This is a genomic window from Colwellia sp. 6M3 (assembly GCF_014077595.1).
GTDB lineage: Bacteria > Pseudomonadota > Gammaproteobacteria > Enterobacterales > Alteromonadaceae > Cognaticolwellia.
The window spans coordinates 1-113,492 of record NZ_JACGWF010000003.1; the positions used below are offsets into that span (position 1 = coordinate 1).

The following is a 113,492-nucleotide window of genomic DNA, read 5'->3' on the forward strand; positions in this document are numbered from 1 at the left end:
AATATACTTAATGTGATCACTAGCTTAAATTACAATATATCGCTAATATTCAGCACTAATATTACTCAGGAATAATCTCAATGAAAGCACAAGTAAAATGGATTGGTGAAGAAATGTTTGTAGGCACCTCAGAGAGCGGCCATACAATTGTATTAGATGCGAATGCTGGTGCTTTGGCCCCAAGTCCATTAGAGAGTGTTTTGATTTCATTAGGGGGCTGTTCTTCTGTGGATGTCGTTAGCATTTTACAAAAGGCACGACAAAATATCAAAAGTTGTAATGTCCTAATTTCAGCTACTCGAGTGGATACAGTACCAAAGTTATTTTCTGATATACATTTACGCTTTGTAATTGAAGGGAACGATGTGAGTGAGAAACATGTGGAACGGGCAGTAAGCTTATCGGCTGATAAATATTGTTCTGTCGCTTTAATGCTGAATAAATCAGTGAATATAACGCATGATTTTGAGATAAATAATATTTAGCAAGCTAAAAATATACTGCTGTTAGTGCTAAGAATGTCATCTGCACTAACAGTTTATATATTCATAAAAAATTTTATAGATCACTCATCCAGTCAAGTTGCTTATTTGCTTCATTCTTTTTAAGCATTAAGTCTTTAATTAAGGGCGTCAGTAAAAGCTCCATAGCTAAACCCATCTTCCCACCTGGCACAACCAAGGTATTAATCCTAGACATGAAAGATCCATCTATCATACTCAGGTAATATGGAAAATCTAGCTGACTGGCTTCTCTGCAACGAATAACAACAAAGCTTTCGTCTAATGTTGGTATTGCTTTAGCACTAAAGGGGTTTGATGTATCCACAGTTGGTACGCGCTGAAAATTTATGTGTGTACGTGAAAACTGAGGTGTTATAAAAGAAATGTAATCTTCCATACTCCTGACAATGCTCTGTGTTACAGCTTCGCGACTATGTCCACGCTTGTTTGTATCCCTAATAATTTTCTGAATCCACTCTAAGTTTACAATAGGTACCATGCCTATGAGTAAATCAACATGTTTAGCAACGTCATTCTTTTCAGTAACAACTCCACCATGTAAGCCTTCATAAAATAAGAGATCAGTCCCATCACCTAGATCTTCCCAAGGTGTGAATGTTCCTGGCATTTGATTATATGGAACAGCTTCATCAAAGGTATGCAAATAACGACGCATTTTCCCTTTGCCTGTTTCTGAGTAGTCTTTAAATAGCTTTTCAAGTGCATCAAAGTCATTAGCTGCATCACCAAAATAACTAATTTTAAGTTGCTGCTCTTTGGCTTTACGTTTTTCCATATCCATCTCTTGACGAGAATAACGATGAAAGCTATCTCCTTCAACAGTGGCTGATGTAATGCCGAGCGATCGAAATATATGCTCGAACGATTCTGTTGTCGTCGAAGTGCCTGCTCCCGATGAACCGGTAACAGCAATAATTGGATTACGTGACGACATAGTACTTCAACCTTATAATAGATGGACAATTGTTATACGAGGTATTTATAGACGGGTCAAGCTTTAACCTGATGTTCTAATTTCAAAAACTATATTTTGCACAACAAAAAAGCGGAGCCTAAGCTCCGCTTTTAATTCTTTCAGAATAAATTTAGTACAAGTACTAAATTATGCTTCTGCGTTAACTTCTTCAACTACTTCAGCGGCTTCTTCAGCTGCTGGGCGGTCAACAAGTTCAACGTAAGCCATAGGAGCTTTATCACCAGTACGGAAACCACATTTTAAAATGCGAGTGTAACCACCTGGACGTTCTTGGTAACGTGCACCAAGTTCGTTGAATAAAATACCTACTACTTCTTTATCTTGTGTACGAGCAAACGCTAAACGGCGATTTGCAACACTGTCGGTTTTAGCCAATGTAATCAATGGCTCTACTACCATACGTAGTTCTTTAGCTTTAGCAACGGTAGTTTTGATCAAACCGTGCTTTACTAAAGAGCTTGCCATATTGCGGAACATCGCTTTACGATGACTGCTATTACGGTTTAACTGGCGACCGCTTTTACGATGGCGCATAAGTTAATCCTTCTCTCAACTATTAAAAAAACGATGATCGACTTAGTCGTTATCAGCTATGCTTTCAGGTGGCCAGTTTTCTAGGCGCATACCTAGAGACAAACCACGAGACGCCAAAACGTCTTTGATTTCAGTTAAAGACTTCTTACCTAAATTAGGTGTTTTAAGAAGCTCAACTTCAGCACGCTGTACTAAATCGCCAATATATTGAATTGCTTCTGCTTTTAGGCAGTTTGCTGAACGAACAGTAAGTTCAAGGTCATCAACAGGACGAAGCAAAATAGGATCAAACAGTGGTTTTTCCTCTTTTGGTTCAACTTCAGTTACATCACGAAGCTCTACAAACGCATCTAGCTGTTCAGCTAAAATTGTTGAAGCGCGACGAATTGCTTCTTCAGGATCTAACGTACCGTTAGTTTCCATGTCTAAGACCAGTTTGTCCAAATCTGTACGCTGTTCAACACGTGCAGAATCAACATCATAGGCAATTCTTACAACTGGACTGAATGAAGCATCAACTAACAAACGTCCAATTGCACGATCTTCTTCCTCGGCGTCGCGTCGAGCTGAAGCAGGAACATAACCACGTCCCATTTCAACCTTTATACGCATACTGATAGAACCATCACCTGTCAAATGACAGATTACATGAGTTGGGTTTGCAATTTCTACATCACCATCATGTTGGATATCGGCAGCCGTTACAGGGCCTTCACCGGACTTAGTTAAGGTAAGAACAGCTTCATTTTTGCCTTCTAAACTTATCGCTAGTCCCTTAAGGTTTAACAGTATTTCGATGATGTCTTCTTGCACACCTTCTTTACTGCTGTACTCATGAAGTACACCGTCAATTTCAACTTCAGTTACAGCACAACCCGGCATTGAAGATAAAAGAATGCGGCGTAACGCATTACCTAAAGTGTGACCAAAACCACGCTCTAATGGCTCTAAAGTTACTTTAGCACGAGTAGCACTAATAGTTTCAATATCTACCAATCGTGGTCTAAGGAATTCGGTTACAGAACCCTGCATTATGTCCTCTCTTAAAGTGCAACTTTACTTAGAGTAAAGTTCAACAATCAACTGTTCATTAATTTCGGCAGACAAGTCAGAACGATCAGGAACGCGTTTGAAAACACCTTCAAGTTTCTTGTTATCTACTTCAACCCAAACTGGCTTCTCACGTTGCTCAGCTAATTCTAAAGCTGCGATGATACGCGCTTGAGTTTTAGACTTTTCACGTACAGAAACTACATCTTCGGCTTTAACAGTGAAAGATGGAATATTAACAACAACACCGTTAACTACGATAGCTTTGTGGCTAACTAGTTGACGAGCTTCAGCACGAGTGCTTGCATAGCCCATACGGTATACTACGTTATCAAGACGTTTCTCTAAAAGTTGCAACAAGTTTTCACCTGTATTGCCTTTTAGACGAGCCGCTTCTTTATAGTAGTTGCGGAATTGTTTTTCTAGTACGCCATATATACGACGAACTTTTTGTTTTTCACGAAGTTGAATACCGTAGTCAGATAAACGACCGCGACGGGCGCCATGTTGACCTGGTATTGTTTCGATTTTACATTTAGTGTCAATTGCTCTAACACCGCTTTTAAGGAACAAATCTGTACCTTCGCGGCGACTAAGCTTTAACTTAGGACCTAAATATCTAGCCATTTTCTTTCTCCAACTATCCTAAAAAAAGTACGATTAAACGCGACGTTTCTTAGGAGGACGACAACCATTATGAGGAATAGGTGTAACGTCAGTAATGTTGGTGATTTTAAAACCAGCAGCATTTAAAGCACGGATAGCAGATTCACGACCTGGACCCGGACCTTTAACGAACACTTCAATATTCTTCAAGCCAAACTCTTGTGCTGCTTTACCAGCACGATCTGCAGCTACTTGCGCAGCAAATGGAGTAGATTTACGTGAACCACGGAAACCTGAACCACCAGCAGTCGCCCATGATAAGGCGTTACCTTGACGATCAGTAAGAGTTACGATTGTGTTGTTGAAAGATGCATGGATATGAGCCATGCCGTCAGCAACTTGTTTTTTTACGCGTTTACGCGTACGTACAGGTGTTTTAGCCATTGTCTAGTTCCTCTTACTTCTTAATTGGCTTACGAGGACCTTTACGGGTGCGCGCATTAGTTTTAGTGCGTTGACCACGTAGAGGAAGACTGCGACGGTGGCGAATACCACGGTAACAACCTAAATCCATAAGACGTTTAATGTTCATTGAAACTTCACGGCGTAAATCACCTTCTACGGTGTATTTATCCACTTCTGCACGAAGCAAATCAATTTGAGCTTCGTCCAATTCACTGATCTTAGTTGACTCTGCAATACCAGTTGCAACACAAATTGCTTTCGCACGTGTTGCTCCGATACCGAAGATCGCAGTAATGGCGATTACTGCATGCTTACGATCAGGGATGTTAATGCCAGCGATACGGGCCACTAAACACATCTCCTATTTTTAATTTAAAATTTGCCAGTTGAAAAGCCCGTTAGGATACTCAACCAGCCGCATTTCTTTGCAAATCGAAGCGGCATTATACAGACTTATCTGCATAATGCTACTGCTTAAAGATTTAGCCTTGACGTTGCTTGTGCTTTGGCTCTTCGCAGATTACACGAATTACACCAGCACGTTTAACAACTTTACAATTACGACAAATCTTTTTTACGGATGCACGTACTTTCATTTTATATACTCCGTTGCCTAAAGGCCCAGTCTAACGACCGTAGCCCTTAAGGTTTGCTTTCTTAAGTACATTGTCATATTGATGAGACATCAAATGCGTTTGTACTTGTGCCATAAAGTCCATTATTACAACTACAATAATAAGTAGTGATGTGCCGCCAAAGTAAAAATTAACGTCCCATGCCATAATAATAAACTGAGGTACCAAACAGATAAAGGTTATATACATCGCACCAGCTAAGGTTAAACGAGTCATTACTTTATCTATATATTTTGACGTTTGCTCACCAGGACGGATCCCAGGAATAAACGCACCGGATTTTTTCAGGTTATCTGCTGTTTCACGCGGATTGAATACAAGAGCCGTGTAAAAGAAACAGAAGAATATTATCGCTGCTGCAAGTAACATTACATATAGCGGCTGTCCTGGAGAAATAGCAATTGATACTTCTTGTAGGAAATCAGCAACCATACCTTCACCTTGACCAAACCAGCTCGCAAGCGTGCCTGGAAACAAGATAATACTTGAGGCGAAAATTGGTGGAATAACACCTGCCATATTGACTTTAAGTGGTAAATGCGTGCTTTGGGCAGCGAAAACCTTACGGCCTTGCTGACGTTTAGCGTAGTTAACAACGATACGTCGTTGACCACGTTCCACAAATACTACAAAGAAAGTCGTAGCAAATATAATTACGCCAATTAGCAATAATACCAATAAGTGCAATTCACCTTGACGCGCCGCCTCTGCTGTTTGACCAACAGCTGACGGCATACCAGCAACTATACCTGCGAATATCAAGATAGATATACCGTTACCAATACCGCGTTCCGTAATTTGCTCACCTAACCACATTAAAAACATGGTACCAGTAACCAAACTTACTACCGCAGCAAAGTAGAATCCGAAACCTGCGTCCATTACTAGACCTGGCATCATCCCCGGTAAACTTCTTGCTATTGCAATTGATTGTACAGTCGCTAGAACTAAAGTGCCGTAGCGGGTGTATTGACTGATCTTACGTCGTCCAGCTTCACCTTCTTTTTTCAATTCTGCCATTGCCGGGTGCATAACCGTAAGCAATTGCATAATGATAGAAGCTGAGATGTACGGCATAATACCTAGTGCCAATACAGAGGCTCGCTCAAGTGCACCACCGGAGAACATGTTAAACATTTCTACAATGGTGCCCTTTTGTTGTTCGAACAACTGAGCTAATACAGCGGCGTCAATACCAGGGATTGGCACAAATGTTCCCAAACGAAGCACGATAAGTGCACCGAATACAAACCACAATCTTTGTTTAAGCTCAGACAATCCGCCTTTTGCTTTATTATCAATTCCTGGTGTAGCCATAACCTGTACTATTCCTCGATTTTTCCGCCTGCAGCTTCAATAGCTGCACGAGCGCCTTTAGTAACACCTAAACCACGTACAGTAATTGGACGAGTGATTTCACCAGAAAGCATGATTTTCACTGCAACAATATTACGTGTGATTAAGTTAGCATCTTTAAGGGCAAAGATATCGACAACATCACCTGTGATGTTGTTTAGTTCATGTAAACGTACTTCAGCGCGAACCAAAGATTTACGTGACGTGAAACCAAACTTAGGTAAACGTTGTTTCAATGGCATTTGACCACCTTCGAAACCAGGACGTACACTACCGCCAGAACGAGATTTCTGACCTTTGTGACCACGACCGCCTGTTTTACCTATGCCAGAACCAATACCACGCCCACAGCGTTTCTTGGCTTTCTTAGCACCTGGTGCAGGAGATAAAGTATTTAAATGCATTATTAATCCTCCACCTTAATCATATAAGATACTTGATTAATCATACCGCGTACAGATGGAGTATCTTCTAACTCTACTGTATGACGGATACGACGTAAACCAAGACCCTTTAATGTAGCTCTATGCTTCGGTAAACGACCGATAGAACTTTTTAACTGAGTTATTCTAACTGTTTTAGCCATGCTCAATTACCCCAGAATATCTGAAACGCTTTTGCCACGTTTTGCTGCAACAGCTTCAGGCGAATGCATATTCGCAAGAGCAGAAACAGTAGCGCGAACTACGTTTATTGGGTTAGTAGAACCGTATGCCTTAGACAATACGTTCTGTACGCCTGCAACTTCAAGTACTGCACGCATAGCGCCACCGGCGATTATACCTGTACCTTCAGAAGCTGGTTGCATGTAAACTTTTGAACCAGAGTGCTTGCCGATAACGACATGCTGAAGAGTAGTACCCTTCAAATCAACGGTTACTAAGTTACGACGTGCTTTTTCCATTGCTTTTTGGATTGCAGCAGGCACTTCACGTGCTTTACCGTAACCAAAACCAACGCGACCAGCGCCATCACCAACTACGGTTAGTGCTGTGAAACTGAAAATACGACCACCTTTAACCACTTTTGAAACGCGGTTAACTGCGATTAGCTTTTCAGCCATATCACTTTGTTGTGAGTTTTCTTGATTATGATTAGCCATTATCAACCCCTAAAACTGAAGACCAGCTTCGCGAGCTGCATCTGCTAACGCTTTCACGCGACCATGGTAACGGAAACCTGAACGGTCAAAAGCAACACTAGTGATGCCTTTAGCTACTGCACGTTCTGCAATTGCCTTACCTACAGCCGTAGCTGCTTCAACGTTACCTGTTTTTTCTAACTGAGCACTAACTTCTTTGTCTAAAGTAGACGCTGACGCGATTACTTCAGAACCTGTTGGTGCAATCAATTGCGCGTAAATATGACGAGGAGTACGGAATACAACTAAACGATTCGCACCCAACTCGCTAATTTTTGCACGAGAGCGTTTAGCTCTGCGCAAACGAGATGTTTTCTTATCCATAGTATTACCCTACTTCTTCTTAGCTTCTTTACGACGTACATTCTCATCGCTATAACGAATCCCTTTACCTTTATAAGGCTCAGGTTTACGGTATGCGCGAATGTTCGCTGCAGTTTGACCGACCAACTGTTTATCAGCACCTTTCAGTATGATTTCAGTTTGGCTAGGAGTTTCAACAGTAATTCCATCAGGAATTGCGTGGTCAACCGGATGTGAAAAGCCTAAAGATAAGTTTAAGTTCTTACCTGCAGCTTTAGCACGGTAACCAACACCGTTTAACAATAATTTCTTTTCAAAACCTTTACTTACACCTTCAACCATATTATTGATTAAAGAGCGTACTGTACCGGCTTGAGCCCAAGCGCCTTTAACATCAGCAACGATATTAGTGATAATGTTGTTTTCTTCTTGAGAAACAACAACAGCACCATGGATCGTGTGAGATAATTCACCCATTGGACCTTTAACTTTAATGTCTTGACCTGATAACGTAATAGTAACGCCTGCAGGGATTGCGACATGTGCTTTTGCGACACGAGACATATTCTGCTCCTTTACTCTACGAAACCAAGAACTTCACCGCCAAGACCCGCATTGCGAGCGGCGCGATCAGTCATTAGACCTTTAGAAGTAGAAATAATAGCGATACCCATGCCTGCTAATACTTTAGGAAGCTCTTGAGCACCTTTGTATACGCGAAGACCTGGACGTGAAACACGTTTGATCACTTCAATTACTTCTTTACCTTCAAAATATTTCAATTCTACAGTTAACTCAGGCTTTGCTTCGCCAGTAACTGAAAAATCTGAAATGTAACCTTCTTCTTTAAGCAAGTTGGCAAGTGCAACTTTTACCTTAGAAGATGGCATTGTAACTGCAGTCTTTGCTGCAGATTGACCGTTGCGGATGCGTGTAAACATGTCCGCGATAGGATCAGTCATCATAACCATTTACTCCCGTGAATTACCAACTAGCTTTCTTAAGACCTGGAACTTCACCGCGCATCATAGTTTCACGTAATTTAATACGGCTTAAACCGAATTTACGTAAGAAACCATGTGGACGGCCAGTAATGTTACAACGGTTACGTTGACGACTACTGCTCGAATCACGAGGTAAACTTTGAAGTTTCAATACTGCATCCCAGCGTTCTTCTTCAGAAGAATCAACACCAGAGATGATAGCTTTTAGTGCACTACGCTTTTCAGCATATTGTGCAACTAACTTGGTTCTTTTAGCTTCACGAGCTTTCATTGACGTTTTAGCCATAACTCTACACCTTCTTCTTAAATGGGAAGTTGAAGGCAGTCAATAATGCATGACCTTCTTCGTTATTCTTCGCACTTGTAGTGATAGTGATATCCATTCCGCGAATCTTATCGATTTTATCGTATTCGATTTCAGGGAAAATGATTTGCTCACGTACGCCCATGCTGTAGTTACCACGACCATCGAATGACTTAGGATTCAAGCCACGGAAATCACGGATACGAGGAATAGAAATAGAGATTAAACGCTCTAAAAATTCCCACATACGTTCGCCACGTAGAGTTACTTTTGTGCCAATAGGGTAGCCTTCACGAATTTTAAAGCCCGCAACTGATTTGCGTGCTACTGTCGTGACAGGTTTTTGACCTGAGATTGCAGTAAGATCATTTGTGGCGTGCTCTAATACTTTTTTATCAGCAATCGCTTCGCCAACACCCATGTTAAGGGTGATCTTTTCAATCCGAGGGACTTGCATGACACTTTTGTACTCAAACTTCTTCTGAAGTTCGCTTACAATTGTATCTTTGTAAAAATCATGCAGTTTCGCCATCGTTTACTCCAATTAAATTAATTCGTTATTAGATTTGAAAAAACGAGCTTTTTTGCCGTCTTCATCTCTAAAACCAACACGATCTGCTTTGCCAGTAGCTGGGTTAACAATCGCAACGTTGGATACATTTAAAGGTGCTTCTTTTTCAACAATCCCACCAGGCTGCTGTAACTGAGGTACAGGCTTAGTGTGTTTCTTGATTAAGTTGATACCTTCAACAAATACTTTGCTTTCTTCAACAAGAACTTTGGTCACTTTACCAGTTTTGCCCTTGTCTTTTCCTGCAAGTACGATTACTTCATCATCACGACGAATCTTAGATGCCATTATCGTGACTCCTTATAGTACTTCTGGTGCAAGTGAAACAATTTTCATGAATTTTTCATTACGAAGTTCACGAGTCACAGGACCGAAAATACGAGTACCAATTGGTTGTAAGTTAGCATTTAACATTACAGCCGCATTTTCGTCAAAACGGATGGTTGAACCATCTGAACGACGAACACCTTTCTTAGTGCGCACCACTACTGCAGTAAGAACATCACCTTTTTTAACTTTGCCGCGAGGATTTGATTCCTTCACTGCAATTTTAATGATGTCACCAATGCGTGCGTAGCGACGGTGCGAACCACCAAGAACCTTTATACATTGTACACGTCGAGCGCCGCTGTTATCAGCTACGTTCAATTGTGATTGCATTTGGATCATTTAATATGTCTCCGCTAAATTATCTTATAAAAGATTAAATTCAAGGCCAGAAATTTGACCCGTCACTGCCTTCTAAATCCCACTCACAACGAGCGGGCGCGAGATTATAACACCAGTTATTTAAAAGTGATACATTATTTAGCTAAAAAATAACCACTTTGCTATCCAACCGCGATACAAACAAGGCTAATACTGTTGTTGTTGGAATAAACTTTATTCTCATCAACGTTACCTCGTTAAATATTTACAGGCAGAACTGCCTTATTTCTAATCAAATAATATTTTAGTTTTGTACAAATAAAAAAGGCCCTGCCGAAGCAGAGCCTTTTTATAAGTTCTAATTGTGAATTAGATCAAGCGATTAAGCTTTTTCTAATACGCTTACCAATGTCCAAGCTTTTGACTTAGAAATTGGAGCACATTCACGAATAGATACTAAATCACCAGCTGCACATTGGTTAGTTTCATCATGCGCTTTCAACTTAGTTGAACGCGTCATGTACTTACCGTACATTGGGTGTTTAACACGTCGTTCGATCAGGACAGTGATAGACTTATCCATTTTGTCACTGACGACACGACCTTGTAGTGTACGAATTTTTGCTTCGCTCATTACTTACCAGCCTTCTCAGTTATGATAGTCTTAACACGCGCGATATTACGGCGTACAGTTCTTAGCAAATGAGTTTGTGCTAATTGGCCAGTGCTTGCTTGCATGCGATAGTTAAACTGTTCGCGTAGCAATTCAAGCAATTCAGCGTTTAGCTCTTCAATGCTTTTTTCTTTCAATTCGCTTGCTTTCATTACATCACCGTTCTAGTTACGAAAGTTGTTTTGAAAGGAAGTTTAGCTGCGGCTAAAGCAAATGCTTCACGCGCTAACTCTTCCGAAACACCTTCCATTTCATAAAGAACACGACCAGGTAGAATTTGGCATACCCAATATTCCACTGAACCTTTACCTTTACCCATACGAACCTCAAGAGGTTTTTTGGTAATTGGCTTATCAGGGAACACACGGATCCAGATTTTACCTTGACGCTTCACGTGACGAGTCATTGCTCGACGAGCCGCTTCAATTTGACGCGCAGTCATACGACCACGTTCCATTGATTTTAACCCGAAAGTACCGAAGCTAACTGAGCTACCAGTGTGTGCAAGACCACGGTTACGCAGTTTAAATTGCTTACGGAATTTAGTACGTTTTGGTTGTAACATTACTTATTCCTCTACTTACTGGTCTTACGGTTAGGTTTTCTTTTAGGCTTAGCTGCTGGTTGCTCAGCTTGTAATGGCATGTTGCCAATTACTTCACCTTTAAAGATCCAAACTTTGATACCGATAACACCATAAGTGGTATCAGCGCGGGCAATTGAGTAATCAATGTCAGCACGTAAAGTGTGTAATGGAACACGACCTTCACGATACCATTCAGCACGTGCAATATCTGCACCGCCTAAACGACCACTTACTTGTACTTTAATGCCTTTTGCGCCTAAACGCATAGCATTTTGTACAGCACGTTTCATCGCACGACGGAACATTACGCGACGTTCTAATTGACTAGCAATACTGTCTGCAACAAGCTGCGAATCCATTTCTGGCTTACGTACTTCAGCTATGTTGATTTGAGCAGGAACACCAGCAATTTTAGAAACTGCTAAACGTAATTTCTCAACATCTTCGCCTTTCTTACCGATTACAACACCCGGACGAGCCGTGTGAATAGTAACGCGGATAGATTTAGCTGGACGTTCAATTACAATTTTTGATAATGAAGCACGCTTAAGCTTTTCAGTTAAATATTCACGAACCAAATGGTCACCGTGTAAATTAGCTGCGAAATCTTTGTTACTTGCAAACCAAGTAGACGCGAAAGGTTTCGTGATACCTAAGCGAATACCATTTGGATGGACTTTTTGACCCATTCTAATATCTCCTAGTTATCAGATACAATCACAGTGATGTGACTTGTACGCTTAAGGATTCTATCCGCGCGACCTTTCGCACGAGGCTTAATACGTTTCATTGTTGGGCCATCGTCAACCATAATAGTTTTAACGATAAGCTCATCAATGTCTGCACCTTCATTGTGTTCTGCATTAGCAATAGCTGAATCAAGTACTTTTTTAACCAAAACAGCAGCAGATTTATTGCTAAATGTTAAGATTTCAAGTGCTTTTTCAACATGCAAGCCGCGGATTTGATCCACAACTAAACGTGCTTTTTGTGCAGAGCCACGGGCAAATTTATGTGTAGCAATAGCTTCCATCTTATTTCCCCTATCTCTTCGCTTTCTTATCCGCGACATGGCCACGGTAAGTACGAGTTGGTGCAAATTCACCTAATTTATGACCGATCATTTCATCAGTTACAAATACAGGTACGTGTTGACGGCCATTATGGACGGCAATGGTCAATCCGATCATCGTAGGGATGATCATTGAACGACGGGACCAAGTCTTAATTGGCTTTTTATTCCCGCTTTCCACCGCTGTCTCTACCTTCGTCAACAAGTGTAGGTCTATAAATGGACCTTTCTTGAGAGAACGTGGCATGGTGATTCCTCTTTATTTATAAGTACTATTATTTAGTACGACGACGTACGATAAATTTATCGGTACGCTTGTTAGAACGAGTCTTGTAACCCTTAGTTGGTACACCCCAAGGTGATACCGGATGACGACCGCCTGATGTTTTACCTTCACCACCACCGTGTGGGTGATCAACTGGGTTCATGGCAACACCACGAACAGTTGGGCGAACACCACGCCAGCGTGAAGCACCAGCTTTACCCAGAGAGCGAAGCATGTGTTCAGCGTTGCCGATTTCACCTAAAGTAGCACGACAATCTGACTCAATTTTACGCATTTCGCCAGAACGAAGACGTAAAGTGACATAAGCACCGTCTTTCGCTACTAACTGAGCATAAGTACCAGCAGCACGTGCAATTTGTGCACCTTTACCTGGTTTAAGTTCGATTGCGTGAACAACACTACCTAATGGTGTGTTGCGTAGTGGTAAAGTGTTACCCGCTTTAATAGGAGCATCTACACCAGACTGGATTGAATCTCCAGCTTTTAAGCCTTTAGGGGCTAAGATGTAACGACGTTCACCATCTGCGTAAAGTACTAGTGCAATGTTAGCACTACGGTTTGGATCATATTCCAAACGCTCTACTTTTGCAGGGATACCATCTTTATTACGCTTAAAGTCGACAATACGGTAATGTTGCTTATGTCCACCACCAATGTGACGAACAGTAATACGACCATTATTGTTACGACCACCAGACTTAGACTTAGTGTCTAATAATGGTGCGTAAGGCTTACCTTTATGCAACTCCGTGTTTACCACTTTAACAACGTGGCGACGACCCGGAGAAGTAGGTTTACATTTAACTATAGCCATTTTCGTAAACTCCTATGATTCCGCGCCGACGAAGTCGATGTCGCTGCCTTCAGCAAGTGTAACGTATGCTTTTTTCCAATCGCTTCTGCGACCAGTACGAGCACCAGTACGTTTAACTTTACCTTTAACATTTAATGTGCGAACACCATCAACTGAAACTTCGAAAAGTTTCTCAACAGCAGCTTTGATTTCAGCTTTAGTAGCAGTAGTAACAACTTTGAAAACAACAGTGTTGTTTGCTTCAGCGGCCATTGTGCTTTTCTCAGAAATGTTTGGTGCTAAAAGCACTTTCAGTAAACGTTCTTCGTTTATCATCCTAACATCTCCTCAAGTTGCTTAACTGCAGATGCAGTCATCAAAACTTTTTCGAAACCAACTAAACTAACTGGGTCAATACCGTCTACATCACGAACGTCAACTTTATATAAGTTGCGTGCAGATAAGAACAAGTTCTCATCAACTTCTGGAGTAACGATTAATACGTCTTTTAACTCCAAAGCGTTTAGTTTAGCTACTAATTCTTTAGTTTTTGGTGTTTCAACTGCAAAATTTTCTACCACAACTAAGCGTTCTTGACGAACTAACTCAGAAAGGATGCTTTTAATCGCACCACGGTACATTTTACGGTTAACTTTCTGGCTGTGATCCTGTGGCTTAGCAGCGAATGTTACGCCACCTGTACGCCAGATTGGACCACGACTAGTACCAGCACGTGCACGGCCAGTACCTTTTTGACGCCATGGTTTTGCGCCACCGCCACTAACTTCTGAACGAGTCTTTTGAGCACGAGTACCAGCACGAGCACCAGCTGCGTAAGCAACTACTACTTGGTGTACAAGAGCTTCATTAAACTCAAGTCCAAAAGTTGTTTCAGAAACTTCAAGAGCGCCTGAAGCGTCTTTTAATGCTAATTCCATCACAAATCTCCTGGACTAGGCTTTAACAGCTGGTTTGATGATTACGCTACCGTTGATTGCACCCGGAACCGCACCTTTAATAAGGAGCAAGTTACGTTCTGCATCAACACGAACCAATTCAAGGTTTTGCGTAGTTACTTTCGCAGCACCCATGTGACCAGACATTTTTTTGCCTTTGAAAACACGACCTGGTGTTTGACACATACCTATCGAACCGTTTGAACGGTGAGATAGTGAGTTACCATGAGTTGCATCTTGCATTGAAAAATTCCAACGCTTAATACCACCTTGGAAACCTTTACCTTTTGAGGTGCCAGTTACATCTACTAATTTCGTGTCGTTAAATAACTCAACAGTGATTTCACTGCCAGTTACAAGACCTTCGCCTTCATTTGCATTTAAGCGGAATTCCCACAGGCCACGACCTGCTTCGATACCAGCTTTTGCAAAATGACCAGCTGTTGGTTTGTTAACACGGTTAGCTTTTTTGCTTCCCGTAGTAACTTGAAGCGCTGAATAACCATCGTTGTCAACAGTTTTAACCTGAGCAACACGGTTCGCTTCAACTTCTAGGACGGTTACAGGAGTAGATACGCCATCTTCAGAGAAGATGCGAGTCATACCCACTTTACGTCCAACTAGACCTATAGTCATGTTAAAACTCCTATTAACCCAAGCTGATTTGAACGTCAACACCAGCTGCAAGATCTAAACGCATTAATGCGTCTACAGTCTTCTCAGTTGGTTCTACGATATCAATCATGCGTTTGTGAGTACGAATTTCGTACTGATCACGTGCATCTTTGTTAACGTGTGGTGAAGTCAAGATAGTGAAACGTTCTTTGCGTGTAGGAAGTGGAATTGGACCACGAACCTGAGCGCCAGTACGTTTAGCAGTATCAACGATTTCAGCTGTTGATTGATCAATCAAACGATGATCGAACGCTTTCAAACGAATGCGAATTCTTTGATTTGACATTAAGACAAATCCCCATTTTAAAGAACAACAAAATACTGCCCATCACCTTTTTATATAAAAGGGGGGAGTATCGCTATATTTACCATTCAACTCCCTATCGGAGTTGCTGTGTGCTACTTATTAAATTAAAAAGTTAATAAGTGAGCTAAAAAACACATTGAGACGAGCTCAACGTGGAGGCGAATTATACAGAGCCTGATGATAAATTCAACTGTTTATTTAATACATTTGTTATTGTTTAATAAATGCATTAAATACAGTATTAAAAAGTTATGGTTCTTAAATACTCCTAATGTAATTTAGTGCTCATTCTTTTAAATTTGACCTGCGTTATTCCTTAATAGATCTTGTATATTTATAGTGCAATGCTTAACTTGCGTTAACCCAACTTTTATCTACTAACTTTACCTACCAAATAACTTTGCTATTTAAATAAGGCGGTGAGTGCCTGTATTAATTGTTAATACCAATTAATTATTAAATTACTTATTTAATTACCTATATATAAGCAGAACAAATAGCTTTTACCTTTTGTTCCCTTTTTTAATAGCAATATAATAGTGGTTTTATATAGTAACTTTACCTTCTGTTTTCAAAAACTAGTAAACTTCAATAATTTTTTATGTCGATTTTAGTTAAGTAATGTTATACTCGCGCGCAAATTTTCAACAATTCATTTTCATAAATAGAGTAACGTAATGGCAGATTTAGCTAAATACAGAAATATTGGTATCTTCGCTCACGTTGATGCTGGTAAAACCACAACAACTGAACGTATTTTAAAACTTACGGGTCAGATCCATAAAACAGGTGAAGTACATGATGGCGAGTCAACGACTGACTTCATGGAACAAGAAGCTGAGCGCGGTATTACCATACAGTCTGCTGCGGTAAGCTGTTTTTGGAAAGATCACCGTTTTAACGTAATCGATACTCCTGGTCACGTTGATTTCACGGTTGAAGTTTACCGTTCACTTAAAGTATTGGATGGCGGTATTGGTGTATTTTGTGGCTCTGGTGGTGTTGAACCACAATCAGAAACTAACTGGCGTTATGCAAATGACTCAAAAGTATCTCGTTTAATATTCGTTAACAAATTAGACCGTTTAGGTGCTAACTTTTACCGTGTAACAGATCAAGTTAAAAAAGTACTAGGTGCTCACCCACTTATTATGACATTACCTATCGGTGAAGAAGATGATTTCGTTGGTGTTGTTGACGTACTTACACAAAAAGCATACATCTGGGACGAAACTGGTCTTCCTGAAAACTACACAATCGAAGATATCCCTGCGGACATGGTTGATGACGCAGCAATGTATCGTGAGCAAATGATCGAAACTGCTTTAGAAGCAGACGAAGATTTACTAATGGATTACTTAGAAGGTGAATTAACACCGACTGATGAGCAAATTAAAGCCTGTATCCGTAAAGGTACTCGTGAAATCATGTTCTTCCCAACGTACTGTGGTTCTGCATTCAAAAACAAAGGTATGCAATTATTGCTTGATGCTGTTGTTGACTACTTGCCGTCTCCTACAGACGTTGATCCACAGCCACTTACTGATGAAGAAGGTGCGCCAAATGGTGAGTACGCAATCGTTTCTGCAGATGAAACATTCAAAGCGTTAGCATTCAAAATCACTGATGACCGTTTTGGTACCTTAACTTTCGTACGTATCTATTCAGGTACATTGAAGAAAGGCGATACCATACTTAACGCTGCAACAGGTAAAACTGAACGAGTTGGCCGTATGTGTGAAATGCAAGCCGATGACCGTAACGAACTTACTTCAGCACAAGCTGGTGATATCATCGCGATTGTTGGTATGAAAAGTAACGTTCAGACGGGTCACACATTATGTGATCCTAAGCACCCAATCATCCTAGAAGCTATGGTGTTCCCTAAGCCAGTAATCTCTATCTCTGTAACACCTAAAGATAAAGGTTCAACTGAGAAAATGGGTATTGCTATCGGTAAAATGGTTGCTGAAGATCCAACATTCCAAGTTGAAACAGATATAGATTCAGGTGAAACAATTTTATCTGGTATGGGTGAACTTCACCTAGATATCAAAGTAGATATTCTAAAACGTACCTACGGTGTTGAATTAGCTGTTGGTAAGCCACAAGTTGCTTACCGTGAAACTATTACTCAAGAAATTGATGATAGCTATACGCACAAGAAACAATCTGGTGGTTCTGGTCAATTTGGTAAAATTGATTATATCATCCGTCCAGGTGAACCAAATTCTGGTTTTACATTCTCATCAAAAGTTGTTGGTGGTAATGTACCAAAAGAATTCTTCCCAGCGATTGAGAAAGGCTTCAGAGGCATGATGGATACTGGTGTTCTTGCTGGTTTCCCTGTACTTGACGTTGAAGTTGAATTATACGATGGTGGTTTCCATGCTGTCGATTCATCTGCTGTAGCATTTGAACTTGCTGCTCGTGGTGCTTTCCGTCAGTCAATTCCAAAAGCTGGTGCTCAGTTAATCGAACCTATCATGAAAGTAGATGTGTTTACGCCTGATGATCACGTTGGTGATGTTATTGGTGATTTAAACCGTCGTCGTGGCATGATTGGTGGTCAAGACGCTGGTGTTTCTGGTGTTCGTATTAAGGCTGACGTACCACTTTCAGAAATGTTTGGTTACATCGGATCTTTACGTACAATGACATCAGGTCGTGGTCAATTCTCTATGGAATTCTCTCACTACTCACCTTGTCCGAATAACGTATCTGAAGCAGTAATTGCTGAAGTTAAAGAACGTGAAGCGGCTGCTAAAAAGAAATAGTAATATTTTTTCTTAACCGCTTACATAAAAAGGATGCTTCGGCATCCTTTTTTATTGTCTAATAATTAATAAACTAGCAATTATCATGGTATAGCCATTATGTAAAACACATGATATTGTTTTCTGCCAGTGCTTATGTTTTTCTGAACTTTACCGATACTATTAATAATCAGTTTAGTGTTACAACAATATCGCACTTTACACCCTTAATAATAAGAATAAATCATTAGGTATTAATTAGTATGTTCAATTTTTTAAGCCGCTCTATTATGCGCCAATTAGTGATTACTATATCTAGCGCAGTTACTGTTTTATTGGTCATTACATCCTTTTTTTTATTATCGAATATCAGCGATAACACAAGAAATCAACTTATCGCTGATATTGAAAATATCGTTACTTTACAATCTACAAAAGTAAAAGACTTCTTCGTTGCTAAAGGGCAAATAAACCATAGCATTTTTGCCAACCCACTAGTCGTAGACTGGTTTACAACATACGATGATCGACTTTCCGATATTACCGATAATAAACAGTACCAAGATGTTACACGGTACTTTAAGTACTTCTCAGAACAAGACAGCGCAATTAAGAGTGTTTTTTTTGGTAATGAAAATACTCATGAATATTTCGATTTAAATGGAAGATACAATGATGAAAAGTACTTCACAAACCGCAGACCATGGTGGTCAGACGGATTAAAAGTTGGAAAAATGCACGTTACGGATCCTGCTGTAGACAATAACGATGGTTCAGTCTCCGCTACGATTACTTCTCCTTATTATTTACCTAATGGCAAGTTATTAGGTATCGGTGGTATGGATATTCTCATTACCACCATAGGCCAAGACCTACTCGCTCCAATAAAATATAAAAACGAAGGTGAAGCCTTCTTAATTACCGATACTGGCAAGTTAGTTTTCTTCCCTGGCTTTAATGAAGATTTTAAACCTGGCGACTCAATGTCGACTGTTGATATTCAGTTTACAGATACCTTAGGTTTCTCAAAACTAGAATCTACCCTCGCTAATAACGCAAATGGTATTGCACAAGTAACTTGGCGCGGTACTCGCTACAAAGTTATCTTTAAACAAGTGAAAAGTGATTACCCTTCAATGAACTGGAAGCTCGGATTTTTAGTCCCTGAGCAATTGATATCGCAGCCAGTTGAAGCCGCTTTTTGGTCTTCTGCCATGATAGTTATCGCCATTATTATTATGATTGCTATCGTAGTGTGGTTAACCGTTTTACCCTTTGTAAAGCGTATAACCAGGCTTAAAAGTGCCATGAAAGACATTGCCGATGGCGATGGTGACTTAACACAAAGAATATCACCTTTGAAAGGTGATGAAATAGGTCAACTAGTCGATGAGTTCAACCTCTTCGTTGATTCAATCCAACAGCTCGTAAGGCAAACTATTTCTATAACTAAAGATGTTTCTTCATCAAGTGAGGCAGCTGAAATAATCGGCAGAGAAACCACCACGATTGTCGAGGCACAAAAGCGCGAAATCGATTTGGTAGCTACAGCGGCAACTGAACTGGCTCAAACCAGTATCGATATTGCAAACAACACAAATTATTCGAAAAAGTTAGTTATAAACGCTGAAGAAAAAGTTGCCTTAGGATCCGATGTTGTTAATCAGGCAACCTTTGGTATGCAAAAACTTTCTAATAATGTCGATAACGCATCGCAAGTAGTGCAACAATTAAAATCAGGCACCCAGACTATCGGGGATTTTGTCACAGTGATCAGAAGTATTGCTGAACAAACAAACTTACTCGCCTTGAATGCAGCAATTGAAGCCGCAAGAGCCGGAGAACAAGGAAGAGGCTTTGCTGTAGTTGCCGACGAAGTTCGAACCCTTGCCTCTAGAACACAAGACTCTACAACCAATATAGAACGCATTATTGAAGAACTACAAGCAACTGCGGTCAATGCGGTAAATGTTATGGAGTCTAGCTGTTTAGAAGCAGAAAACAGCGTACAACTAACACATCAAGTACAGCAGGTACTTGCAGATATTGCAGAGGTCATTGGCAAGTTCCAAAGTCAAACTTTTGAAATAGCTCAGGCTGTAGAACAACAAGCAAACGTAGCCGAAGAGGTGTCCAAAAATATTGAAAATGTTAGGGCCTTAACTGACGATACGGTCGATGTATCTGCAACGATGCAAACGAGTTTAGCTAATCTATCAGATCAATCAAATTCACTATCAAAAGTAGTTAATCAATTTAACGTTTAGCCTAACTACCCTGCTCAATTAGTTATTGAATATAGCTAGTTGAGCAAACCTTGAGTTATTTACCAAAATGACAAACTGCCCTTCTATGAAGGTTAAACTGTTTGTATTATATTTTAGCTCATTGAATTGCATTCGTTAATCATACTTAATGAACGTAACTATTTAATAATACTACTCAGCAGTACTACTCAACAGTACTTTCTAAACTAGACCTAAGTATATTCATCCAAGATGAACCGCTTAATTCATGCTAGTTCCCTGCCTGCTAATCTGATTTATTTTGCACAGTTCCATTTCTATTTACGTACACCATTCGTTATTTAAAATAATGCATTGTTAGTACCTGTGACTAGCTACATAAAATTATTAGTCTAATTTAAAATAAAAAAACTGCAGTTAATTGCGCTTTAATTGTAAGGGATGCTAAACATGAATAAAGTTGATGATGCAGCTGAAGTGGTTTATTGACTAAATTTTAAACATAAAAAAACCGGCAGAAGCCGGCTTTTGAAATACATAACGTAAATATTAACGTTTTGAAAATTGTGGCTTTTTACGAGCCTTGTGTAAACCAACTTTCTTACGTTCAACTTTACGAGCATCACGAGTAACGAAACCAGCATTACGTAGAGCACTACGTAAAGTTTCGTCAAACTCCATTAATGCACGAGTAATACCGTGACGAATTGCGCCAGCTTGACCAGAAATACCACCACCAGTTACAGTGATGTTAAAGTCAAACTTTTCTAACATTTCAACTAAGTCTAATGGTTGACGAACAACCATACGAGCCGTTTCACGACCAAAGTATACAGAAATGTCACGCTTGTTAATTGTGATTGCACCGCTACCAGCTTTCATGAACACACGAGCCGTTGAGCTCTTGCGACGACCAGTACCGTAATATTGATTATCAGCCATTGCTTAAAGCTCCAAAAGTTGTGGTTGTTGTGCTGTATGTTTATGTTCAGTACCCGCGTAAACTTTAAGTTTACGGAACATTTCACGACCTAAAGGACCTTTAGGTAACATACCCTTAACTGCGAATTCAATCACGCGCTCTGGAGCTTTTTCGATTAGCTTTTCAAAGCTAATTTGCTTAAGACCACCAACAAATTCTGTATGCGAGTAGTAAATTTTACCCTTCGCTTTATTACCAGTTACTCTTACTTTCTCAGCATTGATAACAACGATGTAATCGCCAGTATCTACATGAGGAGTATATTCTGCTTTATGCTTACCGCGTAAACGGCTTGCAATTTCAGTAGCGATACGACCTAAAGTTTTATCTTCGGCGTCCACTAAGAACCATTCGCGTTGTACGCTTTCTGGTTTAGCTACAAAAGTTTTCATTAAAAAACCCAATTATATAAATGTTACTTAAATAATAACTTAAGAAAACCTCAAGTTATCCGTTAAAAGACTACGCTATTGCCCCTTCGAGCATCGAGTCCGTTGCCGGTCCTCTGGAAAAAGAACAAGCTTTGTAACGTAGGGAGGCAGGATTATACAGAACAACGTTGAAAAGATCACGCCTATTTTTTAATCTTTTTCCATTCCACGCTAAATAAGAGTTAATATTACGCTAAGGTGCATTATACGCGGCACTCAAACGCATTTTATTCTCATCTAACGTGCTCAACTGTAGCTTAATATAACTAGACATATGAGTTTCAATTCGTGAAGTCAGCTCAGGATAAAGCGCTTTAATTTGCATCAAAGCTGATATGGTTGCTAACTTATAAGCTTGGCTAGCCAACATGCTTGCATCTTGAGCATAAATGGGTCGCCAATATTTGTCAGTCAAAGGTTTATTGGTTGCCTTTTTATACGCCTTATTTATGTTTTTCATCAGTAAAGTGCCATATTGATAGCCCTCACTAATTTCTGTTAAAGCTATTATTGCTTGTTCATCTTGTGCAATTCTGGCATATATTTCTGCGTCAATTATATTAGCAAATGGTGCTTGTCTCTCAATAAAAGCACTGGTGAAATACTTATTGACCACACGCATAGAAAATAAATCTGCTCGCCAAACATTTTGTTGAGTTAAATGGTTAGTTTTCCAAGGTAACATTGGCTGTTCATCAGCAGGGGATTGTTTTGATGTTGTGGCAGCGTGTTGGCATAATTTGCTGGTGATATCTGGGTGGTAATGTTGAATTACTTCTAAACGTCTTTTGTATGCAAAGGCATAAATTTTACTAAAAGTGAGATAATGCAGCTTATTAGTGTTTTGTAATAATAGCTTGTCATTGTCGTCTGTAAGCTCTTCATTCATTATCGCTTGATCAATAATATATTGATTAAATAATGGAAAGCCTGAGTTAATCGCGTTTGAAACCCCTAATTGCTTTTGACTACAAGCAGAGTTGAATAGCTGAGCTCGCCAAACTAAATACTCACTCTGCCACATAGCTTTAAAAGCTTGAGGTAAATATTTTTTTGTTATAGCAGAAGCTTTTCTGAATGGATTATCTGTAGCCTCAGTTGGCAAACTTATCGATACAAACACAATAAATACGGTGGATAAAAGTATTGTTTTATTATTAATCATTTTTAAATTTCATTTTATTGTTGTTTGTTGTTTACTCATACGGAGATTTACCATCATAAAAAATATTAAGGTAAATGCTCGCTAGCTAAATAACTATGTGACTGCATCTCTTGTAGTCGGCTTAAGCAGCGCTTGAACTCGAAGGTTAAACGACCCTCTAGATATAAGCACTCTAGTGCAACCTCTGCTGAAATAATTAATTTAACATGGCGCTCATAAAACTCATCGACTAAAGCAATAAATCGGCGCGTACTATCATCATTATCAACCCCCATCTGAGTAACGTTGGCTAATAAAACCGTATGATACAAGCGACTTAGTTCCATGTAATCACGTTGGCTTCGAGCAGACTCACATAATGTAGAAAATTCAAAATGCACTACGCCATCTGATTCCTGTACTGTGGTCAGTGGGCGGTTATTAATCGTAATGATTTTATTTTTTTGACCCGCATCAAGCGATAGTTGCTGAAAATAATGTATTAAATTATCATCCGCTTTTTGGTCTAAAGGAAAATGAAATAACTCAGCTTGCTCTAAAGTACGAAGTCGATAATCAACACCACTATCGACGTTGATCACATCACAGCATTTATTGATTAGTTTTATTGCCGGCAAGAAACGTTCGCGCTGCAAGCCATTGCGATACAATTCATCGGGAATAATATTTGACGTGGCAACTAAGGTAACATTGTGGGCAAATAATTCTTCAAATAGAGTGCCTAAAATCATCGCATCGGTAATATCTGAAACAAAGAATTCATCAAAACAAATAATGCATGTTTCATCAGCAAAACGTTTAGCTATAAGTTTTAATGGATCAGACTGTCCTTGCAATGATTTTAACTCTTCATGAACACGATGCATAAAGCGATGAAAGTGAACTCTCATTTTATTTTTAAAAGGTAAGCAATCGTAGAATGTATCAACTAGATAGGTTTTTCCACGACCAACACCACCCCAAAAATAAATACCTTTTACGATTTTTACTTCTGGTTTAGCAACAACGCGCTTCCAACTATTTAAGACTTTTTTAAAGCCAGTTACCGGTAATGGCTGACTAATTAAATCGTCATACAAGCGTTGTAAATTTTTGACCGCATTTTCCTGAGCTGCATCAAAATGAAAATCATCGCGAGTTAAATCTTGAGTATACTTTCCTATTGGAGATAATTTAATCATTTAACAGTCACTTTATAAGTACTAACTTTATTTTTATAACCTTTACACATACTACACTTGAAAAATATTTGTTTGTAAATATATTCATTAGGAAAGTAGCGTGAAGCACGTTATATTACATTGGATTGAAGGTTATTTTCTCTAATTTTTTCCATGAATACAATGAAGGTAAAGAAATATGAATGTTGTTTTAGGTCTCGGACTATTTATCGTTGGCGCAATTGTCGGTTTTTTTGTTAACAGAACGCTTTTTTCATCGGCACAGGAAACACAAAAACTCGCTGCCAAAGCTAGTCAAAGTGAATCAGAATTAGCACAATATAAATTAGATGTCGCAGAGCATCTTGAAAATTCAACAAATTTACTTGAGCAAATGAATAGCACTTGCCAAGTCGCAATGGCTCAAATGTCGCAAAGCACGCAATTGTTGCAACAGGTTACTCCTGAGAATATTGAAAATATGCCTTTTTTCTCTAAAGAAACTCAAGAGCAATTAGCGCAAACCGTGAACTTACGACATAACAAAAACTTGCGTAAAAATGATGAAACCGCATCGGAGGCTCCGTTAGATTATTCAGGTGCACCAAGCGGATTGTTTGATGACAAGAAACAAAGTGTTACAAATAGCTAGGAACCAATGTTTTAATTTCATGTCTTCTATTGAGTGAAAGCAACAGGATTAATACTACGAATAAAGCCAAGTATTAATCCTGTTGCTTATAAATAATTTAATTAGGAGTTTTCTGTTATATGAAAAATTTATCAGTTTTAATTAATACTGTTTTACTTTCCACTACCCTTGCCATGGCAAGCTTGCCCTTACAAGCAGCAATGCCTCAATCTGTAAATGGTCAAACAATGCCAAGCCTCGCTCCAATGTTGGAACAGGTAACACCTGGCGTTGTACTTATTTCTGTACGTGGCACTCATGAAGTTGAGCAACGTGTACCAGAAGCCTTTAAATTTTTCTTCGGCAACCCTCGCCAAAATCAAGGCCAACAAAAAGAACGTCAATTTCGTGGTTTAGGATCGGGAGTTATTCTCGATGCTGATAAAGGTTACATAGTGACTAACAGCCATGTAATAAATGATGCCGACGAAATTCAAATAACCTTAAAAGATGGCCGTCAACTTGAAGCAAAAAAAATAGGTGGAGACGAAGCAAGCGATATTGCTTTACTTCAAATAGTAGCAGATGACTTAGTTGCGGTTAAAATAGCTGACTCAGATCGGATACGTGTTGGTGACTTCGCTGTCGCTATTGGTAGCCCTTTTGGCTTAGGTCAAACGGTAACTTCAGGGATAGTCAGTGCACTAGGTCGTAGTGGTCTAAATATTGAGAATTACGAAGATTTCATTCAAACCGATGCGGCTATTAATAGCGGTAATTCCGGTGGTGCCTTAATCAACTTACGCGGCGAACTTATTGGCATTAATACTGCTATCTTAGGTCCTAATGGCGGAAACGTAGGTATTGGGTTTGCCATTCCAAGTAACATGGTACAAAACCTAGTTAATCAAATTATTGAATTTGGCGAAGTTAGACGTGGTGTTTTAGGTGTTGCTGGTCGCAGCGTTACGAGTGAAATTGCAAAAGCAATGGAACTTGATGTGAGTCAAGGTGCATTTGTTGAGCAAGTAACAAAAGACTCAGCGGCTGATGATGCTGGTATACGTGCCGGTGATGTTATTACTAAAATTAATGGAAAAATGATTAAAACCTTTAATGAGCTTAGAGGTAAAATTGGTTCAATTGGTGCTGGAAAAACCATAAAAATTACGGTGATAAGAAAAGATGGCAAAGAGAAAACCTATAACGTCACACTAAAAAAATCTGAAATGGCTAAAATAGAAGCGGTAAGTTTACATCGCATGCTTGATGGCGCTGAACTAGAAAATGATGATAAGAGTAATGGCATACTCGTTTCTGAAATAGCTGATAATAGCCCCGCTGCCTCATTGGGTCTTCGAAAAGGCGACATTATCAATGGTATTAACCGTCAACGTATTAATAATATAGGCGAGTTACGCAGCTACTTAAATGATCACAAAGGTGTTTTTGCACTTAATATTCAACGGAACAATTCATCTTTATTTTTAATGATACGTTAATATTACCTGAGTTCACTTGATGACTATTCATCACTGTTAAGTTCAAGATAAAGCCTGTCAATCGACAGGCTTTTTTATGTTAGTTGTTTGACCCGTCCTAAATAAGGTTTGCACTTTGCCAATTGGACTAGTTTATTGATACGAGTCTGTTCAAAAAATCATGCAGGATATCGGCTAACTAAATCTAATATTTTAAGATCAGTAAGCTCATTTAAAAACCTTATTTAATGAAGCTTATTTTACCTTTAAAGTCTTTAGCGCTATGCATGCATATAAGCATAAACTGTCAATAATCGAGCAGATTAACTTATGTGTTATCATAGGCTATCTTGTTACCTACAATTTAATGAAAGGCTATATATGAAATTAACCTCTTTTCAATCAAAAATTTTAGTTGTACTTATTTCTATATTTTTAGTATCAGCAGTCATTTACTTTTACACGGCAAAAGACACCACACTGCCAAAAATGACAGTACAAGAAAAAAAGGCCCGTTTTAAAGCGCTTATAATACCCGCGGTAGACGAAGTCTACGATGAACTTATGGTGCAGTATAAAGACGTTGCAGCTTCACTAAAATCAGGTGATAACGCCGATGATATAGCTGACCTAAAAGTGGAATATAAAGCAACTAGTGATGCAGAACTTTTAAGAGCGCTTAAGCCTCACCCTAAAAGTATTGCCATTGCACAAGCTGCCATGGAAAGTTCTTGGGCGACATCTCGCTTTTTTAGAGAAGCTTATAATATTTTCGGTGTATGGTCGTTTGATGAAGACGAACCGAGAATCGCTGCCTTACAAAAACGTGGGGATAAAACCATCTGGGTTAAAGAATATTCTTCAGTAAAAGCATCAGTTAGCGATTACTATCGTACTATAGCCCGCGGTGATGCGTTCAAAGAGTTTAGAATATTAAAAATGAAAACAGATGACCCATTCGCTTTAGTTAAAAAATTAGATCGTTACTCTGAAAAGGGTGCTGAATATGGCCATGAATTAACGTCAATAATTAAGTTTAATAAATTCAATCAGCTTAATTAATATAAATAACCATCGCGTAGCTTAACCTAAGCACATAACATTTTAGTTTAAGCTACGCTTACCTTTCACATTCACCCCCTACTCTCAGCCGTGAATATATTGCTATTGGCATTTAAATAATAATTAATTGCACTTGTTTACCCTGTATTTGTTGATGATACATTAACGATTCCTCGTTCATTTACCCATTCACCATGATTTAAAAAAACAGACTTGGACAAAGAAAACCTACAAATACATCACCCTATATTCTTAATAGAAAACTGTATTACGGCAAAGAGTTTATGTTAATCTACAAAAAATAGACCAATAAAAATTATTCCGTTGAAAATAATCAATAGCCTTAAATTTATCCTTCGTTCTGCCAGTTATGGTGTAATGTTTGCTGTAGTTCTTTTGTTACTAGTCCCTGAGCTACGTGAACAAAACATAGTGCCTTGGAAGGTGTTCTCTACTTCAGAGACGAGCCAACAACCGTTATCTTATGCCAAGGCGGTTCGCTTAGCCGGTCCTGCAGTGGTTAATATATATACCGAAGATATTCAAGTTAACCCTACTTATGGTCGTCAATCACGTAAAGTCACACGTTTAGGCAGTGGCGTTATCATGCATGAGCAAGGCTATATTTTAACTAATTATCATGTTGTGCAAAGTGCAGATCTAATTGTAGTGGTATTACAGCGTGGTCAAGAACTTCATGCCGAGCTTATTGGCTACGATGTGCTAACTGACCTTGCTGTATTGAAAGTGCACGACAATAACTTACCCGTAATACCACAAATTAGTACATTAACTTCACAAGTCGGTGATGTGGTATTAGCCATAGGCAACCCATTAAATCTTGGCCAGACGGTTACACAAGGTATTGTAAGTGCAACAGGACAAAGCGGTTTAAGCACTAGCTATTTGCAGTTTCTTCAAATGGATGCTGCCATAAATGAAGGTAATTCTGGTGGTGCGCTTATCAACTCTAACGGTGAGTTAGTGGGTATTAATTCAAGAAAATTTACTCAAGCCAATCCTAACTTAAATATTCAAGGGATCTTTTTTGCTGTGCCTTATCAATTAGCTCGCACTGTTATGCTGAAAATTATTGAGCATGGACGAGTTGTTCGTGGGTGGCTAGGTGTAGATGCAAATGACTCTGTTACTAATCTTAAAGGCTTTATTATCGGCGCGATAACACCAAACAGCCCAGCGTTCGAAGCTGGATTGCAGTCAGGTGATGTGGTTTATCAAATTGACGACATTCGGTTATTGAACGCCAAGCAAGGTTTAGATGTTGTCGCAGAGGCCGCTCCAGGAAGCATATTAAGCTTTATGATCTCTCGCAATAATCAACTATTAACGTTACCTGTCACCATAGCTGAAGTTCCAAAACAGTAACTTTATTGTGCTTGATAAATAAAAATCCCAGCAAGTAGCTGGGATTTTTTATGGTCTATTTCGAATGTTTTTTTGAAGTTTAGTTGGCTTTAATACGCGTTATATTTGCACCAAGCGCTTGCAGTTTGTCTTCAATTTTTTGATAACCACGATCAATATGATAAATTCGATCGACTTGTGTTTCAGTATTTGCGACCAACCCAGCAATAACTAGACTTGCAGATGCACGTAAATCTGTTGCCATAACCTGAGCACCATTTAATTGCTCTACACCCGTACTAATAGCAGTGTTACCTTCAAGAGTAATTTTTGCCCCCATGCGCTGTAACTCAGGCACATGCATAAAACGGTTTTCAAATATTGTTTCGGTGGTAGTTGCCGTGCCTTCAGCTATAGCATTTAGCGCAACAAATTGTGCCTGCATATCGGTTGGAAATGCTGGATGAGGTGCAGTGCGAATGTTAACCGCTTTGGGTCTAGAGGTCATTTCAAGCTCAATCCAGTCATCACCTGTGGTAATTGACGCACCCGCTTCTTGTAACTTACTCAGTACAGCATCTAAAGCTTTAGGATCAGTATTTAAACACCTTACTTTACCTTGTGTTACAGCTGCAGCAACTAAAAACGTACCCGTTTCTATGCGATCAGGCATAACTGAATAGCTTTCACCTTGCAGTTTTTCTACACCCGTAATGGTTAAAGTGTCAGTACCTGCACCTAAAACGATGGCACCCATACTATTTAAGCAGTTGGCTAAATCGACAATTTCAGGTTCACGCGCCGCATTTTCGATGATAGTAACACCATCAGCTAGTGCAGCTGCCATCATTAAGTTTTCAGTGCCTGTAACACTAACGGTGTCCATAAAAATGGTCGCACCTTTAAGTCGACCAGCATTGCGGGCAATGATATAACCATTTTCAACTTCTATGTCAGCTCCCATTAACTTCAAACCATGAATATGTAAGTTAACGGGGCGAGCACCAATAGCACAACCTCCTGGCAATGACACTTCAGCATGACCAAAACGGGCAAGTAAAGGACCTAAAACCAGAATAGATGCCCGCATAGTTTTCACTAATTCATAAGACGCGCGACAATGGTCAATGTTACTAGCATCAATCATTAAACTACTCTCATTTACCCATTGGCATTTAGCACCAAATTGAGACAATAATTTAATTGTAGTTTCTATATCGTTAAGCTTTGGTACATTGGAAAAAGTAACCGGCGTTTCTGATAATAGTGAGGCCATTAGAATAGGTAATGCCGCATTTTTTGCGCCAGAGATAGTCACTTCGCCGTGTAGTGGTTTTCCACCAATAATTTTAAATGCGTCCAAGAGTATGTTCTTTTTTGTTTGGGTGAATTAAAGAGGTAAGTTAAACATTTTTTCACGTTGCCAAACAGACGTTGTGAAAGTTTTAATAGAAACCGCGTGGATGAGGCCGTCATTAATAACTTGTGTTAAAGGGGCGTAAATAGTTTGCTGTTTTTTCACACGACTTAAGTCACCTAAAAAATCTGCCACAGCAATAATTTTACATTGTGAGCCATCAAATGCCACATGAATTTCGTCTAATTCAATCGCATCGGTTATGAGTTTTTCTATGTCTTTTACTTCCACTTTCTGCTCCAAATAGCGTCTAGATTAGTTATTTTCTATCGGTAATAATGTATCAACTGCACTTAATTTTGCTAACTTTAATAAGTCATCAGGCAAATTAACCAAGCTAATTTTACAAGATTTACTTGTTGCTAATTCTATCAATAATAGAATCCAGGCTAAGCCTGCTGTATCAATCTGGCTTACCTTAGCCAAGTCAATAACAATACATTCTTGGTTGACCAATTGACGGTATTTTTTATCAAATGCACGGGTTATTGTAGCACGCGTTAATGCACCACTAAAAATTGCTTTTTTATCTACTTGTTCGACATCTATCATTTTAATCAATTAACAACCCTTAATACGTTATTTCATTTGTTTGCATAAAATAACTCATTCAATTTATTGTTTGAACTCAATATTTTTTTGACTTTTTTCTTTCAACATTTCGGTCACATGCGATAAACCTTTTTGTCGAATTAAGCTGCTTAACTCAGCCTGCTTGCTGTCTAGTAAGCTAATACCTTCTGCAACCATGTCGTATGCTTTCCAATCGCCTGTTTTTTTATGCTTACGCACACGAAAAGAGATATCAATAGGTGGACGTCCAGGCTCTAAAACGCTAGTTGCTACAGAAACTACGCGCTCATCAGTAAAATCTTTTGGCGGTGCAAACTCTACTTTTTGGTTATTGTATAAAGTAAAAACCTGTGCATAAGAAGTAATAAGGTATTCACGAAATGCTGGCACAAACTCAGCACGCTCGGTTTTATTTGTTTTCTTAAAGTTACTGCCAATAACTTTATAAGCCGCATATTGATAATTTATGTAAGGCATAAGTTCTTCACGAACAATAGTCTTCAATAAATTAGGTTCTACTTGTATCGCCGCTTGTTCATTAGCAAAACGTTTGAAGGTAATATCCGCAACCGTTTTAATCATTTGGTAAGGATCTTTTTTATTAACTTCCTCAGCACTAACTCCAGTTGAGACGGCTAAAAAAGTAATACATAAAATTAAATGCTTAATCAAACTATTCATTATTAATCACCACTACCTTGACCAAATAAAAATTGCCCAATCAGTTCTTCTAACACTAACGCCGGTTTTGTATCTTCGATATAGTCACCGGGTTGCAAGGTCTCAACTGACGAATGAATAAATCCCGGCAACAAGCCAACATATTGTTCACCCAACAAACCAGCCGTTAAAATTGACACTGAAGTTGCTTCTGAAAAATTGTCATATTCTGCAAAAATGTCTAAAGTGACCACTGGCGTATAGTCTTCTCGATCTAATGCAATATTACTTACACGACCAACGACAACCCCACCAACTTTTATCGGTGAACGGACTTTTAAACCACCAATATTATCAAATTTAGCATACAGCTGATAAGTGCTACCACTGCCTGATATACCGCTATCAGCAACTTTTAACGCAAGCATTAACAATGCAGCAATACCAATTGCAGCAAATAAACCAACCAATAACTCTATTTTTTTCGACGCCATGTCTTCCACCAAGTTCAAATATTATTTAACTAAATAACCGCTTTGCTAATTTTAATTTGCAAACATTAATGCGGTTAATACAAAATCTAAGCCTAAAACTAGTAGTGATGATTGCACTACCGTAGAGGTTGTTGCTCTACTGATACCTTCAGATGTTGGCTCACAAGAATAACCTTTGTAAACCGCGATCCAAGTAACCACAAAAGCAAACACCACACTTTTAATAATGCCATTTAAAATGTCTTTCTCGAACGACACTTGTGACTGCATAACAGACCAGAATGTGCCGCTATCAACACCTAACCAATCTACACCAACAATGTGTGCGCCTAGAATACCAACGGCTGAAAATATTGCCGCTAATAACGGTAAGCTGATAAAGCCCGCCCAAAACCGAGGGGCTACTACACGACGCAAAGGATCTACCGCCATCATTTCAAGACTAGACAATTGTTCGGTTGCTTTCATCAAACCTATTTCGGCCGTCAATGCTGAACCCGCTCTACCTGCAAACAATAATGCGGCAACTACAGGCCCTAGTTCACGTAATAAAGACAATGCCACCATTGGCCCTAAGCTAGCTTCAGCGCCATAGCCTACTAAAATAGTATAACCCTGTAAGGCGAGTACCATGCCAATAAATAAGCCTGACACTAAAACAATGATTAACGATAAAACACCAACAGAATACAGTTGTTTCATCAATAACGGAAAACCCTTACGTGGGTTAGGAATATGCATCAATGCAGAGGCCAGCATTAATAAAGCTCTACCTAAACCAGAAATTTGGTCAATTATAGTACGACCGAAAAGTTGTAGTTGGTTCACTTATCAACCCCTTGGCCAATTAATTCTTCGCTATATGAAGCTGCAGGGTAGTGAAATGGTACAGGACCATCAGCTTCACCTTTAACAAACTGCTGCACTAAAGGTGACGTTTGAGCGTAAATCTCTTCCGGCGTACCTTGACCAATAATTTTTTGTTCCGCAATAATATAGATATAATCGGCAATGCTCATCACTTCAGGGACATCATGAGAAACCACAACTGAAGTTAAGCCTAATGCTTGACCTAATTCACGTATTAAACGCACAATTACACCCATAGAAATAGGGTCTTGACCAGCAAATGGCTCATCATACAGAATCAATTCTGGATCAAGCGCAATTGAGCGAGCAAGTGCTGCACGCCTAGCCATACCACCGGAAAGCTCACTTGGGCGTAAATTTCTTGCACCACGTAAACCAACGGCCTCTAGTTTCATTAGCACCATTTTTTCAATAACATCTTCTGATAATTCAGTATGCTCACGAATAGGAAAAGCGATATTGTCATAAACACTCATATCTGAAAACAATGCGCCACTTTGAAAAAGCATACTCATGCGCTTACGTATTTCATATAATGCATTACGCGAAAGCTTAGGAATATCGTGACCGTCAAATAATATTTGTCCGGATTCTGGTTTGATTTGCCCACCAATAAGTCGCAGCAGGGTTGTTTTCCCAATACCACTAGGACCCATTATTGCTGTAACCTTCCCTTTAGGAATAGACAAACTAATGCCATCATAAATGACACGTTCGTTACGCTTAAAAGTCATGTTTTTGATATTAACTAAAATTTCAGACATATTAGTTGAGATAACACCAGGTTAATGATTGCTTATATAATGGAATTCTAACGCAGCGCAACACGTCAGTCATTACAAATTAGTAAATATTTAGTAGGAAAAGAGTAAGTAAAAGTATGTAAATGTAACCAAGCCGAGTAAATGTGCTTGTGCGCATTACTTTATATGACAAACTACTGTGAGTAATTTGAGCTAAATCTGCAATTCAAAATCAACCAATGTATTTTCACAAATTTATGTTCAATCAGCGTGCCAATAATATCAGAAAACGTTTATAATGCCCGCTGCGCAATATAATGACGCCAAATCAGTATTAATTGGCTGTCATCAGTTATCATCAATGGTTTATTATTCAAGCGTAAAGCATACATGCAAAAAATGAGTTAGCTGGTTTTTTACAGCATATTAGACATTAAGCAATACCGACGCGAAGTGATAATAGTTAAGCCGCTGTAGAGATTTGATTCATTATTTTAATTGATATTATTTCATCATCAAAAATTATTTTTACCCAAACAGGAGTTTTGAATGTTAATTCAAATTTTGATCTTATTACTTTCACTAATCATTTTAGTGTGGAGTGCAGACAAATTTGTATTTGGTGCTTCGGCATTAGCACGCAACCTTGGTATTTCTCCAATGATTATTGGTTTAACTATCGTTGCTATGGGCTCTTCAGCTCCTGAAATGATGATCGCTGCAACGGCCTCTTTGCAAGGAAATCCTGATACCGCCATTGGTAACGCGATAGGTTCAAATATTACCAATATTGCTTTAGTTCTTGGCTTAACTGCACTGTTTAACCCATTGACTGTCTCATCGTCCACGATCAAACGTGAAATACCTCTCATTTTAATTATTACGGCTATAGCAACATACATGCTAGCTAATAGTAACTTTAGTTTTAATGAAGGTTTAATTCTAATTATTGGCTTTGTACTCTACATTGCGACCTTACTCTTCGTGACATTAAAACGCTCAAAAGAAAACCCTATTGATGACAAAATGGTAATAGAAGCAGAACAAGAAGTACCTGATGGTGTGAGTACCAAGCACTCGGTTATATGGCTTATTGTCGGTATGATTTTACTGCCGTTAAGTGCCAGCTTCTTAGTAGACTCTTCTATTTTTATAGCGAAAGCCTTTGGTATTAGCGACCTTGTTATTGGCTTAACGGTAATCGCCATTGGTACCAGCCTACCTGAACTAGCAGCCAGTATTATGAGTATTATTAAAAAAGAAGATGATCTAGCCCTTGGTAATATTATTGGTTCAAATATATTTAATATATTAGCTGTGTTGTCGCTTGCGGGATTAATTTCTCCAGGCAATATTGATAACGCCGCTGCCGTGCGCGACGCTCCATTTATGCTAGCAACCACCTTCTTATTATTTATACTTTGTTTTAGTCGTGGTGGAAAGTTTCGCATCACGCGCGCGAAAGGGTTACTATTATTAGCCGTCTTTATTGGTTATCAAGTGTTACTTTTTAGTCAAATTAACGCTTAAAAATTGGTCTTTAGTCATGAAAAACTTTAAACAATTAGCACTGAATGTAATTCATATTGAGCAACAAGCTATTGCTGAGTTAACGCAATTTATCGACGACGACTTTGCACAGGCTTGTGAGCTAATGTTTAATTGTCGAGGTCGTGTTATCGTCATTGGCATGGGAAAATCTGGTCACATTGGTGGCAAAATTGCGGCTACTTTAGCCAGTACAGGTACACCTTCATTTTTTGTTCATCCCGGTGAAGCAAGTCATGGTGATCTTGGCATGGTCACCATTGATGATGTCGTATTAACCATTTCTAACTCAGGTGAAACGGGTGAAGTATTGGCGATTATTCCTGTTCTTAAGCGCATTGGCGCCAAAATAATTGCCATGACCGGCAAGCCCGACTCTACACTTGCTAAACTTGCCGATACCCATGTCTGTGTAAAAGTATCACAAGAAGCTTGTCCGTTAGGGCTAGCACCAACATCAAGCACAACAGCCACTTTAGTCATGGGTGATGCTTTAGCCGTTGCTTTACTTAACGCGCGTGGTTTTACCGCCGACGACTTTGCTTTATCGCATCCCGGTGGTAGCCTTGGTAAAAGATTATTATTACGCTTAGCCGACATAATGCACAAAGATGAACGACTCCCAACGGTGACACAAAGTGCTAAAATAAAAGATGCCTTAGTTGAGATGTCGTTGAAAGGCTTAGGCATGACGGCTGTGGTTGACAGTGACAACATACTTGTCGGTCTTTTTACTGATGGTGATTTACGTCGTATTTTAGATGCTGAAATTAATATTCATCAAGATAGCATCACCAGTGTAATGACAAAAAATCCACTGGTAGCTAAACAAGATATGTTAGCGGCAGAAGCATTGAAAATTATGGAAGACAAAAAAATTAATGGCTTAATTATCGTCAACGATAATAATCAGCCAATTGGCGCGATGAATATGCATGACTTATTGAAATCAGGAGTGCTATAAATTGGACAGTTTATACGGAAAAGTTTCGCCAAGTGTTTGGCAAAAAGCACAAAAAATCAAACTCTTTGTTTGTGATATTGACGGCGTTTTTTCTGATGGCCGTATTTATTTAGGTAACAATGGTGAAGAATTAAAAGCTTTTCATACCAAAGATGGATATGGCATTAAAGCGCTAGGGGCTAGTGGTGTTGATGTTGGTGTAATTACAGGCAGAAAATCCAATATCGTACAAACTCGTATGACCGCATTAAACGTAAAACATATAGTGCAAGGCGAAGAAAACAAACTGCCAGCGTTGAAAGCAATGCTCGCTTCATTAAAGTTAAAGCCAGAACAAGTGGCTTACATCGGCGATGATATGCCTGACTTCGATTGTCTAAACTATGTTGGTTTTAGCATTGCAGTAAATGATGCACATCCCGCCATTTTAAACTTGTGTGACTACATAACTTATACCCGCGGTGGTTTTGGTGCGGTACGAGAAACCTGCGATCTTATTATGCAAAGCCAACAGACTTTAGCTAATGCGTCAGGTGCAAGTATATGAATCGCATAACTATTGCGACAATAGCACTTTTTTTACTCGCCTTAACAACCTACGGCATACTCGAATGGTTTGGCGCAGAAAAACAAACCAGCAATATTCTCGAAAGTGCCAATCAGCCAGAATTTATTGCTGAAAACCTCAACAGTGATGTTTACAAATCAACAGGCCCATTATCCTATAATGTTGAAGCCCAACGAATGGAACATTATGCTCAATTAGAGGTCACACACTTTGAATACCCACGTTACACCTTGTATCCAAAAAACAATAAACCGACTTGGCAAATAACCGCCAATGAAGGCACGCTATATAATAATAATCGTGTAAAATTAAAAAATCGCGTACGTTTAATCGCCACTGATGAAGAAAGTTTAATACAGGAAGTACACGGAAAAAATCTAGAAATGGACTTAAAAACAAATATTATCAGCTCAGAGCAAACAATCTTAATATTAGGTAAAGGATTTACTATGTATGGCTCAGGATTAATTGTAGACTTAAACACAACACAGATGACATTGACTGAACATGTACAAACCATTTATAAAAAAATTAAAAAATAACCTTATTTATTTTTCTGCATTTGCATTATTAATGCCGGCAGTAAATGCTGAAAAATTCGATGTTGACCAAGAAATTAAAATTTCTTCTTCACGCCAAGCAGCTGATCTGAAAAATAAAATATTCAGTTATATTGATAATGTCATTATCTCTCAAGGTTCGCTGACAATTAATGCCGAACTCGTACAGGTGATAACTCAAGATAAAAGCAATAATAAAATTTATATTGCGAAAGGTTCTCCTGCGACATTTGAGCAAACGCTGCAAGATGGTAGCCCTATCAATTTACAAGCCAATGAAATTCGTTATGAACCTGATTTGAATACGGTTGTTATTTCAGGTAATGCTTTGTTACGCCAAGAAGGTAGTGAAGTAAGTGGCAGTAAAATCACCTATAACTTCGAGACTGAATATGTCAATGCCGAAAGCTTAGAAAATGCTAAGGTTGAAACAGTATTGCAGCCAAAAAATAAAACTGAACCGCCAAAAAAATCTAAGGACAAGCAAGAGTAAATGTCTACTTCAACATTATCAGCCATTGGCCTTGCAAAAGCCTACAAAGGCAGAAAAGTCGTTAAAAACGTTAGTATGAAGGTTTCTGCTGGACAAATTGTTGGCTTATTAGGACCAAATGGCGCGGGTAAAACCACTTCGTTTTACATGATCGTTGGCTTAGTTAATAACGACAGTGGCTCAATTATTTTAAATGACGAAGATTTAACCTTATTGCCCATGCATGAACGTGCCCGCAAAGGTATTGGTTATCTACCTCAAGAAGCTTCAATTTTTCGCAAACTAACGGTTTATGACAACATAATGGCGATTTTACAAACCCGTAAAACGCTAACCGACGTTGAAAGAGAAGAAAAACTTGAGCATTTATTAGAAGAATTTAACATTGGTCATATCAAAGACAACCTCGGCATGAGCCTGTCTGGTGGTGAACGTCGACGAGTTGAAATAGCGCGAGCTTTAGCTGCAGATCCTAAATTTATTCTCCTTGATGAACCTTTTGCTGGTGTTGATCCAATTTCGGTAGGTGATATAAAAAAAATTATCCTACACTTAAAAGAACGTGGCATAGGTATCTTAATTACCGACCATAATGTACGTGAAACCCTCGATGTCTGTGAGCACGCCTATATTGTTAGTCACGGCGAGCTTATTGCCGAAGGTAACTCTACTGAAATACTTGCAAATCAACACGTAAGAGATGTATACCTTGGTGAACAATTCACGCTATAGTGAATAACAGACTTACTCGGTAACATACTAATGTACTTGAACAGGGAAAAGAAAACGTAAATGCGTCCTACTCTGCAACTCCGTATCGGACAACAATTAACGATGACCCCGCAATTGCAGCAGGCTATCAAGCTGTTGCAATTATCGACCTTGGATTTACAACAAGAAATTCAAGAAGCTCTTGAAAGTAACCCTTTACTTGAAGTTGATGAATCTCCCGACAACAATTCAGAAAACACCCCTGACAATTTAGAAGAAGCATACTCCGCTGGTATTGGCGATAGCGTAGAAATATCCTCAGATGGCAGCGAAGATTCTGCACCGACTATTGATGAAATAAGTTCATCAGAAGGCTTAGCAAAAACTGACATACCCGAAGAATTAAATAGTGATACAACGTGGGATGACAACTTTAGTGCCAGTGCGAGCAGTGGCGGTGTTGGTCATGCATCAGAAGATTATACCTATCAGGGTGAAACAAAAGACTCCTTACAAGACCATCTTATTTGGCAAATGGAACTAACACCATTTAGCGATACCGATAGAACAATTGCTATCGCTATTATTGAAGCTATAGATGATGCCGGCTACCTAACAGTTTCTGCAGACGAGATATTAGAAAGCGTAGGCATTGATGGTGTTGAACTTGATGAAATTGAAGTAGTGCTTAAACGGATTAACGTTTTTGATCCGGTGGGCGTAGCGGCTCGTTCAATTCCAGAGTGTTTACTTATTCAGCTCAACCAATTTTCAAAAGATACGCCTTGGCTCGCTGAAAGTAAGTTAGCGGTAACTGAGCATATCGAATTATTGGGTAATCGCGATTATCGCCAATTGATGCGAAAGTTACGCATTAAAGAAGACCAATTACGTGAAGTTATTCGCTTAATACAATCATTAGACCCTCGCCCGGGCGATAGTGTTATCAAGAGTGAAGAACAGTATGTTATTCCTGACGTGTCGGTTGAAAAGAAAAATGGTCGCTGGACTGTAGAGCTAAACCCAGACACAGCACCTAAGTTATCAGTAAATCAACAATATGCTGCCATGTCTCGCTCGATGAAATCATCAGCAGACAGTCAATTTATTCGCTCGAACTTGCAAGAAGCTAAATGGTTTATCAAAAGCCTTGAAAGCAGGAACGATACCTTGTTAAAAGTGTCCAATTGTATTGTACAGCGCCAGCAGGGTTTCTTTGAACATGGCCCTGAAGCTATGCGACCTATGGTTTTAAATGATATTGCCGAAGCGGTAGATATGCACGAATCGACTATTTCTCGTGTTACTACACAAAAGTATATGCATACACCCAGAGGCATTTTTGAGCTTAAATACTTCTTCTCTAGCCATGTAAGTACTGAAAATGGTGGTGAATGCTCATCAACCGCTATTCGTGAGTTAATTAAAAAACTTGTTGCCGCCGAAATACCCGCAAAGCCATTAAGCGACAGTAAAATCGCCGATATCTTGGCCGAACAAGGCATTAAAGTAGCAAGACGCACTATTGCCAAGTATCGAGAGTCACTCTCTATACCGCCGTCAAATCAACGTAAAAGCCTATTGTAGGCAGTCTTAATCACCAAAAAAGAGGAATGAAGCTTATGCAAATTAATCTTACTGGACACCATGTCGATGTTACCGACTCATTACGTGATTATGTTAATGCTAAATTTGAAAAAATAGAGCGCCACTTTGAACACATTAATAATGTACATGTGGTACTAACGGTTGAAAAATTGAACCAGATCGCTGAATCTACTGTGCATTTAACGGGCTCTGAGGTTCACGCTAAGGCTGAACATAACGATATGTACGCATCAATTGATGCATTAATTGATAAATTAGATCGCCAAATTTTGAAATACAAAGGCAAAATCAACAAGCATTAGCGCCAAGTCGCTTTAGGTTTTATAAGTTTATGAAGTTGCAAGATATCCTAACCCCGGAATGCACTATTTGTGCAGCACCGGGTTCCAGTAAAAAACGTATTCTAGAATACTTAAGTAGTCTGGCCGCTGAAAAATTGGTTGAACACGATACTTTTCAGCTACTAGAAAGCCTAGTTAAGCGCGAAAGAATGGGTTCTACCGGCATAGGAAATGGCATAGCGATACCGCATGGACGTTTAGATAATTCTACCCAACCCATTGCGGTGGTTATTACCACAGAAGAGCCGATAGATTTTGATGCGATAGATAATCGTCCTGTGGACATTTTTATTGCTTTATTTGTGCCCGAAAATGAATGCCAAAATCACCTGTGTACATTACAAAGTATCGCAAAAATTTTTCGTGAAAAACAATTTTGCAAACAAGTGCGTAAATGCCAAAGTAACCAAGAGCTGTTTCAGCTAATCCAACAGGCGAGTTAAGTCCCCATGAAGTTAATTATAGTCAGTGGTCGTTCAGGATCAGGTAAAAGTGTTGCATTACGCGTATTAGAAGATCTGGGCTACTATTGTGTAGATAACATACCGGTTAATTTGTTACCCGCTTTAATTCATACCGTCATTAATGATTATGAAAATGTTGCCGTCAGCCTAGATGTTCGAAACCTACCTGCTGATCCTAACGATGTACCCGAAATTATAGAATACTTACCTAATGCAGTAGAGTTAAGTTTACTTTATTTAGATGCCGACGATAGTGACCTTATCCGTCGTTTCAGCGAGACACGACGCTTACATCCGCTAATTAGACAAAATATAGCCTTAGACCAAGCCATAGCCTTAGAAAAAAAGCTTCTTGAACCTATCGCAAGTCGCGCACATTTATATATCAACACTAGCCAACTATCACCACATCAGCTGGCCGACTTAGTTAGAGAGCGTATACTAGGTAAAAAATCGGGTTCTATGGTGGTTGTTTTTGAATCTTTTGGCTTTAAACATGGCGTACCACAAGATGCAGACTATGTATTTGATGCGCGATTTTTACCTAACCCATTTTGGGATAAAGAACTTAAGGGCTTCACCGGATTAGATAAACCTGTGCAAGATTTCCTTGCTAGCCAACCTATTGTGACAAAGTTTATTTGGCAAATAAATAGCTTCATGATGACCTGGTTACCGCATCTAGAACGAAATAATCGCAGTTATATTACTATAGCGGTTGGTTGTACCGGCGGTATGCATCGCTCTGTATATATCACCGAATTACTCGCAAATAATATGCGTAAAGAACGTAAAGACGTGCAGTCTCGTCATCGCGATTTACCTGTTGCCACAACGTAACTTGCTATGAGCACACAAGCCAGCCGTTATGTTCTCATCATCAACAAGCTTGGGCTTCATGCCCGAGCGGCTTCTAAACTCGCACAATTAAGTCAAAAGTTTACCGCAAAAGTCACCATTGAATTAGACGACAATCATGCTGACGCTAACAGTATTATGGGCATAATGCTGCTTGCAGGTGCACAAGGTAAAACCGTTAAGGTAATTGCTACGGGTGAAGACGCTGAATTAGCACTCGAAGAAATTTGCCAACTTTTCAGCAACAAATTTGATGAAGCCGAGTAGCAAAACTCATATTTATTGTCGGCACCGTTAAGTCAATAAAAAAGCTGCGAAATATCGAAAATTACGGTAAACTCAACGCGTTAAATATTAACATTCGATACCATATAAAATAATGAATTAGCTAACTTATCGTTAAAGTTGGGAATTTAGCACAATCGAATTACCTCAAGCATATTCATTCTCGGCTTTGCCTGTAAAGTCGAAATGCATTACATATTCATTTAGTCGAATTTTCACTCATTTGGTATAATTTAATAGAAAGTTAATAATTGTCATTTATCATCGGGCTGTTTAACTTTTTTGGTTAATTTTTTTGGTTCAAGTTTACGAGACTAAAGTAACCTTAATTAACCTCAAAATAATGTAGTTTTCAATTATATATGGCGTACTCACACGTTAATTTGATTGTAATGCATAATATTCAGGTGCTAAATACCATATTAAACACCTGACAGTAAGTTCAACATCCTTAACAGTTTTCGTTTTGTAGCGGCAAAAGGTAAAAGTATGCCGGAAGTTTCCGAACAAGAATATAGTCACCAACGCCTCCAGCAGGTTAATGATGCCCTCGATAGCGGTATGTTTGTCTATGTCCGCAAGTTATTGCAAGACATGCCAGCTTACGACCTTGCCTTACTTTTAGAGTCATCTCCGACCAAAAGCCGTATGGCTCTTTGGCAGTTAATTGATGCTGATCATCATGGTGATGTTCTTGAAGAGCTAAACGAAGAAGTTCGAAAAGGTATTCTTAAAAACATAAATCCAGAAAAGCTAGCTGCTGTTGCAGAAGGGATGGATGTTGATGATTTAGCCGAAGTTTTTCGAACATTACCAGACAGTGTTTACCAAGAAGTGCTTAACGCAATGGACTGGCAAGATCGCAGTCGTGTAGAAGCAGCACTTTCATTCGAGGAAGACACAGCCGGCGGTATTATGAATACCGATACTATATCCATTCGTCCTGATGTGACAGTGGATGTGGTGTTACGTTATTTACGCTTACGGGGTGAGTTACCCGAAGCGACTGACTCTTTTTATGTTGTTGACCGTGAAGATCATTTCATCGGCGCTGTTTCATTATCATCCATAGTAACAGCGAAAGCAGAAACCATTATTTCTAGCCTCATCGATAAAGATATTCAGGCAATTACTGCTGATATGAATGAAAAAGATGTCGCGAAACTCTTTGAACGTTACGATTGGTTTTCGGCTCCTGTTATCGATCAAGAAGGTCGACTACTCGGTCGTATTACCGTTGATGATGTCGTTGATATTATTCGTGAAGAAGCCGAACATTCCATGATGAGTATGGCGGGTCTAGATGACGAAGCTGATACTTTCGCCCCGGTATTAAAAAGTACGCAACGTCGCTCTATTTGGTTAGGCGTAAATTTAATTACTGCGCTTATGGCTGTTGCCGTTTCGAGTATGTTTGAAGGTATTTTAAACCAATTAGCCATTTTAGCTGTGCTTAACTCGCTTGTGCCGAGTATGGGGGGTGTTGCGGGTAATCAAACGTTAACACTTGTTATTCGTGGTATGGCGTTAGGGCATGTTGGTGAAAGTAACTCACGCATTTTATTATACAAAGAACTAGCCATCGGTTTTTTTAATGGTTTAATTTGGGCGGTGTTAATTGCCTCTGTGGTCGCTATATGGCAACAAAACCTCATGCTAGGTGCCATTATCGCTTTTGCGATGTTAATGAATATGACCGCAGCCGGTATTGCTGGTGTTACTGTGCCATTAATGCTGAAAAAGATGAATATTGATCCCGCATTAGCCGGTAGTGTTATTTTAACTACAGTTACCGACGTTGTTGGTATCTTTGCCTTTTTAGGCACAGCAACCTTAATGTTAGGGTAACAAAAAAGCTGACAGTTTTAAGCTGTCAGCTTTCAGTAAATACAAAAGATAGTTGTAAGTTTAAAGCTGCAAGCGATAGGCGAGATAAACTCTCTTTTTACTGACAGCTAATAACTTGAAACTCGTCCGTTTAACTTCCTGCCACTTGCATTTCATTAATAATAATAGAACCTGTGCGAATACTACCACGCATATCGGTATCGTTACCTATAGCGACAATACCAGAGAACATATCCTGTAATTTTCCGGCAATGGTAATTTCATCAACTGGATAAGCGATTTCACCATTTTCAACCCAAAAGCCTGCCGCACCTCGCGAATAATCGCCAGTAACCACATTAACACCTTGCCCCATCAGTTCAGTTACTAACAAGCCTGTGCCTAGCGTTTTTAACATCGCATCAAAATCACCGCCTTTACCTTCACCTTGCATGCCGAGATTCCAGTTATGAATACCGCCTGCATGCCCAGTCGTTGTCAGCCCCATTTTACGTGCCGAATAACTGGTTAAAAGGTAGGTGGCTAAGTTGCCATCAGTAATTATTTCACGATCAACAGTAGCTACGCCTTCGGCATCAAACGCTCCACTTGCTAAGGCTTTTTTCAAATGCGGACGTTCACTAATACTTAAAAATTCAGGAAATACTTGCTTACCAATGGAATCCATCAAAAATGAAGACTTTCGATACAAGTTACCACCACTAATAGCAGCAATAAAATGTCCAAACAGCGTATTGGCGATATCAGCACGAAACATAACAGGGACTTTAGCCGTGGCTAATTTACGTGCACCTAATCTTGACAACGCTTCAATAGAAGCTTGTTGGCCTATTTTGGCTGCACTTTCCATCGCATTAAATTCACGACTCACGGTATAAGCGTAATCGCGCTGCATGTCATCACCTTCATTGGCGATCATCACACAACTTAAACTGTGACGGGTACTTGGATAACCTACGATCTGCCCATGGCTATTACCGTAAACTTTAAAACCTTCAAAACTTGCTAATGTCGCGCCATCTGAATTAGTAATGCGTTTATCATAAGCCAGTGCTGTATCTTCACACTCTTTCGCTAAGCTAATCGCCTGCTCTGTGGTTAACTTATGAGGATGATATAAGTCTAAATCTTGCGGGTCCATTGCAAGTAGCTCTTTATCAGCCATACCTGAGCATTCATCAACAGAGGTATACTTAGCAATATTCACAGCAGCTTCAATTGCTTGTTTTAAAGCTTGTTCAGACAAATCGGCTGTTGATGCACTACCTTTACGCCCTGCTTTGTAAACTGTAATACCCAGTCCACCATCATTAGTGAACTCAACGTTTTCAACTTCTCCTAAACGAGTACTAACACTTAGCCCTTGCTGGCGGCTCATTGCGACTTCAGCACCATCGGCTCCAAGTGATTTAGCCATAGACATGGCATCATTTACACGTTTTTTAACATGCTCTATTTGCATTTGGATACTATCAGAATCGCTCATAGTTAAATTATTTCTCATATTTTTTGATACAATTTACAGGAATGTTTTTTGCTGCTACTGCTTTGTTGTATACTATAGGTAATTATCACTTTAATACTTAACATTATGCCCCACTCTGCCAACGATATCGATGAATTAGAAGAAGAATTACTGAGTAAATCGGAAATAAAACGCGAAATGCATCGACTGCAAGATTTTGGCCTTGTCATCGTCAAAATGTCGAAACATCAACGCAGTAAATTACCGTTAACGGATGATTTAAAAGCCGCAATGTTATTGGCCGATAAAATAACCAATAAACATGAAGCCTTACGTCGTCATGTGCGTCATATAGCTAAAATATTAGCTGAGACGGATCTTGAGCCCATTAAGCAGGCGATGGATGTTATGGCTAATAAACATCAGCAAGAGTCTGTGAAATTTGAAAAACTCGAAAAAATGCGTGATGATCTAATAGCCGAAGGCAACGAGCCCATTGAGGCTTTATTAGCAGAATATGACAATATGGAAAGACAAAAGCTTAGACAACTCGTGCGTCAGGCGAAAAAAGAGCACAGCGCTGAAAAAGTAGGTAAACATAATCGTGATTTATTTGCTTACCTGAAAGCGCATGTAGTTTTTTAAATAAATATTGAAAATTTGCTACAAAAAAACGCCTTAATTTATCATGAATTAAGGCGTTTTTGTTTTTCAGATCCTGACATTATAAAATCGTATACTTACTAAATACTTTATAAAGTTCAGTACCTTGATTCACACTCGCTGATGCAAAATGCAGAATAGGAATAACACTATGATCAAAATTGATATAATGCAATGGATCGCCGTCACCATAATTGTCCATTCGAAGAATACGCGCTAAAGGTTCGCCTGCAGGTAGCGGTTTCCCGAACTCAGCAAGGTAATCCACCATGCCCCCCATGGGCGAATAAAGTGCTTTGTAATCTTTTAATAAGCAACTGTATCTTGTCATCGTTTTTGGTTGATACTGCTGACTATTAATCGCCCCTTGGTATTGTAAATAACTTAAAATACCTAAAGCGTCTTCATGGGCAACATCTAAATCAATTTGCTCTTGTGAACCAAGCTCTACAGTAAAGCTTTCTTTGATAACTGCATTCTCACCTTGATTTTCATCGGTTTTGGTTATTGGAAAGTCTCGGCCTAATTCTGCAAATTTTAGCTGTAAATACCACCAAGGACAAAAAGTCGCTTCATCAAGTGCGCCATCAAAGCCATTAGGAATAAATAACACGTGTGGAATATCAAAATATTCAGCACTTGGTCGAGCATAGTCAGGACAATACAAATGTTTACTCGAAATTGGCCCCGTATGCAGATCTAACACAAGGTCGGCCTCCAGTGCGAGCAATTGCAACTGATAGGCAATTCGTTGACCTGTAGTAATACCATAAACATTATGATTAAGTTTTTGTGATAATTGCTTAACCATTAATGCTTGAAATGCCTGGGCTATTTCGGCATTAGACTGGTTTAAATGTGCCTTAGCAAACGGTTCGATAATACTTTCATCGAAATGATACATACGATTCCAGTTCTCACCGGTAATAGGATCAAATCGACCTAAGGTATATTCACCATTTTTATGATTACAGCCCACAGGATTCGCATAAGGTACTAAGGTGATACTGCCATTTAATTCAATATGTTTTAATTGTTCCAACAATTGAAAAATAACCGCGTTACCCTGCACTTCTGCGCCATGCATATTTGCTTGAATATACACATTAGGCCCCTGACCATTACCTTTAATACGATAAACTGGCACAGTAAGTGTTGCTCCACTGGCCATTTCACCAACATGCATAACTTCTTTACTAATTAAATTCATAGTTAACCTTAAGTTAGGCCTTGACCATACTAACGTAAATACCAAGTAGCAGGTTGAGCTGCACGCACTTGCTCTATTTTACCTTGCTGAAGAACATATTCAGCAGCTATTGGGTGACAAAGAAAAAATGGCATACTTTCAGTAAAACCATAAGCCCCTGCCAAACCAAAAATTAATTGGTCATCAATGCCAACATCATTGGCTATTGCCATGGTACCGAGTTTATCTAAACTAGTACAAAGTGGGCCATGTAAATCGAAATAACTCTCGCTTGCTTGAGACTCTCTAAGCATAGCTACAGGAAAAGGCTGTTCGGTAATCGCAGGGCGAATTAAATGATTAATTCCACCCGAAAGTACCAATTGCTGTTGGTCGAAGTTTTCTTTTCGATCAACAACAGAGGTAACATAATAGCCCATTTCGGCAACCGCAAAGCGACCTAGCTCCAACCAAAGTTCACTAACGCCAGCTCGGGCTTTTATTTTGGCTAAATCAGCAACAATATTATCCCAATGTAAGCTTTGACCTGTTTGCAGATAATCTACACCTAAACCACCACCTAAATCTAAAACATCTAACGTCATTTCTAATTGTTCTGCTAATGATAACAACGGCGTAACCATTTGTGACCAAAGCTCAAACATGCGTTCATTACTTAACATATTTCCCCATTGGAATATATGTAAGCCGTTAATGTTTAAGGCTAAAAAATCACTTACTTTGATGGTTTGCCATTCTTGGCACGATAAACCAAAGGCGGTTACTTCATTACCGCCTAATGGATTTTTCTCACCTTCATCCCACTGGAGCTGAACTCTTAATAATACTTGCGGTCGACAAGACAACTCAGTCGCAGCTTCATTTAACCATTGCAATTGGTTCAAGCTCTCAACAACAAAGGTACGAACCCCTTGTGTTAAAAACGCTTTCATTTGCTGTTTCGACTTTGCTGGACCGGTATTAAGAATACGCTCAGCCTGCACATTTTGCGCAAGCACTTGTGTGAGTTCTCCTTGACTGGCAACGTCAAAATTAAAACCTTGCTGAGCTAACGTCGTGATCACACGTGATAGTGGGTTTGCTTTCACTGCAAACCACAGTTTAATCACATCTTGTTGCATCAACGTTGACAAATGCTGTGCTAGATAATCTAAATCGTAAAGAAAAAATCCCACTTCATCTTGATCAACCTCAGCGCTATTTTTCAGTGCGTTACTATGTTCGTTCAGGGGTTCAATTACAGACGGTCTTAGCCAATTTGGCCGAGTTGCTGTGTTTAACATTGCAGTCATTTTTTTTCCTAGCGCAGCACAGATTCAAGTTCTAAAGCGGCATTACTTTTTTCATCACGATATTTAATAATTATCGCACAGGCCATATTCAATCCTTGCTCTTCCGCCCAAGCACCTTTAACAGGTCGCGTACCCGGAACCACAACCGCATTTTCAGGAATGTCAGCGCCTTTCTCTAGCATGATGTTATTAACACAGTCATAAACTGGCACCGATGCAGACAAAGAAACACCTGGCGCTAATACCGCACCTTTTTTCACAACAATACCTTCAACAATAATCACGCCAGCACTTAAAAAGGCATTATCTTCAATAATCACTGGGCTAGCACCAATAGGCTCAAGTACACCACCAATTTGCACAGCGGCAGACACATGCACATTTTTACCTATTTGTGCACATGAACCAATTAATGCGTGGCTATCAACCATAGTACCAGTATCAACAAAGGCACCAACATTAATATAGGCAGGCGGCATAATAATAACGCCCGGCGCTACATAAGCACCTCGACGAACCGATGATCCACCCGGTACCATTCTCACTTTATCAGCAACAACAAATTCACGTGCGGGTAGGTTATGCTTATCAACAAAACCGCGATAAGCACCGTCAAATTCAATATTTTCTCCGGCTTTAAATGCCGCTAGTATTGCTTCTTTGACGTTGGTATTAACTTGCCAAGTACCATCGCTATTTTGTTGTGCTGCACGGGTTTTGCCTGTTTCTAAATCTATTAATGTTTGTTGCCAAGTCATGAATTTACTTCTCGTAGGTTAGTTGATGTTGAATAATGATGTTGAACAGCACTTTCAGTGCTTTTAATCGTGTGAGCATGCGCTAAAGGGTTACTACTGTTAGCCTCTAACCATTGCTGAATTTTTTGATGAATGTCTTTTAAACCATGTTGCTCAGAAATTTCTTCATGGCATAAGGGTAAGCGCAGTTTCGCAGTACTGATTATCTTCAAATCAGCCATTAAAACTTTTACCGGAATTGGACTTGCGACCTGAAATAATGCTGCAATCGCTTTATGCCAAAGCGGAAACAGCCCTTCATTTTGATAAGCTAACGCCATTGCTACGTACTGTCGAGTAGCCACTGGCCATACGTTTGCACAAACTGATATCAAGCCTTTAACATTAGCGCCGGCAAGATAAGGCATCATGGCATCTTCGCCACTATATATTTCAATGTGTGGACAATGTTCTTTGTAGGCAAGTAACTTATTAAGATCGCCACTGGCTTCTTTTAACGCCCAGCAATTCTTATGGTTTTGAAGTTGTTGTATGGTAGATATCGCGACTTCAACACTGCTGCGCGAAGGCACGTTATAAAGCATACAAGGGAAATTAGCGGCATCCAGTAGGCTTTTAAACCATAACGTTTGCCCGACAGGACCTGGTTTTGCATATATTGGACTACCGAGTAAATATGCATCTATCGGTAAGGTATTACATTGTTCGATCCAGTCAAGTTGCTCGTTAAGGTTATAACCTCCTACAGCAACCATAATTGGCACTTGCAAGGGCATAGCACAAACGTATTCAACAATACTTAAATGTTCTTTAGCCGTTAGGGCAAGGCCTTCACCTGTACTGCCTAGAAGTAAAATGCCATTTTTAGCAGCGTTTTGCTGTAAAACAAGTTTACGCAAACTGTCAAAGTCAATGTCATCATTGTCAAAAAGAGGGGTTACTAGGGCTGTCCAAACCAAAGGTCGGTCAGTTAATAACTGATTTTCTATAGAATTATTTTGATTCATTTCTCTCGAACTCTTGTCGTTCGGAGAACTTTTAGGCGCTTGTATAGACAAAATTTCAAGGATGAAACTTGGCCTTTACAAAGGCCAGAAGCTCTCCACCTATAAGGTGACAGTTGCAAGGATTCAACCTAATACTGAACAAACTAATCTATAGCTTGTTCAATAAAAAGCTTAATTGATATCTAAAAAATTAAGCTTTTACAACCGACAATTACATCATCAAAAATATAATTATCTCGGCGTTATACCCCCTCATTATTGCTCAATAGAGTTTGATCTCTTCACAATAACTACCTGATTAACGCGCCTCTTCTGGCCCTTTCATCGATGCTATTAATACTTACATATCAATAGCACTGGAATAAGGGACTGCAATATTAAAACATTTAAATATAAGGGCAGTCAATAGACGTCTAAACGTATATTGACAATTACTACTAACTATTTATTTTTACTAAGTTTATTTCTTTTTCTAATACTAAAATTCTATCTTGGCCCCAATAACTACTCTTGCCATAACTAAAACTGGGTACGCCCCAAAGGTTTAAGTTAGTCAATTCAACTTGGTTTAAGTCTGCCCATTGCTGCCAATCGTGTTGCTCTTGGTATCCATACCCATCCTCAACATTTAAAGATAAATCTTTATAAATACTCTCAATATGCTCAGGATTAGCTAAATCAATACCATTAACATAAATAGCCTTGAAACACGCGAGCATATACTCAAGCGCTTTGCCTTGCTGCTGAGCCCATGCAAATAAACGATATGCATTCATAACTCCAACCCCGAGAGGATCGGTAAAGCCATTAAATTCAATACCTAATTTTTTAGCTTCGCGCAAAGCATCAAGATAAATATATTTTTGCTTAACGAGCGGCATAGCCGCCCCTCGCATCAAAAGCGGTAAAACAGGTTTTATTACTAATTCTATTTTATATTGTCCTGCTAAATTAATGGCTTGCACAAAACCCAAATAAGAATATGGACTACGTAAAGACAAATATATCACCAAAGGTTCAGACACTGCATTGGCTGGTTGAGCAGCATTAATATCAACTATTTTATGAGGAAAGTTTTGTTGATTAACAGTTTGGTTCAATTGGTTTTTTCTCATTAACGCTTCAGTTAAATCATCTACTAAGGCAAGTTTTTTTAGCATGTTTTCAAAATGATATAACCTTTCAACGCCAACATACCAAGTGCCAGCAAACAAAATACTTGCTGGCGCATAATGCCCTTTGGCTTTTAAACGCGTTTGGTTTTTAACTTGGTGATTTATCGTGGGTGTTGAGGTTTGAAAATGCTCGCTAAATTGATTTCCCCAGGTATTTATAAAAATTTGTTCAGCATTGGCAATATTATTTACTTTAAACTGCCAAATCTGTTGACCTGTTGTTAAAGAAGCAGAAGTAGGCTCATCTTTGATGTCAACAAGTTGATATTTTTCGGCTATTAAATTAGCGTCTTTAATCGCCCATTGTCGATAAAGTTTTGGGCAAATGGTGATACCGGGTAACGTTCCCCAGATAAAAAGTACTTTAAAAGTAAGGTGATAATTTACCGCTAATCGAGATAGCATTTGCACTAACATAAAGCTATGCGGGTCATTTAGTGAAAGGTAAACTTCAGCTTGTGCTTTTTGGCCTAAAAATCGCCCAATTAAAAAATAACGAAAAACCAGTGCTTTTGCTCGACAATGACTTTGAAGCCATTTTATTTTTAGTCGCAATAACATTTTATTAAAAATAGTTAATTCCCTGTGGACTAATGATGGCGAGATAAATAAATTCGCGTAGAATGCGCCGCATTATGACATATTAATTTTAACGGGATAAATGAAATATACTCAAATAGGGTAATTCCTTTAGACTAATTTCATTTAAAATCATTACAATGCTTGTTGCAATCAGATTTCAAACAATAGGCTTTTGTAAATTAACAATATATTTATGCACACGGGCAATTAAATGGCTACAAGTAACATTAACCAATTATTGATACGCAATATAGACGCTTTATCAGCAACAAAACCTCTCTTGGTCAATATTGCAGACGATGGTTTTATTACCCAATACCTTAGCCAGCATAGTCATGCCAGCATAGATAGTTACCATACAAATTATGCCCAGTATAAAACCTGTCAGCAACTAAACAATGCGAAAGTAAACGCTCATTTTTGTGTCGAATATGTCGCTAAAAACAAGCATGATATGGCGATTATTCATTTCCCAAAAAGTAAGGCCGAATTCGGATTTACTCTAGCGATGCTTGCTGAATCTATGACTGAAGATGCCACTATCGTTATTGTTGGCGAAAATAAAAGTGGTGTAAAATCTGCGGAGAAACTTGGAGCAGATTACCTTGAGTATTGCAATAAAGTTGATACCGCTCGCCATTGCTTAATGCTTATCGCTAAATTTAAACCGTTACTTCCTAGTTTTGATCTACAAAGTTTTTATAAGTATTATCCAATTCAAGTACAAGATAAAACGCTAAAAATTGCCGCATTACCCGGTGTATTTAGTCAAAATGCTTTAGATACCGGTACAGAAGTTCTATTAGCACATTTACCAGAGAAGATGACAGGAAAGGTGTTAGATTTTGGCTGTGGTGCCGGTGTTATTGCAGCTTATATAGGTACTGTTTACCCAACCACTCAATTAACCTTGGTTGATGTTAGCGCTTTGGCATTACACTCAGCGCAAACAACATTAGCTTTAAACCAATTAAGTGGAAAATATATTGCATCAAACAGCTTGTCTGATGTTCAAGATAGCTATGACTTTGTGATATCGAATCCGCCATTTCATCAAGGGGTAAAAACGCATTATGCTGCAACAGAGCAGTTTTTATCCGAGATAAAACAAAATTTATCCAGTAAAGGAAGCATTACTATTGTCGCGAATAGTTTTTTAAAATACCTACCGATCATGGAGAAGGCCATTGGCAACACAAAAACCATCGTCATTAAAAAAGGTTTTGCTATTTATCAATGCTATTTAAACACCCGAAAATAAAAATAACTAAGACAAAATGATTGTTGAAAGCAATAAGGTTTTCTACAATCATCTTATAGTCATAATTAATGAGTACAGTATTGCATGCCAATAACCCAACCTGTTTGGTCTATTCGTCGGATTTGCCTAATATCAATGATCGGCGCTATCTCATTGTTATCTATTTTGAGTATTTCAGTAATAACGCTGCAATTTAATAAAAGTTACAACGCCAATTCCGTTTCGCAAATTAAACATTGGGCCGATGTTTTAGCCGAAGAAAGTTTAATTTATGTTATTAATGTTGAACGACAAGCTTTACTTGATAATTTTTCATTGCCTTCACACATCCCTAATTTAAATTATGTTCATATATATCGAACGGGGAAGAATGATGAAAAACCAACGCTTTTTTATAGCTACAAGCGAAACCAACAGCGTACAGCTATTTCAGAAAAATCTAACAGCATAAACAGTTTACAAATACCTAAGTTTTCTGAAGCATATTTAGAATATATGCAGCCGATTAAAGTAGAAGGAAAAATTATTGGTTATATCTATTTGCAAAGTAGCAACGAGAGTATCACCCAGATCACAGATCAATTATTAATCATTAGTTTTATTGTGTTATTTATTGTTTGCTTGATCGCCATCTTTATCGCTCTTAAGCTTGAAAATTATATTAGTACTCCTTTCTATACTTTAGCGAATACAGTTCAAACAGCAGCTCGACAAAGAAATTTTTCTCAACAATGCCAAACTATGCCATACCGAGAAGCAGATATTTTGGCGCGTAATATTAATATTCTTTTTGCTCGAATGGAAAAACGTATAGCGCAATTAGACTCAGCAGAACAGCAAAGTTTAGAACACTCACAAGAGCTAGAAAATAAAATAAATAAACGTACCGAAGCATTAAAAGAATCTAACCAAGAGTTACTGTCTACTTTGGAAAAGCTGCATCAATTTCAAAGTCAGCTGGTTGAAAGTGAAAAAATGGCCTCACTTGGTGATATGGTTGCAGGTGTTGCACATGAGGTAAACACACCTATCGGTTTAGGAGTAACCGCTTCAACCCTTCTCGCGGATAGGTTAGATGATATTAAAGCCGCTTTTGAAAACAAAACGTTAAAATCTAGCCAATTAAAGAAATTTTTACATGATGGTTGCGAGAATATTGCCATTATTTACCGAAACCTTAATCGTGCTGCAGATCTTATTTCTAGCTTTAAAAAAGTGGCGGTAGACCAGTCAAGTGAAGACATACGTACTTTCGATGTTAAAGAACTTTTAAGAGAGGTTATACTAACGTTAAGACCTCAATTACATAGTTTACCTTACACAATTGATATTGATTGCCCTGACAACTTATCGATAAATAGTAAACCTGGACCTATTAATCAAATATTGATTAATTTGATCATGAACTCTGTTATTCATGGTTTTGAAGGACAAGATCATGGACGTATTTCTATCACGGTAATGTCGTTGAGTAATCAACTAAATATTCTTTTTAAGGATGATGGCATTGGGGTGAATGAATCTATCAAGCATAAAGTTTTCGAACCCTTTACGACTACAAAACGCGGAGAAGGAGGCAGTGGTTTAGGTATGCACTTAGTTTATAACTTAGTTACCCAAGCACTGGGTGGTTCCATCGTATTAAATAGTGAATTAGGTGAAGGTGTTAGCATCGAGATTAACTTCCCCATTAACTAGTGCTAAATACTATTGTACTAGGTGCTAATTATTAATATTACAAAGGGCTATTAAGTTAGCTTTATTTATATCTAACATTATGACTGTTGAGTACACTAAACATATTTGACGATAAAAAACAGTTAATTGTTATGCATTGATTGTTTTTTAACATTAGCTTCTATAACATTAGCTTCTACAACATTAGCCGATATTTTGTTGCTTTGCGGTGTGCAAGGTTGGAATATAAAGCACTCTAAAACTAATCAGAATACTCGTTTAATCTGACAAAACTGGACAATGAACATGCAAAAACCTCACATATTAATCGTAGAAGACGAAGACGTTACACGCTTTAATCTACGAAATCTATTTGAAGCTGAAGGCTATAAAGTGGCTGAAGCAATAGACGGTGATAGCATGGAGCGCGAACTGCAAAACAACGTTATTAATTTAGTGATATTAGATATTAATTTGCCAGGAAAGAACGGCCTTTTACTCGCTCGAGAATTAACGCGTAATAAAGACTTAGGTTTAATTTTTCTAACGGGTCGCGACAGTGATATTGATAAAGTTTTAGGCCTAGAAATAGGTGCTGATGATTATTTAACTAAGCCCTTTAATCCACGTGAGCTAACGATTAGAGCACGAAATATATTAAATAGAATATCGTCAAGCAATGCTGAAAATACAGGGGTCATTGTAAGTTTTAATCAATGGTCTCTTGATGGCAACTCACGAAAAATGACCACTCCAGATAATAGAGTAATCTCGATTCCACGCGGCGAATATAGAGCCCTTAGCTTGCTAATAGCTAATGCAGGAAAAATTGTTACTCGTCAGCAATTAATTAAAGAAATGACCGGTAGAGATTTACGTGAAAATGACAGAACTGTTGATGTTACCATTCGTCGTCTTCGTAAACATTTTGAATCAGTTGAGAGTTCACCTGAATTAATCAACACAATCCACGGCGAAGGATATCGCTTTATAGGCCAGGTTGACTAACCTGCTTTTAAGCAGAGTATTTATATACTCTGCTTCAGCTAAAGCTCATTTAACGCTAAAGATTTCTAAAGGCCCAGCATATAGCTTTGCAATGTTATAATTGACGTTATAATTGACGTTGTATTAAACGCCTTATATTCCATATTTTATTTCTGTATTTACATTACGTATTCATTCAACTCGAACTCTTTCTATTAACCATTGTTGAAATACAACGATAGCTTCTTGGTTCAGCTCTGTTAATGTTTGTACCTGTTTAGTTTTAGTTTCCCTATCTTCGCATGATTTTTCTAGCTCGATAAGCTTCTGATGCACCTGACTTAACCCTGCACTGGCAGCTGAGCCTTTCATTTTATGACAGTGGGATTGCCAAGCCTTTTGGTCGCCATTAGCACCAGCATCTTTAATCGCCAATAAGTACACTTTAGATTGCCCAATATATAAATCCAACATTTGCTGAATAACGCTAATATCTAAAGCTTCTAAGTAACCATCAATCAATGTTAGATCTAAGTGATGCGTTGCTGACATGCAATCTCCTTTACGACAGTACTTTTTATGTCGTTTTTAATTTTTACTGAAAACAAAAATTTCAGTAGTCCTAGCTTAAATTAGGCCCCACTTTATAGCAGATATCAAATACAACTACCATATTCTAGAACGATATCAACCTAGCCATTACAAACATTGCTTTTAATAGGTATATCGTTCAAAATAGCCGCCCTTTTAGGGTCACTGCATTATATTCCACTTTTTCAAAATATTTGTGGAAACTATCGCTCTTCTTACGATACTAATGCCGATTATAATTTTACTGAGTACTGAAGTTACCATAGATAGCCCTTTACTTAGTGCACAGCGAACAGCGGAGTCAAAATGCCAACATTAATGCCTGATATAGCAAATCACACCACAGCACAAACTGAGGGGACTTTGGATTGGGTCGGCATGAGTAATATCGAAATGCCCATCATGGTTGCCTCTAAAGGCCAATCAGAACGTATGGTTTCAGCCCATGTAGATGCGTTTGTAAACCTTAAAGAGCCGAAAGCCAAAGGCATTCATATGTCGCGCTTGTATTTACTTATTGATGAGTTATCAACTTCAGGTGTTTTAAACCATCAAAGTTTAGTAACTTTATTAGATGGCTTTATCAGTAGTCATGAAGAGCTTAGCGATAATGCCAAAGTTAAATTTAATTTTGATTATCATCTGCGCCGTAAATCTTTAATCAGTGGCAAACAAGGTTGGAAAGCCTACCCTGTAACTATCACGGGTCTTTTAAATAAAGGCAATCTTGATATTGAGCTTTCAGTTGATGTTCCATATTCTTCAACTTGTCCTTGTTCTGCAGCACTAGCTCGCCAGTTGATTCAACAAGCCTTTAAAGAAAAATTTGTTGACCAACCTGATGTTGATTTAGCCGCGGTTCACGAGTGGCTCGGTACTACTGAAGGTATTGTGGCGACACCACATAGCCAACGATCGGTTGCTGAAGTTAAAGTTAAACTTAACAGTTCAACAACAGAATTCCCAATTACTGATATTGTCGATTTAATTGAAAACTCACTTAAAACGCCAGTACAAGCAGCAGTAAAGCGTGAAGATGAGCAAGAGTTTGCTCGCTTAAATGGTCAAAACTTGATGTTTTGTGAAGATGCAGCTCGTCGTTTGCAATACACCATGAATGCTACTGATCAGTTTGACGACTTTTGGCTACGTATTAATCATTTAGAGTCATTGCATGCACACGATGCCGTTAGTGTTACTACTAAAGGCGTAGCAAACGGCTACCAACCTTAGTTAAATCATTCATTGCATATAAAAAACCAGCTACTTCAAAATAGCTGGTTTTTTTATCCCCAACATAAATAACAATAGCCTTAAATCATTAATTATCTTGTTTCCCCACCACTACAGACTCCTCGTAAATAAATACAGCGAATCAAACACCCTAAACCTTATGTAAACTAGCCATTGTTATTTTACAAAAGGCACGTTTTCAACTTTACTTGGTATGCCAAACAAAAATTTTGACATGTTTTTAGGTTTTTTTAACGATTTACTGTTCAATCAGCCAAAGAAAAAGTAACTATACAGCCAAAATAAAGACATTAAAGCCATCCATAGCGACTTATAACGGTGAATAAATAGTGAATATAAAATATTATAAGTATTCTGACTTTTACAATCTTTTTATGTAATAAAATTACACGTTCAGTTTTTAATACGGGAGAAAACAACTTTTACAGCCAACAAAGTACTAATAAAGTCTTATATTTTTGCTCAATGTGAATAAAAATGTAAAATAATTACGAGCATTTACTCTATTCAGATTGACGTTGGGGTATTAAATGTTTAATGTAAGGGGTTCCTCGGTACGAATTCGGGACTATTTATGCACTTTAAGTATAATTTTATTCCATTCTAATTAAACCAAACTGCCGAGGCCTTTTAGGAGAAGATAAATATAATGCAACTTTACGATCATACATATCAAAAAGACAATTGTGGCTTTGGTCTTATTGCCCATCAACATGGCGAAACAAGTCATAAGCTCGTAAAGACGGCCATTCAAGCCCTAGACCGTATGCAACATCGTGGCGGTATCGCTGCTGATGGTAAAACTGGTGACGGTTGTGGTTTGTTAATGCAAAAGCCTGACAGCTTTTTTCGCGCTGTTGCAGAAGAAAATAATTGGCAATTAGGTAAAAAATACGCCGTCGGCATGATTTTTCTTAATCCCGATCCGATTTTAGCTAATGCCAGTAAAAAAATTCTAGAAGAAGAGTTAGAAAATGAAACTCTTTCATTAATAGGTTGGAGAGAAGTCCCTACCGATACCACCACTTTAGGTGAAATTGCTAAAGGCAATTTACCGGCTATAGAACAAATTTTTGTTAATGCGCCGTCAGGTTGGCGTAATCGCGATCTTGAGCGTCGACTATATATGGCAAGACGACGTGCCGAAAAACGCATCAGTGATGAACGTTTTTACGTTGCAAGCTTATCGTGCTTAGTTACTATATATAAAGGTTTAATGATGCCGGTAGATTTACCGAATTTTTATTTAGACCTTGCTGATATTCGTATGCAAACAGCAATCTGCTTATTTCATCAGCGCTTTTCAACCAATACCTCTCCAGAGTGGCACTTAGCACAACCTTTCCGCTATTTAGCTCACAATGGTGAAATTAATACCATTAAAGGTAATCGCCAGTGGAGTAGAGCAAGAACCCACGGTTTTAAATCACCTTTACTGCCTGATTTACAAGACGCAGCTCCATTTGTTAATGAAAGTGGCTCAGACTCTTCATCATTAGATAACATGCTTGAGCTATTCATGGCAGGCGGCATGGACCTTTATCGCGGCATGCGACTATTAATGCCACCGGCTTGGCAAAGTAATCCATTAATGGATGATGATTTAAAAGCTTTTTATGAATTTAACTCTATGCATATGGAGCCATGGGATGGTCCCGCTGGTGTTGTTGTAACCAATGGTCGCCATGTTGCCTGTAACCTAGATCGAAATGGCCTAAGACCAGCACGCTATGTAATTACCCGAGATGGTTTTATCACATTAGCCTCTGAAGTGGGTATTTGGGATTACGGCGAAGATGAAGTTGTTGAGAAAGGCCGCGTAGGCCCAGGTGAAATGCTTGCTATTGATACTTACACTGGCAAAATTTTCAATTCTAACGCTATCGACAATGAACTTAAAGTTCGCCATCCATATCGAGAGTGGTTAGATAATAATATTCGTCGTTTAGTCCCTTTTGACAAACTAGACGCGCGCTTAATTGGTCAACGAATCTTTACTGACCAAGAAATTGCTCAATACCACAAAATGTTCAACTACAGTTATGAAGAGATTCATCAAGTAGTAAAAACATTAGCCGAAAATGGTCAAGAAGCTACGGGTTCAATGGGTGATGACACGCCAATGGCGGTCCTATCAAGCCAACCGCGTTCACTTTATGACTATTTCCGTCAGCAGTTTGCCCAAGTAACCAATCCACCGATTGATCCATTGCGCGAACGCTACGTTATGTCGCTTGGTACTTGTATCGGCCGTGAACATAATGTTTTTAATGAAACAACGGGGCATGCAGATCGTATTTTATTTGCGACGCCAGTATTAATGTACACCGGCTTAAAGCAATTACGTGAGCTAGACCCTGAGCATTACCGTTCAGATACCTTAGCCTTAAATTATGATCAATCCGAAGGTTTAGAAGCAGCTGTTATTCGTTTATGTGATGAAGCAGAAGTATTAGTTAGAGACAAAAACACAGTTATCTTAGTGTTGTCAGATCGCGATATACAAAAAGGCATGTTACCTATGCCTGCTGCTATGGCTGTTGGCGCTGTACAAAAACGTTTAGTTGAAAAGCAATTGCGCTGTGACTCTAACATTATTGTTGAAACAGCTTCGGTTCGTGACTCGCATCAGTTTGCCGTACTATTCGGTTTAGGTGCGACAGCCGTTTATCCATACTTAGCTTTTGAAACTATTGAGCAACTGGTTGAAGACAAACAAATTAACCTAACGGCTCGTGAGGCTGTAGTTAATTACCGTGAAGGTATTAATAAAGGCCTATTGAAAATATTATCTAAAATGGGTATTTCCACTATAGCCAGTTACCGTTGTGCGGGTTTATTTGAAATTATCGGCCTAAATAGCAATATCATGGAACTTTGTTTCCCTGATTTACCAAGTCGTATTCAAGGTGCTGATTTTTCAGATATAGAACAAGACAGCATTAACCTTGCTCGAAAAGCCTTTATGCCTCATCAAAAAATGAGCCATGGTGGTCTACTTAAATATGTTCATGGCGGTGAGTACCATGCTTACAACCCTGATGTAGTTAGTACGCTACAGGCTGCTGTTCGCAGTGGAGATTATAGTGATTACAGAATTTTTGCTGATCATGTAAATAATCGTCCTGCGGCTGCCTTACGAGATTTATTAGCCTTAAAAGATGACCAAACACCTATTGATATCTCAGCAGTTGAAGCAGATACCGAATTATTTAAACGTTTCGATAGTGCCGCAATGTCAATTGGCGCATTAAGCCCTGAAGCTCATGAAGCCCTAGCTATTGCAATGAACCGTCTTGGCGGTTATTCAAACTCTGGTGAAGGTGGAGAAGACGAGCGTCGCTTTGGTACTGTTAAAAACTCTCGTATCAAGCAAATAGCTTCTGGCCGCTTTGGTGTTACTCCGCATTACTTAGTTAATGCTGACGTTTTACAAATCAAAGTTGCACAGGGTGCTAAGCCGGGTGAAGGTGGTCAATTACCAGGTGATAAAGTAACACCGTTAATTGCAAAATTACGTTTTTCAGTGCCGGGGGTAACCTTAATATCTCCACCACCACATCACGATATATATTCGATTGAAGATTTAGCTCAGCTAATTTTTGATTTAAAACAAGTTAATCCAAGAGCCGTTATTTCGGTCAAACTTGTCTCTGGTCCTGGTGTTGGTACTATTGCCTCAGGTGTGGCGAAAGCCTACGCTGACTTTATTACTATTTCAGGCTACGACGGCGGCACAGGTGCGAGTCCATTAACCTCAGTAAAATATGCCGGTTGCCCATGGGAACTTGGTTTAGCTGAAGCACACCAGTCACTGGTCACTAATGGTTTACGTCACAAAGTGCGTTTGCAAGTTGATGGCGGATTAAAAACCGGTATCGATATTGTAAAAGCCGCTATTTTAGGCGCCGAAAGCTTCGGCTTTGGTACAGCACCTATGGTGACACTAGGTTGTAAGTTCCTTCGTATTTGTCATTTAAATAACTGCGCTACAGGTGTGGCAACTCAAGATGAAGTGCTAAGAGAGCAATTCTTTAAAGGTTTACCTGACCAAGTAATGAATTATTTTAAATTTATTGCTCAAGATGTACGTGAAATCTTGGCAAGTTTAGGTGTAGAAAGCCTAACAGCGATCATTGGCCGCACAGACTTACTTGTGCCTTTAGCCGGGATCACCGCCAAGCAACAAAAACTAGATTTACGCCCTATTATCGCGCCAGTTGTTGCTGGTGAAGATACGGCATTACACCAAACAAGTACCAATGAACCGTTCGATAAAGGTGAGTTAAACCAACGTTTACTTTCACTAGCTTCTGACGCAATTGCACACAGTAATGGCGGTGAATATCGATTAACGATACAAAATACTGACCGTTCTGTTGGTGCTTCATTATCTGGTGAAATTGCCCGTCAACATGGCGACCAAGGTATGGCAGCAAACCCAATTAAAATATTTTTAAATGGTACTGCAGGTCAAAGCTTTGGCGTATGGAATGCAGGTGGTTTAGAAATGACACTAACTGGCGATGCCAACGACTATGTAGGTAAAGGCATGGCTGGTGGTAAACTAACGATTAAACCACCAAAAGGCGTAGAATATTTAAGTCACAAAACCATGATTATGGGCAATACCTGTTTATACGGCGCAACCGGCGGTAAATTATTTGGCTGTGGTCGTGCAGGTGAACGTTTTGCAGTAAGAAACTCGGGTTGTCATGCGGTTATAGAAGGTACTGGCGATCATGCTTGTGAATACATGACCGGTGGTATAGTGGCTATTTTAGGCCAAGTTGGGGTTAACTTTGGTGCAGGTATGACTGGCGGATTCGCTTATGTTCTAGACGAACAAAACGATTTAGCTACGCGCCTTAACAACGAATCAATTGAAATGTTAGAGATAGATGAACTCAATATCCATCAAGAACATTTACGTGGCATTATCAACCAACACTTCGATGAAACAGGTAGCTTAAGAGCAGAAGAAATTTTAGCAAATTTTGACTCGTATGCACCACAGTTTAAGTTGATTAAGCCTAAGGCCGTTGATGTTAAAACCCTATTGGGTCATCGTAGCCGTTCATCTGCAGAACTTCGTGTTCAAGCACAATAATAAGAACACGATTGGAGAAGCTTTTTAATGAGTAAAAATATTTATCAATTTATCGACGTCAAACGCATCGACCCGCCTAAAAAAGCGATAGAACAGCGTAAGATTAATTTTGTCGAAATCTACCAACCTTTGAGTGAAGATCAAAGCGCTGGGCAAGCCGACCGCTGTTTAGATTGTGGTAACCCGTATTGTGAATGGAAGTGTCCTGTACATAACTATATTCCACAATGGTTAGAGCTAGTAACTGACGGTAAAATAATGGAAGCAGCTGATCTGTGCCATGAAACCAACAGCTTACCTGAAATGTGTGGACGTGTTTGTCCACAAGACAGGCTTTGTGAATCAGCTTGTACTCTCAATGACGATTTTGGTGCGGTAACTATCGGTAATATTGAAAAGTACATCACCGATACCGCTATCGCTCAAGGCTGGAAACCTGATTTATCCCAGGTTATTGCCACTGGAAAACGTGTGGCTATTATAGGCGCAGGACCTGCTGGTATCGCCTGTGCTGACGTATTAACAAGAAATGGTGTAGAAGCCGTAGTATTTGATAAACACGCTCAAATTGGTGGTTTGCTTACTTTTGGTATCCCATCTTTTAAATTAGAAAAAGACGTAATTCAAACCCGCAGAGAAATACTTGAAGGTATGGGCATTGAATTTCGCCTCAATACTAATGTAGGCGTCGATATCAGCTTTGCCGATATCAGTAATGAATTCGACGCTGTATTTTTAGCCTTGGGTACTTACACTGACATGACAGGCGGTTTCGAAAATGAATCTGCACCTGGTGTTTATAACGCGTTAGACTTTCTAATTGCCAATACTCAGAAACTGATGAAACTTTCTCAAGAAGATGGCAATGCAAATGCCAAACCTTACGTGAATTTTTCAGGTAAAAAAGTGGTAGTACTTGGTGGTGGTGACACCGCAATGGATTGTGTACGAAGCTCTATTCGCCAAGGTGCTACTGAAGTAACTTGTGCATACCGACGTGATCAAGCCAACATGCCGGGTTCACCACGTGAAGTGCAAAATGCTAAAGAAGAAGGTGTAGATTTTCAATTTAACATTCAACCTATTGATATTGCGGTAGATGACAATGGTAATGCATGTGGTGTTAAATTTATTAAAACACAATTAGGTGCGCCAGATGCTAAAGGTCGACGTAACCCTGAAGCGATTGAAGGCTCTGAGTTCGTCATGCCTGCTGATGCCGTGGTTATTGCTTTTGGCTTTATGCCAAGCCCACCACAGTGGATGAAAGATGCCGGAGTTGAAGTTGACGTTAGAGGCCGTGTAATTGCTGCCGATAACACTAACTTTGCTTTACAAACCAGTAAAGAAAATATCTTTGCTGGCGGTGATATGGTACTCGGTTCAGATTTAGTTGTTACAGCGATTGATCAAGGCCGCAAAGCCGCTATCGGCATACTAGACTTTGTGATGACACCACAAGAAAAAGAAGCATAAAACCTTTGTTATAGTTCACTTTAAAGTGTGGTTCATACTACATTTTAAAGTGACTTTTCTTAAAATACCTCTACAAGTTCACCCTAACATTTACTCAACAAAACCTTGTTTAATTTAAACTAGCATCGGTTAAATCACTATTACATAATTTATTTCGACCCGCCTTCTTCGCCTGATACAACTGCTTATCAGCTAAGCGGATCCAATCATCAATATCCGAAGAAAACTTAGCTTTAGCCGTTAAACTACCAATTGAGATGGTCATGTTTACAAAGTGGTGAGAGTTATGTGGAAAGTTATGTTGTGCTATCTCTTCTCGAAATTCTTCGAGCATTTGTAAGACACTTTTATTATCATCCGATTGTGCAACAATAATAAATTCTTCTCCGCCAAAACGAGCAACAATATCACTGCGACGATCGAATTTACGTTGCATAACATCACTAATGTACGTTAAGCAGTTATCACCTATTAAATGTCCATATTCATCATTTAAGTTTTTAAAATGGTCAAGATCTAGCATGGCGACCATCATACAAGCATTATTTCGCGACAGTATCGCCTGTAGTTCACTAAATTTATTTTCGAGATAGCGACGATTGTACAAACCCGTTAAGCTATCTTTGTTCGCTAATTCTTTCAGAGCCATATTGGCTTTATTTAGTGCGGTGGTCCGTTGGTTTACTTTTTCCTCTAAAATAAATTGTTGTTTAAGTAAATGCTCTTTAGATTTTTGCAATTCTGTATATAAAGTTAAAAACTCACTCGGTGCAGCATATGGAATAGTTTTATAGCCTTGTTTACCGTCGCCATGGGCAAGCTCTTTTAAAACGAAAGCTAATGGCTTATTTAAGGTATTAGCAAATTGATTGGCTAATAAAATGACTAAAATAAAAATTAAAAATAATGATAAAAAAATGGTCAAATATTGTTGCTCGATTAACTTCAATATTTGTCTATGCTCTATGAGGACGAATATTTTCCAACCATTTTTCAATGTTATTTGGCGATATAAATAGCGTTTTTTAGTGAAATTGTTCGATTCAATGATGATTAAGTTGTGTGCAATGTCAGCCTCATCAAAAGAAAAATTAAACTTTGCTAACTTAGTTTTCGCTAAATTGTTTTCGGCGTATATCACGTTATCATTTTCATCAGTTAACACCACATCGATTTCACGATCATTGGCTGAGTAACTGTTAATATTTTCGAACAAGTTAAGGTTTAAAGAGCCTTCCACAATCCCTATTGGCTGATCTACACCGTTAGCATAAATGGGCGCGCTAATCGCAACGATAGGATCAGAGCCAAACGACCTACCGAGAAACGCAGGCGAAATATAAACAGATTGATTAAAAAATGCTTCAGTAAAGTAAGAGCGATCTGCAACACTGGCACCACCTTTAGGTAAAGCATCCAGTAAACTTAAGGGTGAAGTAGCCACTATATTAGCTTCTCGATTAGTAACCAACATAGTAATAAAACCAGGGTACAATTGATGCATCTTCACTAAATTATCATTAAATAAACTTGGTTCTATTGCAGACAGTTCATTAGCAACTATCTTAACTGCATTTTTATGTTCATCGACGTAATTTTCTACAATGCGCCCCAAATATTGACTACTAATATCAAGCTTATCTTCAATTTGCTGCTGTTGAATATCATTTAAGTTCCGGCTTAAAAATAAACACACACCAATAACAAAAAACGCAGACATAACCCATAAAATATAATGCAGATATTGCTTCAGATTTTTCTTTAATTGTGGCTGTTGTGATTTTACCCAGCAATTCAATTTATCACTGAATACAAAAATTAAGATAACACCTAAAGTAGTATAAAAAACGGCATTAATACTTTGTTTAAATAGAGAAAAAAACAAGTACTCTTGGGACTCAGTTGTATTAAACAAGATCAATGCAGCAGTCAGCGGCATACCAATAATCAACCAATACAAAAAATCAGCTGTTGGTAAATACCAACCTCTTCCTCGCATATAGGAAACAAAAAGCGCTTCAAAACCGAAGGTTAAAAAGCCAAAAGGGTGACCCCAAATAATTAATAGTGGTGCGACACAAATTAGTGCACAGAGCAAAGTTAAAGCAGGTCGAAGGTAGGCCGCGGCAAAAATAAACGCTAAATTACCAATCACTAGAGAAACACTGTAAGCAAGCTCTACCGGGTAACTGTTTAGTAGTGCGCCGAATAAACCTAAACCCAAGGCTAATAGAATCGAGCGAAATTGTGGAGACTTTGCTTCAACAACTTCTTCTTCGAGCTTTAATGCAACCTTAATTGGCGCAATCGTCATAGGTAATGTACCACTTCAATCATTATTAACTTACTAAAGTATTAACATGCGTAATTCAGGCAGGCTATCCATACAGTAAAGTCCTTTATAAGTAAGTATCAAAGATTACTTTTAGGCTGAAATTTATTATATCGATTGTTTATAGTGCATTAAATACAAAAGCCCTGTCAATATTATTGCAGGGCTTGGAAGAAAATTAACTTAACTATATTAAATAATTAAGTCATATCGGCAAAGGGGTTTGTTGCAGGCAACACTATCTTATTTGCAAAACCGCTAACACTAATGTCTTCATCGGTAATGTTAACGTCATCATCCATTAACGTACCATCACCAAAACGGTAAATAATTTGAAAGTCACCATTATCTGCCAGTGTTTGATATTTAATTCTGGCTTGCTCTACAATTTCGGCTTTAGCTTGGTAACTTGCTATTGCTTCACTGCCATGGCGCTTTTCCATCATTGCTAGAGTAACTGCTGGCGAAAACAAAGTTGCAGTTGCATTATTTCCTCCAAAACCTTTAGAGTTAATAAAAGCTATATCCATATTGTCACAGTACCAATGCTCGGTAGCAATATTTAAACGCTCGTTATAAACATCATCGGCTACTTTATCAATAGTAGTAATACCTGGCATAATGTTATGTGCAAATACACCTAAAGCCATCGCGACTTGATCGCCACTAGCGGGCCCAATAGTATGACCAACAAACGCTTTCGGAGCGGCTACAGGCCAATTGCTAATATCGAAACTTTTTGCGACACGATCATAGATTAATGACTCAGTAACGCGGTTTTGAGGTGTACTTGAACCGTGAGCCAATATAAAACTACGCTGTTGCACTGACTCAGCACCCAAAATAGACTTAGCCAACGCTACTGACTTCGCCATAGTAATATAATTACCAGGTCCAGGTGCTGTAATTGACTTTTTAATGCCATCAGCATTAGTGAACACATCAGCTACTGAGCCTAAAACATTGGCGCCAAGTTCAAGTGCTAACGCATCATCCATCAGCACAATAAACTGTGCTGCTTCACCGATAGTAAAGCCACAATTATTGCCAAATGGACGACTGGTACGGCGATGATCAGCAACACCATTACCATCAATTTTTTTCAAGCCTTCTTCATTTGCAAGCGCACTCATGTTGCCGAAACCTTCAACAACTTCAGGAGTTACAGCACAATCATTACTGCCAACAATGGCTAAGCGAATACGACCAGCTTGAATATCTTGTACTGCCGCTTTTAAGTTATAGAGAAAAGTTGCACATGCCCCGGTAGAGGTGAATGTGGTGCCGACACTGCCTGTTACATAGGCATTAATAAAATCTGTCGACATCGTATTCAAGCCAAGTGCTAAGTTTTTTGTTGATACACGCTCACCTTGTTGACGGCTTTGCATCATGCCACCAAAACCTTCTGCTTGGGTTTGTCCAAATACTGAGGCAGAGTAAGTGCCAATTTCATCAGGGCTAATTCTGTCTACAATCTCATTCCAACTGTAACCTGTTGAATGAATTGCATCAGCGGCGCCAAAAATAGTGGCTTGTAAACCGCGTGGCTGATATCGACTGTTATATAAACTTGCGGGTTTAAAACCAGTAGGAAACTGTCCCGCAGCTTTTATTGGGTTATCGCGGGTTGAATCATGTTTAACTTCAATTTCACCGGCTATTTCTACACGAACACGTTTATCTTCTAATTCAGTTATTTTCCATGAACGCGGCAATGGGCTCGGTAAGTCACGAGCGCGAGTTTCAAAACTAATACCATTTTCGCCAGTATCCATAGTCAGCTTTTGCTGCCATGGTGTCGCATCAGGATTAAAGTGCTCATTTTCAATCTTACGGATTAACGTGCCAGCTAAAATTTCTTCGCCAAAACGTTGTTCAACGTCAGACTTATCAACAACATTACCTTCGGCGTCAACTAAACTGCCATCTTGGCTAGTTAATAAGTTCATTAAAGTAGCCAAGCCAACAAATGTTTCTTGGCGTGCTTCAGCATTTAATTTATCAATTACTATACGGCGAAAGCCTTGATGAAATGATGTACGACCAGCAGCATTAATGCCACCCATGCCAACTATAATCGGTAACGCAGTCATGAAAAAATCTCTTTAAAATTAACACTCAATATATATGTCGCTATTGTAAGAGGTAACTCAAAATAATAATGTGCACAAACAGCCATAAAACATGTCAAAATAGCCAAATAAGACTGAATTGGTAATTTAAGCAATGAAAGTAAACGTAAAACGCAACAAACAAAAAACGATTAACATTGCATTATTAGTGTATGACCATATGCTAACAACCAGCGTCAGCCTACCTGTAGAAATGTTACGGGCAGGTGAGGCCGTAGCTTTACAAGAAAATCGTCATGCTCCTCGGTTATCAATTCAAATGGTGGCTGAGTCGATAAAGCCGATATCCACACGCGCTTTAATTAAATTAATGCCAGATACTGACATTGCGCATGCTCAACGACCTGACTTTGCCTTTATTCCTAGCTTATGGCGTAACCCTCGACCCACAATCGCTAAACAGCCAAAAATGCTGAAATGGTTAAGTTCAATTTGGGCCGAAGGCTCTACATTAATAGGCGGTGGCACAGGTGTTTGCCTCATGGCTGAAGCCGGTATTTTAGATTATCATCCAGCAACAACTCATTGGCATTATGTTGAGCAATTTAAACGTGATTATCCAAAAGTAGATCTAAAGCCTGACTTTTTTATCACCCAGTCTGAACGAACCTATTGTGCTGCCAGTGTTAATGCCTTAGCTGATATTGTTGTGCATATTATTTTTCAAATATATGGCCAAAATGCCGCACAGCAAGTAGAGCGCAATTTTTCTCATGAAATTAGAAAACCTTACGAAGAACAACGATATTTAGAAGGAGAGGTTGATCGCCACCCCGACGAATTAATCAGTCAAATTCAATTTTGGCTCAAAACCAATTTAAACTCTGAATTAACGTTAAATGATATTGCTCAACAATTTGGCATTAGTCAGCGATCATTTACCCGCAGATTCAAACTTGCTACCGGTATTAATGCTACGCAATATTGGCAAAAACTAAAAATACAAACAGCGAAAGAGCTATTAGCGGCAAGTAATTTATCGATTCAAGAAGTGGCATTTCAAGTGGGGTATCAAGACCAAGCAAACTTCACACGGCTTTTTAAAAAAATGTTAAGCATAACGCCAAAAGCTTACCGTGCTATGGTGAGAAAAAAATTATTTAGTCATGATTAATGATTAATTTATACAAGTTTATTTTCAAGGTTTTGCACAAAATTCACTGTGTAAAAAGCTGATGAGTTTTACCACTGATGGATTTGCGATACTATAATAAATAGTTTGTGATTCACGACGTGTTTTCACTAAGTTATCTTGACGTAATCTCGCTAAATGCTGAGATAAACTTGATTGGCTCAGATCAACAAAGTTATTCAGTTCATTAACCGACATTTCTTTTTCACCTAAATGGCATAATAATAAAAGCCTATTTTTATTACTCATCGCCTTTAACAAGTCGGCTGCCTGTGCTGCACTCTCTCGCATTTCGGTTATATCAACTGCTGCTAACTCGGTCATTTATTACTCACTATTATTGATAGTAAAAAATTAATCTTCGTGCATAAAACAAACGAATATTTATTTCTAGTTGGATCTTACATTAGACACTGCTAATATAAAAGTATATTACATTTATCTAATATACCTTTATTTGTATTTATACTTAAAGGCTAGGAAGTATTTTGAATTATCAACGCGTATTAAACTTTGCTATCGCAAAGCCCAAAGTAATTTATAGCCTAATGTTACTTGTAACAATGCTGAGTTTGGCGATGTTACCAAAAATAGCTATCGATACTGACCCAGAAAATATGCTCAGCCAAGAAGCTCCTGCGCGCATATTCCACAATCAGATAAAAACTGACTTTTTAATGCGCGATATGATCGTCGTTGGCTTAGTCAGCGATAAGAACATTTTTAATCCGAACACCTTAAGTGTTGTTGAACAGTTAACTGACGAAATTCTGCAAATAGAGGGAGTTATCGCCCAAGATTTACTGTCATTAACCGTTGTAGACAATATACGCCAACTAACAAATGATCAGGGTGTTAATCAAGGTATTCAATTTGAATACCTGATGAAACAAGCCCCCACTACCGAAAAAGCCAGCCAAGTTATTCAACAAGCAGTAAAACGCTTACCTATGTTAAATAACACCTTAGTTTCGGGCGACGATAAAGCTATCGCAATTTATGTACCGATTATTGCCAAAGACCAAAGCTATGTTATTGCTGAAAAAATTCGAGCTTTAGCGGCGAAAATTTTAGCCGTATCACAAAGTGACCTAGCTTTTCATATTACAGGCTTACCGGTTGCCGAAGACCAATTTGGCTACGAAATGTTTGTACAAATGGGCGTTGCCGCGCCACTCGCTGGTTTAGCTATTTTTTTATTACTTTGGTTTTTCTTTCGAAATATCACACTGATTATTGCGCCGATGGTGGTTGCCATGGCAACAGTATTGATCATTATGGGCAGTTTAATTGGCTTTGGTTTTACCGTGCATATTATGTCGTCGATGATCGCTATATTTTTAATGCCAATAGCGGTGGTCGATTCCGTACATATTTTATCAGAATTTGCTGATCGCTTTAAAGACGGTGACGATGCCTCTAAAACCATTAAAAAGGTCATGGGGCATTTATATAAGCCCATGCTGTTTACCTCGATTACCTCTGCCGTTGGCTTTTATTCGTTAATGTTAACGCCTATTCCACCCGTTAAAGTATTTGGCGCCTTTATCGGTAGCGGCATACTATTGGCTTTTGTGTTAACCATTACTTATATCCCTGCTTATATTGCCCGCATGAAGCCTGAAACTTTAGCTAAGTTACAAAAGGCTATTCTATTAATGGAACAAAAAGGTCGGTTAGCTAACAGCTTAGAAAAACTGGGTGCGTTTTCGGTACAACGAACCAAGCTTATTTTAATCACTTTTATTGCCTTGTTTGCGCTTAGTGTAGTTGGAGTTAACCGTATTATTATTAACGATAATCCGGTTAATTGGTTCAAAGCTGATCATGAAATTCGCATTGCTGATAAAGTGCTTAATGAACATTTTGCAGGTACTTATGACGCATGGTTAGTGTTTAGCAATAACAACCCGCAACAAAAAGACGCACTGAAGCATTTTAATAACATACTTAATACGGCAAATAACGGTGTAACAAAAGCAGCTATTTCACAAACCTACAATCAATGGCTAACTAGCGATGCGAATGAAAGAAACAGTTTTTTCACGCAAGATTTATTAATCCAACTTGATGACTTTAGTTTTAATGCCAACGCCCAAGAGCAACCTTGGCTCGAACAGCTCTATAGTATCAGCGAGCAAGCCAATAACGCGCAAAAAATATTTACTGACCCTGCCATGCTTAATTGGTTGGCTAAGTTACAAACAGCTCTCGTGAATAACGGCGATGTCGGTAAAGTAAACAGCTTGACCGATATTATTAGCACAGTAAATCGTGAGCTTAATTCAGGCGAGACTAAAGACTTCAAAATTCCAAATAGCAGTAATGGTGTTGCACAAACCTTGTTGCAATTTCAGTCTTCACATCGTCCGCAAGATTTATGGCACTTTGTTAGCCCTGATTTTCAACGAACACTTTTATGGCTGCAAATGACTAGCGGTGACAATCAGCACATGGCAAACGTAGTAAGTTGGGTAGACAATTACATCAGTGAAAACCCACCACCTAGCAACGTTCAGCATCAATGGGCGGGTAAATCATATCTTAACGTTGTTTGGCAAGACGCAATGGTCAGCGGCATGATCGACAGCCTACTGTCGTCATTTGTTATTGTATTTATTATGATGATGCTGCTATTTAGATCGATTAAATATGGCATATTAGCGATGTTACCACTTACCTTTACCATTACCATGATCTACGGACTGGTTGGCTGGCTTGGCAAAGCGTATGACATGCCTATTGCGGTGTTATCGGCATTAACCTTAGGTTTATCAATTGATTTTGCAATACACTTTATTCAACGTGTGCGCGAACTTGAAACCGAAAAACAAAGCCTAAGCGCCGCATTGTCAGACATGTTTCAAGAGCCGAGCCGCGCGATTGCTCGCAATGCCATTGTCATTGCGATTGGTTTTACCCCACTTTTATTATCACCGCTTATGCCCTATATCACAGTCGGTTTTTTCTTAGCGAGCATCATGATTTTATCGGCATTAGTGACCTTGGTATTGCTACCCGCACTGCTAACACTGCTTGCCAAGCGCAGTGCTCTTAAAGCCGATAAAAAAATACAGCATTCATAAGGACAACATAATGACCATTACATTTACTAGGCAAATAATAAAAATTTTCAAACACAGTGGCAGAGTTGTGCTGACATTTAGCTTGTTTTTAACCAGTAGTACTTATCTTCATGCTGAAGAAGACGCTACGTTATCTAATGAAAATGCTACAAAAATCAAGGTTAACAACATAATCGACCAAGCAAACTTAGCTTCTTATTACGCTGGCGAAGATGGTAGCGCTGAAGCGCGCATGATTATTGTTGATGAAAACGGCAACCGCCAAATGCGACAATTCATTATTTTACGTAAAGATTTACAAGATCTGGGTGATCAAAATATATTGGTATTTTTTTCGCAACCCAGCAATGTCAAAGACACGGTGTTTAGAGTAGAAAAACAACTTAAAAGTGACGACAACCGTTGGTTATATTTACCGGCTCTGGATTTAGTAAAACGTATTTCTGCGGGTGATAAACGTACCTCTTTTGTCGGTTCACACTTTTACTATGAAGATGTTTCAGGCCGTAACCCTAATGAAGATAGCTTTACTTTAGTGAGTGAAGACAAAAACACTTACACCATTTCCGCCCTACCCAAAGATCAACAAAGTGTTGAATTTAGCAGTTATACCGTAAAAATTGATAAACAAAATTCTCTCCCCATAGAAACAATTTATTTTGATAAAAATAATCAAGCTATACGTAAGATGACCGTACTACAAGTACAAGATATTGACGGTATTGCCACCGTGATGAAATCACGTATTACTAATCTAAGTAATAGTAGCTATACCGAAATGCAATTTAGAAATGTGAAATATAACCTTGGCTTACCCGATAACATTTTCAGTGAACGCAGTATGCGTACACCACCAAAATCTTGGTTAGACTAATCGTTAACGTTTTATTAAAAAAGGTAAAAGTCATTAATAATTTAGCGATCGTTAAAGCCCTGCTGTTTAATATTGTTCTCTTAGCGGTTAGCACAAACGCGATTGCAAATAATGAGAGTAATGATGACTGGGCAGACGCTTGGGTTGAAGAGGCACCTGCTTCGCCATGGCAAGTCACAGGTTTTATTGAAGCAGCTTACGGACAGTTTCTACAAACTAATGTTACTAAAAACAACGCTTCGCTGAATGAACTTAAAGCAAGAGTAAATGTGGATTATAGTCATGAACTGTTCGATGCCAGTGTCAAGTTAGATAGCTACTACGATGGCGTATTAACGAAGACTATTTTTCAAACCCGAGAGCTGAGTTTGAGTGCTAGTCCATTTAGTTTTCTGGATATAAAAGCGGGTCGACAAGTATTAACTTGGGGCACAGGTGACTATCTATTTCTCAATGATTTATTTGCTAAAGATTGGCAGTCATTTTTTGCTGGTCGCGCAGATGAATACTTAAAAGCGCCATCAAATAGTATTAGAACTAACTGGTTTTATAACGCCGTAAACTTTACCTTAGTATGGACACCCGAGTTTATTCCCGACAACTATCTTAACGGCGAGCGTTTCTCGTTTTATTCGCCGCAAGCACAACAAATAGTGTCACCTGCTAACGATTTCTCCGTTGACAATACCTATAAAGCACAGTGGGCAGCTCGCTTAAATACTCGTATTAATGATATTGAAGTTTCACTTTATGGCTATCAAGGTTTTTGGCCAACACCTGAAGGAACAAAGCAATCTGCAAATAATACTATGCAAAGTCGAGCCTATTTTCCTGCTCTTAATACTTGGGGCGTCAGTGCAATAACCCCCTTTAAGGGCGGTATTTTGAATGTTGAATATGCCAGTTACAATAGCATTGAGGATAACCAAGGCACTAACAAAATGATCGCTAATGGTCAGCACAAATTCTTAATAGGATATGAACACGAACTAGCAAAAAACCTAACCGCTAATATGCAATATTACCTAGAGCGCACTAAGCATTATCAAGCACTAGTTAACAATAGCCAATTACCTGAACAACTTGTTGCTGAAAATCGTCACTTAGTCACCTTACGCTTAAGCTACCGCGCACTTAGGCAAACGCTTACTTACTCAATGTTTGCCTTTTACTCGCCTAGCGATAAAGATGGTTATCTTAAGCCTTCAGCAAATTATCAATACAATGATCAGTGGTTATTGAGTGCTGGCGCCAATATATTCTTTGGCGAAGATGAGTTTTCATTTTTTGGCCAACTCGAAAAAAACACCAATGCATGGTTACGAGCACGCTACCAATATTAAGCGCATTATCTAGCCTAACTAAAAGCCCCGTACTTATTGCGCGTAAACGATAAAACTGACTTATATGACGAGTTTGTAAATATAAAACTCAAATCAACCAACATGCCCGGCAACTTTTGTAATTAAGTCGTCAGTAAAAAGTAGCCCCAACTCACCATCAACAGCAACCAAGGTAAAGCCATTGCTACTTTTTGAGTGTTACTTAAATTTTGTTGGCCATGGTTATTTAACGATGTTGATTCACTTTTTTGCGCGTTAGCCTTCACGGCAACTGTTTTTTTACGCTGTTTGTCACGTTCGCGAGACTTTACCTTTTGTTGCTTCTTATACTCACTAATACCTTTTTCAATACCTTGAGCAATTAATTTAGTTTGCTCTTTAGTTTGTGATTTTTTTTGTGTGCCTTTGGCAATACGCATTGCTTCACTTTGTACTTCACTGGAAACTTTACTTGAAACTTGAGCTGTCAAAGCTGAACCTCTTAATCAATTTTAATGATTATATAATGCCATTAATCTTGCTAAACTATCAGCAATAGTTTTTATTACCACCCAATTTCCATAACATAGAGAACAGCATGAGCGATTTACTGAGCACCGCAAAAAACCAAATTACCCAAATGTTATCAATGCAAGATGCCATGAACTCACGCGTTAGCGAAACTTGGCGAGATAACAATTACGAATGGTATCGTGCCATTTGGGTTGAGTGTGCCGAAATGCTAGATCATCATGGTTGGAAATGGTGGAAACACCAAGAAATTGACGTTGCACAAGTGCAGTTAGAATTAGTCGATATTTTTCACTTTGGCTTAAGTTTACGTTTAATGTCTGGTGACTCAATAGAAAATATTACTCAAACTTTAGCCACTGAATTAACCCAAAATAGTGGTCAGCAAGACTTTAAAATTGCTTTAGAAAGCCTGGCCTCTGCAGCCGTGACTAACAAAGCATTTGACGCATTGGCACTAGCCGATTGTATGCGTTTAATGGCAATGGATTTAGATGAACTTTTCCGTCAATATGTTGGAAAAAACACGTTAAATTTCTTCCGTCAAGATCACGGTTATAAAGAAGGTAGCTATATTAAAATTTGGCACGGCGAAGAAGACAACGAAGTGCTAGCAAACTTGGTGACGACACTCGACACCACTGCTGACGACTTTCAACAGCAACTTTATAGCGAATTAAAAGCTAAGTATCCGAAATAATCAACAATAAACTTCGCATCTAAACCATTAAAATCAGTGAGTTAATAAATATTTTATCGAAAATGAATATTATTAACTCACTAACGTGTTCATAACATCATCTATGGCTCATTTTTTGCTTTATCAAGTTAACTAAGATAAACGTCAAGAAATTGAACTGCCGGAGATGTATATGGAACTTATTCTATTTGCCATGATCAGCCTAATTGTTATTGTTGGTATGCTTGCGAGCCGCTTAAACGATAATAGTTTTCCCTTTCCTTTCGATCGTAAAACTGCATTATTTACTCCCGCAGAAAAAAACTTTCAAAACCTTGTTGAGCAAGCTATGGGCTCAAAGTATCGAATTATTAACCGCGTTAAACTTGCTGATATTGTTAGTATTCGCAATGGCGTATCAAAGCGAGCCGGCCAAACCGCCTCGAATAATGCGCATAGTAAGTACTTAGACTTTGTTATTTGTGAGCGTGAAAGCATGAAAATGCTTGGCGTAATAGATTTAGTCGACACCCAAGGAAAAGGCTACAAAGTTAAGAAAGATTGGTTTGTAAGTGGCGCGCTTGAAGCCGCCGCTATTCCTCATATTCGCATTAAAGTAAAAGCTAATTACACCATTGATGAAATTCGTGCTTGTATTAACAGCCGTATGTTGGGTAATAAAACTGCTGCTCCACAAGTAAAAGGTAGAATTATTCCAGCGCCATTGGTTAAAGCACGACCTAGAGCAACAGGTGCATTATCACCAACGGCGGCTCATGCCATGTTATCAAAAGATACGCCAGCTATGCCAAGGCAGCTTTCAGCTAATCAAGTAGCAGCGCTGCCACACTAAAAAATTAAAATATAAAACAAAAAGCAGACATCTAAGTCTGCTTTTTTTGTTGATATGCAAAAGTCGCGCTATAATCCGCCCATAAACTATGGCGCAATGTGGTCGTCAAAATATAGATAGGATTAAAGTTAATGAAAGCAGGTATTATTGGCGCAATGGAACCTGAAGTTGCTATTTTAAAAGCAAAATTAGAAAATTGCCAAACATCTACACACGCTGGTTATACATTTTATCAGGGATTATTAAATGGCTCTGATGTAGTTATTGTTCAATCGGGCATTGGTAAAGTAGCCGCGGCATTAGCCACAGCGATTCTTATTGATAAGTTTCAACCTGATTATGTGGTTAATACTGGTTCGGCAGGTGGTTTTGAACAGTCGCTTAAAGTAGGCGATATTGTTATTAGCTCAGAAGTGCGTTATCACGATGTTGACGTAACAGCCTTTGGTTATGAAATAGGTCAATTACCGGCTAACCCGCCAGCCTATATTCCTCACCCAGAACTTGTAGCCGCAGCAAAAATTGGCATAAGCTCGCTTGAAAATGTACAAACGTTAGTCGGCCTAATTACCACTGGCGATACCTTTATGACCAAAGATGACGACATTGCAAAAGCCAGAGCCAACTTTCCCACTATGGCAGCAGTTGAAATGGAAGGTGCTGCCATTGCTCACACTTGTCATCAGTTCAACACACCTTTTGTGGTTATTCGTTCAATGTCAGATATTGCAGGTAAAGAATCGCCAACTTCATTTGAAGCTTATTTAGAAACAGCTTCAGTTAACTCGTCGACCTTAGTCACGAGTATGCTCGAAGCTCTGAAAGGAAAATCGTTAAACTAATGCAATATCTGAGTGATATATTAACCAGTCCATATTTGTATTCTTCTGCGTTCACGTTGTTATTGTTGCTCGCATTAAAAGCAATTATTGGTCATTTTATTACTCAGCAACCATTAGCTTTTTTCAGTTTCTATTGTCAGCGCCTCGCTGACAAGGTGAATAAATCCAGTAATAGTGCACGCCAACAAAACATTTCAGGCTTAATTGCCGTCCTTGTTACGTTAATCCCTATAATTGCCATTTTATGGTTATTTGAAATATTCATTGAAGTGCAATGGCTTTGGCATGCGTTTTTACTTTATTTTGCCTTAGGTAATTTTGGCTTAACTAAAGCGAATAAAGCTATTGCACGTGAATTAGTTGCTAATAATACCTACCAAGCTAAGCAAAAGGTGGCTCCGTTATTATTGCGCGACACCGAACAGCTATCGCCACTAGGTATCAGTAAAGCCTGCATTGAGATGCAAGTATTACGTAGCTCGCAATTGCTAGTTTGTGTTGGGTTTTACTTTCTCTTTTTTGGCCCTTTAGCGGCGCTGTCATTTCGTTTATTACTAGAAATGCATTACGCATGGAATATTAAAATATACCGTTTTGTCCATTTTGGCGCTGCGGTAAACCATATCATTAAATTACTTCAATGGTTGCCGTCACGAATTTTTGCATTACTCCTTTTACTTGGCACTGTTGGGCAAAACACTTTGCTTTACTGGCGTTTAATACGAGGTAAGTTTTTTCAAACTAACAACAATATTTTATTGCACATATTATCTTTAGGTCTAGAAATAAAGCTCAGTGGCGTAGCCATGTATAGTGGTAATAAAGTACGTAAAGCTAGCTTTAATGATCACGCAAGACAACCGCAAACTACCGACATTATTCATGCTAGCAAACGAATAAATTACGCACTTTATATTTTGGTTTTATTACTACTGCTGATTGGCGTAACGTCCTATTCTATTTCAGGTCTTACTTGATAATATTTATGGTTTAGATAACTAACTTATTTACCGGTAATTAAAAGCCTTTGCTATCATAACGATTAAGGTAAACTGTAAGTAATAACGTAAAACTGAGTTTAACCGTATTTAAGGATTTTTTATGAAATTTATCCAGTCAACTTTGATTGTTTTATTAAGCCTGTTTGCTTTAACCTCTTTTGCCGAAGAAACAACAACACCCATTTCACAACAAGCTCTTTTAACCTTAATGGCGACCCCTGCAAATAAAACTATTGTTTTAGATGTGCGCACCGCCGAAGAATTCGCTGAAGGGCATATTGTCGGTGCTATTAATATTAGCCATGAACAAATTAATGCAAATCTCAGTAAAATTATGGGTTTTAAAGATCAAACCGTTGTCGTGCATTGTCGTTCAGGTCGTCGCGCTGTAAGTGCAGAAAATGATTTACGCGCCGCTGGATTTAGCGACCTTCGCCACCTTGAAGGCGATATGAATAGTTGGCAAGCCGCTGACTTACCTTTAACTAAATAAGTACCTTTGCAATGCTAGAATTACTTTATTGGCTCGACCTTTTCGGCGTTATTGTTTTTGCCTTTTCAGGGGCGTTAATGGCCGGTCGCTATCAACTCGACCCATTTGGTGTTGCCGTATTATCTGCGGTTACCGCAATTGGCGGCGGCACTATTCGTGATGTAATTTTACAAACGCCAGTATTTTGGGTCAAAAATCCAATATATTTGTATGTCATTCTAGCGACTGCCGTACTCACTATTATTTTTATTCGATGCCCTAAACGTATTCCCAAACGATTTCTTTTGGTTTCCGATGCCTTTGGTTTAGCTTTGTTTGCTGTGTTAGGCACTGAAAAAGCCCTAACCTTAGGTGCAGCTGTTCCCGTTGCTATTTTATTGGGCATGGTGACAGGTGTTGCTGGCGGTATGATCCGCGACGTGCTTTGTAATGTTATTCCGATGATATTACGACAAGAAATTTACGCCACTGCGGCTATTTTAGGTGGCGTATTATTTACCTCACTCACCTATCTAGACCTTCCTGCCCATGTTGCCATTATTGGCTCAATATTAGGTGCATTAGCGTTACGTTTAGCTGCTATTTATTGGCGAGTAACCTTGCCAGCTTTTGAATTAATTGATCATGATGAAAGTAATAAATAGCCATATATATATCGATTGTGAACTAAGTGGGTGTCAGCTTAGTCCACATGTCAAAGTCATTTACTCACTACATCCCTGTAAAGCATATCTATTCGCTGATATATGAAATTTGTCAGCTGTTTATATGATTATATTTTATTCACGGGTAAGTCGTTTAGGGTCGAGTAGTTTAATAAGTTCGGCTTCACTGATATCCGTGAGTTCTCTTGCCACATCTAACACCGTTCTTTTTTCTTCGTACGCTTTTTTAGCAATCTCGGCGCTTTTGTCATAACCAATCAACTGGTTTAACGCCGTTGCTAAAATAGGATTTTTTGCCAAGTTATGATTAATCATCGAATGATTTACTTTCATATCTTTAATCACTTTATCGGCAAGGGCGATGCTGCTTGACGTTAAAAGTTGAATACTTTGCACCAACGTATGACCAATCAGAGGTAGCATGGTGTTGAGTTGAAAGTTACCCGATTGCCCAGCTAAGGTAACAGTGGTGTCGTTGCCAATAACCTGAGTACAAGCCATTAAAACCGCTTCTGAGATCACAGGGTTAACTTTGCCTGGCATAATACTGCTGCCTTTTTGTAGTTCGGGTAGCTGTAATTCATTTAAGCCATTTAAAGGCCCACTGCTCAGCCAACGAATGTCATTACTTACTTTACTCAGACTAACCGCTGTAGTTTTTAGCACACCACTGATCTGCACGGCTGTATCTTGAGCACTTATGGCGCGAAAATAATTATCAGCAGGGGTAAATGATAATCCTGTTCTTTGCGTTAATACCCGAGTAACAATGCCTGAAAATTCTGGATGTGTGTTAACACCTGTACCGATTGCGGTTCCGCCAATAGCCAATTTCAATAAACTCGGTAAGCTATTTTCCAACTGTTGATGTGCATAACGAATTTGACTACTCCAGCCACTTATTTCCTGAGCGAAACTTAACGGCATAGCATCCATTAAATGCGTTCTGCCAGTTTTAATGGTGTTGTGGTGTTCACTCGCTTTTGCATCCAAGGTATCGCTTAAATGCTGTAGTGCGGGTAACAATTCATCAGAGATAAGCTTTGCTGCACTTAAGTGGATACATGACGGGATAACGTCATTAGAGCTTTGCCCCATGTTCACGTCATCGTTTGGGTGAAGAATAATTTTTTGCTGACTGTGTCGTTTAACTAACGAGACAATAACTTCATTAACGTTCATATTAGTGCTGGTGCCCGAGCCAGTTTGAAATACATCAACTGGGAACTGATTAACGTGAAAACCGTCAGCAACTTCTTTGGCAGCCAGTTGAATAGCAGCAGATTTATCAGTATCAAGCAGCCCTAATTCTTGATTAGCTTGAGCGCAGGCGCTTTTTAGTGTCGCTAGTGCCCATAGAAATGCTCGCGGCATTTTTAGCTCGCTAATGGTAAAATTGGTCAGGGCTTTGGCCGTTTCAGTACCATATAATATATCGGTTATCTCACTACTCTTTGATGGTTTATTGTCGTCATTTTTTTGCATTTAGTTATCCTTTAATTACTCGATAATAGTAGCTTGAAAATTTTTCGCCAACTAACTTTATGCCCATGGCAATAATGGGCATATTACTGTGAGAATATATTTAATTTGACTACTTATTGAATATGAGTTTATTTTTAACTTCTGCTAGATACTCAACATCATTCAATTTGTCTTCATTGTATTCTGGACACGCTTTTATCTGCTCAAAACTAAGATTACAGGTGACCGTTTTTTCTTCCCAATTTAACTTATCTAAATGCTTTGGAGAGATCAGTACTTTTTTGCCGCCTGGCAGCCAATCCCGGGTATCAACCACAATGTAAAGCAAAGACCAACTATGGGTGTCACAAATAAAGTCTTTGATATAGCCTTTTTTACCATCTAGAGCATCTATACCGTAATGTGTAATCTCATTGGTTGAACGAAGATGGTTGGTAGTTTTAGCATTTTCACTTTCTTTGCTATCTTTTGGCAATGTTTTTGGGTTAACCAAAGCCATTGGATACGCGTATTCACCCCATGCTCCAGCCCCTCCCCAATAGTAACCATAGGCATAATAATCAAAATAGTTCTTTTCAAACTCACGGGAAACGGTTTCGTGTTCATCTATTTGTGGACTGTTCTTAACCTTATCTTTTGTTATAGACACGTTAAGTTGCTGCTCTTTAGTATCGTATTCAAGCAGTGATATAGGGCTTATCAAGGTTTTTTCACTTAAGGGTACCCAAGGGCTGATATCAACAACCATAAACCTGATGGTCCAGTGTCTATCATCAAAATACACATCTGTTACCTGCCCAATTTCACCATCTACTGCATGAATAGTGCTTCCGTTTAGCTCTTCCAAATTGACTAACATCACTTTCTCCATATTTGTTCGTTATATTTAACAATTGATTTTCATCAAAACATCAGAATTTTCGCTCTCATACGTCGATAATAATTTAAGATGATTTCGTACAAGCGCCCTATTTAATATCTACGCAATCACCTATCACATTACTTAGTGTACGTAGTATAATTATAGTTCAAATTTTATTTATTTTAATATAAAAACACAATAACAATTAAAAACAACAATATAGAATCACAATAACAACCACCGATGATTAATTATAGTTAGTACACTAACTATAATTAATGCTCGGCACAAAAATTTAATGGCTTATGATTGAGTTTTATCTGACAAATGTATGTGTTAAAGGCCATATCTGCAGTTACTAATTACTCAGTAGCACTGTTATTTGTCATTTTCTAAACTTAGCACGCCAATGTGTTCGTTATGAATAACCAAGCTATAACGAAAATAGCTTTATTTACCTTTTTCACTGACTCTTCTGATTATTGTTGATATATGGCGTAGTGTTTAGCGACTAATCATTGACGTTTAACCGTATTCGATTTTCATGTATTTCATCAAGAGCAAAAAAAGTGGGAGGAAGCATCGAGGGGATAGGAAATTAGCTTTCAAGGCCGATGCTTTATAAGTGAAAGTTAGCGAGCAAGCTCGCTTGACACGAATACTTTATCTATCGCTTGCTGAAACTTCTCAACCAACTGCTGCTCGATATCAGAGCTAAGCGCAAAATAATAATGTTTTGATGGAAAGCGGTAAATAATTTCAAAATCAGCGGGATCAAGATCCGATGAAGTTAAGGTCTCACGCCAGCCATCTTCACCAAATATCCATAAATCTATCCGTCCAGCACTTAACATCAGACCCAAGTTTGTTGAGTGAGAAAGCAAGGTAATTCTGTCCAGCGGAACGCCTACCTCTTGAAGTATCTCCTCGCCAACATCATCTCTTACAGCACCGGTAATATATCCCATCATATCTTCTGGTTTGCTGATCGTAAGTTTACGTATTTTCAACGCTATCAAAACATCACTTTCAGAAGCAATAGGCCCGACCCATTGAAAGTCATTCTCTCGTTCGGGCGTTCTAATGGTGCTAAACAAAACCGTGTTAGGTCCCTTTTGAGCATTACTAAAACCTCTTGCCCAAGGTTGCACTAATATATTCTCCCGTTTTACTGGACTACCAGCACTCAACGAAGCAGCCAAAAGTAAATCTACCGCAGGTCCTTGCAATTTTCCATCTCGAATATAATTAAATGAAGCACTACTTTCAGTAATATAAGTAAGCTCATTAAGTTCGGTTGCGAATACCAAACTACTATTAGTCAAAGCAATAAATGCCACCAACATGCCTATAATCGAAAACCTATAAAAAACTTGTTGCATACCACTCCAAATGACAAAGAAATTTTAATGCTGACACTTAAATCTTCTCAATATTCGAGATAACAATAAACCTGAACGCGAAGGTTAGCTGAAAAAACAATGAGTGCTCAATCTAAGCAGGTGATTTAAATCATGCTTTATCATTTGTCAGATCCTACTTTTTATCCATTTTATATTAATGTAGAGATCCCTTTACTACTTTTAAATAATTCAATATGAATAAAGTATAAGCGATAGTTCATAAAAGCCACATTTATCACTTATTTTTTTCTAATTTTACACTTGTGGTAACCACATAGTAGCAGCCGCACCAAATATACCAACACCCATCACTAGCGTTGCAACAGCAAGCACTAATGAAACAATATATTTTCCAGTTGCATCAGCTTTATTCTGTGCCCAAAAATATAATTCTACTAGGGCTAACGGAATAAGGTACTGAGCAAATGCTAAGGCTATAATAAAAGGCCCTTCGAAGGTTTCAGGGTCAAAGCCAACAGGTGCTTGGTGTATTAAAATCCAAGCCATTAAGCCAACACGAAAAAACCAGCCTCCATTTACAACCATAAATAAGCGCAATGCCCATTGACGATGTTGTTTAATCTTACGTGCTATTGCATTGCGTAAAGCGAGAATGGCAAAGGTGATAATGAGCAACACCATAATATTCATAGCAACAAACATTGCCTGACCGCCGGGCATTTTTTCATAGCCCCAAATAAGATATAGCCCCAAAATACTGCCGATAAAAATGGTCAGTAGGTATATACGACCATTTATTCTGTGAAATTTAGGAAATTTTTCTCGAATTAGAGGAATAAGTTGCAAGGGCCCAAGTCCCATAATAACTACAGCGATTAAAACATGAATAATCAGGGCGATTAATCCAGACTGATTACCATTTGGAGACTCCAAAACCCCAGTATTACCTGCAAGCAATGCACCACCATAATGGGCAATGACGTAGTACACCATGATCCATTGGCCGATAACTGCCACAACAAACCAAAACTTTGCGATATTGCTTAATATTACATCTGCTCGTGTTGCAATATTATCAACCTTAACGATTTCACTTTCGTTCATACCTTATCCCTTTAACTTTATTTTTTTATTATCAGAAGTGATGTTGCAAAGGGTATTCCACATTATATTTCTATTAATTTCAGATGGTTATAAATTTAATTTATATCTAAAGGAAAGTTTTCACTATTAAAAGGCTTTTTTGACCAATATTTAATAAAGAGGCGATATTGGGAATCTCACCAATACTAAAATTTTACTGCCAACACCTTGGCATAACATGGTTAGAAAGTAGACATTTAAAAGCAGTGAAATACGTAACTCTTTAACCTTAGAATATATAAAAACAGAAAATACGAGAGAGGGAAGCAATATCTTTTGGGAATAATAAGTTCAAACCGCTACAGCAGCGTATATTATTGCTGGTGGTTTTTAAGCGAAGGTACACTAATATGTTAAAGATATACCGATAACGCTATTTTTTTAGCGACTATCGGTAAATTAATACCTTTTTTATTTACTTGATTTAGGTATAGCAAAATTAGCATAAATAGTTGTTGCTGCTCCGCTCACAAGCAATAGCATCGCAATACCAAACATAGCTTCACTTTGGGCTTCAAAAGCCATGAAGTATATTCCTAAAGCAACAAAGAGTAAGCCAAGATAAATAAACACTTTGGGATGAGATGATATTAGTCCGGGTGTTTGGGCGTTTTTTAATGTTTTAGATTTATTATGCGCTGAAGCTTTTCTTTTGTGCTTATTTGTCGGCATTACCAACTCCTTTAATCAGTACCTCATGATCGAGGCAATTTAAAAACACGATAAATTAAGTCCACATTAAAGTTATCTTAAGTAATTTACACAGTAGCAAGCAACATATTTATCATCACTATTTTTAGATAGTTAGGCAGCAACTCGTTAAAAAATTAAATCATAGGTGAAGTGATGACGTTACAACTACAATAAATGTTAGTGCATTTAATATGTAAACGATGTAAATAATGACATATATTAATCAACATATTAGCCAAACGTCTTATTGTTAAGGTCTTTGGCATTTGTTAAGGTTCGCCGCTTATTTAAAAAATCGCAAAAACAAGCGATAATTTATCCACTTTATTATACAAACACATAAGAGAAACGTGCTTTATGATCATCTTTTTTATCTGTCTCACCATTCTAATACTGGGTTACAAATTTTATAGCCCCTTTGTAGCAAAACAAGCAGGTTTAGACTCTACTATTGATACACCTCAGAAGCGCTTTAGTGAAGGTGTTGATTATGTGCCTATTCATCCAGTACGCGCGTTTTTAATTCAATTTTTAAATATTGCCGGTGTAGGCCCAATATTTGGCCCAATACTGGGTGCATTATATGGTCCAATAGCCTTAGTTTGGATAGTATTAGGTAACGTTTTAGGTGGTGCTGTTCACGACTTCTTCTCAGGGGTTATGAGTATTAAAGAAGACGGAAAAAGCTTACCTGAAATAGCAGGAAAATATTACAACGTTGTTTTTAAAGGCTTTATGTTGATATTTACGGCTATGTTACTGTTTTTCGTCGGTGTAGTATTTATCATGAGTCCTGCGGGATTACTCAGTAATTTAGATTTTTTCGAAGGTACTATTTTAGCTAATAATACCTTTTGGGTATTAGCTATTTTAGCTTATTACTTTTTAGCAACCTTATTGCCGATTGATAAAATAATCACTAAATTTTATCCATTTTTTGGTTTATTAATGATCGTGATGACAGTTTCAATTGCCATAGCACTTTTATTTAATGCACCACACTTACCTATAACAGGCGATTTTTTAGCGTACTTTGAAGCCGATCACGCACACGACTTTTTAACACCAAACCCTGACGGCTTACCAGCCTGGCCACTGTTATTTATTACCATTACCTGTGGTGCAATTAGTGGTTTTCATTCAACTCAAGCACCTATTATTGCTCGCTGCCTAACTAATGAAAAATATGTACGCCCGGTATATTACGGTGCCATGATCAGTGAAGGTGTTGTGGGTTGTGTTTGGGCACTTGCTGGTATTGCAGCATTCCCTGAGGGTTATGCTGGACTAAAAGCACTGCTCGATGCAGGTGGTCCTGGATTAGTAGTTAATCATGTCGCAAATAGTTATCTTGGCGTATTTGGCGGAGTTATGGCGATTATTGCAGTTGCTGTTTTCCCTATAACATCTGGTGATACTGCGTTTCGCTCATTGCGCTTAACGGTTGTTGATGCTTTTAATATTCCACAAAGCATGCGAAATCGATTATTGCTTGCGGTACCAATATTGACTATTGCTTACTTTATGACAAAACTCGATTTTACAGTAATTTGGCGTTATTTTGCGTTTTCAAATATGTTGCTCTCTACCAGCGTGCTATGGCTCGCAACAAAATATTTATTTGATCGTGGTACTTTCCATTGGATAACCAGTATACCTGCTGTAATCGCAACAGCCGTAACACTCTCCTATATTATGACCGCTGGAATAGGCTTTAACTTATCAAGCGAATACGGTAAACCTATTGGTATTACCGTAGCGATATTGGGCTTGATTTTACTGGTTATTGTTCACCTTGCTAAGGGTAAAAAAACTAAATTAGCAGTCGATACTTAATGTAGAAAATACACCTTTAAATAATTAAAACCCCAGCAATTTAACCATTAATTACTGGGGTTTTTCATATCTATAGCTGCTGTAATTGTTATCTGGGTCCAGCTAAAAACCAGATTATCAAACCGACAACGGGGAATAACAACACCACTAATGCCCAAACAATTTTTTCAGCCGTTGACGCACTTGATTTTAAAATACTAAGAATCGCCCAAATTGCGATAATTAAATGTATAAGTCCTAAAATACCTGTAAACATAAATTCTATCCTTAAGGATTATTAATTTTATCTCAACCACGAATATATTCGTGTCATTCATCAGTTATATTAAAGCATAATACATAAACTTACTTTAGACTAAGTAGAAGTAATTGATAAAGCAAATAATTGGATTTAAAGTATACCGCTTACAAGGTGTTTGTTGTTGTGAGTGCTTAATTCAATACTAAGTAATAAGGAAGAAACTTGTCAAAAAGCTCTGCTCCTGTCAGCACTAAAGGACAAACTAGCTTATTATTCGCCGCACGCCCCAAGGCGATATGTAAACATCTCTTTGAACTGCTAGGTTTAATGGGGTTACTAGTATTAGTTCCCATGAGTGTTTCACTTGCTAGTGGTCAGTACCCAGTGACATTAGCCTATTTAGCTATCGCGATGATTTGTGCCGTATGTTACGCAATTAGTCGCCGTATTAGCCGTGTAAAACAACTCCAACGTAATGAAACACTCGCTGTTGCCGCCTTAGTTTTTATATCATCTTCTTTGTTATTTACATTACCCATGTTGCAGTACGACATGTCATTTATCGATGCCTGGTTTGAAACAGTTTCAGGGGTAACAACCACAGGACTTTCAACTCTGCCCTCGGTAGAAGACAAGCCCATTGCATTTTTGTTTGCTCGTGGTTGGATGCAATGGGTTGGTGGTTTAGGTGTCATAGTGCTCGCATTAGCGATTCACACTCAACCCGGCATAGAAACAAAGATGTTTGGTGCCGATGCCGCCGATGTAGATTCGCATATTGGTGGTACTCGTGGGCATGCTAAACGTATTTTAGTGGTCTACGCTGTGCTAACGCTGATAGGCATTTTCGCCTTACTCGGCGCAGGTAGTTCGCTAATAGATGCCATAGTACACGCCATGGCTGCAGTCTCTACAGGCGGTTTTGCTAATCGTGACGATAGCTTTGCCTCATATGGCATGAGTGAGCAATGGATAGTGTCTATAATCTCCGTACTTGGTGCTATTTCATTACATCTTTATTACCGACCTACTATATCCTCACTGCGCGATAGTTTTAGAGATCCCCAACTTCGATGTCTACTCTTCCTCGTAGCTTTTGTGCCATTAGCAGTATTCGCTTTGGTTAAGTTGTCTGGTGGCGAAGCAACCATAGGTCAAGCATACTTTAATACGGTATCGGCGATTACAACTGCAGGTTTTGCATCATCTGATATATTACCATTTGGCAGTGCTGCCATGTTGTTAATTTGTGCCTGTATGTTTGTTGGTGGCGGTATTGGTAGCACAGCAGGTGGTATAAAAATTTATCGCTTGCTGGTGTTGTTTAAAGCCATGCAAATGTTTTTGCGCCGTGCAAGCAGTGGAGTTCATTCGCAGTTACATTTGCGCCTAGACGGTAAACGGGTAGACTATCTAACAATCGAGAACGTTTTAGCGATTATTTGTGGTTACTTATTTTTTCTCGTTAGTAGTTGGCTTATCTTTCTAGCTTACGACATGCCACCAATAGCATCACTATATGAAGTAACATCAGCGCTTGGAACAGCAGGCGTTTCTAGTGGGTTAACATCAGCTGAGCTACCCACCACCTTAAAACTGGTATTAATTTTCAATATGCTGCTCGGAAGAGTAGAAACTGTAGCCATTATTGTGCTGCTACTTCCAGCAACATGGATTGGTAAAAGAAGGAGTTAGACACTATGCGAATGGTAATTATAGGAGGCGGTTCTCTTGCTTCTCACTGCGCTGCAGCCTTGACTAAACGTGACCATGAAGTGGTTATCATAGAAAAAGATCAGGATAAAATTGATGTATTAAGCCAATATATCGATTGTGGTTTTATTTTAGGTGACGGTGCTAAGCCCAAATTTTTAGAAGAAGCCTGTGCAAAAAATACCGATGCCTTAATATGCTTATCTGACAGCGACACTGATAACCTACTCGCTGCACAAGTTGCGAAAACTATGGGTTTTAAAAGAGTGATTGTTAGGGTTGAAGACGACGAACTCGAACCTGTTTGTCACAACCTAAAGATGGAAGGCGTTATTTTCACTAACAAGCAACTAACAAGAGAAATTGTCAACATGAGCGAGTTGCATGATGGCATGCTCAGATCAGCATACTTAGAAGGAGAGTTGCAGTTTGTCGAGTTAACATTAGATGAAAACTGCCCTAAAACGCTCGACGAGGTTGAACTCCCCCAACAATGCCACTTAGTAACCGTCAATACTGGCGAGAAGTGCTACATACCCGCAGATGTTAAATCATTAAACACCTGTGATAAATTATTGTTTGTAAGCCGCCACGAAGATTTGGCTGAATTACGAAAGAGCTTAGGATTATCGTCAGACTCCTAATGTATTAGGTAGTAAAATAAAGCTAATTAAAGGTAAGAGCCCTCGGTATTTCCCAAGTAATTAGCTTTATTTATTGTACTACTTTATAAAATCACAATGCTTCAAAAATACATCATAAATCACTTTATCTACCTCAGTACCATAACAGCGCGTATGCATAAATTCGTTATTTTCTTCGTAAACGCTCGAGTTATAAATAATGTATTTAATTTCAGATTTTCCTTGTACCTGTGCAGGATAATTTTTTAATGTTTCAAAGCGGTTTAATCGCGTCATCATATCAGCCAAACAGACACTATCTATTTGAAATTCAGAAACATGGTGACCTATATATTCACCTTCCTTATATCCTAAAACATCAAGCTCACATTCATTTGCATATATAATAATGCCGGCAGGAGACACCACATGAATCCCAATTGATGAGTTATAGATAAAATCTTCTGGATTTTCAGTAAACATAATGCCCTTAAGAACCTAAAAATTACGCGTTTATTTTACTATTAAATTTTATGATTACCATAGGGGGCATTACTTCTGAAGATCAGACACTTAGCAAAATGGAATAAAACCATTACAATGCGATAAGTTAACATCGCAATAAAGGTCATGGATTGAAACTCAGTAAAAGATTAAAGCAGATTGAACAAATGGTAAGCTGGAATTACACCCATATATGGGATTGTTGCTGTGATCACGGCTTTTTAGGGGCAAGTCTTTTGTCACGACAAGCGGCACCAAATATACACTTTGTTGACATAGTACCTCAGCTAATCACCAGCGTAGAAAATAAACTTCAACAGTTTTACAAAAATGCGACTTCACAGTGGCAAACACACTGTATTGATGTTGCAAAACTGCCGTTACATTCATACCAGGGGAAGCACTTAGTGATTATTGCCGGTGTGGGTGGTGATCTAATGAATCAATTCATTAATGACATTTGTCAAAACAATCCTAAGCTAGAAATCGATTTTTTACTGTGTCCTGTTAATCAGCAATTTGCCCTGCGTAAAAAACTTATAGCACTTAAATGCAGTTTAAAAAGCGAAGCGTTAGTGGCAGACAATCATCGCTACTATGAAGTGATATTAGCCTCGACAGAAACCGATAAAAACAAGGGAATTAACAGCGAAATAACTCACCCTATAACCCCTGTAGGAAAGTATATTTGGCAAGCAGAAAATCCTCAACAAGCACTTGTCGTTAAAAAGTATTTAGAAAAAACACTTAATCACTATAAGCGAATTAAACAAGGCGGTACCGAGAATGTTGATCACATCATAAGTGCTTATAGCCGATTAATGTAACAGCTGGAGCAGTCAACCAATTACATAGCTCTTATTTAGCTCAATTGTCTTTAACTTCATCTTCTGTGACTTCTACATGTTCAACGTCAACTGGCTCAAATTCAAACTCAATACCGCCAATATGCGGTGTTAGTTTGTTGTAAACCCTCATACCAAACCTCACCATTATATAACCCATAACACCCTGAAATATTGGCATAATTAAAAACATCATACTAAAGCCACTAAAGCTTACTTCGTTACCACTAGTATCTTCGGCGGCAGGCGAAAACAATGCAATTAAACTGAATGGAATAACAAAAATCAATGAAGATGCCGCCATTAATATTGCAAATACCTTGGCGGTTTGGTGGCTAGAAAAACGTTTAACTTATACTTTCATTCATGCTCTCCTTGAGTGTTATCGAGCTTTTAAAGTTACTCATTTCTATTGTTAAGATTATGCTGAAAAATAATGTTTCCTAAGTCGTATAAATATAATGACTCCCGACAAAGTACTTGTTTCCATTTGTGGCTTAGTAGACAAGAGCCTTAATGGCGGTGTTAAACAACTAAAATCGCTCTCACAAAGCCAATATATCAGCGAACCTGACCCTACTGTTCTTGCTACCAGAGGTCGTTATTTCGTTAGTTTAATTATTCTTTGATATTACCATCTGAATCTATAGAAATAGCACCATCTGGTTTAGGTTTAGGTTTAGGTTTAGCATATGAAGTATATGAAGTATATGAAGTATATGTTTCAGGATAAGTGCTGCTATGAACACTTTGCAATGTTACGTTAACCAAGTCGACAAAAATATTTGTAAACAAATTACCACCCAAAATTTTTCTTGATCATGCTCAGAAAAATCAGGCAGTTTCTCCATTCTCTGACTTAAGAAGAAACACTTAATTAAATCAAAATAAGTTTAGTCTTCTGATAGACAGTGACTGTTTATTAATTCGATTTGCTGATGAATTTCGCTAGTGTTTTTTTCTTGCTCTGCCATGGCTAAGTCTATTTTGGCGGCAGTACACTTATCGGCTAATTCTTTATTCATTAGGTAGGTTTGATCTTGCTGTTGTTGTTTTAAACCTTCTGCGCCGCTGTATTGGTCGCGTGCTTCAGGCGGTCGATCTTTTTGATATGGTGGTGGCTGCGTGGCGCCACAAGCAGTGAGTAAAGCCAGTAAGAAAAGAGATAGACATTTATTGAACATGGTTGAAACTCCTTGTGCCTAAGGCACTGTATCACTTTATTAATTATAATTAGACTCGCGTAAATTTAGCTACACAATTTTTTCTGCTTGCTATTAATACAATAACTATCAGGTAATTATAAATATTCTAATAGTGTAATTACATCAATACTATGAAAAAACTGTAAAAGGCTTCAATACTAAATCAGTAAACTCAAGATGCTCTCGAGGTTTGTGTTAGTTGAGTAATTAGAACGAGTAAGTTGAATAAAAGGGAGTGTTCAAAAATCTGTGTCATTTCAGTAAACTAGTAAAAAGAGGAATGACACATGACAACTCAATTCTATTTTCAAGAAGCAGTTAAAGCACTCCAAGCAGGTAAAAACCTGAATGGCAAAGACGGTGTACTGACTGGGCTTATCAAAAAGTTAAGTGAAGCCGCACTGCAAGCTGAACTTGAAGAACACCTGGCCAACGAACAACAACCTAACCGTAAAAACGGCTCTAGCACTAAAACCGTTAAATCTTCTGTGGGTAATTTTGAACTTGATACACCAAGAGATAGAAGCGGCAGTTTTGAACCTCAACTGGTTAAGAAAAATCAAACGTCACTCACGGATGAAATAGATCAAAAAATATTGTCCATGTTCAGCATGGGCATGAGCTATCGAGATATTAGTAAACACATCGAAGATATGTATGGTATGAACGTTGCGACAGGCATGATAAGTGCTGTCACAGATAAACTCATCCCTGAGTTAAAAGCATGGCAGCAACGGCCTCTCGATAGCCATTACCCTATTGTTTGGCTTGATGCTATTCATTATAAAGTCAAAGAAGATGGTCGATATATCAGTAAAGCCGTTTACACTTTGCTTGGCTTAGATATTCACGGTAAAAAAGAAATACTGGGATTGCATCTCTCGGAAAATGAAGGGGCTAACTATTGGTTGTCGGTGCTTACCGATTTAAATAATCGTGGTGTTAAAGATATCCTAATCGCCTGTATTGATGGCCTGACAGGGTTTCCTGAGGCGATAAAAACTATTTTCCCAGAAACTGAAATTCAATTGTGTATCGTTCATCAAATACGCAACTCAATGAAGTATGTTGCATCTAAAAATCAAAAAGCGTTCATGGCTGATTTAAAGCCTGTCTATCGAGCGCCAACAAAGGAAGCAGCTGAGTTAGCGCTTGATGAACTTGACGCTAAATGGGGCAGTTCTTATCCGCTGGTCATCAATTCCTGGCGCAATAAGTGGCATAACTTATCGGCTTATTTCAAATATCCAGAGCATATCCGCAAAGTTATATACACGACGAATGCGGTTGAAGCAGTACATCGTCAATTTAGAAAACTGACAAAAACTAAAGGGGCTTTCCCGAATGAAAATAGCTTGTTGAAGCTACTTTATGCTGGCATATTAAACGCTACCGAGAAATGGACAATGCCCATTCACAATTGGAGCTTGTGTTTATCTCAGTTAGCGATTTACTTTGAAGGGCGTTTAGATAGCGTGCTCGATATTTAAATTTAAGCTGACACAGAATATTGAACGCCCCCGAATAAAACGAGACTGTTAAGCCTCAATACCCCAACCATCGTTATAGCCATTGAACTTATTTGCTAGTAATTCAAATTCAGCTTCTTGTGCGACTATAGCTTCGTAACTTGGCATCATATTTACGGTGCAGTTTACATCCCAAACATTTGGCAGTTCGTCAGGCTCAATCGCTACCTGCATATCAGGTGCTTGTGCAGCTAAATGCTCAACCATAGCTTTAGCTTGTAGTTCTTGTTCAAATAACTGAAAAAACACTACTTTGTGCATTTCGCTTAGGTTAATACCTGCAGTTTGCATTTCAGCTAAAACTTGGCCTGTTTCGTCGTCGGGAAAGGTCATATTACTTACAATTTTAAAAAATCAATGCGTTATTATATACCCAAACTATTATAAACACGATAACCATACTGCTAAGATTTTTAGACGATGTTCACTCACCTATAGGCAATGAAATCTCTGTGTACGTGTTTATTTTCTTGCTTGATGGCAAAAAAAAACCTTATTTGACTATGCTAACTAAACTGCAAACATTTTGCTGACAAGCCAATTCATTTGGCGAACTTACGCTTGGGCAGTTATCCATTGTAATCGTATGTGTGGCTATTTTGTTAAGTTGCGATGCACCAATAACATTACTGGCGAGTTTGCAGCTAATATTTTTAAACTTAACGGTTACCACTTGGCATTGCGCTACGGTTACACATGTTAAGTTGTTTATTAGCGAACTTTTAAACGCTTGCATTATTTCGGCATCAGTTTGCTTGGCTACAATATTGGCATTTACTTCGCTAGTTTCGCCAGTATAGGTATCAAGGTTGTTACGTTGATGTGTTTTTTTCTGCTTTAGTTGAGTTTGTTGTGCTAATTCAACTTTAAGCACCTTAGTAGATTTTTCGTTTTCAGATAACAAATAGCCTAAGCCAAGTAAAATGACCATAAAGCAAATTAACGCAAAAAGTGTAATAGCTAACCATTTTGCCATTAGACAACCTCTCTTTTAGTATTTAGTATTTAGTATTTAGTATTTAGTATTTAGTATTTAGTATTTAGTATTTAGTATTTAGCTAATATTATTACCATGAGGATAATCGAGCAACATGGTTTTAACCGCATTAGTTATTTTGTTTTGTATTTCTTGGCTATTGTCTTGTGCTTTAAAACCTAAAATGTGAACACTGCGCCAGACCGACCGTTGACTTATGGGATCAATTATATCGAGCACTAAACTACCAGCGCTGAGTGTTTTCTCTATTTCTTTGCGCGAATTTCCCCCTGCATTTAAACAATAGCCGCAATATTTTACTTGCTGGTTGTAACGTTTAAATTCGCCCAAATCATTATTTAATAGATGATAAGCAATAACAATATCAGCATCTTTTGTGGCTTTATAACGAAAGCCATTTTCATCGAAACCCTGTTCAATCGCCAGTTCAATGTTATTTCGAATAGTACCTTTAATATTTTGTAAGTCACCAAAGGCAGAGTTGCGACCATAAGTGCTATAACTTTCAACCAGAGAAAAATCAAAACTATCACGATAAGACGTGGTAGCAACTTGCGAAACAGAACAAGATATCAGGGTGATAAGTAATGCTAAACAGCTAAGTAATCTACAATTTATCATAGTGGCTCAAACAAAAAACAATAACGCTAGGTTACCTAGCTATTGATAAATTACAACTATATGTAATTTATCAGCGCTTTATTAGTGATGAAGGCTGAGAGCTTTTATATCAGTAAATTGACAACCATTTATATGCTACATAGATTCAAAAACGGCGAATTCAGCGCATAAAAAAGCCAGTAACTTTACTGGCTCTTAACAAGTACCGCGTTTAATAGCTTTTATTTAACACTGACTTTAGCAAATTTACGTTTACCTACTTGGTAAATTGCCGATGTGCCAGCGCTTATAACTAGCTTATTATCCACAACTTTTTCGCCTTCAATTTTAGCAGCGCCTTGCTTTATCATTCGCATAGCTTCTGAGGTACTAGCAACTAAACCGGCATCTTTTAATAAGTTAGCGATAGCAATTTCACCATTGTCACTTACAACTTCAACTTCGGCTATATCGTCAGGCACGGCACCTTTTTGAAAACGGTTAATAAACTCTTGATGGGCAGCTTCTGCCCCGGCTTGGTCATGAAAGCGCTCAATTAACTCTTTAGCTAAGTCAATTTTTACATCTCGAGGGTTTGAACCAGCAGCAATGCTTTCTTTATAACCGTTAATTACGTCAAGCGGTTTAAAGCTTAATAGCTCGTAGTAACGCCACATTAAATCATCTGAAATAGACATGATTTTACCAAACATATCGTTTGGCGCATCAGTAATACCGATATAGTTATTGAGTGACTTCGACATTTTTTGCACACCGTCTAAGCCTTCAAGTAACGGCATCATTAAGACAGTTTGCGGACGTTGTCCTTCAGACTTTTGTAGCTCACGACCCATTAATAAATTAAATTTCTGGTCAGTTCCACCTAATTCAACATCGGCTTCTAGTGCAACAGAATCCCAACCTTGAACTAACGGATACATAAATTCATGAATGGCAATGGCTTGGCCGCCGTTGTAGCGCTTTTTAAAATCGTCTCGCTCCATCATACGTGCAACGGTTTGGCGTGACGCAAGTTTTAGCATGCCGGCAGCACCTAGTTTTTCCATCCACGTCGAATTAAAAGCAACAGTGGTTTTTGCTGGGTCTAAAATTTTAAACACTTGCTCTTTATAGGTTTCAGCGTTTGCTAACACATCTTCTCTCGTCAGCGGTTTACGCGTAACGTTTTTGCCGCTTGGGTCGCCAATCATGCCGGTAAAGTCACCGATTAAGAAAATAACTTCATGGCCTTGTTGCTGAAATTGGCGTAATTTGTTGATTAAAACAGTATGACCAAAATGCAAGTCTGGTGCTGTAGGATCAAAGCCCGCTTTGATTTTAAGTGGCTTACCTTTTTTAAGCTTTTCCAACAGTTCATCTTCTAACAGAATTTCTTCCGCACCGCGTTTTATTTCTTCAAACGCTTGGCTTACATCTGACATTTACTAGGCTCCAACAAAGGTGTTTTTTTTAAAATAAAAATAATTATTGCCGAATTCTACTGTAATTTTAACTGTGGTGAAAACCCTATCATTGTTTAGGATGATATTATTTTGTTATAGTAGACGATAGTTTTCGTATTAAAATTTCTTTTATAGGTCTTAGCTTTTTGAAAAATATAAAAAATTTATATTTTGCCTTACCAAAACAGCACCAAATAATTATTACGTCATGTGCTGCGATAGTGCTGATTTTATTCATGGTACCGTTAGAAAGTAGTAAGCAAGTATCGCCAACAAATAGTAATGGCGAATTTAAAGTAGGTGAACGTTATCAAGTTGCAATGCCTGAGCAAAGCAACGATGTAGAAGCTACTAGTAATATTCAACTGCCCGTTCCGCCGATTGAGGTATTAAAAATCAATCAAGGGCCTGCTCCTGATTTACCGAGTAATATTGAAGAAGATGCAGCTCAATTATCGTGGCAATCGGTTAAAGTTAGAAGTGGTGATTCATTAGCAAAAATATTCAAACGTAATGGCTTAAACGCGACTACAACGCATAACGTTATCACGGCAAAAGGTGAAGAAAGCGATTTACTGAAAAAGCTCAACGTTGGCGACATTATACGCATCGGTAAAGACACTGATGGTAACTTGGTGTCACTTGAATATCCGTTGTCAAAAAATGAAACTTTATTTGTTAATTTGCAAAACCAGCAGTATCACGCCTACAAAGAAAGCAAAACGGTAGAAATACGTGAAGCTATTGCACACGGCACCATTACATCAAACTTTTGGAATGCTGCTTCAACTGCAGGGTTAAATGATGGTCAGATTATCAGTTTGGCAAATGTATTTGGCTGGGATATAGATTTCGCAATGGATATTCGTGAAGGTGATAGCTTCAATGTAATTTACGAAAATCAATATGTTGAAGGTGATTTCATCGGTACTGGAAAAATAGTAGCCGCTGAGTTTATTAACCAAGGTGAATCTTTTACTGCCATTCGCTTTACCGACGACGAATACTATTCACCTAAAGGTAATAGCATGCGTAAAGCATTTTTACGTGCGCCAGTCAGTTTTCGCTATATTAGCTCAAACTTTAAACGTAAACGTTTCCACCCTATTCAAAAACGCTGGAAATCACATAACGGCACCGATTATTCGGCTAAAAAGGGTACGCCTGTTGTTGCGGCTGGTAATGGTAGAGTTACCCATTCAACCTACAATAAATACAATGGTAATTACGTATTTATTCAGCACGGAAATGGTATTGTGACTAAGTATTTGCACTTTTCTAAACGTGCAGTTAAAGCCGGTGAGCGGGTAAAACAAGGCCAAGTAATTGGTTATGTCGGCTCAACAGGTATGTCAGAAGCACCACATTTACATTATGAATTTTTACTGAATGGCGTGCACCGCAACCCTAGAACAGTAAAGCTACCAGATGCTAAACCTATTAGTAGTAAATTTAAGCAAAAGTTTGATGCGGTAGCGGCTCAACGCCTTGCCGAACTTTCAAGTTCACGACAAGTGATGCTGAGTACTCAATCTAATTAGAAAAGCGCGGATTAATATGAGTCATAACACAAGTAATAAAGTACGCTACATCGGCCTAATGTCAGGCACCAGTGCCGATGGTATTGATCTAGCGTTAGTTGAGTTTGACAATAACCAGTCTCAATACGCCAACGGTGCCAACTTACTGGCCAGTTATTATCAAGCTTATGATCATAATACTCAGCAAAATATAATGCGTTTATATAACGCCAGCGCTAATGAAATTGACCATGCTGGCAGTCTCAACATTGAGTTAGCACAACAGTTTTCACAAGCTATTTTAAAGTTTTTACAACAAGAAAATTTAACGGCTTCAGACATCACCGCCATAGGTTGTCATGGGCAAACTATTCGCCATCGCCCAGTTAAAAACGAGCAGATAACAACGCCTTTTACTTTGCAAATAGGTTGTTTACAAACCTTAGCGTTATTAACAGGTATTCGTGTGGTGGGCGACTTTAGAACCAAGGATATTGCCTTAGGCGGCCAAGGTGCACCATTAGTTCCTGCCTTTCATCAAGCCATATTTGGTTCTGCTGAAAAAGATGTGTTTGTGGTTAACATTGGCGGTATTGCTAATATTACTTTTCTCCCTGCCAACGCGCCGCATAAAACCACAGGTTTTGACACCGGGCCTGGTAATGCGTTAATGGATTATTGGTTTTCTCAACATCAATCAGGCCGATTTGACACTAAAGGCCAATGGGCTAATTCAGGTACGATTTGTCCTGATTTATTACAAGCAATGTTAAGCGATAGTTACTTCACTCAACCTGCACCTAAAAGTACTGGTCGAGAGTATTTTAACGCACAATGGTTAGCCGAATTTACCGATAAAAGCACACTAACACCTGCTGATATTCAAGCAACATTAACGGCATTAACCGCTGACAGTATTGCACAAGAAATCACTAAACTAAGTACGAAATCTGACGTATACATTTGTGGTGGTGGCATTGAGAATCACTACTTGGTTTCACTTTTAAATCATAAGCTTACCAACCATTCAATAGTGAATACTCATACAAAAAACATTAATAGTGATTCACTTGAGGCAATGGCATTTGCCTGGTTGGCCTTAGCATTTGATAAAAATATTTTCGGCAACATTCCAGCAGTAACAGGGGCTAGCAAGTCGACTGTTTTAGGGATCAGTACCAAGCCTTAAAAATAACTAGATCTGAATATTTTTCTCTTTATAATAAAACGTTCCCGTCGAAAAAGAAGCACGTTAGCTGTAGAATATTTGAACTATTTTCAGAATAGATATTCCAAGTAATAACAGAGTTTGCTTAATCGAAAGCACGGTTCGATTTTCGACAATAAACGAGGAGGAAACGATGGAATTTAACGATATACATATTGGTATGAAATGCGGCAGTAAAAAAGGTAGCGGCACGGTCACTTGGATCGATGGTTCAACTCGCACTATTTACATGGCAAATACTGATAGTAACAACAGTTTTGAAGTCGACTTTGAAGAGATTCTTGAAGATCCTCAAGCGCACAACAAAGAAGATACTTACTACTAAGTTTTCTATTCGGCTTAGATAGTAATGAAAAGCTCCTCAGGGAGCTTTTTTATTGCCAACTTTTTATTCATTTCAATATTCGCCTGCTATAGTTTATTGATAACGTACAACACTGTATGTGATCTATAAATTAACATTGTCGGTATAACTAATATCCTCACTTACTAATATCGTTATTGGCTAATACCTTTGGATAGTCGTTTAATATCTCGGCAAAGCTCCAACTAAACACGCACCAATATTTATCTCTGGGTAAAGGAAGTATGACGAGTGACAAATTAGATCTTATACAAATAAGGAGCAATAATGAACATTTTAATTACGGGTGGTAGTGGCCTAATTGGGCAAGCACTGATCCAACATTTAAATACTGAACGCATTATTGTGCTAACGCGAAGTACTGATAAAACAGCAAAATTATTGCCTGATAATATTGAATTAGTCACAACGCTTGACGATGTAAACTTTAATGATCTTGATGTAGTGGTAAATTTAGCTGGTGAAGCTATTGTTGATAAAAGATGGACAAGCAAACAAAAGGATATTATTTGCCAGAGCCGTTGGCAAATAACTCAAAGCTTGGTTGATAAAGTTCAACAAGCGATCAAACCACCTCACAGCTTTATTTCAGGCAGCGCGATTGGTTTTTATGGTCGACAAGGGGCTTTATCAATCGATGAGAGCTATCAAGATATACATGAGGAGTTTAGTCATCATGTATGTCAGAAGTGGGAAGCTATAGCACAGCAGGCTCAATCAGAGGCAACACGTGTTTGCTTAATAAGAACCGGGATAGTTTTAGCCAACAGCGGCGGCGCTTTACAAAAAATGTTGCCGCCATTTGCACTCGGTCTAGGTGGTCCCATTGCTAGTGGCGAGCAGTTTATGTCATGGATACATATTGATGACATGGTGGCGGTTCTATTAGCCGCTATCTACCAAACTGATATTTCTGGACCGATTAACGCGACAGCGCCTTTGCCAGTTACTAATCAAGAATTTTCAAAAACCTTAAGCAAAGTGCTTAACCGACCTTGTATATTTAGAGTTCCTGCTTTTGTATTAAAAATATTAATGGGAGAGTCAGCAGATTTAGTGTTGTATGGCCAAAATGTTTTGCCCGCGAAATTGCTTAATCATCAGTTTAAATTTCAATATCCAACTTTACAGTCAGCCTTAAAACAGCTATTAATTAAGCCATAGATACTAAACCTTAGGTAATCACTTGAAAGCAGAGTTTCTTCCTCACGGAAAATGCAGTTTTGCTGTAGAAGATAACATTATTTCCATAGATGCCACGGGCCCATGGAATTTAGAGTTCTTTAAAAAAATGCACGCCGATCTAACAAGCATTATTATAAACGATGTAGATTACCAAAACTTTGCAGTTTTACTTATATTGAGAGGCCTACCATTAGCAACAAAAAACGCTTTAGACTATCATGTAAAATTTGTTAGTACTGGACAAACTAAAGCATTGGCAATCTATTCTAGCTTGAGTGAATCGCCAGCTATAGCCGAAAATATTTTTCAAAAAGCTTATTATCAAGCAGGACTAAAAAGCAAAAGCTTTGATTCTCCTGATGCAGCAAAAAAATGGTTAACAAGCCAATTAACCTAGTTTTATGAATAGACTAACTTACCGCTATGTTGCTTTTTCCTCTTTAACACTAAAGGGTTTTTGCTAACTTATTATTTACGGTTAATAAACATAAACCAAAGAGAATAATGAACTAATAAAATCAAAAAAGGTGAGCACAAGCTCACCTTTTTTACATTCTATGTTTAACTTTACAGCTATTAATTAACTAAAAAGGTAATCACCCAAAAAAAGTGTAAACTTAGTGTGTGTGTGTGACAAGCTATCTCCAAGGGTATATTTTATCGGAGTATGAAAATCAATGTATTATATTTTAATACATTAAAAGCATTTTTCTTATAAAAAAATAAACTCTGTAAATTTAATACTATAAAATAGTATTATTCTTTACACTTTTCAAAATTCACTAAGAGTAAACCTACCCAAAAGTCAGGCGTTAAAAAATTAAAACGTACTCAAAACATTAAAGTAACATCATGATTCTCATAATAATACAGCTGCATATTGAAACATTAAAATGAATAGAATTAGCATCTCATTATGGCACCTATAGCAAATGAATCAATGCCTGAACGACTGAAGAAACCTTATCATATTCCCCAAATATTAAAACGACTATTTTTGTTTTTATAGAGTACCTTACAAAAAGCAATAACTGACGACATTACTGTAGAGGGTCTATCATTAGTAACAGTAAGAAAATCTGTAAATTTTCTTAATTATCATTCTGCCTTTATTAATCTATTTATAGGTTTTGTAGCCGTTCCTTTCTAGGCTAACTCGTGCAATTTAGCACTTGCCATACACTAGTATTTATCGCTTAATAACAGTATGTTGTTAAGCTGATGCTCTTCCAATAGAAGATTTTCACTTCTTAAATCAGTGTCCGTGTCGGGAGTAAAAAACTATTAATTCGGACTCGTAATAGTTTAACTGATTCAAGCTATTACTCACCGTTACTGTAACGTTGAGTATATTTTAGAGGTATATGTATGGATGATAGTTTTGTAAAAGATTTGGATTCGTCTTTAGAAGTATTTAACACTTATTTTCCGAATGACAGAGATGATATAGTCATACTGCGTGGTCATCAAATAGCGGAAACAATGCTTTATAGTTTTATTCGTAAAACAGTTTCTAATCCGAAGCATATTGGGGTTTTGTGCCCATCCCCTCGAAATTAACCTTAGGTGATATTTAGAGTTTCAGATTATTTAATTTTAGTCTTTTCGAAACTTTAGAAATTGTTGAGCGAGAACAACCTAAAATGTTCTGAATATAGTCATAGGATTTTTTATCCGACAACATGCCTTCAACCTTTTGTTGTAATTCTATATCTATTGGTCGTCCACGATATCGACCTTCGGACCTAGCTTTAAGAATACCTTCTTTTTGTCGTCGTCTTCGATCTTCATAGTCCTTTCTTGCAATAGCTGCAAGCATGTCGAGCATCAAGTCATTTATAGCTGACAACATTCTTCCTGTGAATTCATCATTTACTACTGCAAATTGGTGACTTGTAGGTAAATCTAATGATACCACTTTTAAACCTTTTTCTTTTATGATGGATTTGAGCGAGTCCCAATCGTCATCTTTTAATCTAGATATCCGATCTATTTGTTCGACAAGTACTACATCACCTTTCTGGGCTATTTCTAGTAATCTAAATAATTCAGGTCTTTGAAGCGTGGCTCCAGATTCGTTTTCTGCAAAGAACGCAGAGATTAACAAATCATGATCGTTTGCAAATCGTAACAATGCGCTTTTTGCACGTTCCGCATCTTGCTCTTTGGTTGAGGCTCTTAAATATGCGTAAGTTCGAAAATTGATCAACAAGGAGATAGTCCATTTTACATAGTCTTATTATTATAGTCCATTATACATAGTTTCCGACATTTAATGGACTATTATAATACTTGACTTTAAACGGTCTCTTTGAAGTATACCCAAAATAAACCAAAAATTCCTTATTAATGATTATCAGAAATAGTTGTATTAGGTACACCATTTCAAGAAAGGCAGTTCTATTGCATTCTCGGATTTTGAACTAAGCGAATTACTATGTGATTTCTATCTCGCTTTCGTCCCTTTTGCGAAATAGACCTAATCGTCACTATTACAATTACCACATTGCGGACGTTTTTATGAATGAAAAATCGACTTGAAAACAGTCAGCAAAGATACGAAACCCGACATTAGATTTGGCTTAACTAGCGACAAGTGATCCGACATAGCGGACATTACTGGTAAGTCGTTTTCACCCCATAGCGCCCTAGAAACTTAAAAAATGTGCTCACGATTATGCATGCTTTTGGGAATTAGCAAGTGGTAAGCCTTAAGGCAGACGCATCACATCAAGCTGAAGAGGGATATGAGTGTTTTTATGTAAAATGGCATTCGATGTATACCCAATGAAAGTAAGAAAAAACAGTGTTAAACTGGCTATTATTCTAATCACCAAGCTCTTCCATGACAAAATCGATGAAACTTCGTACCTTTGCCGACATATGCTTTCTACTGGGGTAGACCATATAAACTCCTATCGAAGGCTTAGCCCAATCAGAGAAAACCTCGACTAATGTTCCTGTTTCAAGCTCATCTTTTAACGCAAAGCGAGGCACTCGAAATATACCTTGATCAGCGACACCTAAGTCTATTTCTAATGTGGAATTATTGGTGAGCACGTGGCTTTCAACGTGCACCTGAATTGAATCTCCATTATGATCTTGAAATAGCCAAATATTGGGTTGTTTCAAATTGCTATAACTGATTATTTTATGCCGATCTAAATCGTACGGGTGTTGTGGTACACCATGTTTAGCTAGGTAACCCGGTGAAGCCAATACGAGGGCTTCTGATTGAGTGATTTTTCTACTGATCAAACTAGAGTCTTCGAGGTGAATAGCGGCTCTAATTACCACATCAAACCCATCGGATATAAGATCGATCTTTCTATCATTAAGGTCTAAATCTAGTTGGATTTTTGGGTGTTTTTCAGTAAATTTACTTAGTATAGGGCTGATATTAGACAAACCATAAGAGATAGGGCAACTGATTCGAAGCACTCCATGGGGCTCTCCCTGCTTGCCGATGATGGCGTTTTCAGCTTGCTCTGCATCTTCAATTATTTGTTGGCACCGTTGAAAATAAAGTTCGCCTTCCGGCGTCAAGCTCAGCGATCGAGTTGTTCTATGTAAGAGGCGAACACCTAAACGAGCTTCTAGCTTATTCACTTCTTTACTGATGTATGACGTAGAGTGCCCACTAATGTCAGCAGCCTGAGTAAAACTGCCCGCTTTTACAACATGAACAAAAATCACTATACCATCAAGAAATTTACTTTTAATTGCCATGACGTCTCCTTTTTAACCAAGTATTTACTGTCATTACAGGTCATTTGGAAATAATCAGTCCACAGTTAGAGGATTAATTAATAAATGGGATTGATTTAAAGTGTACCCAACCACTGAGACAAAAGATAGGAAGTTATTATGAAAGTACTCGCATTCGCAGCAACAAGCAGTAAGAATTCCATAAATAAGCACTTAGCCAACTACGCAGCAAAACAAATTGAAGGCGCACAGGTAGAGCTTCTAGATATAAATGACTATGAAATGCCACTGTTTAGTGAAGATCGTGAAAAAGAGCTAGGTCAACCAGAACTTGCAAAAGCTTTCTATCAAAAGCTTGGAGAAGCAGATGTTATCGTTATCTCTTTTGCAGAGCACAATGGTTCCTATACCGCAGCGTACAAGAACCTTTTTGATTGGACATCTCGCATCAATATGCAAATGTTCCAAAACAAACCTGTCATCATGTTGGCAACTTCACCGGGCCCGGGCGGAGCTGGAACTGTACTGGCCGCAGCACAAGGTTCGGCACCTTATTTTGCAGCAGATGTGAAAGGGGCTATTTCAGTACCAAGCTTTTACGATAATTTTGATACAGATAATGGCCAATTAACCAATAAAGATTTGATTGATAAGATACTGAGCGCAATTTCTCTTCTGTAGTGACTTAGTAAAACTTGCCAGAGGCTTGAAACGTTTTAAGAGGTGAAAGTGCCTTAACGTTATACATGAATGCTGAAACCTTTACGCTCGCTCTTGGGAGAAAGCGAGCGTAAACAACTCAAAAAGGCCAACTCGCTTTGTGCCCCTTAGCGTGCCAGAACACCAACTTATTTAACGTTCGCTTCAGGCTCTGAACTGCCCTTAATAGCTTAAAAACTAATGTCGGCTATTGGCTAACACTTGACCTAAAGAATAGCCGACAGCTAACGTCAACAAAGCGCACATTAAAGGGCACATTTTTGACATGAGGTGATCGTTAATGAATTTTAATAATTAAAATATTCTTGGAATGATTGCTAAGGGCAGTAGATGGCGGTCAGGGAACTTATAAGTCGGGTGCGTTATAGACATCAAACGCACGTTTTTTTATCTCAAGTAATTCTAGCTCTAATTTTTTATCTTTTTGACGTCCCACCCGTAGCATAAGCTGAATATTCTTTTTTTGGTCGTTATATGCGGCTAACTTCAATTTAGGTTTTAAAAACTTAACCAGTATTGCATTTCTAGCGGTAGCAGAAGTGTAACCATCATTTGACTGAACAGTGAAGTAGAGATGTAATAAAGCCTCAAAACAAAGGTTTAGGAGATTATCGTAGTACATATATAGCCATTAAATGATGTAGTTTCTGCATAATACTATTTTTGGTGATTTTTGCCACTTTGTTAGTGTTACGCTATCGTCAATAAATGCCACTTTGAAGTCTTTAACGCTTGATGAATATAAGCGAAAATTTTGCAACCACTTGGGTTCTTTTAGCTGATGAATTTGGCCCTCTTTATGACAATTAAGTTTTTACAGTCACGGTCTACGATAGGTACACCTTATTAATACTTTCTGGGAGAGCCTATATTTACTACCACATAGTTTGTTTGTTCAATCGACACTACCAAGTGTCTCAATACCATTTAGTAAACCGATTAAATCAATTTCCTTACGGTCTTTATTAAAGGCATATTCTCCATTCAAGTTTATATGCTGCCAAGCGACAGGTGATAACCTTGAAATAATATCAACCACATCTTGTCTGCCGTTCTTTTCTTGAATTTGTAAAAATGCCGATAATAATGCGGAATTATAATAAATAATACAGTTTGAAATAAGCCGAGCACAGTCGTTCCATTGCGATACTTGGTAATCATTGCCCCCACGAAACTTATTACCATTAACGGAAGTAATCGCCCGTTTTAATTGATGGTATGCTTCACCTCTGTTCAAGGCTTGTTGAACATAATGGCGCAGCGTGGAGTTATCAACGTACTCCAAAACATAAATTGATTTTATTAATCGGTCATATTCCTGAAGAGCAGACAAGATGCGACTCTTACCGTTACTCAACTTTCCAATAATAGTACTTTGCGTGGTAGTCTTTCGGCTTAATGAGCACACTATACGTTGAATTTCGTCCCACTCTTCAGCGATTAATTTATGATTTATTTCTTTTATCAATTGAATGCGACCTCCATCTTCTTCAGACACTTCAAATAAATTAAAAAATATTTTTTTCATTTTTGCGTATCGAGGGGCGAAGGTATAACCAAAAAAGTCCAAAATAGCGAAGTTTACATTGTTGGTACCATGCGTACTGAAAAAAACAGGACATACGGACATGTTAATTTGTAATGATATCAGTTAGATATTGATTTACATTTTGTCTGTATATCAACAAAAAATACGGACAAATATCGATTGTTATGCCCGTATATTGTGGACATTATTTTTGCCTACTTCATTTGAAAGTAGTTTTTCTAAATCAGACAGCCGCTTTACTAGCATTAGCTCTCGGTTTAGTGATTGCTGATATAGACTTTTATAATGATCTTTTTCTGACTTTAGTTTATCTAAGTAACCTTTAGAGTCGTCTTCGGGCTTACTTTGAATACTTGCAGCTAATTCAATTTCTTCGATAAGACTTGCAAATTGAGGTCGTGATTTTTTGATTGAGCTTCGTTTACGGCCAGCTTCCAATGCAACTGTATCTTTAGATATACGAGTTCCTTTGGGTAAAACAACCGGTGTATTGTTTTTTAATCGCTCTAAAGCAGACAAATAGTTATCTACGGCTCCCATTAAATCATCCTCTTTTAACCATTTTATTTTGTTGTAACAACAATGCTTCTAGTTCCATTTTTTCAGTTCTATATTCAATACTATTTTTCTCGAGCGATGCTACAAAGTTACGTTGATAATTTATTACGTTTTGTACTTTTGATGGTTTTAAAACCGCATCAGTACATTTAATACAAGCAGATATATTACCAAGTAACTTTTGATTACAAGGGGAAGTCGTAGTACATGCCCCTAATGCTGTCTCTTTATAAGCCAACTCACCATTTTTGAACTTTTTAACAATATCACCTCGATTCATGAGGATTTTTACTTTTTGCTGTGCATTCTTTGGTTTGTTAAACCGCTCAATATGATTGCCATGACTCCCATGTAAATCCTCTTCAGAAAACAATAATTCTAATACGTATGCAAGCGTATCTACTTCTGGTTTGCTTCTATCGTATTCTTTGTGGAAATGTTCATTGGTATCAAATAGTTCACTGTATTCGTTTCCATGAGCATAATATAAGGACATTTCACGAGTGATATGCTTGAGTTGTCGTTTTAATGTTGATAGTTTTACTAGTCCACTTTGACGACAGTAATAAGCAAGGGTTCGCCTAAATTGGTGCGAAGAAAAAGACCACCTTTCTCCAATTTTAAATTGATCTTCCATTCTCCATGCTCGAGAGCAATCAATTATTTCAAGGAAGTTCAGATCTTCATTGTTAATTTCTATTTCTTTAATATTAATAAAGCGCCACAACGTTGAGCTTGTATGGTTGTGTGGTAAACAAGCTGTTGAACTTCTTTTTGCCCCAACAAAACCTAAATAGCTTGGAGATGGAAATAGAATAAGCTCTTCGGCAGAGAAATCTTGATCGTGGGTTACAAGTTTTGCGATAGATTGTAGTACTTCAACAATAGTTTCACTTTCTTTTGATGTGATCCATGCGGTTGTTTTTCGTTGACCGACAAGCTTACTTGTTTTTCCTAACAGTCGAACTATATTCCCATGTTTTGATTTTTCTATAGATAAGCAATTCAACATTAAGCTCAGTAACTCACTATACCTCATACCTGAATAAGCATGTAGTAAATATCTTCCTGCATCTTGGATTGCTAGGATATAGCCATGAATATTTGTAAGACTCTTAATCCCTAATTTATCAACCTCACTGGTTAAACCATGAAATTCAACAGCTTCTGAGAAGTTGAGCTCAATACCATATTTTTCAATGTTTTTAGGTTTTTGCCTTCGTCCATATATTTTGTTCTCAACACATTTTTCGATGAGTGATATAAGAGGCGCTTGTATTTTTTTAAAGGAAAATATCAATGACCAAAGCTCAGATAAAAAACCGCTAAATATACGTGGAGGTATAACAGGGTGTTGCTTATGTTCTGGAATAGTCTCTCGTAGCGCTCGAATATCAGTGATAACCTTTAAACCCAATGTAGGAATACCTGTTTGCTTTTCACCTAGTTCGAATAAATGTCCCAAAAGAGCAATAAAGTAAGTCAATAAACTACCAGTATTAATCTTAGACTTTATAAATTTAGTAACATTTTGTTTTGATGCTAAAACCTCAGTAACAGTTAAGCTTTCTTCACTTGCGTAATGACATAGTTTCTTAATCACTTTGTGGTAATTATATAAAGTCCCAACGGTGAGAGCTCCCGCTCGTCCCGTTGAAACAAGATATATCATTATGAAAGTTAGCCATTTTGCTTCGTCTACCGTTTGATATGGAAGGTTATTCCAATACAATTTTGTATCTTGTGAGGCCGCTGTTCGGTATGGAGTTAAATCCCAATAAGTAGCGTCACCATAGGTTGATAGCACTACTCCGTCAGTATTTCGTGAGATAACGAAAGTTTGAGAGGGACAAGTTATATTTTTAGAGTTAAGTTGGAAACTGTCAGGTTTAGTTTGGTCAACCGCCGTTTCAAATCTAGATTCGTAAAGTAATTGATAAGACTCATTCATTTAATGAGCTCCAGATTAATGAGTAACTGGTATTTCCTGTCCCAATATGGAGAAAGCATTTCTTGCTCTGACACTTCCGAGCATATTCTATCAACAAGAAGTTTTAATTTTTTATTCTGGGTTCTAAGTGACATTAATATTTCATCTATACGAGTAAGCATTTTACCAAAGTAGTTTTCAAAATGTGTTTCATTGCTTGCCAGTTGACGAGACTCAACAGAGATATAACGGAAGCTAACTAGCTTTCTAATGTCTTCTTCATCTGCAACAATCCTATAGTGGGAACAATTTAAACAACCATGTGGGGTTGAACAGTCAGGTAAAACATTACTTATAGAATCAATGACCTTTGGAACTTGGAATTGTTGGCACTGACCTATAGGAACTGAGGTATACTGCGATTTTTTAGCGTTAGAAGTATTAAATTGAATGGTGGAAAGGCTATCGTAAAATTTTGACATTTCGTTTGCGCTTTCAATTTCAGACCCTGTTGTGTAATGTTTTAGCACTGTACGCTCGCTATTTTGTAACATCATTGCCGTGGTTTTAGGATCTGTATTGGTGATTAACCAATCGGCTTTGTGAGCTCTCCATTCTCGTGCGGTTATCGTTGGTATGTTGATGCCAATATTATTCCTTAATTTTTGATTGAAATTGGTAGTAAAACCCTTTGATAATGGCTTGTGATTGATAATTGAAGCATCAAAACCAAAAAATAATTGGGTACTATCTTCTACAAGTAAATATTTTCGAAGTTTTAAATACTTTTTAAAGAGTGGTAAAAATGAACTGGTGACGATGAAGTGCTGTGATTTGTTTCCAGCCCTGAGTTTGATTGCGCGATAACCTTGATGTTCTTTGCCAACTTTATAATCGTTAGACCAATTAAGTGTTATCATTTGTGCTAAATTCATTGCGGTATTCGATATGAATAACATGGTAAAAGCGTCACTTGCAAGTGAAGCTAGGCGTCTACGATAATAGTTATTATTGTCCGAATTTGCCTCAACTAGCGCTTTTTGAGATGCCTTCATAATGTACCTAGAGGCATCTCTTTTTTGTTTTTTATCTCCATTGTAATATTTCTCCATATTTTCTACTTTGGATAAACAACCGTTTTCATAATCCCACGACCAAAAACCTCTAGTCCATTCATTACGTACTTTTAATTTTGCTGTAGTGGCCATTGGACGAGTTGTTGGAAATACCCACAGAGTTTCTTCAGGCAAAGTTAATTGAAACGGGTACTTTTCAAAGCTAAGAACAAAGTCAGTTATTTGATTAAATAGGCTTAAATATAGTTCAATAGACTGATGGACCTTTGAATGACCAGGAACTGGAGTTGCTACTGTTGCGGCTCCACTCTTTCTGATAAGACGAAGCCCCGCACTAATGACTCCTTCATCGTCATCAAAAATGAATTTTAATATTTCAATGATATGATTTTGATAACGAGCTGCGGTATTTATGTTGAGTTGACTACTTCGTGTTAAATGAAAAAGAGTAAGGATATATTCAGCCAAGCTTTTCCTTGCTGTCATGATTGTGTTCAATACATCTTCTTGCTGGTTAGAATCACACCAAACTAAAAATTGATTAAAGCTACTAGTATATCGATGAAGGGTTTTTGGCGTTATGCCTGTGCTATATCGACTATGCAAATATTCCACAAAGGCTTTTATAGCGTTAATACGACTCTTTTTGAATGAACTAGCATCAACTAAGCTTGTAGCATAGTCTGCATGATTTGAATTGGCATGTTTTGATTTTCTCCTGGTAAAACACCAGGAGCCAACATCTAAATTTTTGACTTGCCAAGGCACTTTTATTTGTAACTGTGAATAATCAACTGGATAAATATTGTCATCAAAATTAAGGGGGATATTTTCAAGTTCATATACAATGGTTTTTCGTTCTGTCCATCGAGTATTAATTTCCTTCATAATCATCACTCACTTGCATAAGGTGTTTTTCAAACTCAGATTGAACAGTAAGTGCAATTGAAAAGTCCTTTCGATAGGTCAGATACCGCTCAGTTGTAGTAATACTTGAATGACCTAGTCTTTTTTGAACGATCATTAGGGCTGACCACAAAGCATCCCCACTCAGTAACTCTCTTCCCATAGTTGAATTATGATTTGTAGATTTAATTTTATCTTCGAGCAAGTTCATACCAAAAGTGGCTCTGAGATCATGAAATCTAATGCTAAATATGTGGCCTTTGCTAGTGAGCTCAGGTATAAGTTGCTGTCGTATAAATGCGTTAACAGATATTCCTCGAGGAGGATGACGATAAAGGGTTAAGAATGGATCTGAATTTGCCATATAATAAGGTCGTCCGCCTTTAGTTAAAAATGCATATTGATAATTCTCAGATTCATAAACTAGCCTAGATAATTGATTCCTTGTTTTGGCACGCTTTGAGCCAAGATATAACTGAATACGCCTATATAGCCACGCTGGTATATGCAGAACGATATTTTTTCCGTACTTCGTATCAATTAAGGTACCGTTTCCAGTATTTATTTTTACGACTTTTAAGGTATCAGGAATTTCAGCCTCAAAATGGCAATGTCTTAATGTGAAAACTGTTTGAAGCCTGGCACCGGTTGTTAAGGCAAACATAAATGATAAAGTCATTTCTGAATTGCCAATGTTTCTTAATGCCTCAACTAATTGGTATTGCTCAGTTGTAGCAAGTGGTCTTAGTTTTCCACCGTCTTGTATGTACTCTTCATAATCAGAGTTATTGTTCGTTTGCTTAAAAGATAAATCCGTGGATATTTGTTTTTTACTGAGTGAAAAGCCTTTATGATCTTTAAAGTTAATAAAAACTTCTTTCTCTCTCCACAATGGATAATCAAATGTTACTCCTGCACAGGTTTTTAGCCATCGGTAGAATGTTTGTACTGTACCCATTCTGCGTTTAGCTGTACTCGATTTTATTTCACCATTTCTTATTAACTCATGAAGGTAGGCACAGAATCGATAGGTTGGTCTTGCCATTATTCGTTTAGGGACGGATAAATAGTCAACTTCTTCAGTATCTAACCATCTTTTAAACATAACTAAATCAACAGATTTAGATTCTAATGTTTTTGGAGAAACACGTTTAACCGATTTTAAACTATCCAGCAAAAATAAATTGGCCTGCTCCCAAAGGCTTCCGTCTGAATTAAGTATCATCGGAAAATGATTGTAATGATCTAAATGAAAGTCATCATTTTGCTGAATTTGATACTTATATTTTTCTTTAGTTTTAGGGCAGGTATTAGAAATTAAGTCACCATCGACAACGAAACTAGTAGGTTCAAATAATTTTAAGTGAGTTATAACTTCAAACTTAGCTTTAGACATTTGGTTATCTATTTTAAATATGAATAATGATTTATATAAATCTAAAG

120 protein-coding genes and 1 riboswitch are annotated in these 113,492 nt (G+C 38.3%); of the genes, 48 read left to right on the forward strand and 72 right to left on the reverse strand.

Annotated elements, in window-relative coordinates; all coding sequences use genetic code 11:
- Positions 1 to 80 precede the first annotated feature (80 nt).
- Positions 81 to 485: an OsmC family protein gene (locus tag H4J50_RS01010; RefSeq protein WP_182253914.1), complete on the forward strand. Its 405-nt coding sequence runs from the start codon at positions 81 to 83 to the stop codon at positions 483 to 485.
- 73 nt (positions 486 to 558) lie between these two features.
- Here the strand turns inward: H4J50_RS01010 and H4J50_RS01015 are convergent, their stop codons facing one another.
- The 29 genes from H4J50_RS01015 to rpsJ all read right to left on the reverse strand — a co-directional run bounded on the left by H4J50_RS01015 (position 559) and on the right by rpsJ (position 15,444).
- Complete coding sequence (locus tag H4J50_RS01015) at positions 559 to 1,458, reverse strand: phosphoribulokinase (protein ID WP_108457337.1); 900 nt, start codon at positions 1,456 to 1,458, stop codon at positions 559 to 561.
- Positions 1,459 to 1,626: 168 nt separating this feature from the next.
- Positions 1,627 to 2,034 (reverse strand): 50S ribosomal protein L17, encoded by a 408-nt coding sequence (gene rplQ / locus H4J50_RS01020; RefSeq protein ID WP_108457338.1) that lies wholly within the window; start codon positions 2,032 to 2,034, stop codon positions 1,627 to 1,629.
- A gap of 42 nt (positions 2,035 to 2,076) precedes the next feature.
- Positions 2,077 to 3,066, reverse strand: a complete 990-nt coding sequence (locus tag H4J50_RS01025; RefSeq protein ID WP_081151061.1) for a DNA-directed RNA polymerase subunit alpha — start codon at positions 3,064 to 3,066, stop codon at positions 2,077 to 2,079.
- 24 nt (positions 3,067 to 3,090) lie between these two features.
- Complete coding sequence (gene rpsD / locus H4J50_RS01030) at positions 3,091 to 3,711, reverse strand: 30S ribosomal protein S4 (protein ID WP_077287458.1); 621 nt, start codon at positions 3,709 to 3,711, stop codon at positions 3,091 to 3,093.
- A gap of 33 nt (positions 3,712 to 3,744) precedes the next feature.
- Positions 3,745 to 4,134 carry a 30S ribosomal protein S11 gene (gene rpsK / locus H4J50_RS01035; RefSeq protein WP_076420861.1) on the reverse strand — a complete coding sequence of 130 codons (390 nt, stop codon included), beginning with the start codon at positions 4,132 to 4,134 and terminating at the stop codon, positions 3,745 to 3,747.
- Positions 4,135 to 4,147: 13 nt separating this feature from the next.
- The gene (gene rpsM, locus H4J50_RS01040; RefSeq protein WP_081151060.1) at positions 4,148 to 4,504 is read right to left on the reverse strand and encodes a 30S ribosomal protein S13; all 357 of its coding nucleotides are present in this window, start codon (positions 4,502 to 4,504) and stop codon (positions 4,148 to 4,150) included.
- Positions 4,505 to 4,637: 133 nt separating this feature from the next.
- Positions 4,638 to 4,751 (reverse strand): 50S ribosomal protein L36, encoded by a 114-nt coding sequence (gene rpmJ / locus H4J50_RS01045; protein ID WP_085301067.1) that lies wholly within the window; start codon positions 4,749 to 4,751, stop codon positions 4,638 to 4,640.
- A gap of 30 nt (positions 4,752 to 4,781) precedes the next feature.
- On the reverse strand, positions 4,782 to 6,107 hold the full coding sequence (secY, locus tag H4J50_RS01050; RefSeq protein ID WP_081179730.1) for a preprotein translocase subunit SecY: 1,326 nt from the start codon (positions 6,105 to 6,107) through the stop codon (positions 4,782 to 4,784).
- Positions 6,108 to 6,115: 8 nt separating this feature from the next.
- Entirely contained in the window at positions 6,116 to 6,550 is a 435-nt protein-coding gene (gene rplO, locus H4J50_RS01055) for a 50S ribosomal protein L15 (RefSeq protein ID WP_085331336.1), read from the reverse strand.
- Positions 6,551 to 6,552: 2 nt separating this feature from the next.
- A complete protein-coding gene (rpmD, locus tag H4J50_RS01060) occupies positions 6,553 to 6,732 on the reverse strand; it encodes a 50S ribosomal protein L30 (protein WP_077287469.1) in 180 nt (59 codons plus the stop codon).
- Between the two features lie 6 nt (positions 6,733 to 6,738).
- The gene (rpsE, locus tag H4J50_RS01065; protein ID WP_081151056.1) at positions 6,739 to 7,248 is read right to left on the reverse strand and encodes a 30S ribosomal protein S5; all 510 of its coding nucleotides are present in this window, start codon (positions 7,246 to 7,248) and stop codon (positions 6,739 to 6,741) included.
- A 9-nt stretch (positions 7,249 to 7,257) separates the two neighbouring features.
- The gene (gene rplR, locus H4J50_RS01070; RefSeq protein WP_108457339.1) at positions 7,258 to 7,611 is read right to left on the reverse strand and encodes a 50S ribosomal protein L18; all 354 of its coding nucleotides are present in this window, start codon (positions 7,609 to 7,611) and stop codon (positions 7,258 to 7,260) included.
- A gap of 9 nt (positions 7,612 to 7,620) precedes the next feature.
- On the reverse strand, positions 7,621 to 8,154 hold the full coding sequence (gene rplF, locus H4J50_RS01075; RefSeq protein WP_108457340.1) for a 50S ribosomal protein L6: 534 nt from the start codon (positions 8,152 to 8,154) through the stop codon (positions 7,621 to 7,623).
- Between the two features lie 11 nt (positions 8,155 to 8,165).
- On the reverse strand, positions 8,166 to 8,555 hold the full coding sequence (gene rpsH / locus H4J50_RS01080) for a 30S ribosomal protein S8 (RefSeq protein ID WP_108457903.1): 390 nt from the start codon (positions 8,553 to 8,555) through the stop codon (positions 8,166 to 8,168).
- A 19-nt stretch (positions 8,556 to 8,574) separates the two neighbouring features.
- The gene (gene rpsN, locus H4J50_RS01085) at positions 8,575 to 8,880 is read right to left on the reverse strand and encodes a 30S ribosomal protein S14 (RefSeq protein WP_081151052.1); all 306 of its coding nucleotides are present in this window, start codon (positions 8,878 to 8,880) and stop codon (positions 8,575 to 8,577) included.
- Between the two features lie 4 nt (positions 8,881 to 8,884).
- On the reverse strand, positions 8,885 to 9,430 hold the full coding sequence (gene rplE, locus H4J50_RS01090; protein WP_085301061.1) for a 50S ribosomal protein L5: 546 nt from the start codon (positions 9,428 to 9,430) through the stop codon (positions 8,885 to 8,887).
- A gap of 12 nt (positions 9,431 to 9,442) precedes the next feature.
- Positions 9,443 to 9,757, reverse strand: a complete 315-nt coding sequence (gene rplX / locus H4J50_RS01095; RefSeq protein ID WP_108457341.1) for a 50S ribosomal protein L24 — start codon at positions 9,755 to 9,757, stop codon at positions 9,443 to 9,445.
- 12 nt (positions 9,758 to 9,769) lie between these two features.
- Positions 9,770 to 10,138, reverse strand: a complete 369-nt coding sequence (gene rplN, locus H4J50_RS01100; protein WP_070375069.1) for a 50S ribosomal protein L14 — start codon at positions 10,136 to 10,138, stop codon at positions 9,770 to 9,772.
- Between the two features lie 361 nt (positions 10,139 to 10,499).
- Entirely contained in the window at positions 10,500 to 10,751 is a 252-nt protein-coding gene (rpsQ, locus tag H4J50_RS01105) for a 30S ribosomal protein S17 (RefSeq protein ID WP_108457342.1), read from the reverse strand.
- Positions 10,751 to 10,942 carry a 50S ribosomal protein L29 gene (rpmC, locus tag H4J50_RS01110; protein WP_077287489.1) on the reverse strand — a complete coding sequence of 64 codons (192 nt, stop codon included), beginning with the start codon at positions 10,940 to 10,942 and terminating at the stop codon, positions 10,751 to 10,753. The genes rpsQ and rpmC overlap by 1 nt, the downstream gene beginning before the upstream one ends.
- A complete protein-coding gene (gene rplP / locus H4J50_RS01115) occupies positions 10,942 to 11,355 on the reverse strand; it encodes a 50S ribosomal protein L16 (protein WP_085301057.1) in 414 nt (137 codons plus the stop codon). The genes rpmC and rplP overlap by 1 nt, the downstream gene beginning before the upstream one ends.
- An 11-nt stretch (positions 11,356 to 11,366) precedes the next feature.
- A complete protein-coding gene (gene rpsC, locus H4J50_RS01120; RefSeq protein ID WP_081151047.1) occupies positions 11,367 to 12,065 on the reverse strand; it encodes a 30S ribosomal protein S3 in 699 nt (232 codons plus the stop codon).
- Between the two features lie 11 nt (positions 12,066 to 12,076).
- Positions 12,077 to 12,409, reverse strand: coding sequence for a 50S ribosomal protein L22 (gene rplV, locus H4J50_RS01125; RefSeq protein WP_081151045.1), 333 nt, complete (start codon positions 12,407 to 12,409; stop codon positions 12,077 to 12,079).
- Between the two features lie 10 nt (positions 12,410 to 12,419).
- A complete protein-coding gene (rpsS, locus tag H4J50_RS01130; protein ID WP_081151044.1) occupies positions 12,420 to 12,695 on the reverse strand; it encodes a 30S ribosomal protein S19 in 276 nt (91 codons plus the stop codon).
- A 28-nt stretch (positions 12,696 to 12,723) separates the two neighbouring features.
- Positions 12,724 to 13,548, reverse strand: a complete 825-nt coding sequence (rplB, locus tag H4J50_RS01135) for a 50S ribosomal protein L2 (protein ID WP_081151042.1) — start codon at positions 13,546 to 13,548, stop codon at positions 12,724 to 12,726.
- Between the two features lie 12 nt (positions 13,549 to 13,560).
- The gene (gene rplW / locus H4J50_RS01140; protein ID WP_108457343.1) at positions 13,561 to 13,863 is read right to left on the reverse strand and encodes a 50S ribosomal protein L23; all 303 of its coding nucleotides are present in this window, start codon (positions 13,861 to 13,863) and stop codon (positions 13,561 to 13,563) included.
- Entirely contained in the window at positions 13,860 to 14,465 is a 606-nt protein-coding gene (rplD, locus tag H4J50_RS01145) for a 50S ribosomal protein L4 (protein WP_081151039.1), read from the reverse strand. Before rplD ends, rplW begins: the two co-directional genes overlap by 4 nt.
- 15 nt (positions 14,466 to 14,480) lie before the next feature.
- The gene (rplC, locus tag H4J50_RS01150) at positions 14,481 to 15,119 is read right to left on the reverse strand and encodes a 50S ribosomal protein L3 (RefSeq protein WP_081151037.1); all 639 of its coding nucleotides are present in this window, start codon (positions 15,117 to 15,119) and stop codon (positions 14,481 to 14,483) included.
- A gap of 13 nt (positions 15,120 to 15,132) precedes the next feature.
- Positions 15,133 to 15,444, reverse strand: a complete 312-nt coding sequence (gene rpsJ / locus H4J50_RS01155) for a 30S ribosomal protein S10 (RefSeq protein WP_070375080.1) — start codon at positions 15,442 to 15,444, stop codon at positions 15,133 to 15,135.
- A 698-nt stretch (positions 15,445 to 16,142) separates the two neighbouring features.
- Here rpsJ and fusA point away from each other — a divergent pair.
- Both fusA and H4J50_RS01165 read left to right on the forward strand, forming a co-directional pair.
- Positions 16,143 to 18,242, forward strand: a complete 2,100-nt coding sequence (gene fusA, locus H4J50_RS01160; RefSeq protein WP_182253918.1) for an elongation factor G — start codon at positions 16,143 to 16,145, stop codon at positions 18,240 to 18,242.
- 242 nt (positions 18,243 to 18,484) lie between these two features.
- Positions 18,485 to 20,488, forward strand: coding sequence for a methyl-accepting chemotaxis protein (locus H4J50_RS01165; RefSeq protein ID WP_182253920.1), 2,004 nt, complete (start codon positions 18,485 to 18,487; stop codon positions 20,486 to 20,488).
- A 528-nt stretch (positions 20,489 to 21,016) separates the two neighbouring features.
- Here the strand turns inward: H4J50_RS01165 and rpsI are convergent.
- From rpsI to zapE, 4 genes are all read right to left on the reverse strand, one after another.
- Positions 21,017 to 21,409: a 30S ribosomal protein S9 gene (gene rpsI / locus H4J50_RS01170; protein WP_081179230.1), complete on the reverse strand. Its 393-nt coding sequence runs from the start codon at positions 21,407 to 21,409 to the stop codon at positions 21,017 to 21,019.
- A gap of 3 nt (positions 21,410 to 21,412) precedes the next feature.
- Complete coding sequence (rplM, locus tag H4J50_RS01175; protein ID WP_085330301.1) at positions 21,413 to 21,841, reverse strand: 50S ribosomal protein L13; 429 nt, start codon at positions 21,839 to 21,841, stop codon at positions 21,413 to 21,415.
- 232 nt (positions 21,842 to 22,073) lie between these two features.
- Positions 22,074 to 23,045: a hypothetical protein gene (locus tag H4J50_RS01180; RefSeq protein ID WP_182253922.1), complete on the reverse strand. Its 972-nt coding sequence runs from the start codon at positions 23,043 to 23,045 to the stop codon at positions 22,074 to 22,076.
- Positions 23,046 to 23,110: 65 nt separating this feature from the next.
- Positions 23,111 to 24,226, reverse strand: a complete 1,116-nt coding sequence (gene zapE / locus H4J50_RS01185; RefSeq protein ID WP_108457347.1) for a cell division protein ZapE — start codon at positions 24,224 to 24,226, stop codon at positions 23,111 to 23,113.
- A 178-nt stretch (positions 24,227 to 24,404) separates the two neighbouring features.
- Here zapE and H4J50_RS01190 point away from each other — a divergent pair, with 178 nt between their 5' ends.
- The 4 genes from H4J50_RS01190 (at position 24,405) to H4J50_RS01205 (ending at position 28,765) form a co-directional block, all read left to right on the forward strand.
- The gene (locus tag H4J50_RS01190; RefSeq protein WP_108457348.1) at positions 24,405 to 24,857 is read left to right on the forward strand and encodes a YhcB family protein; all 453 of its coding nucleotides are present in this window, start codon (positions 24,405 to 24,407) and stop codon (positions 24,855 to 24,857) included.
- A 119-nt stretch (positions 24,858 to 24,976) separates the two neighbouring features.
- Positions 24,977 to 26,338: a Do family serine endopeptidase gene (locus tag H4J50_RS01195; RefSeq protein WP_108457349.1), complete on the forward strand. Its 1,362-nt coding sequence runs from the start codon at positions 24,977 to 24,979 to the stop codon at positions 26,336 to 26,338.
- Positions 26,339 to 26,698: 360 nt separating this feature from the next.
- On the forward strand, positions 26,699 to 27,379 hold the full coding sequence (locus H4J50_RS01200) for a glucosaminidase domain-containing protein (RefSeq protein WP_108457350.1): 681 nt from the start codon (positions 26,699 to 26,701) through the stop codon (positions 27,377 to 27,379).
- A gap of 378 nt (positions 27,380 to 27,757) precedes the next feature.
- Positions 27,758 to 28,765, forward strand: a complete 1,008-nt coding sequence (locus tag H4J50_RS01205) for a trypsin-like peptidase domain-containing protein (protein ID WP_182253924.1) — start codon at positions 27,758 to 27,760, stop codon at positions 28,763 to 28,765.
- Between the two features lie 79 nt (positions 28,766 to 28,844).
- Here H4J50_RS01205 and murA read toward each other — a convergent pair whose 3' ends face one another.
- The 7 genes from murA to mlaF form a co-directional block, all read right to left on the reverse strand.
- Positions 28,845 to 30,107, reverse strand: a complete 1,263-nt coding sequence (gene murA / locus H4J50_RS01210; RefSeq protein ID WP_182253926.1) for a UDP-N-acetylglucosamine 1-carboxyvinyltransferase — start codon at positions 30,105 to 30,107, stop codon at positions 28,845 to 28,847.
- A gap of 27 nt (positions 30,108 to 30,134) precedes the next feature.
- On the reverse strand, positions 30,135 to 30,392 hold the full coding sequence (locus tag H4J50_RS01215) for a BolA family protein (protein ID WP_108457352.1): 258 nt from the start codon (positions 30,390 to 30,392) through the stop codon (positions 30,135 to 30,137).
- 24 nt (positions 30,393 to 30,416) lie between these two features.
- On the reverse strand, positions 30,417 to 30,713 hold the full coding sequence (locus tag H4J50_RS01220) for a lipid asymmetry maintenance protein MlaB (protein WP_239059218.1): 297 nt from the start codon (positions 30,711 to 30,713) through the stop codon (positions 30,417 to 30,419).
- Positions 30,714 to 30,776: 63 nt separating this feature from the next.
- Positions 30,777 to 31,415, reverse strand: coding sequence for a phospholipid-binding protein MlaC (locus H4J50_RS01225; protein WP_182253928.1), 639 nt, complete (start codon positions 31,413 to 31,415; stop codon positions 30,777 to 30,779).
- A gap of 2 nt (positions 31,416 to 31,417) precedes the next feature.
- Positions 31,418 to 31,888: an outer membrane lipid asymmetry maintenance protein MlaD gene (mlaD, locus tag H4J50_RS01230; RefSeq protein ID WP_182253930.1), complete on the reverse strand. Its 471-nt coding sequence runs from the start codon at positions 31,886 to 31,888 to the stop codon at positions 31,418 to 31,420.
- 51 nt (positions 31,889 to 31,939) lie between these two features.
- Positions 31,940 to 32,716, reverse strand: a complete 777-nt coding sequence (gene mlaE, locus H4J50_RS01235) for a lipid asymmetry maintenance ABC transporter permease subunit MlaE (RefSeq protein WP_108457356.1) — start codon at positions 32,714 to 32,716, stop codon at positions 31,940 to 31,942.
- A complete protein-coding gene (gene mlaF / locus H4J50_RS01240; protein WP_108457357.1) occupies positions 32,713 to 33,522 on the reverse strand; it encodes a phospholipid ABC transporter ATP-binding protein MlaF in 810 nt (269 codons plus the stop codon). The genes mlaE and mlaF overlap by 4 nt, the downstream gene beginning before the upstream one ends.
- A gap of 528 nt (positions 33,523 to 34,050) precedes the next feature.
- Here mlaF and H4J50_RS01245 point away from each other — a divergent pair.
- The 12 genes from H4J50_RS01245 (at position 34,051) to mgtE (ending at position 43,749) form a co-directional block, all read left to right on the forward strand.
- Positions 34,051 to 35,031 (forward strand): calcium/sodium antiporter, encoded by a 981-nt coding sequence (locus tag H4J50_RS01245; protein WP_108457358.1) that lies wholly within the window; start codon positions 34,051 to 34,053, stop codon positions 35,029 to 35,031.
- A gap of 16 nt (positions 35,032 to 35,047) precedes the next feature.
- A complete protein-coding gene (locus tag H4J50_RS01250) occupies positions 35,048 to 36,013 on the forward strand; it encodes a KpsF/GutQ family sugar-phosphate isomerase (protein ID WP_182253932.1) in 966 nt (321 codons plus the stop codon).
- 1 nt (position 36,014) lies between these two features.
- Positions 36,015 to 36,560, forward strand: coding sequence for a 3-deoxy-manno-octulosonate-8-phosphatase KdsC (gene kdsC / locus H4J50_RS01255; RefSeq protein ID WP_108457359.1), 546 nt, complete (start codon positions 36,015 to 36,017; stop codon positions 36,558 to 36,560).
- Complete coding sequence (lptC, locus tag H4J50_RS01260; protein WP_108457360.1) at positions 36,557 to 37,123, forward strand: LPS export ABC transporter periplasmic protein LptC; 567 nt, start codon at positions 36,557 to 36,559, stop codon at positions 37,121 to 37,123. The genes kdsC and lptC overlap by 4 nt, the downstream gene beginning before the upstream one ends.
- Positions 37,124 to 37,154: 31 nt before the next feature.
- On the forward strand, positions 37,155 to 37,634 hold the full coding sequence (gene lptA / locus H4J50_RS01265) for a lipopolysaccharide transport periplasmic protein LptA (RefSeq protein ID WP_259366129.1): 480 nt from the start codon (positions 37,155 to 37,157) through the stop codon (positions 37,632 to 37,634).
- Positions 37,635 to 38,366, forward strand: coding sequence for an LPS export ABC transporter ATP-binding protein (gene lptB, locus H4J50_RS01270; protein WP_108457362.1), 732 nt, complete (start codon positions 37,635 to 37,637; stop codon positions 38,364 to 38,366).
- Positions 38,367 to 38,426: 60 nt separating this feature from the next.
- Positions 38,427 to 39,932 carry an RNA polymerase factor sigma-54 gene (locus H4J50_RS01275; RefSeq protein ID WP_182253935.1) on the forward strand — a complete coding sequence of 502 codons (1,506 nt, stop codon included), beginning with the start codon at positions 38,427 to 38,429 and terminating at the stop codon, positions 39,930 to 39,932.
- Between the two features lie 35 nt (positions 39,933 to 39,967).
- A complete protein-coding gene (gene hpf, locus H4J50_RS01280; RefSeq protein ID WP_108457364.1) occupies positions 39,968 to 40,255 on the forward strand; it encodes a ribosome hibernation promoting factor in 288 nt (95 codons plus the stop codon).
- A 29-nt stretch (positions 40,256 to 40,284) separates the two neighbouring features.
- Positions 40,285 to 40,737 (forward strand): PTS IIA-like nitrogen regulatory protein PtsN, encoded by a 453-nt coding sequence (gene ptsN, locus H4J50_RS01285; RefSeq protein WP_108457365.1) that lies wholly within the window; start codon positions 40,285 to 40,287, stop codon positions 40,735 to 40,737.
- Between the two features lie 6 nt (positions 40,738 to 40,743).
- Positions 40,744 to 41,598: an RNase adapter RapZ gene (rapZ, locus tag H4J50_RS01290; protein ID WP_108457366.1), complete on the forward strand. Its 855-nt coding sequence runs from the start codon at positions 40,744 to 40,746 to the stop codon at positions 41,596 to 41,598.
- Between the two features lie 6 nt (positions 41,599 to 41,604).
- Positions 41,605 to 41,883, forward strand: coding sequence for an HPr family phosphocarrier protein (locus H4J50_RS01295; RefSeq protein ID WP_182253937.1), 279 nt, complete (start codon positions 41,605 to 41,607; stop codon positions 41,881 to 41,883).
- A 507-nt stretch (positions 41,884 to 42,390) separates the two neighbouring features.
- Complete coding sequence (mgtE, locus tag H4J50_RS01300) at positions 42,391 to 43,749, forward strand: magnesium transporter (RefSeq protein ID WP_108457368.1); 1,359 nt, start codon at positions 42,391 to 42,393, stop codon at positions 43,747 to 43,749.
- Between the two features lie 130 nt (positions 43,750 to 43,879).
- Here the strand turns inward: mgtE and pmbA are convergent, their stop codons facing one another.
- Positions 43,880 to 45,235 (reverse strand): metalloprotease PmbA, encoded by a 1,356-nt coding sequence (pmbA, locus tag H4J50_RS01305; protein ID WP_182253939.1) that lies wholly within the window; start codon positions 45,233 to 45,235, stop codon positions 43,880 to 43,882.
- Positions 45,236 to 45,340: 105 nt separating this feature from the next.
- On the opposite strand from pmbA, the gene yjgA reads away from it, so the two are divergent.
- On the forward strand, positions 45,341 to 45,859 hold the full coding sequence (yjgA, locus tag H4J50_RS01310; protein ID WP_108457369.1) for a ribosome biogenesis factor YjgA: 519 nt from the start codon (positions 45,341 to 45,343) through the stop codon (positions 45,857 to 45,859).
- Between the two features lie 79 nt (positions 45,860 to 45,938).
- On the opposite strand, the gene H4J50_RS01315 is transcribed toward yjgA, so the two are convergent.
- From H4J50_RS01315 to H4J50_RS01335, 5 genes are all read right to left on the reverse strand, one after another.
- The gene (locus tag H4J50_RS01315; protein WP_182253941.1) at positions 45,939 to 47,087 is read right to left on the reverse strand and encodes a succinylglutamate desuccinylase/aspartoacylase family protein; all 1,149 of its coding nucleotides are present in this window, start codon (positions 47,085 to 47,087) and stop codon (positions 45,939 to 45,941) included.
- 29 nt (positions 47,088 to 47,116) lie between these two features.
- A complete protein-coding gene (locus H4J50_RS01320; protein WP_259366130.1) occupies positions 47,117 to 48,379 on the reverse strand; it encodes a PLP-dependent decarboxylase in 1,263 nt (420 codons plus the stop codon).
- A gap of 8 nt (positions 48,380 to 48,387) precedes the next feature.
- Positions 48,388 to 49,137: a 2,3,4,5-tetrahydropyridine-2,6-dicarboxylate N-succinyltransferase gene (locus tag H4J50_RS01325; protein WP_182253943.1), complete on the reverse strand. Its 750-nt coding sequence runs from the start codon at positions 49,135 to 49,137 to the stop codon at positions 48,388 to 48,390.
- Positions 49,134 to 50,144: a 4-hydroxy-tetrahydrodipicolinate synthase gene (gene dapA / locus H4J50_RS01330; protein ID WP_182253945.1), complete on the reverse strand. Its 1,011-nt coding sequence runs from the start codon at positions 50,142 to 50,144 to the stop codon at positions 49,134 to 49,136. Before dapA ends, H4J50_RS01325 begins: the two co-directional genes overlap by 4 nt.
- An 80-nt stretch (positions 50,145 to 50,224) precedes the next feature.
- Positions 50,225 to 50,464: riboswitch (Lysine riboswitch) on the reverse strand.
- 117 nt (positions 50,465 to 50,581) lie between these two features.
- On the reverse strand, positions 50,582 to 51,874 hold the full coding sequence (locus tag H4J50_RS01335) for a DsbA family protein (protein ID WP_182253947.1): 1,293 nt from the start codon (positions 51,872 to 51,874) through the stop codon (positions 50,582 to 50,584).
- Between the two features lie 238 nt (positions 51,875 to 52,112).
- Here H4J50_RS01335 and H4J50_RS01340 point away from each other — a divergent pair, with 238 nt between their 5' ends.
- The 3 genes from H4J50_RS01340 (at position 52,113) to arcA (ending at position 55,847) form a co-directional block, all read left to right on the forward strand.
- On the forward strand, positions 52,113 to 53,162 hold the full coding sequence (locus tag H4J50_RS01340) for a methyltransferase (RefSeq protein WP_182253949.1): 1,050 nt from the start codon (positions 52,113 to 52,115) through the stop codon (positions 53,160 to 53,162).
- Between the two features lie 84 nt (positions 53,163 to 53,246).
- Positions 53,247 to 54,860, forward strand: a complete 1,614-nt coding sequence (locus H4J50_RS01345) for a sensor histidine kinase (RefSeq protein ID WP_259366131.1) — start codon at positions 53,247 to 53,249, stop codon at positions 54,858 to 54,860.
- 285 nt (positions 54,861 to 55,145) lie between these two features.
- Positions 55,146 to 55,847, forward strand: a complete 702-nt coding sequence (gene arcA, locus H4J50_RS01350; RefSeq protein WP_108457376.1) for a two-component system response regulator ArcA — start codon at positions 55,146 to 55,148, stop codon at positions 55,845 to 55,847.
- Positions 55,848 to 56,018: 171 nt separating this feature from the next.
- Here arcA and H4J50_RS01355 read toward each other — a convergent pair whose 3' ends face one another.
- Positions 56,019 to 56,378 carry an Hpt domain-containing protein gene (locus H4J50_RS01355; protein WP_182253951.1) on the reverse strand — a complete coding sequence of 120 codons (360 nt, stop codon included), beginning with the start codon at positions 56,376 to 56,378 and terminating at the stop codon, positions 56,019 to 56,021.
- A 345-nt stretch (positions 56,379 to 56,723) separates the two neighbouring features.
- On the opposite strand from H4J50_RS01355, the gene folE2 reads away from it, so the two are divergent.
- The 3 genes from folE2 to H4J50_RS01370 all read left to right on the forward strand — a co-directional run bounded on the left by folE2 (position 56,724) and on the right by H4J50_RS01370 (position 64,257).
- Positions 56,724 to 57,650 carry a GTP cyclohydrolase FolE2 gene (gene folE2 / locus H4J50_RS01360; protein WP_108457378.1) on the forward strand — a complete coding sequence of 309 codons (927 nt, stop codon included), beginning with the start codon at positions 56,724 to 56,726 and terminating at the stop codon, positions 57,648 to 57,650.
- A gap of 670 nt (positions 57,651 to 58,320) precedes the next feature.
- On the forward strand, positions 58,321 to 62,781 hold the full coding sequence (gene gltB, locus H4J50_RS01365) for a glutamate synthase large subunit (RefSeq protein ID WP_182253953.1): 4,461 nt from the start codon (positions 58,321 to 58,323) through the stop codon (positions 62,779 to 62,781).
- Between the two features lie 27 nt (positions 62,782 to 62,808).
- The gene (locus H4J50_RS01370; protein WP_182253955.1) at positions 62,809 to 64,257 is read left to right on the forward strand and encodes an FAD-dependent oxidoreductase; all 1,449 of its coding nucleotides are present in this window, start codon (positions 62,809 to 62,811) and stop codon (positions 64,255 to 64,257) included.
- A 109-nt stretch (positions 64,258 to 64,366) separates the two neighbouring features.
- Here H4J50_RS01370 and H4J50_RS01375 read toward each other — a convergent pair whose 3' ends face one another.
- Positions 64,367 to 66,571 carry a diguanylate cyclase gene (locus H4J50_RS01375; RefSeq protein WP_182253957.1) on the reverse strand — a complete coding sequence of 735 codons (2,205 nt, stop codon included), beginning with the start codon at positions 66,569 to 66,571 and terminating at the stop codon, positions 64,367 to 64,369.
- A gap of 218 nt (positions 66,572 to 66,789) precedes the next feature.
- Positions 66,790 to 68,685 carry a beta-ketoacyl synthase gene (locus H4J50_RS01380; protein ID WP_182253959.1) on the reverse strand — a complete coding sequence of 632 codons (1,896 nt, stop codon included), beginning with the start codon at positions 68,683 to 68,685 and terminating at the stop codon, positions 66,790 to 66,792.
- 133 nt (positions 68,686 to 68,818) lie between these two features.
- Here H4J50_RS01380 and H4J50_RS01385 point away from each other — a divergent pair, with 133 nt between their 5' ends.
- Positions 68,819 to 69,838 (forward strand): GlxA family transcriptional regulator, encoded by a 1,020-nt coding sequence (locus H4J50_RS01385; protein WP_182253961.1) that lies wholly within the window; start codon positions 68,819 to 68,821, stop codon positions 69,836 to 69,838.
- Between the two features lie 24 nt (positions 69,839 to 69,862).
- Here the strand turns inward: H4J50_RS01385 and H4J50_RS01390 are convergent, their stop codons facing one another.
- Complete coding sequence (locus tag H4J50_RS01390; protein WP_108457384.1) at positions 69,863 to 70,180, reverse strand: metalloregulator ArsR/SmtB family transcription factor; 318 nt, start codon at positions 70,178 to 70,180, stop codon at positions 69,863 to 69,865.
- Between the two features lie 164 nt (positions 70,181 to 70,344).
- On the opposite strand from H4J50_RS01390, the gene H4J50_RS01395 reads away from it, so the two are divergent.
- From H4J50_RS01395 to H4J50_RS01405, 3 genes are read left to right on the forward strand one after another with little or no spacing between them, the layout of a single operon-like run.
- The gene (locus tag H4J50_RS01395) at positions 70,345 to 72,942 is read left to right on the forward strand and encodes an RND family transporter (RefSeq protein WP_259366132.1); all 2,598 of its coding nucleotides are present in this window, start codon (positions 70,345 to 70,347) and stop codon (positions 72,940 to 72,942) included.
- A gap of 10 nt (positions 72,943 to 72,952) precedes the next feature.
- Positions 72,953 to 73,816, forward strand: coding sequence for an outer membrane lipoprotein-sorting protein (locus tag H4J50_RS01400; protein ID WP_182253963.1), 864 nt, complete (start codon positions 72,953 to 72,955; stop codon positions 73,814 to 73,816).
- On the forward strand, positions 73,804 to 75,159 hold the full coding sequence (locus H4J50_RS01405; RefSeq protein WP_182253965.1) for a hypothetical protein: 1,356 nt from the start codon (positions 73,804 to 73,806) through the stop codon (positions 75,157 to 75,159). Before H4J50_RS01400 ends, H4J50_RS01405 begins: the two co-directional genes overlap by 13 nt.
- Positions 75,160 to 75,281: 122 nt before the next feature.
- Here H4J50_RS01405 and H4J50_RS01410 read toward each other — a convergent pair whose 3' ends face one another.
- Positions 75,282 to 75,578, reverse strand: coding sequence for a DUF2956 family protein (locus H4J50_RS01410; RefSeq protein ID WP_182254027.1), 297 nt, complete (start codon positions 75,576 to 75,578; stop codon positions 75,282 to 75,284).
- A 170-nt stretch (positions 75,579 to 75,748) separates the two neighbouring features.
- Between H4J50_RS01410 and H4J50_RS01415 the strand changes: the two genes are divergently transcribed.
- From H4J50_RS01415 to H4J50_RS01440, 6 genes are all read left to right on the forward strand, one after another.
- Positions 75,749 to 76,369: a dUTP diphosphatase gene (locus H4J50_RS01415; RefSeq protein ID WP_182254028.1), complete on the forward strand. Its 621-nt coding sequence runs from the start codon at positions 75,749 to 75,751 to the stop codon at positions 76,367 to 76,369.
- A gap of 172 nt (positions 76,370 to 76,541) precedes the next feature.
- A complete protein-coding gene (locus H4J50_RS01420) occupies positions 76,542 to 77,201 on the forward strand; it encodes a DUF2726 domain-containing protein (protein ID WP_182253967.1) in 660 nt (219 codons plus the stop codon).
- Positions 77,202 to 77,332: 131 nt separating this feature from the next.
- Entirely contained in the window at positions 77,333 to 78,043 is a 711-nt protein-coding gene (gene mtnN, locus H4J50_RS01425) for a 5'-methylthioadenosine/S-adenosylhomocysteine nucleosidase (protein ID WP_108457388.1), read from the forward strand.
- Positions 78,043 to 79,020, forward strand: a complete 978-nt coding sequence (locus H4J50_RS01430; RefSeq protein WP_182253969.1) for a cobalamin biosynthesis protein — start codon at positions 78,043 to 78,045, stop codon at positions 79,018 to 79,020. Before mtnN ends, H4J50_RS01430 begins: the two co-directional genes overlap by 1 nt.
- Before the next feature lie 124 nt (positions 79,021 to 79,144).
- Positions 79,145 to 79,537, forward strand: a complete 393-nt coding sequence (locus tag H4J50_RS01435; protein WP_182253971.1) for a rhodanese-like domain-containing protein — start codon at positions 79,145 to 79,147, stop codon at positions 79,535 to 79,537.
- A gap of 11 nt (positions 79,538 to 79,548) precedes the next feature.
- Positions 79,549 to 80,181, forward strand: coding sequence for a trimeric intracellular cation channel family protein (locus H4J50_RS01440; protein ID WP_108457391.1), 633 nt, complete (start codon positions 79,549 to 79,551; stop codon positions 80,179 to 80,181).
- 135 nt (positions 80,182 to 80,316) lie between these two features.
- On the opposite strand, the gene H4J50_RS01445 is transcribed toward H4J50_RS01440, so the two are convergent.
- The 5 genes from H4J50_RS01445 to H4J50_RS01465 all read right to left on the reverse strand — a co-directional run bounded on the left by H4J50_RS01445 (position 80,317) and on the right by H4J50_RS01465 (position 85,728).
- A complete protein-coding gene (locus H4J50_RS01445) occupies positions 80,317 to 81,687 on the reverse strand; it encodes a lyase family protein (protein WP_182253972.1) in 1,371 nt (456 codons plus the stop codon).
- A gap of 109 nt (positions 81,688 to 81,796) precedes the next feature.
- Complete coding sequence (locus H4J50_RS01450; RefSeq protein WP_108457393.1) at positions 81,797 to 82,546, reverse strand: PRC-barrel domain-containing protein; 750 nt, start codon at positions 82,544 to 82,546, stop codon at positions 81,797 to 81,799.
- A gap of 635 nt (positions 82,547 to 83,181) precedes the next feature.
- Complete coding sequence (locus tag H4J50_RS01455) at positions 83,182 to 83,931, reverse strand: ABC transporter substrate-binding protein (RefSeq protein WP_182253974.1); 750 nt, start codon at positions 83,929 to 83,931, stop codon at positions 83,182 to 83,184.
- Positions 83,932 to 84,207: 276 nt separating this feature from the next.
- Positions 84,208 to 85,017, reverse strand: coding sequence for a DUF2306 domain-containing protein (locus H4J50_RS01460; RefSeq protein WP_182253976.1), 810 nt, complete (start codon positions 85,015 to 85,017; stop codon positions 84,208 to 84,210).
- 450 nt (positions 85,018 to 85,467) lie between these two features.
- Positions 85,468 to 85,728, reverse strand: coding sequence for a hypothetical protein (locus tag H4J50_RS01465; RefSeq protein WP_182253978.1), 261 nt, complete (start codon positions 85,726 to 85,728; stop codon positions 85,468 to 85,470).
- 378 nt (positions 85,729 to 86,106) lie between these two features.
- On the opposite strand from H4J50_RS01465, the gene H4J50_RS01470 reads away from it, so the two are divergent.
- Positions 86,107 to 87,585, forward strand: a complete 1,479-nt coding sequence (locus tag H4J50_RS01470; protein WP_108457397.1) for a carbon starvation protein A — start codon at positions 86,107 to 86,109, stop codon at positions 87,583 to 87,585.
- A gap of 88 nt (positions 87,586 to 87,673) precedes the next feature.
- On the opposite strand, the gene H4J50_RS01475 is transcribed toward H4J50_RS01470, so the two are convergent.
- Positions 87,674 to 87,841, reverse strand: a complete 168-nt coding sequence (locus H4J50_RS01475) for a PLD nuclease N-terminal domain-containing protein (protein ID WP_108457398.1) — start codon at positions 87,839 to 87,841, stop codon at positions 87,674 to 87,676.
- 207 nt (positions 87,842 to 88,048) lie between these two features.
- Between H4J50_RS01475 and H4J50_RS01480 the strand changes: the two genes are divergently transcribed.
- A complete protein-coding gene (locus H4J50_RS01480; RefSeq protein ID WP_182253980.1) occupies positions 88,049 to 89,521 on the forward strand; it encodes a TrkH family potassium uptake protein in 1,473 nt (490 codons plus the stop codon).
- 5 nt (positions 89,522 to 89,526) lie between these two features.
- On the forward strand, positions 89,527 to 90,183 hold the full coding sequence (locus tag H4J50_RS01485) for a TrkA family potassium uptake protein (protein ID WP_182253982.1): 657 nt from the start codon (positions 89,527 to 89,529) through the stop codon (positions 90,181 to 90,183).
- A 78-nt stretch (positions 90,184 to 90,261) separates the two neighbouring features.
- Here the strand turns inward: H4J50_RS01485 and H4J50_RS01490 are convergent, their stop codons facing one another.
- Positions 90,262 to 90,645, reverse strand: a complete 384-nt coding sequence (locus tag H4J50_RS01490; RefSeq protein WP_108457401.1) for a PAS domain-containing protein — start codon at positions 90,643 to 90,645, stop codon at positions 90,262 to 90,264.
- A 152-nt stretch (positions 90,646 to 90,797) separates the two neighbouring features.
- Between H4J50_RS01490 and H4J50_RS01495 the strand changes: the two genes are divergently transcribed.
- Positions 90,798 to 91,493: a tRNA (adenine(22)-N(1))-methyltransferase TrmK gene (locus tag H4J50_RS01495; protein ID WP_182253984.1), complete on the forward strand. Its 696-nt coding sequence runs from the start codon at positions 90,798 to 90,800 to the stop codon at positions 91,491 to 91,493.
- A 40-nt stretch (positions 91,494 to 91,533) separates the two neighbouring features.
- Here H4J50_RS01495 and H4J50_RS01500 read toward each other — a convergent pair whose 3' ends face one another.
- Positions 91,534 to 91,815 carry a hypothetical protein gene (locus H4J50_RS01500; RefSeq protein WP_182253986.1) on the reverse strand — a complete coding sequence of 94 codons (282 nt, stop codon included), beginning with the start codon at positions 91,813 to 91,815 and terminating at the stop codon, positions 91,534 to 91,536.
- A gap of 589 nt (positions 91,816 to 92,404) precedes the next feature.
- Positions 92,405 to 92,695, reverse strand: coding sequence for a hypothetical protein (locus H4J50_RS01505; protein WP_182253988.1), 291 nt, complete (start codon positions 92,693 to 92,695; stop codon positions 92,405 to 92,407).
- A 308-nt stretch (positions 92,696 to 93,003) separates the two neighbouring features.
- On the opposite strand from H4J50_RS01505, the gene H4J50_RS01510 reads away from it, so the two are divergent.
- Positions 93,004 to 94,206 (forward strand): IS256 family transposase, encoded by a 1,203-nt coding sequence (locus H4J50_RS01510; RefSeq protein ID WP_182253990.1) that lies wholly within the window; start codon positions 93,004 to 93,006, stop codon positions 94,204 to 94,206.
- Between the two features lie 48 nt (positions 94,207 to 94,254).
- On the opposite strand, the gene H4J50_RS01515 is transcribed toward H4J50_RS01510, so the two are convergent.
- The 4 genes from H4J50_RS01515 to tyrS all read right to left on the reverse strand — a co-directional run bounded on the left by H4J50_RS01515 (position 94,255) and on the right by tyrS (position 97,284).
- Complete coding sequence (locus H4J50_RS01515) at positions 94,255 to 94,578, reverse strand: ribonuclease E inhibitor RraB (protein ID WP_182253992.1); 324 nt, start codon at positions 94,576 to 94,578, stop codon at positions 94,255 to 94,257.
- A gap of 160 nt (positions 94,579 to 94,738) precedes the next feature.
- Positions 94,739 to 95,221, reverse strand: a complete 483-nt coding sequence (locus H4J50_RS01520; RefSeq protein WP_182253994.1) for a hypothetical protein — start codon at positions 95,219 to 95,221, stop codon at positions 94,739 to 94,741.
- 78 nt (positions 95,222 to 95,299) lie between these two features.
- Entirely contained in the window at positions 95,300 to 95,863 is a 564-nt protein-coding gene (locus H4J50_RS01525; protein WP_182253996.1) for a DUF4136 domain-containing protein, read from the reverse strand.
- Positions 95,864 to 96,084: 221 nt separating this feature from the next.
- Positions 96,085 to 97,284: a tyrosine--tRNA ligase gene (gene tyrS, locus H4J50_RS01530; RefSeq protein WP_182253998.1), complete on the reverse strand. Its 1,200-nt coding sequence runs from the start codon at positions 97,282 to 97,284 to the stop codon at positions 96,085 to 96,087.
- 167 nt (positions 97,285 to 97,451) lie between these two features.
- Between tyrS and H4J50_RS01535 the strand changes: the two genes are divergently transcribed.
- The 6 genes from H4J50_RS01535 to H4J50_RS01560 all read left to right on the forward strand — a co-directional run bounded on the left by H4J50_RS01535 (position 97,452) and on the right by H4J50_RS01560 (position 103,162).
- Positions 97,452 to 98,846 carry an OapA family protein gene (locus H4J50_RS01535; protein WP_239059031.1) on the forward strand — a complete coding sequence of 465 codons (1,395 nt, stop codon included), beginning with the start codon at positions 97,452 to 97,454 and terminating at the stop codon, positions 98,844 to 98,846.
- A 16-nt stretch (positions 98,847 to 98,862) separates the two neighbouring features.
- Positions 98,863 to 100,014 (forward strand): anhydro-N-acetylmuramic acid kinase, encoded by a 1,152-nt coding sequence (locus H4J50_RS01540; RefSeq protein WP_182254000.1) that lies wholly within the window; start codon positions 98,863 to 98,865, stop codon positions 100,012 to 100,014.
- 172 nt (positions 100,015 to 100,186) lie between these two features.
- Complete coding sequence (locus tag H4J50_RS01545; RefSeq protein ID WP_108457410.1) at positions 100,187 to 100,378, forward strand: hypothetical protein; 192 nt, start codon at positions 100,187 to 100,189, stop codon at positions 100,376 to 100,378.
- A gap of 306 nt (positions 100,379 to 100,684) precedes the next feature.
- Complete coding sequence (locus H4J50_RS01550) at positions 100,685 to 101,581, forward strand: TIGR01777 family oxidoreductase (protein ID WP_182254003.1); 897 nt, start codon at positions 100,685 to 100,687, stop codon at positions 101,579 to 101,581.
- Between the two features lie 22 nt (positions 101,582 to 101,603).
- On the forward strand, positions 101,604 to 101,999 hold the full coding sequence (locus H4J50_RS01555; RefSeq protein ID WP_182254005.1) for a hypothetical protein: 396 nt from the start codon (positions 101,604 to 101,606) through the stop codon (positions 101,997 to 101,999).
- 971 nt (positions 102,000 to 102,970) lie between these two features.
- On the forward strand, positions 102,971 to 103,162 hold the full coding sequence (locus H4J50_RS01560; protein WP_154904223.1) for a hypothetical protein: 192 nt from the start codon (positions 102,971 to 102,973) through the stop codon (positions 103,160 to 103,162).
- Positions 103,163 to 103,175: 13 nt separating this feature from the next.
- Here the strand turns inward: H4J50_RS01560 and H4J50_RS01565 are convergent, their stop codons facing one another.
- Together H4J50_RS01565 and H4J50_RS01570 are read right to left on the reverse strand one after the other, a co-directional pair.
- Positions 103,176 to 103,814, reverse strand: a complete 639-nt coding sequence (locus H4J50_RS01565) for a recombinase family protein (RefSeq protein ID WP_370626178.1) — start codon at positions 103,812 to 103,814, stop codon at positions 103,176 to 103,178.
- 614 nt (positions 103,815 to 104,428) lie between these two features.
- A complete protein-coding gene (locus tag H4J50_RS01570; RefSeq protein WP_182254007.1) occupies positions 104,429 to 105,331 on the reverse strand; it encodes a LysR family transcriptional regulator in 903 nt (300 codons plus the stop codon).
- Between the two features lie 138 nt (positions 105,332 to 105,469).
- Here H4J50_RS01570 and H4J50_RS01575 point away from each other — a divergent pair, with 138 nt between their 5' ends.
- Positions 105,470 to 105,991 carry an NADPH-dependent FMN reductase gene (locus tag H4J50_RS01575; RefSeq protein WP_182254009.1) on the forward strand — a complete coding sequence of 174 codons (522 nt, stop codon included), beginning with the start codon at positions 105,470 to 105,472 and terminating at the stop codon, positions 105,989 to 105,991.
- Positions 105,992 to 106,376: 385 nt separating this feature from the next.
- Here H4J50_RS01575 and H4J50_RS01580 read toward each other — a convergent pair whose 3' ends face one another.
- From H4J50_RS01580 to H4J50_RS01605, 6 genes are all read right to left on the reverse strand, one after another.
- Positions 106,377 to 106,652: a DUF2913 family protein gene (locus tag H4J50_RS01580; protein ID WP_182254011.1), complete on the reverse strand. Its 276-nt coding sequence runs from the start codon at positions 106,650 to 106,652 to the stop codon at positions 106,377 to 106,379.
- Positions 106,653 to 106,925: 273 nt separating this feature from the next.
- Positions 106,926 to 107,660, reverse strand: a complete 735-nt coding sequence (locus H4J50_RS01585; protein ID WP_182254013.1) for a Tn3 family transposase — start codon at positions 107,658 to 107,660, stop codon at positions 106,926 to 106,928.
- Positions 107,661 to 107,741: 81 nt separating this feature from the next.
- Positions 107,742 to 108,119, reverse strand: coding sequence for a hypothetical protein (locus tag H4J50_RS01590; RefSeq protein WP_182254015.1), 378 nt, complete (start codon positions 108,117 to 108,119; stop codon positions 107,742 to 107,744).
- A gap of 4 nt (positions 108,120 to 108,123) precedes the next feature.
- Complete coding sequence (locus H4J50_RS01595) at positions 108,124 to 110,088, reverse strand: hypothetical protein (protein WP_182254017.1); 1,965 nt, start codon at positions 110,086 to 110,088, stop codon at positions 108,124 to 108,126.
- Positions 110,085 to 112,031, reverse strand: coding sequence for a hypothetical protein (locus H4J50_RS01600; RefSeq protein WP_182254019.1), 1,947 nt, complete (start codon positions 112,029 to 112,031; stop codon positions 110,085 to 110,087). Before H4J50_RS01600 ends, H4J50_RS01595 begins: the two co-directional genes overlap by 4 nt.
- On the reverse strand, positions 112,018 to 113,492 hold a 1,475-nt coding region (locus tag H4J50_RS01605), incomplete at its 5' end, for a site-specific integrase (RefSeq protein WP_220466074.1). The genes H4J50_RS01600 and H4J50_RS01605, both read right to left, overlap by 14 nt.

Excerpts from the sequence above, each read along its gene's own strand:
- H4J50_RS01190 (WP_108457348.1), top strand. The coding sequence starts at position 24,405 with ATGAATGTTGTTTTAGGTCTCGGACTATTTATCGTTGGCGCAATTGTC.
- H4J50_RS01375 (WP_182253957.1), bottom strand. The coding sequence starts at position 66,571 with ATGACGATTGCGCCAATTAAGGTTGCATTAAAGCTCGAAGAAGAAGTT.
- mtnN (WP_108457388.1), top strand. The coding sequence starts at position 77,333 with ATGAAAGCAGGTATTATTGGCGCAATGGAACCTGAAGTTGCTATTTTA.
- rplN (WP_070375069.1), bottom strand. The coding sequence starts at position 10,138 with ATGATCCAAATGCAATCACAATTGAACGTAGCTGATAACAGCGGCGCT.
- H4J50_RS01275 (WP_182253935.1), top strand. The coding sequence starts at position 38,427 with ATGCGTCCTACTCTGCAACTCCGTATCGGACAACAATTAACGATGACC.
- H4J50_RS01380 (WP_182253959.1), bottom strand. The coding sequence starts at position 68,685 with ATGACTGCGTTACCGATTATAGTTGGCATGGGTGGCATTAATGCTGCT.
- H4J50_RS01465 (WP_182253978.1), bottom strand. The coding sequence starts at position 85,728 with ATGCCGACAAATAAGCACAAAAGAAAAGCTTCAGCGCATAATAAATCT.
- H4J50_RS01505 (WP_182253988.1), bottom strand. The coding sequence starts at position 92,695 with ATGTTCAATAAATGTCTATCTCTTTTCTTACTGGCTTTACTCACTGCT.
- H4J50_RS01315 (WP_182253941.1), bottom strand. The coding sequence starts at position 47,087 with ATGAATTTAATTAGTAAAGAAGTTATGCATGTTGGTGAAATGGCCAGT.
- rpsE (WP_081151056.1), bottom strand. The coding sequence starts at position 7,248 with ATGGCTAATCATAATCAAGAAAACTCACAACAAAGTGATATGGCTGAA.
- rplD (WP_081151039.1), bottom strand. The coding sequence starts at position 14,465 with ATGGAATTAGCATTAAAAGACGCTTCAGGCGCTCTTGAAGTTTCTGAA.
- lptC (WP_108457360.1), top strand. The coding sequence starts at position 36,557 with ATGAATCGCATAACTATTGCGACAATAGCACTTTTTTTACTCGCCTTA.
- H4J50_RS01470 (WP_108457397.1), top strand. The coding sequence starts at position 86,107 with ATGATCATCTTTTTTATCTGTCTCACCATTCTAATACTGGGTTACAAA.
- H4J50_RS01460 (WP_182253976.1), bottom strand. The coding sequence starts at position 85,017 with ATGAACGAAAGTGAAATCGTTAAGGTTGATAATATTGCAACACGAGCA.
- H4J50_RS01520 (WP_182253994.1), bottom strand. The coding sequence starts at position 95,221 with ATGGCAAAATGGTTAGCTATTACACTTTTTGCGTTAATTTGCTTTATG.
- H4J50_RS01250 (WP_182253932.1), top strand. The coding sequence starts at position 35,048 with ATGAAAAACTTTAAACAATTAGCACTGAATGTAATTCATATTGAGCAA.
- rpsD (WP_077287458.1), bottom strand. The coding sequence starts at position 3,711 with ATGGCTAGATATTTAGGTCCTAAGTTAAAGCTTAGTCGCCGCGAAGGT.
- rapZ (WP_108457366.1), top strand. The coding sequence starts at position 40,744 with ATGAAGTTAATTATAGTCAGTGGTCGTTCAGGATCAGGTAAAAGTGTT.
- H4J50_RS01575 (WP_182254009.1), top strand. The coding sequence starts at position 105,470 with ATGAAAGTACTCGCATTCGCAGCAACAAGCAGTAAGAATTCCATAAAT.
- mlaF (WP_108457357.1), bottom strand. The coding sequence starts at position 33,522 with ATGTCTGAAATTTTAGTTAATATCAAAAACATGACTTTTAAGCGTAAC.
- rpsK (WP_076420861.1), bottom strand. The coding sequence starts at position 4,134 with ATGGCTAAAACACCTGTACGTACGCGTAAACGCGTAAAAAAACAAGTT.
- H4J50_RS01200 (WP_108457350.1), top strand. The coding sequence starts at position 26,699 with ATGAAATTAACCTCTTTTCAATCAAAAATTTTAGTTGTACTTATTTCT.
- dapA (WP_182253945.1), bottom strand. The coding sequence starts at position 50,144 with ATGAATCAAAATAATTCTATAGAAAATCAGTTATTAACTGACCGACCT.
- H4J50_RS01195 (WP_108457349.1), top strand. The coding sequence starts at position 24,977 with ATGAAAAATTTATCAGTTTTAATTAATACTGTTTTACTTTCCACTACC.
- H4J50_RS01400 (WP_182253963.1), top strand. The coding sequence starts at position 72,953 with ATGACCATTACATTTACTAGGCAAATAATAAAAATTTTCAAACACAGT.
- zapE (WP_108457347.1), bottom strand. The coding sequence starts at position 24,226 with ATGATTAAATTATCTCCAATAGGAAAGTATACTCAAGATTTAACTCGC.
- H4J50_RS01180 (WP_182253922.1), bottom strand. The coding sequence starts at position 23,045 with ATGATTAATAATAAAACAATACTTTTATCCACCGTATTTATTGTGTTT.
- lptB (WP_108457362.1), top strand. The coding sequence starts at position 37,635 with ATGTCTACTTCAACATTATCAGCCATTGGCCTTGCAAAAGCCTACAAA.
- H4J50_RS01585 (WP_182254013.1), bottom strand. The coding sequence starts at position 107,660 with ATGTCCGTATGTCCTGTTTTTTTCAGTACGCATGGTACCAACAATGTA.
- rpmC (WP_077287489.1), bottom strand. The coding sequence starts at position 10,942 with ATGAAAGCAAGCGAATTGAAAGAAAAAAGCATTGAAGAGCTAAACGCT.
- H4J50_RS01025 (WP_081151061.1), bottom strand. The coding sequence starts at position 3,066 with ATGCAGGGTTCTGTAACCGAATTCCTTAGACCACGATTGGTAGATATT.
- H4J50_RS01420 (WP_182253967.1), top strand. The coding sequence starts at position 76,542 with ATGGAACTTATTCTATTTGCCATGATCAGCCTAATTGTTATTGTTGGT.
- H4J50_RS01500 (WP_182253986.1), bottom strand. The coding sequence starts at position 91,815 with ATGGCGGCATCTTCATTGATTTTTGTTATTCCATTCAGTTTAATTGCA.
- H4J50_RS01390 (WP_108457384.1), bottom strand. The coding sequence starts at position 70,180 with ATGACCGAGTTAGCAGCAGTTGATATAACCGAAATGCGAGAGAGTGCA.
- mlaD (WP_182253930.1), bottom strand. The coding sequence starts at position 31,888 with ATGGCGTCGAAAAAAATAGAGTTATTGGTTGGTTTATTTGCTGCAATT.
- rpsQ (WP_108457342.1), bottom strand. The coding sequence starts at position 10,751 with ATGAGCGAAGCAAAAATTCGTACACTACAAGGTCGTGTCGTCAGTGAC.
- fusA (WP_182253918.1), top strand. The coding sequence starts at position 16,143 with ATGGCAGATTTAGCTAAATACAGAAATATTGGTATCTTCGCTCACGTT.
- H4J50_RS01590 (WP_182254015.1), bottom strand. The coding sequence starts at position 108,119 with ATGGGAGCCGTAGATAACTATTTGTCTGCTTTAGAGCGATTAAAAAAC.
- H4J50_RS01340 (WP_182253949.1), top strand. The coding sequence starts at position 52,113 with ATGGCTACAAGTAACATTAACCAATTATTGATACGCAATATAGACGCT.
- gltB (WP_182253953.1), top strand. The coding sequence starts at position 58,321 with ATGCAACTTTACGATCATACATATCAAAAAGACAATTGTGGCTTTGGT.
- H4J50_RS01015 (WP_108457337.1), bottom strand. The coding sequence starts at position 1,458 with ATGTCGTCACGTAATCCAATTATTGCTGTTACCGGTTCATCGGGAGCA.
- rplX (WP_108457341.1), bottom strand. The coding sequence starts at position 9,757 with ATGGCATCTAAGATTCGTCGTGATGATGAAGTAATCGTACTTGCAGGA.
- rplM (WP_085330301.1), bottom strand. The coding sequence starts at position 21,841 with ATGAAAACTTTTGTAGCTAAACCAGAAAGCGTACAACGCGAATGGTTC.
- H4J50_RS01515 (WP_182253992.1), bottom strand. The coding sequence starts at position 94,578 with ATGACCTTTCCCGACGACGAAACAGGCCAAGTTTTAGCTGAAATGCAA.
- folE2 (WP_108457378.1), top strand. The coding sequence starts at position 56,724 with ATGCCAACATTAATGCCTGATATAGCAAATCACACCACAGCACAAACT.
- rplE (WP_085301061.1), bottom strand. The coding sequence starts at position 9,430 with ATGGCGAAACTGCATGATTTTTACAAAGATACAATTGTAAGCGAACTT.
- H4J50_RS01485 (WP_182253982.1), top strand. The coding sequence starts at position 89,527 with ATGCGAATGGTAATTATAGGAGGCGGTTCTCTTGCTTCTCACTGCGCT.
- H4J50_RS01440 (WP_108457391.1), top strand. The coding sequence starts at position 79,549 with ATGCTAGAATTACTTTATTGGCTCGACCTTTTCGGCGTTATTGTTTTT.
- H4J50_RS01560 (WP_154904223.1), top strand. The coding sequence starts at position 102,971 with ATGGATGATAGTTTTGTAAAAGATTTGGATTCGTCTTTAGAAGTATTT.
- H4J50_RS01510 (WP_182253990.1), top strand. The coding sequence starts at position 93,004 with ATGACAACTCAATTCTATTTTCAAGAAGCAGTTAAAGCACTCCAAGCA.
- rplQ (WP_108457338.1), bottom strand. The coding sequence starts at position 2,034 with ATGCGCCATCGTAAAAGCGGTCGCCAGTTAAACCGTAATAGCAGTCAT.
- H4J50_RS01205 (WP_182253924.1), top strand. The coding sequence starts at position 27,758 with ATGTTTGCTGTAGTTCTTTTGTTACTAGTCCCTGAGCTACGTGAACAA.
- H4J50_RS01475 (WP_108457398.1), bottom strand. The coding sequence starts at position 87,841 with ATGTTTACAGGTATTTTAGGACTTATACATTTAATTATCGCAATTTGG.
- H4J50_RS01370 (WP_182253955.1), top strand. The coding sequence starts at position 62,809 with ATGAGTAAAAATATTTATCAATTTATCGACGTCAAACGCATCGACCCG.
- H4J50_RS01385 (WP_182253961.1), top strand. The coding sequence starts at position 68,819 with ATGAAAGTAAACGTAAAACGCAACAAACAAAAAACGATTAACATTGCA.
- H4J50_RS01225 (WP_182253928.1), bottom strand. The coding sequence starts at position 31,415 with ATGAATAGTTTGATTAAGCATTTAATTTTATGTATTACTTTTTTAGCC.
- H4J50_RS01455 (WP_182253974.1), bottom strand. The coding sequence starts at position 83,931 with ATGCAACAAGTTTTTTATAGGTTTTCGATTATAGGCATGTTGGTGGCA.
- ptsN (WP_108457365.1), top strand. The coding sequence starts at position 40,285 with ATGAAGTTGCAAGATATCCTAACCCCGGAATGCACTATTTGTGCAGCA.
- rpmD (WP_077287469.1), bottom strand. The coding sequence starts at position 6,732 with ATGGCTAAAACAGTTAGAATAACTCAGTTAAAAAGTTCTATCGGTCGT.
- H4J50_RS01490 (WP_108457401.1), bottom strand. The coding sequence starts at position 90,645 with ATGTTTACTGAAAATCCAGAAGATTTTATCTATAACTCATCAATTGGG.
- H4J50_RS01550 (WP_182254003.1), top strand. The coding sequence starts at position 100,685 with ATGAACATTTTAATTACGGGTGGTAGTGGCCTAATTGGGCAAGCACTG.
- H4J50_RS01570 (WP_182254007.1), bottom strand. The coding sequence starts at position 105,331 with ATGGCAATTAAAAGTAAATTTCTTGATGGTATAGTGATTTTTGTTCAT.
- H4J50_RS01450 (WP_108457393.1), bottom strand. The coding sequence starts at position 82,546 with ATGTTAGTCAATTTGGAAGAGCTAAACGGAAGCACTATTCATGCAGTA.
- rplF (WP_108457340.1), bottom strand. The coding sequence starts at position 8,154 with ATGTCTCGTGTCGCAAAAGCACATGTCGCAATCCCTGCAGGCGTTACT.
- mgtE (WP_108457368.1), top strand. The coding sequence starts at position 42,391 with ATGCCGGAAGTTTCCGAACAAGAATATAGTCACCAACGCCTCCAGCAG.
- rplR (WP_108457339.1), bottom strand. The coding sequence starts at position 7,611 with ATGGATAAGAAAACATCTCGTTTGCGCAGAGCTAAACGCTCTCGTGCA.
- rpsN (WP_081151052.1), bottom strand. The coding sequence starts at position 8,880 with ATGGCTAAAACGTCAATGAAAGCTCGTGAAGCTAAAAGAACCAAGTTA.
- rpsS (WP_081151044.1), bottom strand. The coding sequence starts at position 12,695 with ATGCCACGTTCTCTCAAGAAAGGTCCATTTATAGACCTACACTTGTTG.
- rpsI (WP_081179230.1), bottom strand. The coding sequence starts at position 21,409 with ATGGCTGATAATCAATATTACGGTACTGGTCGTCGCAAGAGCTCAACG.
- rplO (WP_085331336.1), bottom strand. The coding sequence starts at position 6,550 with ATGCATTTAAATACTTTATCTCCTGCACCAGGTGCTAAGAAAGCCAAG.
- H4J50_RS01435 (WP_182253971.1), top strand. The coding sequence starts at position 79,145 with ATGAAATTTATCCAGTCAACTTTGATTGTTTTATTAAGCCTGTTTGCT.
- H4J50_RS01410 (WP_182254027.1), bottom strand. The coding sequence starts at position 75,578 with ATGCGTATTGCCAAAGGCACACAAAAAAAATCACAAACTAAAGAGCAA.
- rplB (WP_081151042.1), bottom strand. The coding sequence starts at position 13,548 with ATGGCTATAGTTAAATGTAAACCTACTTCTCCGGGTCGTCGCCACGTT.
- yjgA (WP_108457369.1), top strand. The coding sequence starts at position 45,341 with ATGCCCCACTCTGCCAACGATATCGATGAATTAGAAGAAGAATTACTG.
- H4J50_RS01295 (WP_182253937.1), top strand. The coding sequence starts at position 41,605 with ATGAGCACACAAGCCAGCCGTTATGTTCTCATCATCAACAAGCTTGGG.
- rpsJ (WP_070375080.1), bottom strand. The coding sequence starts at position 15,444 with ATGTCAAATCAAAGAATTCGCATTCGTTTGAAAGCGTTCGATCATCGT.
- H4J50_RS01010 (WP_182253914.1), top strand. The coding sequence starts at position 81 with ATGAAAGCACAAGTAAAATGGATTGGTGAAGAAATGTTTGTAGGCACC.
- H4J50_RS01430 (WP_182253969.1), top strand. The coding sequence starts at position 78,043 with ATGCAATATCTGAGTGATATATTAACCAGTCCATATTTGTATTCTTCT.
- rplV (WP_081151045.1), bottom strand. The coding sequence starts at position 12,409 with ATGGAAGCTATTGCTACACATAAATTTGCCCGTGGCTCTGCACAAAAA.
- H4J50_RS01345 (WP_259366131.1), top strand. The coding sequence starts at position 53,247 with ATGCCAATAACCCAACCTGTTTGGTCTATTCGTCGGATTTGCCTAATA.
- H4J50_RS01325 (WP_182253943.1), bottom strand. The coding sequence starts at position 49,137 with ATGACTTGGCAACAAACATTAATAGATTTAGAAACAGGCAAAACCCGT.
- lptA (WP_259366129.1), top strand. The coding sequence starts at position 37,155 with ATGCCGGCAGTAAATGCTGAAAAATTCGATGTTGACCAAGAAATTAAA.
- H4J50_RS01220 (WP_239059218.1), bottom strand. The coding sequence starts at position 30,713 with ATGATAGATGTCGAACAAGTAGATAAAAAAGCAATTTTTAGTGGTGCA.
- tyrS (WP_182253998.1), bottom strand. The coding sequence starts at position 97,284 with ATGTCAGATGTAAGCCAAGCGTTTGAAGAAATAAAACGCGGTGCGGAA.
- H4J50_RS01600 (WP_182254019.1), bottom strand. The coding sequence starts at position 112,031 with ATGAAGGAAATTAATACTCGATGGACAGAACGAAAAACCATTGTATAT.
- H4J50_RS01320 (WP_259366130.1), bottom strand. The coding sequence starts at position 48,379 with ATGACTGCAATGTTAAACACAGCAACTCGGCCAAATTGGCTAAGACCG.
- rpsC (WP_081151047.1), bottom strand. The coding sequence starts at position 12,065 with ATGGGTCAAAAAGTCCATCCAAATGGTATTCGCTTAGGTATCACGAAA.
- arcA (WP_108457376.1), top strand. The coding sequence starts at position 55,146 with ATGCAAAAACCTCACATATTAATCGTAGAAGACGAAGACGTTACACGC.
- H4J50_RS01355 (WP_182253951.1), bottom strand. The coding sequence starts at position 56,378 with ATGTCAGCAACGCATCACTTAGATCTAACATTGATTGATGGTTACTTA.
- H4J50_RS01245 (WP_108457358.1), top strand. The coding sequence starts at position 34,051 with ATGTTAATTCAAATTTTGATCTTATTACTTTCACTAATCATTTTAGTG.
- rpsH (WP_108457903.1), bottom strand. The coding sequence starts at position 8,555 with ATGATGACTGATCCTATCGCGGACATGTTTACACGCATCCGCAACGGT.
- rplC (WP_081151037.1), bottom strand. The coding sequence starts at position 15,119 with ATGACTATAGGTCTAGTTGGACGTAAAGTGGGTATGACTCGCATCTTC.
- H4J50_RS01595 (WP_182254017.1), bottom strand. The coding sequence starts at position 110,088 with ATGAATGAGTCTTATCAATTACTTTACGAATCTAGATTTGAAACGGCG.
- H4J50_RS01545 (WP_108457410.1), top strand. The coding sequence starts at position 100,187 with ATGGAATTTAACGATATACATATTGGTATGAAATGCGGCAGTAAAAAA.
- rplP (WP_085301057.1), bottom strand. The coding sequence starts at position 11,355 with ATGTTACAACCAAAACGTACTAAATTCCGTAAGCAATTTAAACTGCGT.
- H4J50_RS01445 (WP_182253972.1), bottom strand. The coding sequence starts at position 81,687 with ATGCAAAAAAATGACGACAATAAACCATCAAAGAGTAGTGAGATAACC.
- H4J50_RS01540 (WP_182254000.1), top strand. The coding sequence starts at position 98,863 with ATGAGTCATAACACAAGTAATAAAGTACGCTACATCGGCCTAATGTCA.
- H4J50_RS01525 (WP_182253996.1), bottom strand. The coding sequence starts at position 95,863 with ATGATAAATTGTAGATTACTTAGCTGTTTAGCATTACTTATCACCCTG.
- H4J50_RS01580 (WP_182254011.1), bottom strand. The coding sequence starts at position 106,652 with ATGTACTACGATAATCTCCTAAACCTTTGTTTTGAGGCTTTATTACAT.
- H4J50_RS01165 (WP_182253920.1), top strand. The coding sequence starts at position 18,485 with ATGTTCAATTTTTTAAGCCGCTCTATTATGCGCCAATTAGTGATTACT.
- rpmJ (WP_085301067.1), bottom strand. The coding sequence starts at position 4,751 with ATGAAAGTACGTGCATCCGTAAAAAAGATTTGTCGTAATTGTAAAGTT.
- rplW (WP_108457343.1), bottom strand. The coding sequence starts at position 13,863 with ATGATAAACGAAGAACGTTTACTGAAAGTGCTTTTAGCACCAAACATT.
- hpf (WP_108457364.1), top strand. The coding sequence starts at position 39,968 with ATGCAAATTAATCTTACTGGACACCATGTCGATGTTACCGACTCATTA.
- secY (WP_081179730.1), bottom strand. The coding sequence starts at position 6,107 with ATGGCTACACCAGGAATTGATAATAAAGCAAAAGGCGGATTGTCTGAG.
- pmbA (WP_182253939.1), bottom strand. The coding sequence starts at position 45,235 with ATGAGCGATTCTGATAGTATCCAAATGCAAATAGAGCATGTTAAAAAA.